We start from the raw sequence: 115,343 nt of genomic DNA on the forward strand, positions 1-115,343 counted from the left end.
TTAACGCCGATATGCAGAAAACCGCAGCGATACCTGATCTTGGCGATTATCCTATTACCCCGTCGCAGCTCGAACCCGAACATACCCCTGAAGGTAGCAGTGTGAATCAGCCCCCATCGGTTGATAAAGCCAAAAAAACCGAAACCTCCCGAGGATCTTTGGCCCGCGCATCCTGGTTACGTCCTGGTGAGCTGGCGGTTGTGGCTGGAATAAATTTACCCGACGGCATGGTTTACATTGGTAATAAATACAAAAGTAATCGTACCGGTGCGGAACCTGCATTTATTAACCCATCGATGGATGTTGCTGAACAAGAAATAGATATCTCCCTGCCACTGATTGATAATGCGCCTGATTACTCGACATGTTCGCCACAAGCGAGAAGGGCCTATTTACAGTGGCTCGCTGATGGACGTAAATCACCTCTTGTGCATATTGGTTATGTTTTCTTATTCTTTTACGGTTTGGAACATCGGATTTTGATCGATGCCGCTATCGACCCAGTAGCGAAAAAAGAACTTCCTATTCTTGAAGAAGAAATTAATCGCCTACTAAATATTTATGGGAAAAATAACGCATTTAATCATTATGCGCAGAATTTGTTGGTTTATATATCCCGAGTGAATATAGAAGAGAAACTCTATCTCTCTCCACCGCCCTTAACGCGCGAGGCATCGACAGAGCTACCACTGGCGCTACTGGTTGGTTTAGGGCAATTAGCTGTTGACCAGCAGCCTTTACCCGCCGCCTGGGCGCTTGCCTGGGGCGAGGCTGACCCGGCGATAAATCAGAATATTTCGATGGCGCATTGTGCTGATATATTCGCCTCACTTTTTCAACAGCGTTATCGTGAACAGTATGGAAACGGATTTTTATTACCCGTCAATAGAACCAAGTTATTGATATTTTATCGTCCTGCTTCTGCGGGCCTAATGGGGCAGGAGTTCTTTCAGCAGATGGGAGACCTGCCAAATGTCGCAGTGTGTAAAGCGCACCGGGATAAACTGAGACCAATATTTGAATCTTGCCAGCATGATCTAGACATCTATAACCGTTTTGCCAGTGTCAATCCAAAGAAAAAAATGTCACTGGAAGGGCAACTCTTGCTGCCGTCGCCGTTGTGGTCAGAGGCATTAAAAACCGAGTTAGAGAGTATTAAAACGAGGGTCGGTTATGGGTTGCTGATGGTCACGCTGGATGAACTTTTTCTCCGGCTGAGCACGGCCTGTGGCACCAAGCCGTTAGAGCGTTTATCTCGCAGTCATGTTATGGCATTAACTTTTGCACTCGCCTCTCTGCAAGTGGGTATTGAACCTGATGTCAGTGCTGATAACCGCACACCGGTGTTGCAAGATACCGTAGCACTGTTCCCTATTGAATCAATGGTTGCTGAATCTGCAACTTTTGCTGAGTACCGCGTGACTATGCTTGCGGTGGAGTTGGCTTGTGCAGCGGTGATGATCGATGGGCGTATTGGTGAGCCAGAATCCATGATATTGACCCGGCATATTGATGCCTGGGGTTATCTTAGCCCCGGTCAACGTATGCGGCTGAAAGCCTATCTCCAACCCGGTATCAGGAAAAGCAATACCCTGCTGGCATTGAAAAATAACCTTGAACCGCTCTCGCTGGATAATCGGCGGGCTATTGCTCGCTTCTTGGCACATCTGATTCAAGTGGAGGGAACCATTACACCGCCAGAAGTGAAATTTCTTGAACGGGTATATAAGCGTTTTGCCTTAGACAGCAAATTGGTTTATAGCGATCTTGATAGTCGGGCAACACCTATGACGCTGAGTCTGCCGTCTCAGACCGCTGAAGTTATTAATGATACTGACCGCATTAATCTGTTAAAAAATGAAAGCCAGAGATTAGTGGCGTTGCTTGAGAATCTGTTTGTTACTGAAACCGTCGATGCGGCGGTTCAGGAAGAGATTAATCCGCAATCAATGGCGGCAATTACGGCCAGTTTGCCTGATAGTATCGCAACCTTCTTGAAGTTATTGATTTCACGTGATGCTTGGGAAAAGGTGAAGTTAACCGAAATAGCGTTAGATATGGAAATCAAAATTGAAGATGCGCTGATTGAAATAAACCGCAAGGTATTATCGGCGTTTGATGCACCGTTGATCACCGGCGAAGAAATTATTGCAATAAACCGTGATATATCAGCAGCACTACTAATATGATTAGCCAAGCATAGGCGCGGTGTAACTTGAGCTGAACGCGAATAGTCGCTACCATAGCGCGCCTAAAAATGTCAGAGAGATATCAGTAATGAAATACCAATGGATACTGTTCGATGCGGATGAGACATTATTTCACTTTGATGCGTATCAGGGATTAAAGCTGATGTTTTCTCGCTTTAACGTGGATTTTTCCGTGCAGGATTTCGACTATTATCAATTGGTTAATAAACCATTGTGGGTTGATTATCAAGATGGGAAAATATCCGCCAGCGAATTACAAAACACCCGTTTTGAGATGTGGGCAGAGAAACTGGGTGTGGCAGCTAGCCGGTTGAACAGTGAGTTTTTAGTCGCCATGGCGGATATCTGTTCACTACTACCGGGTGCCCGTGAGTTGGTTGATGCCTTGAGTGGTAAAGTGAATATGGGCATTATTACCAATGGTTTTACTGAGCTACAAACGATACGTTTGGAACGTACCGGCCTGAAAAATGTCTTTTCTCCGCTGATCATTTCTGAACAAGTCGGGGTGGCTAAACCGGATGTTGCCATATTTGAGCATGCTTTCAATTTAATGAATAACCCGGCCAAAGAACATATTCTAATGGTTGGTGACAATCTGCATTCAGATATTCAGGGCGGCATTAATGCAGGTATCGATACTTGCTGGCTTAATATGCACGGCAGTGTGCCGGATGATAATATTGCGCCTCGCTACCAAGTCAGTTCGCTGGCAGAATTACAGAAATTACTATTGGCGTAATTAACCCTCTATCTTATTTTAAAAGGCCGTTAACAATATATTATTGATAACAGCCTGTTACTTATGCTTCTATATTAGTTACAATGCTTGATTGTTTTGGTTTTAATGGAATACTGGTGACATCGGGGTGGGGCAAGATTTTATTTTCAATAATTTTATAGAGGAATTTAAAATATGACGTTACTTCGTAAAAACTATCCTCATATTGCTAACCCAGTGGGGGCTTACGTTCACAGCGTGCAACACAATGGATTACTCTATATTTCAGGTATGACGGCGTTCGGTACTGTAGCCCAAGGAAAAAGCATGGCCGAGCAGGCTACGGAGATTTTTCATCAAATCGCTAATATTGCACAGGCTGAAAATAGCAGTTTCGCTGATCTTATTAAGATAACGCTTTTTGTGACAGATATTTCCCAACTAAGTACCTTACGTGATGTGATGTATCAATTTTATGGTGAAAACTTACCAGCCAGCTCTTTGGTTGAAGTTAAAAGTTTATTCTCACCTGAGATAAATATTGAGATTGAAACCTTATTTGCTGTTAATCCAGCCTAAAATGCAGCTAGCCCGTACTGCCGCCGGTTAGCGGAAGTACGGGTTTACAACGACTGTCAGCGTTGATTGGCAACCAAGTCTTCTACCTGGCTAAAGATAGGCATTTCAGGCCCGAAGCGGCGCACTTGAAGCACATCCTCCAGTTTCTCCAATTGGCTTATCATTTGGAGCAGCCGCTGATCATCTAAGACTTGCAGCCAAATGCGACTTTCGTCACCGCCAGCCAACGGCATACACAAAATTCCCTCGACGTTAAATGCGCGCCTGGCAAATAGCCCGCAGATATGGGACATCACGCCTGGGTGGTTGCGCACCGTTAGCAATAGAGTCACCTGCGCAGAAGCCGATAGGTTTGATGCTGGTTGTACTGCCATTTGTTGAGTCGTCATATTACTCCCCTCCAATCATATCGATATTTGCCGCGCCCGGTGGCACCATGGGATACACTTTTTCATCCACATCAATCAGTGCGTGAATCAATACTGGGCCTGGTTGGTTTAAGGCTTTATGCAAGGCCGCATAAGGGTCGCTGGCCGTGTTCAGATCACATGTGGAGAAACCAAATCCTTCCGCGATATGAATGAAGTTCGTGCGATAGGGGTAGTCGGCGGCAAAAATACGTTTACCAAAGAACAGTTCCTGCTGCTGATGGACTAAACCTAATGATTGGTTATTCATCAAAATAATCTTAACGTTCAGTTGTTCTTCAGCTGCCGTCGCCATTTCCTGAATATTCATCATCAGGCTGCCATCGCCAGAAAAGCACACTACTTTTGCCTCTGGCTTCGCCAGTGCGGCCCCAATGGCTGCGGGCAGGCCAAATCCCATGGTGCCCAGCCCGCCAGATGTTAGCCACTGTCGCGGGCGATGCAATGGATAAGCCTGCGCAACCCACATCTGGTGTTGGCCCACATCAGTGGTAATGATGGTGTCATCATCCAGTGCTTCGGCCGCGGCGCGAATCAAACCATAGTGGCATAGCGGGTTGGTGCTATTGGGTTGATTGAACGGAAACTCACGCTGCATATCACTGACAGTTGAGCGCCATTCGCTGCGTGAACGTGTTTCAACTAAAGGCAACAGGTGGGTTAATACCTGCTTAATATCGGCATTCATCGCCAAGTGTGGGCGGCGAATTTTGCCTAATTCAGCAGGGTCAATATCGATATGAATGATGCTGGCGTCAGGGCAGAATTGTTCTGCTTTTCCGATAGCACGATCATCAAATCTCGCCCCAAGTACGATCAATAAGTCGGCTTGTTGCATGATCAGATTGGTTGAGCGTGCCGCATGCATTCCCAACATCCCTAAGGACAATGGATGGTCAACGGGCATGGCACCCAGTGCCATTAATGTCATGGTGGTTGGCAGACCTGTCTGTTCAGCCAGTTGTATTGCCTGCTGATGCGCCTGTGAACTGATGATGCCGCCACCCAGGTAGAGTACTGGCCGTACCGCACTGTTGATCATTTGTGCTGCTTGCGCGATAGCCTGTGGGTCTATTGGGCAAGGTTCATCGGCAACGCCCGGTAGTGGCAAGCTCTCAAGCTCAATCTCTGCTGTTTGTACATCTTTAGGAATATCAATCCATACCGGCCCAGGCCGGCCAGACTGGGCAATGCGAAAGGCCGCAGGGATCACCCGAGGCAATTCGCTGATATCACGAACCAAATAATTATGTTTGGTGATAGGAATCGACATGCCATAGGTATCAACCTCTTGAAAAGCATCGGTGCCAATCATTGAGGAGGAAACCTGACCTGTAATACAAACCAGTGGAATTGAGTCAAGTTTGGCATCGGCAATTGCCGTGACCAGGTTGGTTGCCCCTGGGCCGCTGGACGCTAAGCAGACTGCGGTTTGGCCTGTGGCACGGGCCATGCCTTGGGCCATAAAGCCAGCACCTTGCTCGTGTCGCGCCAGTACATGGCGAATAATGTCACTTTGCCCCAGAGCATCATACAGCGGTAACGCTGCGCCACCGGGAATGCCTGCGATCGTGGTAATGCCTTGCTGCTCCAGCAAACGAACTATTAATTGGGCGCCTGTATAACGCATGGTTATATCCTTCATCAGGGCCGGCGGTAACAGAGTGGGGCAAAAAAGAAACCCCGCTCGGCTGGCGCCGGCGGGGTTTGGGAATCTTTTTGGATTCGGTACCCGTTACGGCGCGCTGCCGACCACCACCACCACTAGCACGCGAACGACTACGACTGCGTTAACATACGCAGTATTTTGTAGACTGAAAGTGGCAGTGGAATAGTTCACGAGGTATCTCATCAATAAGTGTAATAAGCCTTAAAAGATAAACACGATTTGCCAAAAGGCACAAGATAACAGAATGATAAGAATGCAAAAATCTGAGATTGATCACAGTGCTATTGGCATGCAGATGAGCTGTAACCAAATCTTTTCTTGTTTAAAATTTTGAAAAATAAGGTAATTGTTAAAATTGTAGGTGGCATTTTAGCAAGGTAAGGTTTTTATCATATCGCCTGGGTTGCCAGCACGCAGAATACCAATCAACACAAGCTAATCTGCTCTTGTTGATACCTTGTTTAAAATTTAAACATTAAAGTAACAAATCTTGGGTGTGTATGGAATAGCCGCTTGATAAGGCATAGAAGGGACTTATGCATAAATCGTTATCTTTAGTTCTCATTGCAGTTATCGCGGGATGTGGTGCGAAACAAACCCCTTATGAAACGGTTAGTATCGATAATTACACCGCAAATCGTATTACCCGTATTATAGAAAGTAAGGTAGAAACAGGATCTTATAATAATGTGAATGATGCTATTGCGAATATATCTGCTGAGTTTTTAGGTACACCTTATGAGGCAAATGTACTCATTGGTTCGCCAACGCAACCAGAACAGCTAGTGATCGATTTCCGTGGATTGGACTGTTTCACCTACCTGGATTATGTTGAAGCCTTGCGAAAATCAGGAAACAAGGCGGAGTTTGTGCAGCAAGTTATCAGAACAAGATATGCTGATGCGGATGTCAGCTACCTGCACCGAAAACATTTTTTTACTGACTGGTCACAGCGAACCCCTTTAAACGCACAAGATGTTACTGCACAAATAAGTACTCATGCCCGCACTGTTCTCAAGAATCTGAACCAGAAAAAAGAGGGGGGCGAGTTTATCCCCGAGTTGAGTGTTATTGAACGTAATGTTGTTTATATTCCGGCAGAGTTTATTGATGCTACGGTGGTGGCAGGGTTAAAAAATGGCGATTATATCGGTATTTATACCCCAATTTCAGGTTTAGATGTCACTCATACTGGGATATTTATCCGAACCGTGAAAGGCGCGATGTTCCGTAATGCATCATCAATGAGAGGGAATAATAAAGTCGTTGACTCACCTTTTTTGGAATATGTGAAGAAAACCCCCGGCATTGTGGTACTTAGGGCATTACCTGTCAGTGATAGTGATTCAAAATCAATGGGTTGAATTTAATATGGCGGTGGTTGCTATTCCGCTGATTTAAAGGGGAATAGCAGCCACTGATATTGATGGTTTACGGCCGGAATTGCGGGTTAATCAGCGAAAATATTGCCGCTAACTGTTCACGATGCTGCAAGTTTATTTCACTGCCGGCAGAATAGCCCTCGTTGTGAATAATCATTTCACCTAAGCCAACTAACCAATCATAAATATAAAATGCTGTATTATTGGTCGGGGTCAGTGCCAATTTAGTTAATCGCTGCGATGCCCCCAACGGCGAAGCTGATGTAGGGGGTTGGGCAAAAATTTTATATCCCCGATTAATTCGGCTATCAGGGCGCTGACTTTCCTCGATTTGTAAGAAACCGAGCCAGGCAACGAAATCGCCCAATACGGTCAACGCGCGCGATACCTGACGATCGGCTTTTGTTTCACGGTGCAGGCCAACTTGCTCACTGTCTGCCAGTATTGTGACTAACTGCCCAGCAATATCCAGCCGGATGCTAGCGGTAATAAGCTCTGCGACCAACAACTCAATAGTCGGTTTGGTGATACCGAGCAATTCAATCAATGGGCCGTTATCTGGCAGAAGTCGCAGGTGATTTATCCAGTAACGCTGCACACTAGCGGCATAGGCTGTCTCATAATCATGGCTTGCCGCAGGCATTGCTGTGGCTTGAAATACTGGTGAGGCGGGTTGATCACTGAATAAGTCGATATCGATACCAATACTGAAAGGCTCGTTATTGGTTGCGGGAGTGATCAATTCAGTTGCACGATTTTGCTGCTGTAGATACAAGCAGCGTAACTCATCACGGGAGGGGAGCAATCGCTCTAGTAACTCGCCGTGTAAACCGGTTCGGGTTTGTAGGGCTTTGAGCAAGGTTTCAGCAATCCGCTGTTTCTGCGGTAATTCTCCGTTTGCTGGCTGATACCAACCGGCAAGCAGATTATCGGTCAATTCTCGTTGTAACTCATGAAGTTGTTCGGTTATCCGCTCTGTTTTGATATCACGACAAATCTCCTGGCTCAGATAAGTGACCATCCGTTCAACGCCACGTTTATCCAATGCCAGCATGGAACCCCAGCTATCACCTGGATTACCCACATAGCGTTGCACTGCTTCGTCGTGATTTTTCGCACCAATCAACTGAGGTGTTGAGACGACGCGTTGATCAAAGGGTGTTAATGCCCAGATTAACCCCGGATTCCGCCGGGAACGGATCTGCGCATTTTCGCCCTGTGTTTGTTTAACCCAATAATCCAGTGCCTTACCAACAGTTTTGACCTCTGAACGTTTACCTGCCGCATTGCAGACTAACAGCAGGTTTATCTGCTGTTTATCCGTGTAGCGGTCAAGTAAATAGGCATTTTTAGCTTGAGATAGCAAAATGGCCTGCGGATATGGGGGGTGTTCAAGGCATTCTGGCGTGTCGAATGGCTCATTAAAATCAGGAAAATCCAGTAAATCGATGGATTCAAATGCAGTTTTACGCGCAGAAGTGGTCAATGGGATATGTAACTCAACCGCCAAGAATGTTAACTCGGCAAGTGACAACGTCACTGAATCACCCGCATTATCATCTACTAATGGCATAACTTGAATGTGACTATCTGCGGGCGTGTTCAGAGAATTGAGTGTTGCAACATTCATAATGCCATTGGCGGGCAGCAGAGTATCGTCCACTAATACGCTCAGTGGTGACAGCACCTGAGTCGCGCCGCCCACATGTTGCAAGGTATAGGCGAAATGGCGGTAAGCATCGGTCAACGGGCGTAACTCTGCCCACAGCAATGAGAATAAGATGGCGCGATCTTCGATGCTCAGGTAGGGGGCCAGTTCAATAGCCACTGGCCAGAAATGGGTTTCCAGCTTTCTTTGGCGCGGTGCATCATGACGAGCCAGATAATCCCAAAGCCCAATAACATCATCACTGTTGATACCTGCGATGGCGAGCGGTTGTTTGCGCATCACAAGCTGTTGTAGGTGATCAGTAATATGCTGTTCATCCAGTGAGTGTTCACGCGTGTCCTGGCGGTGGGTATCCTGATGATTATCCAGCAGGAAAGCACCCGCAACTATTTTAGCAATATCCACTTCACTGAGCAGAGAAAGCTGCACCGGATGGTTTTCATGATTGGTAACTGCTTGATGACTAAAGCGTGTTACCAGCCCGCTGGCCTGATAGCCCGGCTTTATTTGCTGCCAAAAATCGAGGGTTTTCCCTCCTAGCGTGGTTTCCAAACGGCCATTTTCATTAGCCGCCAGCGCTGATATCAGATGCTGTTTCCCGGCAGATGACTGCCCAAAAAAACCGATGCTAATGCCCGTTAGGGCCGTTTCCGCTAATTGACGCGCTTTATTGCGATTGCGCCGTAGTTTGATAGCCAGAAGGTCGGCCTCAATATCCAATCGAATGGCGTGTTGGCGCACATTGCTAATCCAATCAATTGTTTGATCAATGCCTTGCGTGACTTGCTGAAGCTGGCGGTTAAGCGGTTGGGTGATTAATGATTTCATTTTCTAAATACACTCCCACTATCAATCCAATAATGGGTTGATCCTGAGCCATTGCTGGCTAATGTGTTCAGCTTGAGGCGTAAGTGATGGGATGGCACACGGCTACCATCTTGCAACACGGCATCTGCTATCTCAAACCGTTCCTGACCATCGTCATTCTGCTTGTCACCTTTTGCTAATTTCAGTCTGACATGCAATACGCTGTCACCCGCGACTTTGCGTGCCAGTTCCTGATCCACAATGGATAAGGTATAAAGCGGCGAGGCAGGCCAACGGTCATTATCGAGCTGACGAAAGCCAAGACATAACGACCCTCTAACCTGAAAATGAGTATCGGATGGTAAAGCAAAATTGCTGCTATCTAAGTCGATGTCGCGATAGTAGACATTCTCATCAGTCAGGGCATCGCTACTGTCTAACATTCCGAGATAGCGAATGGTCGAATAAGGTTGGAAATCACCCGCTTTAAAGTAAAAACCGGCCAGCCGTAAGTCGAGAGCCAGCAAACACAGCATCGCACCCACTGCGGCAGTTGATTTGGGGTTATCAATGCGACCATGCTTGTTAAAGGGATACCAATCGCTGGTGTGATATCCATCCAGCGAGAGAATACGATTGTTAGGCAGAGGTTGCAGATGGCGAAATAGCGCTTGAATCCCAGGGAAGCGCGAAGGGCGCCCCGTCAATAACAGCACGTCACAAGAATAGAGTGAAACCACTTCCGACAGTGAGCGCAGATTTTGCGTAATACTCATCCGGTTAGATAAAAACTCACCGTGCAATTTGCTCAGCTTTAAAACCAACGGGACATGCAAAATATCAAATGATTCGGCATCCGCTGGCAGTTCACGCTGGACTTCACTGTTAATGTAATCAAGAATTTTCTGGGTCGGTAGTTGGGGTAATAACTCACCGAAACTGGCTTCTATCTCAGCACTGGCATCTAGGGGATCAAAGTTTTCGTAGGCTTCCAAAATAGCGCGGCCAGCGGGCATAAATATCTGTAATGTAGCTTGCTGGCGTAGGGCTGACTGCCCATCCATGCGGCCATCATTACCGAATAATTTATCCATCAAGACATCAGTATTGGTAACACCCGCTTTTTTAAGGCGAGCCTGAAGGGCAGGTAAAAGATAGAGCTGAATAACATCCAGCAAAATATCATCACCAGCCACTTTAAACCCTTCACGGAATAACAGGCGTGGACTGATTTTGACATTATTGCCAATACCGTCATCAAGCCAATATTGCGTAATTGCCAGGTCGGTAGTGCCACCGCCAATATCGATAGAGGCGATACGTAAGGTTTTCCCTGCAACTTCGCCCGCTTCAGGCTGTTTATCGGGCCGCGCCATACTGGCAAAGAAAGCTGCGGTACGGCCACCAAAGTTAACTTGCGTCTCGTTATACAGATAAACCATCTGACCGCAGGTCGCTTCATCCCACTCCATCTGTACTTCTGGTACGGGTACCTGGCTTTTGGCCCGGTCTTGCGCAGACACAAAGTTATCATCAGCCGGATGCCAACCCATGGATTTCCAAACTAAGGCAATGGCTTCATTCATCCGGCGGCGGAATATCTCGCGCTCCGGTTTTGGCATGGCGGAAGGCAGCGTTAGGATAATGGCGCGTAATTGCCGTGGGGCATTGGCATGGGTCATTTTCAAACGTTGTGCCGCGCTGTTGATTTGCATCAGCGCTTGCGCCAATAGCTCCGACAACATAAATGTCATCAATGAACTGCGGCTATAATGTGGTGAAAATACCGGGAGCCGTTCATCTACTGGCACCGTATAGAGCGGTTGACCGTCATCATTGACCAGATTGGTCAACGGCAACGCAGTAGCCAGCGGTTCATGTGCCAGTGTGGTTTGTGTTTCATTGAAGCGCCAGCCCGCAGCATAGGTCTCTTCATCCCACAGATAGCGGCGTGGGCTGGAAATGCCAGTAGAGCCTTCGGTGCCCAAACGGTGTAATGCCATGCGACTGGCTTCACGCCCAACGCGGATAACTGCGGGCCAGATAAAGGCATCATCACGGCCACTTTCTACCGAAAAGTTCTGTTTACCAAATTTAACTGGTGCAAATTCAATCCGGCTTTCAAACAGTTCGTTATACAGATAGTGAGGCTCGCTCAAATCACGAATTTGTAATTCGTACGTCTGTTTCAGACCATTACTTTCATCAGCATGATCTTCTACTAAGATACCGCAGGTATGTGAGTTGCCTACATCGAGGATCAAATCAACATTAACGGTAGGTTCTTGTAGGGTGCTGGTATTGATTTTGATTTCTGGCACCCCAATTTGGCTGCCAAGTAATTCCAGTAAATTAAGATAGTGCGCCTGATATTCGAATTCGCGCAGCGACACACTGATATGCCTTTCGGTGCGTTCTTCCTGCTCTGATGCTTGTTGGACAAAAACCTCCCGCAACCAACCATCAACCCAGGTTAAATCAAGGAATTCTGCCAATTCTTCATTATGGTAGGCCAGTGCGAAACTTAATCCGGTTTTGACATCATTTTCATTAGGTGCCAAATATTCATTAGCATGGCCTTCAGGATAGACTTTGGTATCAAATGCCATGGTGACACGTAAGGTATTGCCATCTTGATCTGGCGTATCTAACACTAAAATCTGCACTCTGGCCCAGTTATCAGGCCCATTAACAAAGGTGCGTGGCGGATTAAAACGCAAGAAGGGCAGTGGCAACCAAATTTTGTTCAGCAGTTTCAGCGATTGTTCCAATGGGATGCTAAATTCAGGTTTAACAATCTCTGGGGCTGAGCCGGGTACCATTAGCGAATATTTACCATTATGTGGATGGTAATTCAGGCGTAGTAGTGGGCCATTAGCACTTTTGCGAACAAATTTATTTGGCAGCTCGGTATCGAATTGTGGCTTTAAAGCGAAGTCCAGAAACTGGATGCCACTGTCCTGAATAAGCGTAATTTTCTGTTTTAAATCCGTGATCGTTGCCAGCATAATATTATTTAGTCTCACGCTTCATCGTCATTGGAAGGGTCGTATTGGCATCGTAACGGCCTTTACAATCTGCAACCCCGCTCACGCCTTGTTTGCAGACGATCTCAGGCATTTGATATTTTGAACCATCACTGCACTGCGCCCTATAGCGGCTATTGATTACCAAATTGCCTGACTTCATTACGCCAGCGGTGATATTTGCGCGGCAAGTAACGTTATCCCCATGGGTGATTTTTACCGTACCTTTACCGTTTTTAATTTGATACTTCAGGCTAGGTGCTTTACCGGTTTGGGCCGCTTTGATCTCCGGGCTGACACGCCAGTTGCCATTAAGGAACGCCGTTGACCCTACTTTGACGGCATCAGAAGGGAGTATCAGTGCACTTTTACTCTCAACTGTCGGCGGTGCTGTAACGGCGGTCGGTTCAGCGATAGCGGATGCAGGGGCGAAGGTGGCATGATTCAACGGCAGTTGTGGCACGGCAGCGGGCGGCGTAATCTGAGCGACAGGCGCAGTGGTGACCGGTGCCGCTTCTTTAACTGACAAAGTTCTATCTTCAATGACCGATTTATCTTCAAGGACAGTGGGCTTTACATCCGGGGTGGCTACGGCATTTTCTGGCATTCCACCACTGAATTGCACTATCAAAGCGATGATTAACGCCAACACCGGTAACATCCAGCTAAATCGTAGCCAACGTGCTGGTTTTTTTATTGGTTTTGGCGGCAGAGTGACCTCTGCAACGGGCTCTGGCGGGGGGGGCGCTAACGTAGTTTCGCTCTGAGGCGGTAATTCAACGACAGCGGCAGCAGGTGGCGGCGGCGTTGGGGCCACAATGGTAGCGATAATCGGTTCAATAGGTTCGTAAGCTTCAGTAGTCTGGCGCAGACAATCGAGTGGATCAGTCCGTGTTTTGTTATCCGGGCTGACGAACCCCCAAAAGGTCAGTACGGGTTTGCCTGCGACTAAATAAACATGATTTTGATCAGGGAATTGCATCGTTTTGGCCAACAGCACGCCAAATAGCCGCTGTGCGGCGTTATCTGATTTCTGCGCTCGCTGACACAAATCATTGGCACTTGCCAGGCACGCCGACAACTGTTTGACGGCGGCTTTACGCTCAGCAGTACTGGCAGCCAGCCATGAGGTCACTTTACCTTCAATGGGGGCATACCAATCTATGCGGTCGCCGCGCTCATTAAGTTGAGGAATAGCCAGACAGTCAGCAATATGTTGTTGTCTTTTAAGGCGTAATGCCTCTCTTATCTGCCGTGCAGAGGCATAAACCGGTTGCCCGTTTTCGCCTAACGCCAGAATATCGTCCAAACTGCCACTGCGTAAAAATGATTTTGCCACGCAAAAGAGACCTTTGTAGTGTTACCCAAGGCAGAAAATAATGTGTTATCTGCGACAACCTATACTTTAGTGTTGGTGAGGGGGAATCAAACGCCGGAATAAGTGGCAAAATGTCCTCTTGTTTTCGATGAACAACAGTTTTGGCTAAATGTGTGTTTGGTTATTTGCCCTGATCCATTACAAGGCAGATTACGTCGATGGGCAGTAAAACCGTACTTTTGTTATATTTCTGTACCGGTTAATTGGGTAAGCTAAGCATCGCCCTTACGCGTAATGAAAGGAGATCTCTTGAATCAATCACAAAATACTCTTCACCTATCAGCCAGCGAAGCGATTGATAGACTTGAGACGCTATACGAGTCAGCACTTGCGGCATTGCGTGATGCCATTAGCGCTTTTATTCGCGATGGCGCTCTGCCGGATGTTGGTGAAAGGGCTAAGGGCTTGTTTTCATATCCGCAGCTCAGCGTCAGTTGGGACGGGAGATTCCGTGACCGCCAGCGGACCCGCGCTTATGGGCGTTTTTCCCGGACCGGACAATACAGTACTACTGTTACAAGACCCACACTGTTTCGCGACTATCTAACAGAGCAACTGACCTTGCTTGAAAGTGAGTATGGCGCGGTGTTTGAAGTGACACCGTCACAACAGGAAATGCCATATCCTTTTGTGATCGATGGTTCTGACCTCATTCTTGATCGGTCGATGACGGCGGGCCTTGCTCAACACTTCCCAACAACGGATTTGGCAAAAATAGGTGATGGCATTACGGATGGTATCGATACGGCTACGGCTGACTTCCCTTTATCGCATTTCGATGCCTTGCGGACTGATTTTTCACTGGCGCGGCTAAAACATTACACCGGCACGCCCGCAGAACATATTCAGCCTTATATCCTTTTTACTAATTACAGCCGCTATGTTGATGAATTTGTCAGTTGGGCTTGTGAGCAGATCCTCGATCCTGCCAGCCCTTATAAAGCCTTATCCTGCGCTGGAGGTAGCTATATAACGGCGGAACATGCTGATCCTGAAAAGACCACCTCAGATCTGGCGTGGAAAAAACATCAGATGCCGGCATATCACTTAATTGCAGAAGGGGGTCATGGCATTACTTTAGTGAATATTGGCGTCGGCCCATCCAATGCTAAAACGATTTGTGACCATCTGGCGGTGCTGCGGCCCCATGCATGGTTGATGATTGGGCATTGTGGTGGGTTGCGTGAAAGTCAGGCGATCGGCGATTATGTGCTGGCGCATGCCTATCTGCGTGATGACCATGTGCTGGATGCGGTACTGCCACCCGATATCCCGATCCCAAGTATCGCTGAGGTTCAGCGGGCATTGTACGACGCGACCAAAGCGGTGAGTGGTATGCCCGGTGTTGAAGTCAAACAGCGGCTGCGCACCGGGACGGTTGTCACCTCTGATGATCGCAACTGGGAACTGCGTTTTTCTGCCTCAGCACTGCGTTTTAGCTTAAGCCGTGCGGTTGCCGTTGATATGGAAAGTGCCACCATTGCGGCTCAAGGTTATCGCTTCCGAGTGCCTTATGGCACCTTACTCTGTGTTTCAGATAAACCGCTGCATGGCGAAATCAAGTTGCCGGGGCAAGCTAACCATTTCTATGAAGGTGCTATTTCTGAGCATTTGCAGATTGGTATTCGGGCAATAGATTTATTGCGCGCTGAGGGTGATCAACTGCATTCGCGCAAACTGCGTACTTTTAACGAGCCGCCGTTCCGCTAATCTCATCACGCAATAAACCGGCAAAGTATCAATCGATATTTTGCCGGTTATGCTCGATGACCATTTTAATAAAATTATCCCGCACCAAATCAGGAATAGTATTATTCCAGGCGATACCCACTTGCCAACTAAGGTTATTGCCGCTGAGCGCGATAACATTCATCGTCGGGGGCGCGATATGCACCACACTCTGCGGCAGTAATGCCACTCCGATACCGGCAATCACCAGTGCGAGTATGGTCTGGATATCCTCAACTTCTTGCATCGCTGGCGCGTAGAGTTGGTTTGACTGTAAGAACAGGTCAATTTGTGCATTTAGCCCACGCCCACGTTCGGTATATAAACGCAGTAACGGCAGATTTTTTAACCATGCGTCGAGTGTTAGCGCCTTATCTTGCGGAGTTACCAGCACCAGGCGATCTTCAAATAAGGGATGAAAATGTAGTGGTGCTTTGGGCGGCACTCGAACAAATCCTATTTGCAGCTCACCGTGGGTTAGTAACGCATATTGCTGGGCCGAGGGGATATCCTCCAACGTAATGGCAACGGCAGGAAACTGCTCCCTGAATCTCGCGATACAGTGTGGGGCAGTATAGAAAGTCGACAATCCAAAACCTATCGATATAAACCCTTCGATGCCTTTAGCCACTCTGGCGGCATGTTGTAGAAAAAAATCAGCCTGATTAATCACTTTCTCAGCCTCTGCTAGCAACTGTTGGCCGGAAGGTGTCAGTTGCGCACCATGCCGCCCGCGTGAGAACAGATGAATATTTAGCATTGATTCCAATAAGTTAATCTGCTTGGACAGAGCCGGTTGCGTGATACAAAGCGCCTGCGCTGCTTCATTGTAATTGCCTTTTTGTGCCAGCATAACAAAGGCCTTTAGCAACTTAATATTCACGTTTCATTCCAATTGGTAATCAATAAAGGAAAATCATTCATTATAAAGTTATCAATACGGCTGCTGTAATGCCAATGATAAAAATCAGCGGCGGATAACTCTTGGAGCATCATGTGACTGAATCACAATTGATAACAGTAGCAACAGTGCAGTTTCAGCATCAAGCCAATAACAAACAATATAATCTGTTGGTTATTGAGAAGTTTATCGAGCAGGCAGCTCTGCAAAACATTAAAATATTAGCCTTTCCAGAAATGTGTATCTCTGGATATTGGCATGTCCCTAAGTTGACAGCGGTGCAAGTCAATGCGCTGGCGGAATCGATAGAAAATAGCCCATCAATCGCCTTGGTTCGTGCGCTAGCAATCAAATATCAAATGCTTATTGGTGTCGGCCTGATTGAACGGGCAGATGACGGGCGACTCTATAACGCTTATGTTGCCTGCATGCCTGATGGCTCTTTTCACACTCATCGCAAACTCCATGCTTTTGAGCATCCAGCCATTAACAGCGGCGATTGTTACACGGTTTTTGACACACCGTGGGGTGTCAAAGTGGGCATCCTTATCTGCTGGGATAACAATTTGGTGGAGAATGTTCGCGCCACCACCTTACTGGGTGCGGATATATTATTGGCACCACATCAAACCGGTGGAACTCACTCCCGCAGCCCTTATGGCATGAAGCCCATTCCACTGGAGCTATGGGAACAACGTGTTGAACGAAAAGAAGAAATGACGGCAGCGATTCGTGGCATCAATGGTCGGGAATGGTTGATGCGTTGGTTACCTGCCAGGGCACATGATAATGGTTTATTTATTCTGTTCAGTAATGGTATTGGGGCAGATGATGATGAAGTGCGCACCGGTAATGCGATGATACTGGACCCGTATGGCCGCATCATTAATGAAACCTGGGAAGCCGCCGACATGATGGTGTGCGCCGAGCTGGATCTCTCTTTGATCCCACTCAGTACTGGGCGGCGCTGGATCTATGGCCGCCGCCCAGAGTTATACACCATTTTGACCGAGCGGCAAGGTTATGAACGAGATGCTATTTCGGCGCGATTTGCCGACGACGCCCCTGTCATGAAAAACAGATAGCTGACCGCCAATTTTACAGCCAATACCGATAAGGCAGGGGGCTGAAAACACCTGTCTTATCGGCGAATACCGGTACCAATGCTGATACTGGATACTCCGCCCGACCCGCCACTCACGCCGACATGACCGGTATTTGCACAAGCAATCAGCAAGAGTGTAATCATCACAATGATTAACTTTTTCATTCAGTTTCCTCCGGTTCGCTAGCACGCTATGCGCGCAGATACAGGAAGGGTAGCTTGCCTGTCTCTGATACTGCCCAATAAGTTATATCAAATAGTATATAGCTAAAGCGGGTTGAGGCTGCGGGTTCTCTCGGTTTAGCACTGAGTTTGGCTACAGCCGCCGCTGTTATTAATTAATGCTGATTGGGTAACAAGAATGCCTTGAATTGTGGCGTCATCACCGCACTGAAACCCTTGTCAGTTTTGGTGATCAGATACACTGCCAGCCCTTTTTCTTCCGCCAGTTTTAACGCCTTTTCGGTCCCCAGCACCATCAGCCCGGTATCCCAGCCATCGGCTTCCAGGGCACTGGTTGCAATCACCGTGGCCGAAACCAACTTATGGTTTATTGGTCTGCCGGTTACAGGGTCTAAAACATGAGAATAACGCTGACCCTTTAGTTCAAAATAGTTACGATAACTGCCAGAGGTACTGATACTGTAACCTTGCAGATCAACCAGCGCTTGCACGGCATTTTCTTTATCCGTTGGTTGCTGAATCGCGACCCGCCAGGGTTGGCCCTGACCGTTAACACCACGGGTGGAAACGGCACCGCCAACCGAGACCAGATAGTTAGTAATCCCTTTTCGCATCATCAGATTAACCAATTGATCAACGCCATAGCCTTCCCCCATGGTGGACAAGTCGACATATAAATCAGGCAGATCTTTTTGTAGCCATTCGCCGTGGTTATCACTGATCAGTTTCAGATGTTGTAACCCTACCTGCTTAAGCGCGCCGTCTATCTGAGCTTGGCTGGGTATGTTAATCGGCTGTTTTTCCGGGCCAAACCCCCATAAATTAACTAACGGGCCGACAGTAATATTCATCGCGCCCTGAGTATCACGACCAATACGTTGGGCCTGTAAGATAATATCGGCCATCCCCTGGGGAATGGGCTGCGGTTGTGTACCCCGATATTGGTTAAACCGGGAAAGTACGGACGTTTTACGATAGGTAGAAATATCATCATTGGCCTGTTCCAGCAGTGCATCTACCTCTTGCTGGAGCTGTTGCGGGCTTTGTGCGATTTCTCCACTGATTTTGACGCTATAGAAGGTCCCCATGGTTTTACCTTCGATATTAATCTGCGGCCGCGTCTGTACATCATTACACGCTGTCAATAGACCGAGCATCGCACTCAGTACGACAACTTGGGCAAAAATAGGGGCCATGGGGCGATCCTTGCAAGAAAAATGGGGGAGTGGGATTATCCTCGCAAAAACTATCATAGAAAATCGGGGCATACACATATTTATACGATGGGCGTAGATAATGGGCACTCAACACAGCGAATGGTCATTATGCTTTTCATCTGACGACTGAATAAGTCGCGCAGGGAGTCATATACAGCGTAAATGTATGGCAGTGATAACTGATTCAACCTGATTGGTAACGGTATCTGTTTAATAATCAGATCAACACTTTTGTAACACTCAATCAAGAGACTTGCCTATGCACTTTACTCAAGCCATTGCCAGACTCCCAGCGGCTACCTGCGGTAGCGGCCAGACCACGTCCCAATTGGGTGCCCCAGATATTACAGTGACGGGTCACCAGTTTTTGGCCTATGTTGATACCTTGCTTCGTCTGGGTCTGAAAGTGACTATTTTACCGGCAGCACCGGCATTCCCCGATGCGCATTTTGTTGAGGATACCGCTGTCGTCATGCCGGAACTGGCGGTGATAACCCATCCTGGGGCACCCAGCCGCCAAGGCGAAGTGGAGACTATCGAACCGCTATTTACCGACCGTCCAGTCTTTCGGATGAGCAACCAAGGCCATCTTGATGGCGGCGATGTGCTGTTGGTGGACAAACAATTTTTTATCGGCCTGACCTCACGCACTGATGAAGTAGGGATTAGCGAATTTACCGCAGCCGTCGAGCGCTATGGCTATCGGGTAACGCCAATAGCAGTGAGTGCAGGGTTACACCTGAAATCGATTGTTAACTATGTAGGGCGTAACACTTTGTTGCTGACAGAGGATTATCAGCACCATCCTGCGTTTTCTACGTTTAATACCATTGTTATTCCTGAAGATGAGTCTTACGCCGGTAATACGTTGTGGATCAATGATACGTTGATTACACCACAAGGTTATCCTTATACGTTGGCGCAAATTGAAAAGCTGGGGATGCCAATTATTCAACTTGATACCAGTGAATTTAAAAAAATGGATGGTGGGCTGACTTGCCTCTCACTTCGTTTCTAATATTTGCGATTTCTATTAATTGCAGTTTCTATTACTTGCCAACATCGGGATTTTAACCATGAAAAAGACATTAGCTGCAATACTGACCGGCTTGATACTTTCCGCGCCCGTGGCGGCTCAGGGCATTGACACTATTAGCTTTGGTGTAGACGGAGGTTATCCCCCTTTTGATGTCCTTTCCCCCAGTGGCGAAATCACCGGCTTTGATATCGATATTGCAAATGCCTTGTGTGAAAACCTGCATGCGAAGTGTGTATTCGTTAAACAACCCTTTGAAAGTATGATTGCGGCACTTAATGCCCGTAAGTTCGATGCAATTATTGCGTCGCTGACCATTACGGAAGAACGCAAAAAAGAAGTGGATTTCACTGATCGCTACTACCGCAGTGCCGCACAATTAGTGGCGCGCAAAGGCAGCCCGCTGTTGCCGGACACCGCCAGCTTGAAAGGTAAAACTGTCGGCGTGCAAACCGGTTCAATCCATGAGACCTATGCGAAAAAGCATTGGGGTGGGCAAGGGGTGAAAATCGTCTCTTACGCCAATCAGGACAATGTCTATCTGGATCTGATGTCCGGGCGCATCAACGCGTCGTTACAAGATAACATTCAGGCTGCCAGTAGCTTTATTGATACCCCTCGTGGGCAGAAGTTTGCTTTTGCTGGCCCGGTTATCCAAGACGAAACTATCTCATCTGATGTGGGGATCGCCGTTGGTAAAGACAATCCAGCGTTACGCGATGCATTGAATGGCGCGATTAAGGCGATCCGTGCTGATGGTACTTATGACGCCATTCAGAAAAAATATTTCAGCTTCGATATTTACGGCAACTGAGTGTGCCACCATTTTTTGTGATGTAAACCCGCCGGGCCGATGATTGACGCGCCCGGCACCGGTTTTTCAGCGACAGAGGCCAATAATGGTAGCAGAATATTTGCCTTTACTGGCACAGGGAGCGGGGTTGTCACTGTGTGTGATGCTGCTGTCACTGGCGGTGGCACTGGTACTTGGGTTGATCAATGCAGTTATCAAACTGTTTGGTCCGCGCTGGTTGCGCTGGATATCAACCGGATACACCACATTGGTGCGAGGTATTCCTGAACTGGTGATTATGTTGCTACTCTTTTTCGGTGGCGAAATGCTGGTGAATGGGTTCCTCAGTTTATTGGGCGTGGGGCCGGTTCGCTTCAACACCTTTATCTCTGGTGTGTTGGCCATCGGTATTGTGTTCGGCGCTTACTACACTGAAACCTTCCGGGGCGCATTTCAAACAGTTGATCGTGGTCAGTTAGAGGCGGCAATCGCTTACGGTATGAGTCCTGCTCAGGTCTTCCGGCGCATTATGTTGCCGCAGATGCTCAGTTTTGCCATTCCGGGGATCAATAATAACTGGCTTGGTTTAATGAAAGCGTCGGCGTTGATATCCATTTTGGGATTGGAAGATATGGTGTGGCTGGCTGAACAGGCAGGGCGGGCGACACAAAAACCGTTCTTATTTTACTTCCTGGTGGCGATGATTTACATGGTCATCACCGCGCTTTCTAGCTGGGGATTCAGTCTGCTTTCACGGCGCTATGCGCTGTCAACCTCTAGTGCAGCGAGGCAAGGATGAATCTGCAAACCATGCTGGAAGCTGCACCGACATTTTTGTATAGCGATGGGTCGGATGTTACCGGGTTGGCCATGACCGCTAAGCTGTTTCTACTGTCCGTAGTGCCGGGTTTATTGCTGGCGCTACTGATGGCGGTAGGGCAAGCTTTTGGCCCACGCCCGCTATCCTGGTTTATCCGCAGCATAACTTATTTTTTCCGTAGCACGCCGCTCTATCTGCAATTGATGCTGATCTACTACGGTTTGTCACAGTTTGACATCGTGCAGTTGGGTTGGCAGGACGACCAACCGTTCTGGCTGCTGTTCCGTGATGCCACCTTCTGTGCCACGCTCGCGTTGGTGCTCAATACCAGTGCTTATGTGGCAGAATTATTGGCGGGAATGATGGTGACGTTTCCCCGTCAGGAATGGGTGGCGGGCGAAGCTTTTGGCATGAGCCAATGGCAGATTATTCGCCGGCTGGTATTGCCCGCAACGCTGCGGCGCGGTATTCCGGCGCTGAATAACGAGATGGTATTCCTGCTACACGCCACCTCGCTTGCCAGTACCGTAACGCTATTGGATATTACCGGAGTGGCACGCTCGTTATATGCCGCAACCTATTCACCGTTTATACCGTTCCTGATGGCGGCGGCGCTCTACCTGTTATGCACCTTCATGCTGATTTACCTATTTTCACGCGCAGAACGGCGCTGGCTGGCATTTGCCCGTCACGATTAAGTGCCACTGCGGATTTAAGTGCGTTTGATGGTTTGTAATTCAGTCAGGGTGACGATTTTATCGACGCGGAATTTTTTACTGGTCAGCCAACTATCAGCCAGTAACCGGTAGTGTTCCATGTTACGACAACCAATGCGCACCAGGAAATCGAAGCTGCCACCGACCAACCAACAGTCCAGCACCTCCGGCGTTTTGCACACTTCCTGTTCGAATGCCGCCTGGGAGTGCCCGTGGTCGGCCAGTGCAATTTGTGCTTGTATAACAAAAGCATGCGCAGGTTCCGGCAACTCAATAATAGCGCTGTAACCGCGGATAATACCGGCACGCTCCAGTAGCCGCACGCGCTCCAGACAAGGGCGAGCGGTAAGGTTTACCTGTTCAGAGAGCTTTTGATAAGAGATGCGACCATCCTGGCTCAGTATTTCAAGGATTTTTTTGTCAATTCGGTCAAGCCGGGCTTTCTTTTCCACAGATAGGACGTCCAATGAAAATCAATAATCATAAGTTACCTGAACATGCCCTGGGTGGGCAGCGTCAATTAACCAGCTTTCATTTTGGCCAGCAAGGCTCAGGTGAAAAAATCTATCTACAAGCTGGCCTGCATGCTGATGAACTGCCCGGCATGCTGGTATTACATTATCTTAAAAGATTACTGAGTCAGGCGGAACGGCGCGGTGAAATTCAGAGCGAAATAATTATTGTGCCGCTTGCCAACCCAGTAGGTATTGCGCAAGTGCTCCTTAATAGTGGTATCGGCCGTTTTGATCTGGGCAGTGGCCGCAATTTCAACCGTGATTTCCCTGATCTGGCTCAAGGGGTACAAACGCGGCTGGCATCGTGGTCACTCACTGATAGTGTTGATATGCGGCAACACGTTCGTGTTGCCATGGTTGAGGCATTGCAGGATTTGCCCGCCAGCAGTGAAGTCGCAGCGCTGCGCCAACACTTGTTAAGACTGGCTTGTGATGCGGACCTGGTGCTGGATCTGCATTGTGATGATCACGCTATTTTGCACATGTACGCTGATCCTGCCTGGCGTGAACCCGCCGAAACCTTGGCTCGGTTCTTAGATATTGGCACCGTATTACTGTCGCAAGATAGCGGGGGTGGATCCTTTGATGAGGCTTGCAGCTTGCCATGGCACCGGTTAGCGGCGCACTATCCGGCGTTAAAACTTGAACCGGGCTGCATGGCGGTGACGCTAGAATTACGGGGTCAACAGGATGTTAGCCACGCGTTGGCCAGTGCTGACGCCGAGCGCCTTTATCACTATTTGCAGTACCGTGGCGCAGTCAAAGGCCAATCTTTGGTTATTCCGAAGCGGGAAGTCACTCTGTTGCCGTTTACGGCGGGTGAGATAGTGACAGCACCTGCCAGTGGCATTTTGCTGTTATTACGCCAGCCGGGTGAATGGGTTGGGAAAGATGAAGTGGTAGCTGAAATTATTGATCCGCTCACCGATACGGTAAAAGCGGTTCGCGCTCAGGCTGGCGGCATTATCTACGCCAGTCGGCGGGCACCTTTTGTCACATTGGGGGCAGAAGTGATGAAAATTGCAGGCAAAACCCCCTACACCGGTGGCGGGGGGTTGGCGTTGTGATGTTATAGCGCATCAGTCTTAATGATGGGTATGCGTTTAAACACTCAGTTCACGTAATAGGGGGAAAGCCTGTTGGGTCTGTTCTTCGCTGACGACGAACCCGCGTAATTGATGTGAACTATCAGTGCCACGCGCCACTATCCCCTGTGGCGTCAGGCATATCTCCCAGTGGAGATCTTCGCGGTTGGTTTCGCCAGCGAAATAGAGCGGTAGATCAGGTGTTTTGACTTTAACTAACATCGGCGGCAGGGTGAGAGACGTGGCTCCCCCTAGAATATTTTTTGCCAGTGTCATGGCTCCCACTAATATGGGCTGCAAAAATGGCAGTACTTTCCCCTCGACCTCGGCACAATCACCTACGGCAAAGATATCTGGATCAGCCGTTTGTAACTGATTATTGACCTTAATACCGCGCCCAATATCAAGACCTGCGGCAGCGGCGAGGGCCGTTTTCGGTTTTAAACCAATCGCAGCAATGACAGCATCAACGGTATATGTTTGCCCTGATCCAAGCTCTACTCGCAAGCCGTTGGCGACTTTCATTACACCGCGTAATTCTTGATTGAATACCAGGGTAACACCACGCTGACTGAGACGGTGTTGTAAGCGGCTACTGATCTCCACTGGCATAACAGAGGCCAGTAAACTGTGTGCCTTATCCACCAAAATCACCTGCTTACCAGAACGCTGTAGGTCCATTGCCAACTCCGTCCCGATTAACCCGCCGCCCAGCACTAAAACACGCGATGCCTTTTGCAACATATCTTGATGTTGCCGGTATTCATTTTGGCTATTAAATGTAACGATCATCTCGCTACCGGGCACGGTCGGAACCAGTGCGGACGCCCCGGTAGCCAGCACTAATTTATGGTAATTAAATGCCCGATCACCACAAAAAACGCGTTTAGTGTGCCGCTCAATGGCGGTGACCAACATCGCTGTATGCAAAGTAAGATTATTTTCTTCGGCAAACTTCTCGGCCGACAACCGTGTGAGATCGTCAGCGCTCTGCTGAAGACTAAATACATGACTTAAATCAGGTTTATTATAATCCACGCCACTGTCAGCGGCGATCATCTGGATTGGCACTTGTGGGTCAAGTTTACGGATGTTTTTAACCACTTGGCGGGCGGCAAAACCTGAACCCACAATAATAATGTTATCTGTCATAACATGCTCCATTACAGTGGATCGAAAACAGATTTGCCCAACCCACACTCTGGGCAGAGGAAGAAATCGGGTACATTTTCCCAGCACGTTCCCGGCTTAACCTCTTGAAGAGGCTCACCCAGTGCCGGATCATATATCCACTGGCAAACACTGCATTGCATTGAAATACCCAGATTTTGTTTCTCGGCGCGGGCCTTTTCTTGAGTGAGGGCGATAGCATCGTCAACCTCAGAGGAATGGGGGGTCTCCAATGGGTGGAGTGCCCATTCGCGGGCAATTTTACGCCCATGTTCACGACACTCTGCTAAAGCATCAGTATCAGGCCGCCATTTCATTTTTAAGGAGAGGGAGATATCAAACCCGGCATCCATCAGGCGAGTTTGAATGCGGTCAACCGCACCGCCAGTCCAGCCAAAGCTGCCAAATGCCGCAGCTTTTTTGTTACGGAAACGTAATCCAGCTAGTTCTTCGAGCATCCCCGCGATTTTTGGCATCATGACGTTGTTCATGGTGGAAGAACCTACCAAAACACCTTTAGAACGGAAGACCTGAGTGAGGATTTCATTTTTGTCGTGGCGGGCAATGTTGTAGATCTTCACCGCCACGCCGGGGTCGGTATCGTGAATACCCTGAGCAATAGCATCGGCCATCATTCGGGTATTATTTGACATGGTGTCATAGAAAATGGTTACCCGGTCTTCTTGATAATCTGCCGCCCAGGCCAGATATTGCGTAACAATTTGGGTTGGATTATCGCGCCATACCACGCCATGGGAGGTGGCAATCATTGAAACTGGCAGATTGAAACCAAGAATTTCATTGATTTTGGGTGTTACCAAGCGGCTGAAAGGGGTCAAAATGTTGGCATAATAGCGAGCGCACTGTTCATAAAGTTCGGTCTGATCGACTTCATCATTAAACAGATGCTCATCACAGTAGTGCTGACCGAAAGCATCATTACTGAACAACACGGCATCCCCCGTGATGTAAGTCATCATGCTGTCAGGCCAATGCAGCATCGGTGTTTCAACAAAGATTAATTGCTTACCGTTGCCAATATCCAAGGTATCGCCTGTTTTAACCGTAATGAAATTCCATTCAGGATGATGATGATGTCCGTTGATTGAGTCGATAGCATTGGCGGTGCAATAAATCGGAGTATTGGGGATACGGGCCATTAACTCGGTTAATGCACCGGCATGGTCTTCTTCTGCATGGTTGATAACAATATAGTCGAGCGCATTTAAGTCGATCTCTTGTTCTAAATTGGCAACAAAATCTCGATCAAATTTCTGATCGACAGTATCGATCAAAATGTTCTTTTCTTCGCAGATTAAATAGCTGTTGTAACTGGTCCCTTTCAGGGTTTTGTACTCAGTTCCATGGAAATCGCGCACTTCCCAATCACGTTGCCCAACCCATTTGATATTATTCTTAACTTGAATCGCCATGAACCGTTCCTCAACTAAAATAAATGATTTACCTCATCTTAGAGAGCAAATGGCGTGCCATGATTTATGATATTGATTTTAATCAGATAAAAATTAAGATTAGTCATTATGACATTAATGTGCCATTGTCATAATGACTAACACTATGTCGGAATGACAAAATATGAGTTTATCCATTCAGTCACTGGCCAAAATAGCCATTGAGCTACAGGGCGGCTTATCAGGGCAAGATCGTTTTCAGACGTTAGTCAGTAGCTTGCGGCAATTACTGCAATGCGATGCCTCGGCACTTTTGCGTTATGAATATCAATTGTTCCGGCCATTGGCTATTGACGGTTTATCTCCTGATGTATTGGGGCGGCGTTTTTCGTTGTCATCCCATCCACGATTAGAGGCTATTGCCCGCGCAGGGAATGTGGTCCGTTTCCCGACTGACAGCCATCTCCCTGACCCCTATGACGGTCTGATCCCAGGGCATGATGAGCTTAAAGTCCATGCCTGCATTGGTCTGCCCTTGTTTGCTGATCAGACACTTATTGGTGCATTAACTTTTGACAGTATGAACCCGCTGCAATTTGATGGATTCAGTGATGAAGAGCTTAAACTGATTGGTGTATTAGCGGCCTCGGCATTGAATAATGCACTTTTAGTCGACGTGTTGGAGAAGCAAGCGCTCCCTACGGTTAGTTCATTAAGCATCCAAAAACAAGCCACCTCTAGCTCGGAAGACGAGATGATTGGCCTGTCGCCGTTGATACTGCAACTAAAACATGAGATAGGCGTGGTAGCGGGTTCAGAACTGAATGTGCTAATCACTGGGGAGACGGGGGTCGGTAAAGAGTTGGTTGCTCAGGCAATTCATCATTTATCACCGCGCGCTACTAAGGCATTGATCTATTTAAACTGTGCCGCCTTGCCTGAGAATGTGGCGGAGAGCGAATTATTTGGTCATGTGAAGGGGGCTTTTACTGGTGCAATACATGACCGAACCGGTAAGTTTGAAATTGCCGACAATGGCACGCTATTTCTCGATGAGATTGGCGAGCTTTCTTTGGTACTTCAGGCCAAATTACTCCGTGTTATTCAGTATGGCGACTTGCAACGTGTCGGTGACGACAGTACCAAGCGGGTGAATGTTCGTATTATTGCTGCTACCAATTGTGACCTTAAACAAGCGGTTATAGAAGGGCGCTTTCGCGTTGATCTGTTTCACCGTTTGAGTGTGTTCCCATTACATGTTCCACCGTTACGGGAACGGAAAGGGGATATTGTCCTGTTAGCCGGATTTTTTGTAGAGCGGATAAGAAAGAAACTGGGGCTGCAGCAGTTGGGCATCCCGGCAACCACACTCACCCTGCTAGAGAATTACCGGTGGCCCGGAAATGTGCGTGAATTGGAACATGCTATTTATCGTGCTGCGGTACTGGCGCGCGCCTCACAACCGGCGACAGAATCTCCGCAACTTCATGCTGATTTATTTAATATTACGGTCACTGTCATACCCGGTGTGTCACCGATAGCCGCTAGCGAGGATCAACGCACCACACCTGTAGACCTACAAGCGGCGACCCGTGATTTTCAGCGGCAGGTTATAACGCAGGTTCTTCAGGCGAATGAGATGAATTGGTCAGCATGTGCTCGTGCGCTAAACCTTGACGCAGGTAACCTCCATCGTCTTGCCAAACGGCTCGGCATCAAACGATAGGGGCCGCCGTCTAATGCAGTGAGTTCGGCATTTTAATGGGGCGCACTAGCGATATTCACTTGAGTGAGAAAAGGCGTAAACCGAGTTTATCGCCTTTTCTAGTCGAATTTACTTTATCGCTTATGACCTATAAGTGATCGAAATCTGATGCATCGTGGCGCTCAGGCAACTGCTCATTGGGCTCTCCCCAAGTGCGATTGACAATACGCCCCCGTTGCACGGCTGGCCGCTGCGCAATCTTCTCCGTCCAACGTATCAAGTGGGTATAGGATTTCACATCCAGGAATTCCCCAGCTTCATACTGCAAGCCTAAAACTAAATTGCCATACCAAGGCCAGATGGCGATATCTGCAATCGAATATTCATCACCGGCAATATACTCATGTGTTTTGAGCTGAGTATTGAGCAAATCGAGCTGGCGCTTAGCTTCCATTGTGAAACGGTCAATCGCGTATTCGATTTTTACCGGGGCATAATGATAAAAATGACCAAAACCTCCGCCTAAATAAGGTGCCGCGCCCTGTAACCAAAATAACCAGTTCAGGGCTTCCGTTCTCTGTGCGTGATCTTTTGGCAGGAAATGGCCGAACTTATCCGCCAGATAAAGCAAAATAGCCCCGGACTCAAAAACTCTCACGGGAGTCGGGGTGGAGTGGTCCATCAGCGCGGGGATTTTTGAATTAGGATTCACGGCGACAAAACCACTGGAGAACTGGTCGCCTTCACTTATCCGAATCAAGTGGGCATCGTACTCTGCGCCTTTCTCGCCCAGAGCCAGCAACTCTTCCAGCAGAATAGTGACCTTCTGACCGTTGGGTGTCGCCATGGAGTAAAGCTGTAACGGATGTTTGCCAACCGGCAGGGTCGCTTCATGACGTGCACCTGCTGTTGGGCGGTTGATTTTGGACCATACACCGCCACTTTCATTATTTTCCGTCCAGACCTTTGGAGGCTGGTATTCGTTATCTTTCATCATTGATTACCTTATTTGAGAATGAATACGAACTTAATAATACTCATAGTGATTATGCATCAATAATAAAAGATAACAGGGATAATATTTGTTGTTAAGCGGCAGGCATGGGCCGGTAACCGTAGGCCAAAAGGGCGTAAGGGAATCATTACCGGTAAGAATGAGGTCACTTAAACTTCATACAACACCTTGGATGCTTCTGCAACCTGCCGCTCCAGCAGCTTGAGGGTCTTGGATAATACGTTTTCCTGTTCTTTGAACCAGTGATCTTTATCGGACAGAGAGGTAACAAGTTGCCAGGAGTCTTCATCCTCCAATGCTTCCAGTTCACGCAACATCGCATCAATTTGATCTCTGACCTGCTTAATCTTTCTGCGCAACCGTTCAAGGTCATCAATACAGTCGCTCGCCATCAGTGGTTCGAACCCACGTTTTAAACTCTCGAGCAATGCATTAATCGCGGGGAAATCACCCCGTTGGCGGGCTTGATTGAGCTGAACCATCAGTTGATGTGCTTTCTCTTTAAACTCATCCGCGACTAAATCTGGATGGCAGAGCCGACTGGCTTGCCGCCACAGGCGTTTTAGTTCCTGACGCTGATCAGCAGAGAGTTTTTGCTCATTACTGTGTCGCCGTTCGGCATCTTTTTGCTGTTCCTGATAGCTCTCGTACTTCTCTTTTGCTTCTTCTCGGGCTTTATGGGTTGACTCGGTATTGCGGGTGCAGAAATCCTTTTCCAGCTCTTTGATTTCCGCCAGCAACGCGGCGATTAAGTCCGTTTGTTGCTGAATCTGCTGCCGTATCTCTATGGTTTCACTCGAAATAACGGAGAGCGCTAACCAGCGCTGTTTTAACGCGGCAAGTTCATCAATGGCTTGAGATATATACTGCTGGCAGTTGCGATAATCACGTTCCCTGCGTCGGGCTTCTGCCTGCGCTTTACGCAGGGTACATTCCGCCAACTGTTTGCGTAAATGTAAGATCCGATTCATTAGCGGGCCAAGGCGCACCAGATAGAGATCGTTAAAGTCGTCCAACAACTGAACCCGCTCGTTACGTTTATCGATTAACTCGCGTAACTGCTCCTCCAGTGCTTTCAGCTCCATTTTACAGGCGGCCAATTCAAGATCTTGCCATTGGGTGACGGCTTGTTTACTCGCCAGCCATGCTGCAATGGCGTCTAGCGCATGCGTAAATTTCCCTTGTTCAATTTCTATGGCAATAAAAGCCAGCACGGCGTCCTGAGATTCGCTTTTAAGATAAGGAAGTTGTTGTCGGATAATATCCTCATCTTCAAGCTCAATAGCACTTTTAATGATCTCCAGCCGTTTAATGAGTTTTTTCATAAGTATCGGATTTGCTGATAGCGTAGACAGGATAGCGACATACTAAACAACGGTTTCAAATTGTTCCAGATGAATAGGATTTATCTCATTAGAATGACCCATTTCACACCATAAAAGTGACTTTCTTATCATCTACACCAGATGAACCGATAGGGGCCATACCATTCAACACCGCCAGAAGTGCACTTGCACTGGATGAGCCATCAGCGTGGGTTGATGCTATTGGGTTCGATCGCCCGCGAAGACCAGAGATTGTAATCGGGTGATGATGAAACAGATATGGAAAATCGAATATATGGTTGACTTTGACGCCAAGAATCCTAAGATAACCACAGTATTCAGTCTTGGAAATCTTATGATCACACTCACGCCATTGCAGCTTTTCAAAAATCTATCCGACGAAACTCGTCTGAATATCATCTTGCTATTGCGAGAGTCTGGCGAGTTGTGCGTTTGTGAACTTTGTGACACCTTGAATGAGTCTCAACCCAAGATATCCAGACATCTGGCAATGTTGAGAGAATCTGGACTTTTGCTGGATCGCCGTGCAGGGAAGTGGATTCACTATCGTCTGTCACCTCATATTCCTGCCTGGGCGGCAACCGTGATTGAGCAGGCCTATCTCAGCCAACGCGATAAAATCGTTCTGTTGGTGAGCACTAATGTAGCGCCGAGCGGTAAGGCAATTTGTCTCTGATGAATTAAAAAATTTACTCAATCATATCTGTTTTTTCATATTTGACTGAAGAGGCGGATTGATTAACCACAGGAAGGAATCGATGAAAACTCTCTCAGTTTATGATCCGGCATTATGTTGCAGTACCGGCGTATGCGGCACCGAGGTTGACCAAGCCTTGGTAACATTTTCCGCTGATGTTGACTGGCTTAAAAAGCGGGGTATCAGCGTTACCCGTTACAACCTCTCCCAGCAACCCATGGCCTTTATCGACAATACTCAAGTTAAAAATTTCCTGGAAAACTCGGGTGTTGAAGGTTTGCCGCTAATTTTGCTTGATGGCGAGTTGGTGATGGCAGGGCGTTACCCTACGCGGGCTGACCTGGCTCGTTGGTGTAAGCTTCCACCAGAAATTACCAGCATCACAGCGAAAAGTTGCAGTGATGGTAATACGTCCTGCTGTTAATCAATGAGTGGAGGTGAGTGATGAAATTCTTACAACAACCCCCCGTTTTTCTCTTTTTTACCGGGAAAGGTGGCGTTGGTAAAACATCCATTTCTTGTGCCAGCGCCATCACGTTAGCAGATGCAGGCAAGCGTGTGCTGTTGGTCAGTACCGATCCGGCCTCAAACGTCGGCCAGGTGTTTAATCAGACTATCGGGAATACCATTACTGCAATCGCAGTTGTACCGGGGCTTTTTGCGCTAGAAATTGATCCACAAGTGGCGGCTCAGCTTTACCGCGCTCGTATTGTTGATCCGGTGAGAGGGCGCCTGCCTGAAGCCGTTGTTCGCAGTATTGAAGAACAACTGTCGGGGGCTTGCACCACGGAGATAGCGGCATTTGATGAGTTTACCAGCTTGCTAACTGACGCCTCGGTGCTTGACGATTTTGACCATGTCATTTTCGATACGGCTCCCACTGGGCACACCATCCGTTTGTTGCAACTCCCCGGAGCCTGGAGCAGCTTCATCGACAGCAACCCAGAGGGCTCCTCGTGTCTTGGGCCATTAGCAGGTTTAGAGAAACAACGTGATCGTTATACCCATGCATTACAGGCTTTATCAGATGCGGAAAGAACCCGCCTGATATTAGTTGCCAGGGCGCAAAAATCTGCACTATCCGAGGTTGCCAGAACCCACTACGAACTGGCAGCGGTTGGCTTACGCAATCAGTATTTGGTGATAAACGGGATATTGCCCGAAGCTGAAGCTCAGGTAGATACGCTGGCTCGCGCATTATATCTGCGTGAGCAGCAGGCCCTGAGTGAGCTCCCCGAGGTTCTCACTGGATTACCCCGCGATGATTTGATGCTGCAATCCGTGAATATGGTAGGAACGGATGCGCTGCGCCAACTTCTGTTGAAAAACGAGACCCAACATTCAATCTCAGATAATCCCATGGCCGAGGTATTACCCAAATTACCCACGCTGTCCTCTTTGGTAGAAGAGATCGCCGCTGACCAACATGGTTTGGTGATGCTGATGGGGAAAGGTGGCGTAGGTAAAACCACATTGGCGGCGTCAATTGCAGTAAAACTGGCTGAAAAAGGGCTGGATGTCCACCTGACCACGTCTGATCCCGCAGCCCATATTGAAAATACTTTGAATGGGCAACTCAATAATCTGACAGTCAGTAGAATAGACCCCCTCGCTGAGACGGAACGTTATCGTCGGCATGTGTTGTCCACTAAAGGCAAGAGTCTGGATGCGCAGGGCAAAGCGTTATTGGAAGAGGATCTCCGTTCCCCCTGTACCGAGGAGATTGCGGTCTTTCAGGCTTTTTCTCGCGTGATCCGTGAAGCGGGTAAACGATTTGTGGTGATGGATACTGCGCCGACTGGCCATACATTATTACTGCTGGATGCCACTGGCGCGTATCACCGTGAGGTGGAAAAACGGATGGGGGACAATGGGCATTATCTGACGCCAATGATGCAGTTGCAGGATGAAAAACGTACCAAAGTATTATTGGTGACGTTGCCTGAAACAACACCGGTGTTAGAAGCAGCAATTCTGCAAGAAGATTTACGTCGGGCAGGGATTGAACCCTGGGCATGGCTCATCAACAACAGCCTGGCCGCAGCGGCTACTTCATCACCCCTGTTACAATTACGTGCAGCGCATGAAGTTGAGCAAATAAAAAAAGTACGAGACATATTGTCTGCACGCTTGGCACTCATTCCGTTGCAAGAAGAAGAGCCTATTGGCATTGCTCGTTTGAGCCATCTGGCCGGTGACATATAACGTATAAACATTTACAAGGCAGGAGGGAACTCTTGCCTTTCGGGGGCGATATGTTGTTGGCAGGCGCTATTTTTGTTTTGACAATTGTATTGGTCATCTGGCAACCCAGAGGGCTGGGAATTGGTTGGAGTGCCATGCTCGGTGCGGGGCTGGCGTTACTGAGTGGGGTGGTTCACATCGGCGATATTTCGGTGGTGTGGCAGATTGTCTGGAATGCGACAGCGGCCTTTATTGCGGTGATCATCATCAGTCTGTTATTGGATGAGTCGGGGTTCTTTGAATGGGCCGCACTACATGTGGCAAGGTGGGGCAATGGTCGTGGTCGTTTACTGTTTACTTACATCATCTTATTAGGTGCGGCAGTGGCGGCACTGTTCGCTAATGATGGTGCCGCACTTATCCTGACACCGATTGTAATTGCGATGCTATTGGCGCTGGGCTTTAGCCGTGGCGCGACATTGGCTTTCGTGATGGCGGCCGGATTTATTGCTGATACGGCCAGTTTGCCGCTTATCGTTTCTAATCTGGTGAATATTGTCTCGGCAGATTTCTTTAACCTTGGATTCACTGAATATGCCGCAGTGATGGTGCCGGTTAACCTGGCGGCGATTGCGTCAACGCTGGTCATGTTACATCTATTTTTTCGCAAAGATATACCGGTTGTTTACGATCTGTCGCTGTTGAAAATGCCGAAAGAAGCGATCCGTGATGTAAACACCTTTAAGACCGGATGGTTGGTTCTGGTGCTACTGTTAGTCGGCTTTTTTGGTCTGGAGCCGCTCGGTGTACCTGTTAGCCTGGTTGCCGCTGTTGGGGCGCTGATTCTGTTTGTCGTAGCGAAGAAAGGCCATGTTATTAACACCGGTAAAGTGCTACGCGGTGCGCCATGGCAAATTGTTATCTTCTCACTGGGTATGTACCTGGTGGTTTATGGCCTGCGTAATGCGGGGCTGACCCACTATCTTTCTGCCTTGCTAAATCAACTGGGTGAGCAGGGGTTGTGGGTGGCTACGCTCGGCACCGGATTCTTGACGGCGTTCCTGTCTTCCATCATGAACAATATGCCGACCGTGTTAGTGGGGGCGTTGTCAATTGATGGCAGCTCTGCCACTGGCGTGATTAAACAGGCGATGATTTATGCTAACGTCATCGGCAGCGATTTGGGGCCGAAAATTACCCCGATAGGCAGTCTGGCGACCTTATTGTGGTTGCATGTTCTGTCGCAAAAAAATATGACCATTACCTGGGGCTATTACTTCCGGGTGGGCATTGTCATGACAATACCGGTGCTGTTGGTCACGCTGGCAGCGTTAGCGCTACGGTTATCAGTACCTCTGTAGCAACTGTTAACAAACAAGGCTTAATAACAATCTCAGCAGGCAACGGTTGCTGGGATTTTAACGAGAGATCATCCAGATGAGCAATGTAACTATTTATCATAATCCAGCCTGTGGTACATCGCGTAACACGCTGGAGTTAATCCGCAACAGTGGCACAGAACCCACGGTGATCCAGTATCTGGAAACACCACCAAGTCGCGAGGTATTAGTCAAACTGATCGCGGATATGGGGATCACGGTGCGGGCGTTGTTACGTAAAAATGTCGAGCCTTATGAGCAATTAGGGTTGGCTGAAGGGACTTTCAGCGATGACCAACTAATTGATTTTATGTTGCAGCATCCTATCCTGATCAACCGCCCGATAGTTGTCACTTCGCTAGGTACCAGATTGTGTCGACCTTCTGAGGTGGTGTTAGAGATTTTGCCCGATGCGCAACGAGGCTCGTTCAACAAGGAAGATGGCGAACCCGTGATAGATGAACAGGGCAAACGCATAGAAAAATAACCAGATAACGCCAGAAGGGAGCACTGAGTGCTCCTTTTTGTGTATGGCACTTAGGATAATAAATAACCCACCGAGGATAGCCAATGAGGGAAGTGCATGTTCGTGAAATGGCTGAAAACGATTGGTTTGCAGTCAGTACTATTTATCAAGATGGAATTCATACCGGTCATGCTACCTTTCAAACCGAATCGCCGAGCTGGCATGATTGGAACGACAGCCATATGGATCAGTGCCGCTATGTCGCGCTCATAGACGGTAAAATTGAAGGTTGGATTGCATTATCTGCTTTTTCTAAACGTCACGCTTATCGCGGTGTCGCTGAAGTGAGCATTTACGTGAATCCACAGATCAGTGGTCAGGGCATTGGTTATAGATTGATGTCCCATGTGATTAATGCGTCTGAAGCGGTGGGTATCTGGACACTGATTGCAGGTATTTTCCCTGAAAATACAGGCAGTATCAGGCTGCATGAAAAGTCGGGCTTTCGCGTGATAGGCATCAGGGAAAAAGTCGGCGAGATGAGAGGTGTGTGGCGGGATGTTATGTTGATGGAAAGAAGAAGCAAGGTAGTGAATTATTAAAGGTAAAGAAAAGCATCGACGATTAACCCGTTCGATGCTTTAAATTCCACTTGGCTATCTGTTATTACATCAATTATATAAGGTTGAAATGTTCAGTATTTGCTATTCAAATGGGCAGCCTATATTCAATGACTCCGGGCTTCTCGGCAATCCAATTATACAATTTCTGAGCCGTCAAATTACTCTCCTGAGTATGCCAGTATAATCGGGCACATTGGCGTTCCTCAGCTTGCTGTTTCACATATTCAATAAGCTGCTTACCAATATGTTTCCCTCGAGATGCAGGAGCAACAAACAGGTCTTCTAAGTAACAAAAATCATTGATAGCCCAAGTTGAACCGTGAAAAACATAGTGAACGAAGCCAAGAATTTTCGAACCTTCTCGCGCAACTGCACAATACATCGGGATCTCTGCGTCAAAGAAACGCTTCCATGTTACAAGCGTTGTCTCTTCCGGCAACTCAACGTTATAAAATTGCTGGTAGTCTAACCAATAGGGTAGCCATTTAGCGTACTCATCTGCTTGTACTGGGCTCACGGAGATAGTGTGGATATTATCAATCATATCAACCTCTTGTATTCATAGGTAAAAATAAAATCGTTTAGAGATTGAATCATAGTTTTTATAGTGGTCTTACATAAGGTACACTTTCTTCATTTTTCATGGATCCACTTTTATAATGAAAAAGAACGATGCCAACTTCCCCAGTTTATTGCTTAAGAAAGGCGTAATTAAAGAGCAGTTTCATCTGGCTCTAAAAGAATTGATACTTAATGGGCAATTAAAATCGGGAACTAAACTCCCGTCCAGCAGAACGCTTTCTGAAATGATGTCGATTTCTCGGAATTCTGTTATTTCTGGTTTTGATCGCTTGATTGATGAAGGCTATCTCATTACAAAGAAGGGCGCGGGTACTTATGTTTCATCCATTATTCCTGATGAAATGATTCATATACAAACCACTGCTCAACACCAACGTGTTGATGATAAAAATATCGAGCTGAATATTAATCCGCAGATGAAATTAATGTCATCAATTTGGGATAAATCTTTACCTTACTCAGGACAAAGTCGAATATTTAGTATTGGAATAGGGTGTACCGATTTATTTCCCCATGAACTTTGGGGGCGGTTATTAGGGCGCGCGTGGCGGCAGTTTCGTAAGCAGATTGGACAATTAAACGAGCCTTTAGGATTTCAGCCATTAAGGGTAGCAATATCTGACTATGTTCGAACAACGCGTGGTTTAAATTGTACTGAAGACCAAATACTTATTGTGAATGGAACACAACAAGCGATAAATTTAGCAGCACAAGTTCTGCTGCAAAAGGGTGATGAGGTTTGGTTAGATGAGCCGGGATATGATGGTGCTTTAGGGGCATTTACTGCCATGGGTGCTAAAATATGCCCTGTAATCAGTGATAAAGACGGTATGGATATTTCCTATGGCATCAGGCGTTGGCCAAATGCAAAAATGATTTTCACCTCGCCTTCACATCAATTTCCTCTGGGTGGAACGTTGAGTTTATCAAGAAGAATGGCTTTACTTGACTGGGCGGCTGAAAATAAAACGTGGGTTTTTGAAGATGACTATAATAGTGAATTCCGATATACAGCTCCGCCGATACAAGCTCTTCAGGGGTTGGATAAGCAACAGCGAGTGATTTATGCTGGAACCTTTTCAAAAATGATGTTCCCCGAATTTCGCTTAGGTTTCCTTGTTATACCGAGCAATCTCATTGAGTCATTTAAGCTCGCCAAATACTATGCGGATACGCGCACATCTTATTTAGAACAAGCCACTCTTGCCATGTTTATTGCTGATGGTCATTATGCCCGCCATGTCAGACGGGTCAGAAAAGCCTGCTACGAACGTAAAAAAATAATAACGGAAGCCATCCAACAGTATCTGCCAAATAATTTTAGGATTGAACCCTCTGATTCAGGTATTCACATTGTCTGTTGGTTACCCGATATTTTAAAAGAGCAGGATATTATCGATAAATGCCGTAAAATAGGGTTAGGAGCACAACCCCTTTCCCGTTATTGCCAAACAAACTCAGCAGGCCACGCTATTTTATTAGGCTTTGCAGCTCATTCACCTGCAGAAATCGTGGCAGGAATACAAAGGCTGGGCCAAATAATTGCATAAATTATGTATTAGCTACCCCAGCGGCTTCTAATATAACTGACTGCTTCTTGGGTTTGTGGTTGGTTGAGGTTGTTCTCTCTGAACAGAATAGTCCCGTTGATTTGTGGCACTGACTCGTTCCAATCAAGCTGTTTTTTCAGCTCTGGTACGCCCCCATTGTTAGACCATTCTGGCTCATTCTTTGAAGGTTCACCCACTTTGTACAGCGCAATACCAATATAGAGGCGTGTTTTGGTAGGTTTCACCACGCTGACCCACCATTTGGCTAGCACATCATAACGGGCCACTTTACGTGAGAAGGGCCAATAAAGCTGCGGGGCAATGTAATCCAGTAACCCTTGTTGCACCCAGAGGCGGGTATCTGCATAAGCTTCATCATATGCCGCTGCTCCTAGCGTGTCGGAACCTGCCGGATCGTGTGAACGATTACGCCAGACGCCAGAAGGACTGACGCCAAATTCAACGTTAGGTTTCAACTGCTTAATAGTGTGCGAAACTTGTTGAATAAGTTGTAGTGTGTTGTGCCGTCTCCAGTCTGCTTTTGATTCAAATGATTGACCATATTTTTTGAACGTCTGGTTGTCGTTCAGGGCTGAATCCGGTGACTCGGCGTAGAAGTAATCATCAAATTGCACACCGTCAATAGGATAATGTGCAACAACTTCGGCCACGATACTGGTGATCCAGTCCCTTACTTCAGGAATACCAGGGTCAAGGACAAAGCGCTCGTTTGCTGTGCGGATCCAATCGCGATGTAGCACAAATACGCTAGCCGGATGCAGCGATAATGTACTGTTCAGTTCTGTAACAGTAGCTGGCTTAGTATTAACAGATACTCTATAGGGATTAAACCAAGCATGGACTTTCATGCCACGACTGTGTGCTTCATCCAGCATAAATTGCAGCGGATCGTATCCAGGATCCTCACCAATATTACCCGTCATGACATCTGACCATGGCAAAATTTTTGATGCCCAAAGCGCAGAGCCATCAGGTTTAACCTGGAAGAAGACCGTGTTGATACCAAGACTTTTTAACTTATCCAACTTATCGGTCAGCGCTTTCTGTTGCTGGCTGATGCGAGTGGCAGAATTGTTGAGATTGACTGACGTCACCGGTGGCCAGTCGAGGCGGGAAACGGTTGCCAGCCAGACACCGCGCACCGGTTCGTGACTCTGCTGAGATTTAGCCGCCGGAGGTAGCGGGGTGACTAGAGATCTCGGCGGTTCAGAGGAACAACTGGCAAGTATAAGAGCACAAGCAAATAGTGCACCCAATGGTATAACTTTAGTGGCAGGGTGAAAATGATGAGAACAGGCGATGATATTCTCCGATTTTTTCTGGTAGTTGCTTGGCAAAGAAACATTCTCTTATTATTCGAATTTGAGTCAATGTCTTTAGACATTCAGAGTCGCACTCATTATTGATCAGAATTCAGCAAAAAATCCCAAAGGGATTGGCTATGACTTTTCACATAACACGATCTACAGCGGTTGACGGCCAAGAGTATCGAACTTGATGAGTATGAACGAGATAGGGTAAATACACTATGAACATAACAACAGAAAAGAACTGGAGCGATAAGAGCGACCCGGCGGTAAACACCAATCTACAAAAATCATCCGATTCGCCCGTTGGTAACCCTTCATATTAGAGAGAGGGACCATGAAAGATAACCAACTGATTTATTGTGATGCCATTGAAAGATATGAAGTCTTAAACCAATGCATTCAATTTAACATAATATACATTATGCGCATCAAGGTGACGATAGGTAAAATCTGAGGGTTTAGTCTTTATCATGGATGGTTGCTCTCATTTAGATCTCTTTGTTGGTACGCCCACCAACTTGAGGAAAAACTTGCCTTCCCAGTTGAACTATTCAATATTCAATCCAGTGTTTTACGTTTCATACTTGAGGCTCTATGTTTCACTAAAACAGCACTGAAATCGCCTTCCAGTACTGTGGTTGGGTCATTGATATAAGGCGCTTCACTTTGCTTAATATACCTAAACCAATTGAGTACCTTCAGGCTGTCGGGTAACTTTAAACTTGTTTTCTTAGAGCGAAGCTATCTCACGATGTCTAACTAACCCATCGCGTAGCAATGCAGTCGCAATAGCCACTATCAACCCAATGAAGGTAAAAATAACGAGGATAAGTAATCTCTTCGGTCCGTCTTTTTTAGTGGGCACTTCCGGTTTCTGTAAATATTTAAATGGAGTGAACTCGATATTATCTATTTTGATGTTTCTAAGAAGATCAATGTTTATTGCTCTATTACGTAAGTCCGCGCTTGTCGTTAATGGATCTGTAATTGATTTTTCTACTCTTAACTTTTGTTTAAGCGCATCACCCCCGAGAGTGATTGAATAGTCTGGATCGTCAAGAATTGCTGCGCCACTTGAGTACACTGGCTTTTTAAGCCCCGCAGCCTCAGCAATAGAGAGAGCATACTCGAGTCTTTTGATCCGAACATCACGCCTGCTTTGAACCCTCTGACTTTCCAGGGAGAATAAACGTTGTTCTGCCTCTAACTTCAGAGCCAAGGATCGTTGTAACTTAAACAAAATATAAGCATTGGCTGATTCTTTAACATAATTCATATACCCCTGAAGTAAATCTTTCGCAGAATCAGGTGTTTGAGCAGAAAATTTCAAACGAAAATAATTATTATCTTTAGTACTAGCGGATTTATCGTTAGCGTTACTTTCCGTCGTAATATTGTTAGTACTAATCACATCTAACAAACTCTGTTTCTTAAATTCATCATTCGGATTTTTTTTCATCAGCATTTTTAAATAATCCGTTTGCTGTAAAAAAGCATCCCTTAAAATACGTGAATCACAAAACTGCATATACGTGGCCAGTAAATAATTTTCGTCAATCCCGCTATCCACACCCGCCACTTTTAATTCACCAAGGAGATTGTCCAACAACATAGATTCGCTATATGTCGGTGCAATGATCACTGAACTGCTAGTCCACTTTTGGGGCAAAAAAAAGCCTACTATGAGTCCGATAAGGGCAAAAACCACCACTATGAGAATGATAATTTTTTTTGCTCTAAAAAGCATCGAAAAAATTTCGATCAGATCTATTTCATCATGTTTAACAAAAGAACTTTCAATCACTGCGGGTTGCTTATGTTTTTCAGTGTCAAGACTTCTTACTTTCATTATTGAGGATTCCAATATGCAATTTTATGTACTTTTCTTTCATAGTATACAATTTTTTGACTGGTTAAGTTAAGTTACAGCGTCACTATCTGGAGCGGTGATTTATTCCGAATAGCCATTGGCTAGCGGTGTTTGCTGGTAACCCGGTAATGAAACCTTTTACCTCAGCTGTCCTCTATCGCTTTCATTTCCGCCTTACACTATTAGTTAATGGTCTACTCAACGCCGCAACTATCTTTGCATGTGCGTTTATCGCACCAGAAACGCCAACAACGCTGATTATTGTATTGCTGTTTATCAGCGGATTGACGCGTTCAATGCAGTTTACTGCATTCAATACGTTGGCGTTTTCTGAAGTGCCTGGCCCTAAAATGGCCGGTACCAATACGCTAACTAATATGGCGCAACAGATGGCGATTAATTGGCCTGGGTATTGCCATCGGAGCCTTAGCACTGCTAATAGCGGAGTGGTTTCATCCCCATCGCGCAGGCGTGATCCCATTGGAAAATTTCCAGATAGCATTTGTGGTTATCGCGTTGGTCGCATTACTATCTCTAGTAGATACATTAACGCTTAGCCGTAATGCTGGCGATGAGGTACGTAAGAAGCCATTCCGACGCTAATATGCGTGATGGATTGTGTCGGAATAGCTTCCTCCTATAGTTAACAGTATGTTAATTATATTATTAGCAAAGAAAAATAAGGAATATGTATGATCGTTTTCGTCACTGGTGCAACCTCAGGTTTTGGTGAGGCAATAGCTCGGAAATTTATTAGCCACGGGCATCAGGTTATCGCAACGGGTCGCCGTCAGGAACGTTTGGAAGAATTGAAGGACGAATTGGGCGAACAGCTACATATTGTACGTTTAGATGTACGGAATCGAGCGGCTATTCAGCAAGTTATCGATGAACTGCCTACCGAACTAAAAGATATCGATCTGTTAGTTAACAATGCCGGTTTAGCATTGGGATTGGAACCTGCACATAAAGCCAATGTTGAAGACTGGGATACGATGATTGACACCAACACCAAAGGTTTGGTGAATATGACGCGTGCTTTATTGCCTGCAATGGTAGCCCGTAATGTTGGCCACGTGATTAACATCGGCTCTACTGCCGCCAACTGGCCGTATGCCGGTGGTAATGTATACGGAGCCACGAAAGCGTTTGTGAAACAATTTAGTCTGGGTCTGCGTGCTGACTTGCACGGTACACGTATTCGTGTGACGGATATTGAACCTGGTATGGTTGGTGGCACTGAATTCTCAGCAGTTCGCTTTAAAGGCGATGGCGACAAAGTCAATAAAACCTATGATGGCGCTAATCCACTGATACCTGAGGATATCGCTGAAGCCGTCTATTGGGTTGCTACGCTGCCAGCACGGGTCAATATTAACTCACTGGAGATGATGCCAGTCAGCCAATCTTTTGCCGGGTTGAGTATTCATCGCGAAAGTTAATATCAGGCGTTATCGGGTAAAATCTGGCTGGGGCCATCACTGCCCCACCCTTAATTTACCCGCCAGTCCGCGACAATAATCAGCATGTTTGGCGTTGGGAAAATTAACTCTGATTTTGAACATTAGGTCTTACAAACTTAGGTGGGATATATAAATCAAAACCTAAGTTTCCACAATACTCTCTAAACATATTTATAGAGCCAACACCGCATTTTTCGTACATTATACCTAATCTATTCTCTATTGTTCTGTGTGATAAAGAAAGCCTCTTCGCTACCATTTTAGTCGTCATGGGTTGTAATATGAAAAAAATTATCTCAAGTTCTTTCTCGCTAAACAGGTCTGTTGGCGGGGTTAGTGTTAATACTGAAGGTGTGCGGCGGTCTATATATTGAGAAAGAGAAATAAAATTTAATTTGCTGGCATTTGTTAATGTTCCTATACATTCACCGATTTTATTGTAAATAGGAAACCTGGGTAAATAGTAGGGTTCTAATATTCTATCTCGACCATAAAAATTAATTCCCTGTCGTAACATTATTTTAGAAAATAATTATAGGCAAACCCATTCGAATATTCATTATTGCATGAAGATTAATGGATGCTATCATATTGAAGTGGTGATTCTAACAAAATCATTGTAATAAGAGTGTTTTGCGCTTAGGTATTTTATCCACATGAATACCAAAAGACAAATAAACTAAAAACATACTCGAAACTTTATTATATATAATATCAATGGCTGCTTATTAGTTTTAATTAATATCATCATAATCACATTTAGTTCAATGAAGAAAACGAGGGGCCATCACCGCCCCACCCTTAATTTACTCGCCAACCCGCGACGATAATCAGCATTCCAGCCAGAGCGACACCTGCTCCCACCCAATCGAACAGGGAAAGTTTCACGCCATCGACTACCCGTAGCCAAATTAATGCGGTCGCAACATAAACGCCACCGTATGCGGCATAAACACGCCCACTGGCCGCAGGATGGAGTGTCAATAACCAAACAAACAGTGCCAGGCTGCCTGCGGCTGGAAGTAGCAACCAGAACGTCCCGCCTTTGCGTAGCCACAAATAGGGCAAGAAGCAGCCCATTATCTCAGCCAGTGCAGTAACAAAAAACAGTAGCGACGTCTTTAACATAGCCAGAACTCTTGATATTGCCCCTAAGGCAAATATTTAAAATTAACATTAGGTTACTCTACATCTTCCCTACGGCGCTGTCGCCGACTGGTTTATATACTGAAAGCAATGATATAATTTTTTATCCGCTAATAGCGTGTCAGTAAACTACATGATGATTAAACATCACCGACTCATAAAGGACTTAAGACGATGAAAATAACTAGCCTGCCACGCCTGATAAGTGCGTTTCTGCCGCTAGCCTTGGTTATGTTTGCCTGGCAAACACCGGCCTTGGCACAGGCAACCAATTGCACCCAAGGCAGTACCTGTGTTTCTGTTGGTGGTGGCAATGATTCGATGTCCAAAGAACAGGCTCGCCAAAGCCAACAGCAATGGGATGATACTCATCGCCTGCGCAATAAAGTTAACACTCGGGTTGAAAAGAACTTTGATAAGTTTGATCGGGCTGAAGATGCGAAAGACAACTGTGACCGCAGTGAAAATTTGAACGCCTATTGGGAACCTAACACCCAGCGCTGCCTGGATCGGCTATCAGGCCGCCAGATTAATCCGTAATGAGTGGCTATGGTTCAGATTTACTTGAGGTTATGAGAATCTGGGCTATCCTTTAGGCACGGCTTAAGAATCAATATGTTAGGCAAGCTATTCATCCACATAAGGATTTTATGATGAAAAAAACGCTTATTATCAGTACATTGTTGTTATCGCTGGCCCCTATGGCTGCACTGGCATCTTGTGAAAGTGTGAAAGCAGATATCACACAGAAGATCATCAATAATGGAGTGCCTGAATCCGGTTTTAAACTGGATATCGTTCCTAATGATCAAGTTCAGCAAGCTGGCGGTCAGGTGGTCGGGCATTGCGAAAATGACAGCCAGAAAATTGTTTATACCCGTATAACCGACAGCGAGTAATCTCGCCGTCACCAGTCTGGGTGTGCCTTTCGGTGCACCCTTCTGTTTTATCAAAAATTTATTTCTGCATTTCTCAATCTTTACTGGTCATTCATTTGATGACAAGTAACAATTGATGACAAATTACACTCTCTGCGCCAACTTACCTATCAATCACCAAAGTATGGGGTTTACCTCAATATGTCAGTCAGTAGCGTTGCATGAAACGGCCTGCCCACCTGTATTACTATCGCGCCATGCTGCGCCGTCTGCTGATTTCGGTGATGCTCGGAATGATGGCAGCCTTGATTGTTTGGTTATTTCATCAGGCAATGTTGGGATTGGAATGGCTATTATTTGCCCGAACCGATGGTAGCCTGGTGGCCGCAGCCTCTTCTATTACTGGCTGGCGACGCGCATTAACCCCGGCATTAGGCGGTTTGGCCGCCGGTGCTCTACTTTGGGGATACCAACGTTACCAGAATCAAAAAACCAGTAGTGCACCAACCGACTACATGGAAGCCATCGAGATCGGTGACGGCCGGTTAGATGTTTCCGCCAGTCTGGTCAAGTCCCTCGCTTCATTATTAGTTGTTTCCAGTGGTAGCGCGATTGGTCGTGAAGGGGCAATGGTGCTATTAGCCGCCTTGTTTGCGTCCGTTTTTGCTCAGCGCTACGCCAAACCTAGCGAATGGAAGCTTTGGGTTGCCTGCGGTGCCGCTGCCGGGATGGCCAGCGCCTATCATGCGCCGCTGGCGGGAAGTCTATTTATTGCAGAAATTCTGTTTGGTACGTTGATGCTGGCCTCACTTGGACCAGTAGTGATCGCCGCCGTCAGTGCATTGCTCACTACCAACCTGTTACACGGTGGTCAGGAAACGCTTTATCAAGTGCAAGCGCTGCCATCACCGTGGCCAATACAATATTTCCTTATGGCACTGTTAGGGGTGTTAGCTGGTATCAGCGGCCCTTTGTTTTTAAAAGGTATGGCCGCCAGTGGGCATGCCTTTCGCTCACTTAATCTCTCTCCTCCGCTGCAACTTGCGCTGGGGGGGATAATTGTCGGGTTACTATCGCTGATTTTCCCCGAAGTCTGGGGCAATGGCTACAGTGTGGTGCAGTCACTGCTAACGACTCCGCCAGGGGTTCTATTGATTGCTGGCATACTCATATGCAAATTGTTAGCGGTGTTAGCCAGCAGCGGATCAGGTGCTCCGGGCGGTGTATTCACCCCGACACTGTTTGTCGGGGCTGCTTTGGGTATGTTATGCGGGCAAATGTTCGCCTGGTGGCCTGTTCTTGGCGACAATATTGCATTATTAATGGCGCTGACCGGCATGGCGACCCTACTGGCCGCAACCACGCACGCCCCTATCATGGCGGCATTAATGGTTTGCGAAATGACGGGCGAATACACCCTACTCCCTGGGCTACTATTATCTTGTGTTATTTCGACAACAATAGCTCGATGGTTACGCCCCACCTCGGTATATCATTCGCGCTAAAATAGGCGATCAATACAATAGCAGCTAACCATAATTAATAACGGTATAAATTAATTATCTGCCGATCGCAGTCAGATCTAAATATTTTGCCAGAGGTTTTTCTTCTGGATGAGGAAGATAAGGTAACTGCCCTAATTGTGGGGCTGGTAACCGTTCGCGAAGCATAGCAATTGTTTCGGCGTAATGTGCTAATCCGGGATTAATTCGATTCGCTACCCAACCTAATAACGGCAATCCATCATTGATAATGGCTTGTGCTGTTAATAATGCATGGTTGATACAACCTAATTTAATTCCGACAACTAAAATAACCGGTAATTGTTCTTGAATCACCCAATCAGAATAGAATCGCTGGTCATTCATCATAACTTTCCAGCCACCACATCCTTCGACCACAACCGTATCGGCTTTGGCGGATAAACGTTGTAATCCGGCCGTCATTTCACCGTAGTTAATCAGCGTATCGGTACAAGCATGGATAACATCCCCTTGCAGGGGAAACGGATTAACCTCCTGATACTCAAGCATTATAGATGATGAAGCTTGTAAGATAAGCGCATCTTGATTACGCAACCCATCAGGCGTCTCTTTACTTTCTGTCGCTACCGGCTTATAGCCTACCGCTGTTCTGCCATTTTGGCTTAAGGCCTGAAGTAAGGCCCGTGACACTACGGTTTTACCGACAGCAGTGTCGGTACCCGTCACAAATACACGCGTTAACATAACAATACTCCGCAATCTGGCCACTTAGACTCAAGTCTTTCCGCCTAACATTAGCGAAATTGGCAACATGGATAAAAGTCTAGGCGATGCCGACAACAGACAGCTTGCGTTAGCGCAAGATTTTGCCGAACTGAGAGAGGTTTTTAACGGATAACACCAAATAATAGGAGGAATACATCGTACATACCCACTAATAATTAACCCATAATTACTAATGTTAATACCTTACCCTTGCAGTAACTTAACCAGTAATGAACCGTTATATAATGCTTCTTTCACTAATGCAGCACCTGGCATTGTGCCCTGATTAAAAAATGCCGTTGGTTCAACCAGAATATTTTCACTGTAAGCGGGTAATGCCTGCTGGCGAATACATGATGCAATTGCCGGATGTAGAATAGATGCTGCTTTATTTAATGGCGAACCCACCAGGATTTTTTCTGGGTTAAATAAATTGACCATAATGGCTATAATTCGCCCAACGCTGTGGCCAACGCCTAAAATAATATCTTTCGCTAACTGATCGCCCGCCAGCGCCGCATCACATAAAGACTCAACATTTAGTGGCGAGCTGTGTAATAGCGAACTCATTGAGCCATTTAATCGTTGCTGAGCAATTTCGAGGATATTCTCAATACTGGCTACTGTTTCGAGGCAGCCGTGATTGCCGCAATAACAGCGTTTACCGTAGGGATCAACCTGAGTATGACCAATCTCCACCACACTGCGGCTGCCTGCATGCAATACCCTACCGGCAGTGATAACACCGGCACCAACGTTATGATCAATGACCACTTGAATAACATTCTGACATCCGCGTGAAGCACCGTACAGCGCTTCAGCCATAGTCCAGGCGCAGATATCGTGTTGTAAATAGACGGGTAATCCCGTTCGTTTTTCTAGCTCTGGGCCAAGAAGCATCTCATTAACATCATAAAACGGCATTTTATGCACAATACCTGCCGGTGCATCAATGATGCCGGGCATAGTAATCGCAATCGCAGTCAGCCTCTCGAGCTTGCCTTGATGCCGGATAAAGAATTGATCAACTTCACTGAGAATACGTGTAAGCAGAGGTTCAGGATGACTATCCGGTAGCGGAATTTGATCCTCAACCACCAGTTTGCTACTGAGATCGCGCAAGGCGAGAGTGATAGAACCGCGACTAATGCGCCCGGAGACATAATGCCAGGCATCGGTATCAAGAACCAAACCAATTGCAGGCCGCCCACGGCTACCAACATCTTGATATTCTGTCTCTTTTACCAGATGAGCTTCAACCAGTTCCCGCACAATCTTGGTAATACTGGCTGGGGCCAGTTGCGCCCGTTTAGACAGTTCAATCCGGGATATCGGGCCGAACAAATCAATCAGCCGATAAACGGCTCCTGCATTGGTCTGCTTGATTTGATCAATGTGCCCAGGTTGTCCATCCGTTATCACTGAACCGGCTCCTTCTCTGCCAACCGAGTATTTTTCGCGCTTCTAAATAAAGATTATCGGCTATGTTGGGGCTTTTAATATATGGCGTCAACTATTTGATTAGTTATGTGATTTACTGCACATAATCACCAGTTTTCCAAGGGCTACTGGTGGTTATTTATACGGAGTCAGCGGGCTGATGTCGCTTGAGTATCCTGTACCATCAAGCGAATCAATGCTTCTGCCGGTGCGGTTACCGGGCGATTCTTATGATTAACCAGCCATACCTCGGTGGTGGCATCAGCCTCAGCTAAAGGCAGATACTTAACCCCATCCACTTTTACCCGCATGAATGAGGCAGGCAATATTGATACGCCCAAACCAGCGGATACCAAACCAACGATGGTCATCGCCTCTCCCACTTCTTGCGTAATATAAGGCGTGATACCCGCGCGGGTTAATAGTGCGAGGATTTCGTCATACAGCGCAGTACCCACTTCACGCGAAAAGAAAACAAAGGGTTGTTCTGCCAGTGAGCTGAATTTAACACTCCCTGAAGGTAAATTCGCTAAGGGACTTTCTTCGTGAACAACGGCAACCAAAGGTTCACGTAACAACAACCGATATTGTAATGCCTCCGGCAGCCGTGTATTGCGCATTACGCCAAGATCAAGCCGCCCATCCAGTAAAGGTTCAATTTGCTGTCTACTGTTAACTTCCCGCATCTTGATATGCACTTGAGGATGCAGTTGCCGGAATGCCTGTAAATTTTTAGATACCGTGCTAATAAAAGGTGCCGATGAAGTAAAACCGATAGTCAGTTCACCGGATTCGCCGCGATGCAAACGCCCCGCTTTTTCTGATGCCGAATTCACTTGGGCTAAAATTTGGTAAGACTCCTTTAAAAACAAGGCGCCGGCTTGGGTCAGGCTGACATTACGGTTGTTACGTGCAAAGAGTCGGGCACCAATTTGCTCTTCCAAACTCTGAATTTGCTGGCTGAGTGGCGGCTGAGAAATGCGCAAGCGCTCTGCCGCTCTACCAAAGTGCAATTCTTCTGCTACGGCAATGAAATAACGTAAATGTCTGAGTTCAATACTCATTGCGCTCCATTGATATGTTTAAAGTCTCATTTCTAATGATTAATATATTAGACATAAAACTTGGCTATTTCTATGCTCTTCTTATTGAGCTAAATAGTGGCTAGATCGAAACAGACAGTCTTTAATTGGGTTATTGATAAGGAAATACCGTGACCACCTCTTTGCGCACTACGTCCACCGTAGCGCCGACATCCGCAGCAAATGATGATGCAACTTCGTTAGCTCCGCCCCCCGAAGTTACACGTTTAACTAAACGACCATATATTCAACGTGGTACACCCGAATTTATCCGTGTGACTCTGGCTTTCTTTTCAGCAGGATTAGCTACATTCGCCCTGCTCTATTGTGTACAACCCATCCTGCCACTGTTATCTCAAGACTTTAATATCTCACCTGCGGGCAGCAGCTTATCGCTTTCTGTCGCCACTGGGATGTTGGCGTTCGGCCTGATGTTTACTGGCCCACTTTCCGATGCCATTGGACGTAAGTCGGTTATGGTCGTTGCGCTAATGCTGGCGGCTATCTGTACTTTAATTTGTGCCTTTATGACCAGTTGGCAAGGGATTTTGTTGATGCGGGCATTGATTGGTCTGTCCTTAAGCGGCGTTGCCGCCGTGGCTATGACCTATCTCAGTGAGGAGATTCACCCGAGTTTTGTCGCACTCTCCATGGGCTTGTATATCAGCGGTAACTCCATCGGAGGGATGAGTGGCCGCCTGGTTACGGGCGTGCTGAGTGACTTCTTTTCCTGGCGTATTGCACTGGCAGTTATTGGCTTATTCGCTTTAGCTGCCGCCTGTATGTTTTGGCGAATTCTTCCGCCGTCTAAACATTTCCGGCCAACATTATTACGGCCAAGAACGCTGGTGATCAATTTCAAGTTACACTGGCGTGATCCCGGTTTGCCACTGCTGTTTGCCGAAGGCTTTTTGATTATGGGCAGCTTTGTCACCTTATTTAATTACATTGGATATCGTTTGCTGGCTCAGCCTTATTATATGAGCCAGGCGGTGGTGGGGTTATTATCAATCGTCTATCTAACGGGTTCTTATAGTTCACCGAAAGCAGGTTCGCTCACCAGCCGATATGGTCGTGGGCCAGTATTATTAGCCTCAATATGCATGATGCTGATGGGTGTTATTATTACCAGCTTTACCCCTGTGATTACGATTTTGTTCGGCATGATGATATTTACTGCTGGCTTCTTTGCCGCCCACTCAGTTGCCAGTAGCTGGATTGGTCGCCGCGCTCGACGCGCGAAAGCGCAAGCCTCATCGCTCTATCTATTTTGCTACTACGCTGGTTCTAGCGTGGCGGGAACATTAGGCGGCATCTTCTGGCTTAATTTAGGCTGGACTGGGGTTGTGGTATTTATTACGACACTTCTGCTGTTGGCACTGTATGTTGGGCAACAATTACGTAAGTTGCCAGAAGCCGCACGAATTTAATCTTTAATTATCGAAATAAAACCGACAGGATAGCCAAACTATAATTTGACGTCCTGTTGGGTATGTACCTATTATTAATATGAAACTTAATACAGAGTTACGATTGGTTAGCGTGTAAATTAAGTACCTAACGTATTTAGGGATTTTTACGAAAATATTTTCTTCATTTATTTGATTTCAGGAGTTCATATGGCAAGTCACTTCCTTACTCTTTGGGACATACTGGCGACAACATTTTCAATTTTCTTCTTTATTGCTTACTTACTGATTCTGTTTCAAGTCATTTCTGACCTTTTTAGAGACCATGAGTTAAGTGGTTTTTATAAAGCGATATGGATTATATTTCTGCTCTTCATCCCACTCTTAACCTCTCTTTTGTATCTTGTTACCCGAGGCAAGGGCATGGCGCAGCGTTATCGCGCTACGGTACAAAAATCTGTATCTGAGACCAATGATTATATCCGTCAGGTTGCGGGGAAATCACCAGCAGAACAGATTACTGATGCCAAAAAATTATTGGATGAAGGAACGATAACCGAAAGCGAATACCAGCAGTTGAAAGCCAAAGCATTGGCTTGATATTTGCCTCATCACAAAAGGCTAAGTGCCATTTATCCGGCCATTTAGCCTTTACTGTCGATTTCCCCTGTACAGCAATGCCCTTCCAATCAAACGGTTTATCCCGAATTGCGGCACTTTTACCATCGTGCTTATAATGCTCACCACAGCTTACTATTTGCGAGATTCAGGAATGAAACATTCACCGTTGCGGCGTTCGCTATTATTAGCCGGTATCACCGTGCCATTGCTCAATTTTGCGCTACCGTCTTGGGCGGTTGGGGCAAAAATGTCATTAGATAATCAACTCGCTGAACTTGAAAAATCGTCAAATGGCCGCTTAGGGCTAGCGTTAATTAATACCGGCAAAGGTACCAAGATTCACTATCGTGGCGGCCAACGCTTCCCATTCTGTAGTACGTTTAAATTAATGCTGGCCGCCGCAGTGTTGGGTCGCAGCCAATCTCAGCCAAATCTACTCAGTAAACACATTACATATCATGAAAGTGATTTACTCGCTTATGCACCGATTACGCGCAAACATTTAGCACAAGGGATGACAGTTGCAGAGCTGTGCGCAGCGACTATTCAGTATAGTGATAACACGGCAGCCAATTTGTTAATCAAACAGTTGGGCGGGCTAGCAATGGTTAATCAGTTTGCACGGAGTATTGGCGATCAAACCTTCAGACTGGATCGCTGGGAACCGGAGTTAAATACTGCCCTGCCAAATGATCCCCGAGATACCACAACCCCCGCAGCTATGGCGGCCAGTGTCAACAAGTTGGTACTGGGAGATGCCCTAGCCGCACCGCAACGGGAGCAGTTAGCCTTGTGGTTAAAAGGAAATACCACAGGAGCGGCAACTATCCGTGCAGGTGCGCCGACTGATTGGGTTATTGGTGATAAAACCGGCAGTGGTGATTATGGTACGACAAATGATGTCGCGGTGTTGTGGCCGGCTAAAGGCGCGCCACTGGTTTTAGTGGTTTACTTTACACAGCTTAAGAAAGAAGCAGAACCACGCCGTGACGTTTTAGCCGCGGCCACCAAAATTGTGTTAGCGCACCTATCCTGATTATCTGTCAGGGGTATTAATATTAATGCCCCGTATTAACCCACCCCCCGAAAAACCGCGCTGTTGAATCTTTTGCCACACCCCATAGATCTTCCCTTTATCAAAGTTAACAACAGGCTTTCATGGTGCTTTTTTTACTGATATAACATAATGTATGTTGTAACTAAAATTAGCTTAATTGGAAAAGATAATGGCTAAGTATGATTTGATTGAGCGAATGAATGGCAGCTTTGCTGCACTGGAAATTGCATTACAGCATCTCCACCAGCAACTTAATGCGCTCCCCTTACTCGCCGCCCGCGTATTTTTGCTACCTGAAATTGAAAAAGGTACAGAACATCAACCCATTGAGAAAATCACCGTTACTGCGAAAGTAGGTAATGAGGCAAAAGATCTGGGGTTACAGCATTACCAGCGGTTGTTTATTCATCATCAGGGGCAAAATACGAGTAGTAAAGCGGCCCTGCGCTTACCTGGGGTACTTTGTTTCACTGTGAGTGACAAGCAACTGGGGGAATGTGAAAATACTATTTATCAGATTAATCAGTTGAAAAGTGAGCTGGAACATATCATTACCGTCGAATCTGGCTTACCGAGTGAGCAACGTTTCGAGTTTGTGCATACCCATTTGCACGGGCTGATTACCTTAAATACTTACCGCACCATTACGCCACTCATCAATCCAAGTTCTGTGCGTTTCGGCTGGGCCAACAAACATATAATTAAGAATGTCACCCGTGAAGAGATATTGGCTCAACTGAATAAAAGCCTCAATGCCGGGCGCGCGGTGCCACCTTTTAGCCGCGAACAGTGGGTAGCGTTAATTAGCTTGGAAATTAATGATGTAAAACGTTTACCTGAAAATACCCGCCTGAAGATTAAGCGGCCGGTAAAAGTGCAGCCCATCGCACGAGTTTGGTATCAGGAACAGCAAAAGCAAGTGCAGCACCCCTGCCCTATGCCGTTAATTGCTTTTTGCCAGGAACAATCAGCGGCGGAATTACCTAAATTAGGTGAGTTAACAGACTACGATATCAACCAAATTAAGCATAAATATAAGCCGGATGCCAAACCACTGCGGTTACTGGTGCCAAGACTGCATCTGTATATCGACGTTGAATAAATAATGCTTTACCAAGATCACTTCCGGTACTATCTCTGTCTCCTTTAGGTGCTTAGCCGCTCTTTGTATCCGTAAAAAACGCCAGTCATAAGGACCGGCGTTAATCGTTCGTTTGTTTGTTTGGCGTTTATTTCATACTGCCAACCATCTCTTCCGGTTTGACCCATTCATCAAACTGTTCTTCCGTCAGATAGCCTAATTTCAGGGCGGCAGCTTTGAGCGTAAGCCCTTCTTTATGGGCCTTTTTAGCAATTTCAGCAGCTTTGTCATAGCCGATATGGGTATTCAACGCGGTAACTAACATCAAAGACTCATTCAGTAACTGCGCTATACGGTCACGATTTGGCTCAATACCCACTGCGCAATGCTCATTGAAACCACGCATACCGTCGGCCAACAAACGGATTGATTGCAGGAAGTTATGAATAACCAACGGGCGGAAGACGTTCAACTCAAAATTACCGGATGCTCCACCAATATTGATGGCCACATCGTTACCCATAACCTGTGCGCATAACATCGTCATGGCTTCACACTGTGTCGGATTCACTTTGCCGGGCATGATTGAACTGCCGGGTTCATTTTCAGGGATCGCGATTTCACCAATGCCGCAGCGAGGGCCGGAGGACAACCAACGCACATCATTGGCAATTTTCATCAATGAAGCTGCAAGTCCTTTTAAAGCCCCATGACCATGAACTAATGCATCACAAGCCGCTAATGACTCAAATTTATTCGGCGCAGTGATAAATGGCTGATGGGTAAGCGCCGCAATCTCTTTGGCTACTCGCACGGCATATTCTGGATGCGTATTCAGCCCGGTTCCTACCGCCGTCCCCCCTAACGCCAACTCACACAGATGAGGAATGATCGCTTCAATATGCTGCACGCTGTGGGATAACATCGCCACCCAACCCGAGATCTCCTGCCCTAAGGTCAATGGCGTAGCATCTTGCAAATGCGTCCGCCCAATCTTCACGATATCGCGAAAAGCGCCCGCTTTATGTGACAGTGTCTCCTGCAATACTTTCAGTTCCGGTAACAGATGTTGCCGCAACCCGATAACCGCAGCAACATGCATCGCCGTTGGGAAGACATCATTTGAACTTTGGCTTTTATTCACATCATCATTAGGATGCACTAACCGATTGTTTCCGCGCTCGCCGCCTAACAGTTCACTGGCACGATTCGCCAAAACCTCATTCATATTCATGTTGGTCTGGGTGCCAGATCCGGTCTGCCAGATAGAAAGCGGAAACTCACTCGGATGACGATCATCCAAGACTTCATCTGCGGCGCGCATGATGGCCTTTGCCCGTTCAGCGGGTAGTAGCCCTAAATCCATGTTGACCTGCGCCGCTGCCCGTTTGGTCAGTGCCAGAGCATAAATCAGTGCCGTCGGCATTTTTTCTTGCGAGATACGGAAATGCTCCAGTGAGCGCTGGGTTTGCGCGCCCCATAATTGATTTGCCGGTACATCGATAGGCCCCATAGAGTCTTTTTCACTGCGGGTGGTCGCCATCACGGTCTCCTTAGCATGTAGAACTGAACAGTTGAGTATGTCATACCAGTCTCACTGGTACATGATAGCTATCATGGCATATTTGCTGCCACCTTTATGCGATTGATTCGCATTTATATCATTTTGTGATCAATATCGTCATGAAGAGCCAGGCGGTCAGACTATCTCCCGATTACTACTTGCAACCCCCGTAGCGCCATTGTTTACTAAGGGACAATTTTATTGGGCGGCAGGGCTACGCGCGATTAGCCATATAAAATAGCTAATTTGTGTGCACCCCTTAATTTTGGCCCTTAACAAACGGCAGAACGTAAACATGCAAAAGATGAAGAATGCAGTACAAAACTACGCTTGGGGCAGTACTGATGCCCTCACTCAACTTTATGGTATAGCGAATCCGCACGGAAAACCTATGGCTGAGCTGTGGATGGGTGCTCATCCGAAGAGCAGTTCTCAGGTGGCTGATGCTAACGGCCAGTGGCATTCATTGCGTGATGTGATCGAACAAGATCCTGATACTAATCTGGGCCATGATGTTTTCAGCCGTTTTGGTGAGCTGCCTTTCCTGTTCAAAGTCCTTTGTGCGGCACAACCGTTATCGATTCAGGTTCATCCCAGCAAAAAAGCCGCCGAAATGGGTTTTGCCAAAGAGAATCAGGCAGGTATCCCACTGGATGCCGGCGAAAGAAATTATAAAGATGCCAACCATAAACCGGAGCTGGTCTATGCCTTGACACCCTTTCAGGCAATGAATGGTTTCCGTACCTTGGAAGATATTCAGGCATTACTCCAACCGCTGGCGGCCGCGCATCCCGATATCGCGGCATTCCTGCGCGAACCGGATACCGAACACTTAGCAACCCTGTTTGCCAGTTTACTGAGTCTGGCTGGCGAGTCGAAAACGCTCGCGCTGGGGATTTTGAAAGCGGCCTTGAATAATCAGTTAGGTGAGCCTTGGGATACTGTCCGCAGCATCTCGCGCTTCTACCCGGATGACAGTGGCTTGTTCTCCCCCTTGTTGCTCAATGTCGTGACACTGCAACCGGGTGAAGCGATGTTCCTGTATGCTGAAACCCCGCACGCCTATTTGAATGGGGTGGCACTAGAGGTGATGGCAAACTCCGATAACGTATTACGCGCGGGTCTGACACCTAAATTTATCGATATTCCTGAACTGATGGCCAATCTGCAATTTATCCCCAAACCGGCGGATACGCTGTTGACCACACCAAAACAGCAAGGCAACGAACTGGCCTTCCCGATCCCAGTAGAGGATTTTGCTTTTTCTCTGCATACACTCACCCCTGAGCCTCAACGGTTGGCACAAAATAGTGCAGCGATTGTATTCTGTGTACAGGGTCAGGCCGTGTTGAGAAAACAGCAGCAAGAAATTACGTTACAGCCGGGCGAATCTTGTTTTATCCCGGCGAATGAATCACCGGTTACAGTGCACGGGATTGGCTCAATTGCGCGTGTTTACAACGCAGACTGAACGAAGTGACTCATTTTGTTGTCAATTACTGGCTTTTTGCTGTCGCGATAGATAGATTCCATAGTCGCAATGGCGGGGTTTTGTTATTACACAGAATACACGCGTGTCATTTTCGGGTGGTTATCGTCGCAATAATATTTGTGTCCGGTTAATCTATGCCTATATTAATTTGGTGAATACTGTTTTCAGGCATTCTCTTGGGTGATTTTTCACCAGCAACTCATTACCGCGTTCAACATAGTGAATTTGGTGTATTAGAAAAGGATGAACAGAACAATGAAAAAATCGTTAGTGGCTGTCAGCGTCATTGTCGTACTTGGCGCAGCATGGACTGGAGCCTCATGGTATACCGGCAAACTGATTGAACAACGAATGGGCGAACTGGTTAACAACGCAAACGGGCAGATCAAAACATTGCTGCCTAAAGCCGGTGTCAAACTCGCCTATACCGATTACCAACGGGGTTTATTCCGTAGCCAAGTTCGCTATGTGCTGCAAGCAGATAGCAGCGTTGCCGGTGAAAAAGCCTTAAAAGACGGCGATGAAGTCGCTTTTATCGAAACTATCGACCACGGCCCCTTCCCATTCGCACAGTTGAAAAGATTCAATTTGATCCCGAGCATGGCATCGGTACATACCGAACTTGCCAATACCCCGGCATTGAAAAAACTGTTTGAAGTTACCAAAGGTCAGTCACCGTTTACCGCTGACTCACGTATCTCCTACAGTGGTGATACTTCTTCCGCCATTACCTTTATTCCTATCGACTATCAGCAAAACACCACCAGCATGAAATTCTCTGGTGCCACCATCGATGCCGATGTTTCGCGTGATATGCGTAATGTGAAGATGAGCGGTAGCAGCGAAAATATCGTCTTCACCAGCAAGAATCAGTGGGACCAACTGGAACAATTCAGTGTGCAGGGCCTGACGCTGAAAAGTGACAGCAAAATGGGTAAATTTGATCTCAGCATCGGGGACCAACAAGCTGCCATCAAGCAAATTGGTTTCAGTGTCGATGGCAAAGAAATGGCGACACTGGTTGGCTTTAACCTGAATACCCAGTTGGGTGAAACGGATAAAGACTTGAACGGCAAACTGAGCTACACCCTGGATGCATTAAAAATTCAAGGTAATGATTTTGGTTCCGGTAAGTTGGCCTTTGCCTTTGACAAGCTTGATGGTCAGAGTTTGAAACAGTTCACCAGCGCGTATAATCAGCAAGTGCTGAAAGCCGTTCAGGCTGGCGAAAACCTCGATCCTGTTGCTTATCAAGAGCAAATGACCGAAATGTTGACAGCCAACATCCCTGCGCTGTTGAAAGGCAATCCAACTGTGAGCATTGCGCCACTGAGTTGGAAAAACGCCAAAGGGGAAAGTACCTTTACCTTAAATATCGACTTGGTTGATCCGGCGCAGGCTAAAGCGAGCGCTGAACCACTGTTAGCGCAGTCAGTGAAGAAAGTTGACGCAACCCTGACTATCCCGATGGCAATGGCAACTGAGTTGACCACACAGGCCGCACGCCTGCAAGGCTACAGCCCGGAAGAAGCTCAGAAGCTGGCACAACAACAAGTTCAAGGCGTTGCCGCTATGGGCCAGATGTTTAAACTGACCACCACCAAAGATGATGTTATCAGCAGCAGCTTCCATTTCGCTGATAATCAGGTCAATTTGAATGGTCAGAAAATGTCACTGCAAGAGTTTGTTGGCCTGTTCGGTATGTTTGGTGGTGCTCCTGCTGAAGAAGATACCGGCAGCGCACCAGAAGCAATGCCAGAACCAGTGGTTCCTGCACAATAAGTAGCAACCATAAAATGTAAAACGGAGCCTGATGATGGCTCCGTTTTTTTTATCTATTGAACCACGTAGTACGTAGGGAGGTGCAATGAAAAATAAACTTATGACCGGCCCCAGCCCCGACTGCAAGCACCCTATGGCGGGCTTCCCACAGGTTTGCTTTATCAAAAACACGACGAAAAACCCGAATATTATTATCGGGGATTATACCTATTACGACGATCCACAAGATTCGGAAAACTTCGAGCGCAACGTGCTCTATCACTATCCGTTTATTGGCGACAAACTGATTATTGGCAAATTCTGTGCACTGGCACGCGGGGTTCAATTCATCATGAATGGTGCCAATCATAAAATTTCAGGAATCTCGACGTACCCTTTCAATATTTTTGGTCATGGTTGGGAGCGTGTCACGCCATCAATGGATGAACTGCCCTATAAGGGCGATACCCAGGTTGGAAATGATGTTTGGATTGGTTATGACGTGCTTATCATGCCGGGTGTGACTATCGGCAATGGTGCCATCGTTTCATCGCGTGCCGTAGTGACGCGTGATGTACCGGCCTATAGCATTGTGGGCGGTAACCCGGCAACCGTGATTAAGAGCCGCTTCCCGCCGGAGACGATAGCTAAACTCGAGGCTATTGCGTGGTGGGACTGGCCGATAGAAGATATCAGCCACAACCTACACTTGATTACCGCAGGCAATGTCGATGCTCTGGCGTCCGTGAATACCCCCCAAGATCAAGCATGATCATGCTGACCCTCGGCGGATCAATACCGGCGGTAAAATGACATTTTGCAGTTGCAGGTCAACACCGGCGATACGCTGTAGTAACCGCTGCCCTGCACTGTAACCAATTTCTCTGGCAGAACTGGTGATAAACGTGAGTGGCGGTTCAGTTAACTCGGCTTCCGGCACATCGCCAAAACCAATCAGTGCCACTTGCTGATCCAGATAGGTGTCTACCCCAGCACTACCAATAGTCCGTCCGGTGCGTAAAATACCAAAGTAAGCGCCCAACGCCACCGACGCCTGATGGCAGATGATGGCGCTAACGTTGGGGTGATAGCGTAGCAACTCTTGTGCCGCATCTGCCGCCGCCTGCTGTTGCCCATCGCATTCAACCACCCATTCAGAACGGAATGGCAGGCCATATTGAACTAACGTGGCACAAAAGCCCCCCAACCGCTCTGCGCGGGTCAATGAGTGCGAGTGCCCACCAAGATAGGCAATTTGCCGGTGACCGCGGCCAATCAAAAACTCAGTAGCCATTTTAGCCGCTTGCATATTATCTGGGCGTACAACGTCAACACCTTCCAACACATTAGACCGTGCCGCGCAAATCAATGGAATATCATGCTCTGCCGCCTTCTCCTGCAATCCCATCTCACGTTTGGCGCCGCCCCCCAACACCAAGCCGTCAACACCTTGATCGATAAGTGTATCGAAGCAACGTAATAACCCCTTGCCCTCACGACCACTTTGCGTCAAAAACAGCAATTTGCCTTCGGCTTCAATTGCTTCACTTAAACCCGCCGTCATTGCGGCATAAAACGGATCGCCGATATCGCGCACAATCAAGCCAATCACGCCGGACTCGCCACCGCGTAATTGTGCCGCCTGGCGGTTACGCACATAACCTAACTGTTCGATTGCCTGATTGACCCGGTCTGCGGTTGCCCCTGAGATACGCCCTTTGCCACTAATAGCTAATGAAACGGTCGCCACTGAAACACCGGCAAATTTAGCCACATCGGTAATTGTGATTTTTTTAATGGTCATAACCGCTGATAAACAAGCCAAGTTAAACGTTTAATCTGATGATTTACTCTAATACAGAAGTAGCATCAGTAATTGTGACATATCGCTCATATTATCTGGGTTAAACGTTTTATCTTGTTTAACCTCCAGACAGGGAGGCGAAATAGTCGCCATTTGTCGATAAACAAACCGTGATTAACAACTGCGGTGGTTAGAGCAGACATTTCTAACATCAGGCGTTTTGAAAAACAGGAGTCACTATGTCAGCGGTAAAAAAACAAAAAATTACGCTGTGGGAGTTTTTCCAAAGTTTAGGGAAAACCTTCATGCTGCCGGTCGCCTTGCTCTCCTTTTGTGGGATCATGCTGGGTATCGGCAGCTCGCTCAGCAGTAAAGATGTCATCACCCTATTGCCGGTAATTGGCCATCCTGCCTTCCAGTTGCTCTTTACCTGGATGAGCAAAGTGGGTTCGTTTGCCTTTAGCTTCTTGCCCGTGATGTTTGCCATTGCTATCCCGCTAGGGATGGCGCGTGAAAATAAAGGCGTGGCAGCGTTCTCTGGTTTCGTCGGCTTTGCCGTGCTGAATCTGGCGACCAACTTTTACCTCACCACCAGTGGTGTGTTGCCAACCACCGATCCATTAGTCCTGAAAACGCATAACATTCAAAATATTTTAGGTATTCAGTCGATCGACACCGGGATCCTGGGTGCGGTGATTGTCGGGGTCATTGTTTACTTACTGCATGAACGCTTCAACACCATTCGCTTACCTGATGCATTAGCCTTCTTTGGCGGCACCCGCTTTGTCCCGATCGTGACGACGGTCGTGCTCGGGCTGGTGGGGTTGTTGATCCCACTGATCTGGCCGTTTTTCGCCGCCGGTATCACCGGTCTGGGTCGCCTGATTAACGGTGCCGGCATGTTCGGGCCGATGATTTTCGGCAGTGGCGAACGTCTATTACTGCCGTTCGGCCTGCACCATATTTTGGTGGCACTGATCCGCTTTACTGAAGCGGGCGGAACTATGGATGTTTGTGGTCATAGCGTGAGTGGCGCACTGACTATCTTCCAGGCTCAGCTATCTTGCCCAACCACCACCGGCTTCTCAGAAAGTGCGACTCGCTTCCTATCTCAAGGCAAAATGCCCGCCTTCCTCGGCGGTCTGCCAGGTGCTGCGCTGGCGATGTATCACTGTGCCAAGCCTGAAAATCGACATAAAATTAAAGGGTTGTTGATTTCCGGTGTTGTGGCTTGTGTGATTGGTGGCACCACCGAACCGATTGAGTTCTTGTTCCTGTTTGTAGCACCGTTCCTGTATTTGATCCATGCGATCCTGACCGGTTTGGGCTTTACTGTGATGGCGTTGCTGGGTGTGACCATTGGTAACACCGACGGTAATATTATTGATTTCGTGGTATTTGGTATTCTGCATGGCACCGCGACTAAATGGTATTGGGTACCCGTGGTTGCCGGGATCTGGTTCGTGGCGTACTACATGATTTTCCGTTTTGCTATTCAGCACTTCAATATCAAAACACCCGGCCGCGAGAGCGAAACCACCGCTAGCAGTAATGCAGAAAAAGCCGCTTATGGCGCTGCGACCGGTAAATCTGGTTATAACTCCCCTGCTATTCTTCATGCCCTGGGTGGTGCGGATAACATTGTCTCGTTGGATAACTGTATTACCCGCTTGCGGATGTCAGTTAAAGACATGAATCTGGTGGATAAAGAAGCATTAAAAGCCAACCGCGCCATTGGCGTAATTCAACTGAATGATCATAATCTGCAAGTTGTTATTGGCCCACAGGTGCAATCGGTGAAAGATGAATTAGACTCACTGATAAGCAGTGCTCAATTTGCAACACCTTAGGGCGGTAATTCGCTAAATACCGCTACCTAAATACACGTTACATAAAAAACTATACCCAAGGTTATTGGCGTTGCAGCCAGGCCGCCAGCAAACGCATCCCGATAAGCTTACGCAGTTAAGTGATTCGGGTGCGTGTGCAGCTCCCACTCTGCGGCTTCAAGAACCAAGGGTATTTTTGATAAGCGAGATGCTGATGTTTGATTTCTCAACGCCTGTCGATCGTCACGGCACTTGGTGTACCCAATGGGATTATATTGCAGACCGTTTTGGCGCTGCTGACCTGTTGCCTTTTACCATTTCGGATATGGACTTCCCTACCGCACCGGTGATTTTGCAAGCGCTGAATCAGCGTATCGCCCACGGTGTGTTGGGCTATAGCCGCTGGCAGCATGAAGATTTCCTTGGTGCAATCCGTCATTGGTATCTGCAACGGTTTCATTGCCACATTGATACCTCAATGGCGGTCTACGGCCCGTCGGTTATCTATATGGTCGCTCAGCTAATCCGCTGTTGGTCTGCACCCGGTGATTTCGTCGTTACTCACACCCCTGCCTATGATGCTTTCTACAAAGTTATTCTCGGTAATCAGCGCCAGCTACTTAGCTGCCCGCTGCACAAAGTGGATAACCAGTGGCAATGCGATATGGCACATCTGGAAGCGCTGTTGGCGCGGCCACAGACAAAAGTGCTGCTGTTGTGTAGCCCGCATAATCCAACCGGAAAAGTCTGGACACCACAAGAGTTGGCGCAAATGGCCGAACTGTGTGAACGCCATCAGGTTCGCGTTATTAGCGATGAGATCCATATGGATATGACCTGGGGCAATCAGGTGCATACACCATGGAGTGAGGTAGGTCAGACCCCATGGGCGTTGCTGACTTCAGGTTCCAAAACATTCAATATCCCCGCCTTAACGGGTGCCTATGGTTTAATCAGTGACAGTGAAACCCGTGATATCTACACCCAAATGTTGAAAGGCCGTGATGGGCTATCCTCTCCAGCGGTACTGGCTATCGTGGCGCATATTGCGGCTTACCAGCAGGCGCAACCGTGGTTGGATGAGTTACGCAGTTACTTGCAAGCCAATCTGGTTTATGTGGCACAGCGACTTAATGCGGCATTCCCGGCATTAAACTGGCAGCCGCCGCAAGCAACCTATCTGGCATGGATAGACCTACGCCCCTTGAACATTGATGACCACCAGTTGCAAGAGGTGCTGATTGAGAAGGAGAAAGTCGCCATTATGCCCGGTTTTACCTATGGCGAAGAGGGGCGTGGCTTTCTACGCCTTAATGTAGGCTGTTCCCGCAGTAAGGTCGAAGCCGGTATGGATAAGCTGATTAACGGCATTCTTTTTTTGCAGGACAATAACGGCAGTTAAGTAAAACAATATCGTGTATCACGCCGCTCAATCCCTTGAGTGGCGTTTATCTCCCTATCCAATATCATTTCTCCCCTGCCGATAACACCAATAAAGGGTATACTGCCACCACGCCGCAGGGGTTACATGTGTTGGACAACCGAATGAAAAAGAAAGAATTTATTGCTCAAGACTTGCTGAGTAAAATGTATCAATATGGCGAGAAATTACCTGAGAAATTGCCGCCAGAACGCCAGTTAGCAGAGGAATATGGCGTGTCACGCTTTACCATTCGTAAAGCGTTAGAGAAGCTGGCAGCCATTGGTGCCGTGCATATGGTGCAAGGTGCCGGGATCTTTATTAACCCCGGTGTGGGTAATAACCCGCTGGTATACAATTCAATTACGGAAAAGAAATTTAACCAAATCAGCTTCCGTTTGATTAATCTGCATAAACGTCGCCCTGACAATGAAGAACAACAAATCTTCAACCTTACGGCGGATGATTTTATCTGGGCATTTTCACGCTTGCGTTACATTGATAATCGTAAGGTTCAAATTGAGAACTCACGCATGCCGGTATCAGCGTTCCCTGATTTAAGCCAAAAAGTCATCGAAAGCTCGATACAGCAATATATTCTTAGCAAAGGCTATCGCCTGTCACATGCGTTAACCCACTATCAGGCGATTAATATCAATAAAGAACAAGCTGAGCTACTCGGATGCAAAAAAGGCATTGCCGCCATGCATATTCTAAACCGAGGGATTTTGCAGGATGGCAGGGTATATACCTTCAGCGATATCGTGGATATCGACTATTCCTGCACCTATGTTATTCCATTCAATCAGGATAACCTGAAATTTCGCCAGAGATGAATCAGGCCCGCATCAACTCTGGCAAAAAGTTCATTATGGCGTATGAATAGCCCCGTTTGGCAAACGGCTTTGTGTCCACTCATGAGGCCGATAAACCACCGGGAATTCATCAGCTAAGCGAGTATCAAAATCAACACCTATCCCCGCCTGTTCAATCGGATATAAATAGCCCCGCTCCGGCTGAACCGTGCCGGGAAATACACTAAGGGTATTAGCTGGATAGGCCACGAACTCCTGAATTGCCGCATTGTGCAAATAGATATTTAAATGGGTGTTAACCGCAGCACCAATCGGGGTCATATCCGGCGGGCAATGCCATGCCAGCCGAACACCAAAACTCTGACAGAAGCTCCCAAGTTTTAGTGCCGGGGTAATTCCGCCAATCTGTGATACATGGCAACGCAGGAAGTCGATCCGGCGATTGATTATCAAGTCTTTCCACTCTGCCGGATTATTAAATAATTCCCCCGTAGCAAGTGGTACCGCAGTTTGATTACGGATCTGCTCCAGCCATTCGTTCTGATTCGGCGGCAAAATATCTTCAATATAATAAGGGCGATACGCTTCTAGCTGCCTGGCAAACTGAACCGCTTGTTGTGGGAATAGCCGCTCATGCACATCATGCAAAATATGGAATTGATTGCCGTATTTTTCGCGTAGCGCTTTAAACATCGCCAACGTGTTATCCATATATTGGTCTTGATCGTAGTATGCGCCCAGTGTTGGCTGGCGGGTTGCATGCAGATCCTGAGCATTACCGCCATAAAATCCCAACTGGCAGCGGATATGCCGGTAGCCTTGCGCCAGCAAATGGTCTACCTCACCATACAGCCCATCCAGCGAGTCACTGGCGGCATGACTGTAGGCAGCAATGGCATCTTTCGATTTGCCACCAAACAGTTGGTAGAGCGGCATATCTGCCAGCTTGCCCTTGATATCCCATAACGCCATATCAATCCCGGCAATCGCGTTATTGATCACCGGCCCATTGCGCCAATAGGCATTGACCATCATCATCTGCCACAAGTCTTCAATATTATTAGCATCACGCCCCAGTAATAGTGGCCGGAGATATTCATCCACCATCACTTTAACGGCAAGGGGGCGCTGCTGAAAGGTGGCACAGCCCAGGCCAACAATCCCTTTATTAGTTTCAATCTTAACCACAACTAAATTATGGCGATCGGGGCGGGTTATCTGACATTCAATGCCAGTTATCAACGTGGGTTGCATGTAATGCTCCTTTACAACACTCAGATTGCGACGCTTCAACGTGGCAATCGATGATGCAAAAATAAATAAATCCGTATGTCATATTCGCTAATTTCACCTTATTTACACTGGCCTTGTAAACCTAAAATTTAAATGTTTTTTTTGGTTCGTGAAACGTGCTAATTACTTTAAAAAAACCATACCAATTTATAGAAAAAGCACCCAACAACACCCTAACGGTCGAATAATGTGATGCAGAACATGATTTATTGGTTTGTTTTTAACTTTCAGTAAACTTATTATCGTTCGCAGTGAATAAAAATAATGGCTCAGCTACGAGGGTTTTATGGGAAGGACTGAGGTATGTCAGTTAATAATTAAATTGGTCGGTGGTCAGGATAATATAAATAAAGTCTGGCACTGCATGACACGGCTGCGTTTTGATTTAATTGACGACAGTAAAGTCGAATGGCAGAAAATCAAACAATTGCCGGGTGTATTAGGGGCGCAAAATCAGAGTGATCAGGTACAAATTATTATCGGCCCACAGGTGAATGCCTGGTATCAAGATATTGTTGATAATATGTCACCTGAAAATAATGCTCCCTCAGCCACGACTGCCGTAATAAAACCTAAAGCACGGAAAAGTCTAATTTCACTGTTTATGGATACCGTTTCTGGGGTGTTCGGCCCTATCGTTCCGGCGATTGCAGGAGCGGGGATGATTAAAGGCTTACTGGCAGGGTTGATCGCTTTAAAAATCATCTCAGCCAAAAGCGACACGGTGATGATTATCGATTTAATTGCCAGCGGTGTATTCTATTTCCTGCCGTTCTTCCTTGCCGTTTCTGCGGCGAAGATATTTAAAACTAACGAATATCTGGCGGCGGCAGTGGCAGCATGCCTGATGTACCCCACACTCATTGATGCTGCCAAAGCGCTGGCCACGCATACCCCAGGCGCGGTGAATGTTATCTATTTTATGGATATCGTGCCAGTATCGGTATTTAACTATTCTGCCAGTGTTATTCCCGTTATTTTCTCAATTCTGGCGCTAAGTTATATTCACCGTTGGGTCGATAAAATTATGCCCGATGTGTTGAAAACAGTATTTACTCCCACGCTAACCCTTTTTATCACCGCATTGGTTTCATTGACGTTGATCGGCCCTGCTGGCATTTATTTAGGCAAACTGCTGGCATTGGGTATTCAGGGTTTATTTGATATCTCATCGGTATTTGCTGGCTTTATTGTCGGAGCCATTCGCCCGATTGCTATTCTTACCGGTATGCATCACGCCATGACCCCCATTGCATTGCAAAACTTTACCGACAAGGGTTTTGATATGTTAATGCCGATGATGTTTATGGCAAACATGGCCATCGCGGGTTCAACTTTTGCGATCTATTTCCATGTCAAAACCCGGCAAGAAAAAACCGTTGTGCTGTCTGCTGCTGTTTCTGGCTTATTGGGTATTACGGAACCCGCACTGTTTGGCGTGTTAACCAAATACAAAAAAGCGTTTATTGCCACGACAATAAGCAGCTCGATTGCTTCTGCATTTATCGCCTTTTTCGGCGTAAGGCTGTATGGCTATATTCTATCGAGCATATTCAGTCTACCGGCCTATATTGGCCCTTACTTTATCTACATCCTGTTGGGGGTCACCTTGTCACTTGGGCTGTCATTTATCCTCACTTATCTGCTGGTAGTGCGCACTGAGAAAAGATTGGTCGCAGTTGAATCGCAATAACTAGTTGAAATTAAAGCCAGCGTCATGGGCGGGCGATATTGTCCGCCATAACAATTAGTGATTTACATCACTTTTTTATGCAACGCAGTGGATATTTTCATTCATTTGTTTTTATAATGTTCTGCACTTTACCTACAAGAATCTACTTCTGATAAAAAGTGAGTGCACAGCATGATTGATCCCCGCCTCCCCCTGACCGACATTCACCGCCACCTTGATGGTAATATCCGCGCGCAAACTATTTTGGATCTGGGCCGCCAATTTAATCTGGCCCTACCCGCTGATGAACTAGCCGCACTGCGCCCGCATGTGCAAATCACTAAAACTGAGCCAGATCTGGTCAGCTTTTTACAAAAACTGGATTGGGGAGTTGCGGTTTTGGCCTCACTCGATGCCTGCCGCCGTGTGGCCTACGAAAACGTCGAAGATGCCGCTAATGCGGGTTTACATTATGCTGAACTGCGCTTTTCACCCTTCTATATGGCAATGAAACACCAATTGCCGGTCGCCGGTGTGGTCGAGGCAGTCATTGATGGTGTGCAGTCCGGTTGTCGCGATTTTGATATTGATATCCGCCTGATCGGGATCCTTAGCCGCACTTTTGGTGAACAGGCCTGTTTACAAGAACTTGATGCTTTACTGGCTCATCGCGAGGGGATTACTGCGCTGGATCTGGCTGGTGACGAACTGGGCTTCCCTGGCGGTTTGTTCCGCAGTCACTTCAATCGCGCGCGCGATGCTGGCCTGCGTATTACCGTCCATGCCGGTGAAGCCGCTGGCCCGGAAAGTATCTGGCAAGCTATCCGTGAGTTAGGTGCTGAACGTATTGGTCACGGTGTGAAAGCCGTTGAAGATAGCAAATTGATGGATTATTTGGCTGAACACAAAATCGGCATCGAATCCTGTCTGACCTCTAATATTCAGACCAGTACTGTCTCTTCGTTAGCCACTCATCCGCTGACCACCTTCCTGCGCCATGGCGTGATAGCATCGATCAACACCGATGATCCTGCGGTACAGGGGATTGAAATTGCTAATGAATATCATGTCGCCGCCCCGGCTGCCGGTCTAACACCGCAAGAAATCCGCCAGGCACAAGAAAATGGTCTGACGATGGCATTTATCTCTGAGCAGGAAAAACAAGCACTGCGTGATAAAATTCGTGGTTAAATCAGCCAGAAATTAACGAAAAACGCCTGTATTTCATAGAAGTACGGGCGTTTTTTATTGCCAGCCGTAACCGACTACTTGGTTTCTATCCGTGCCGTTGATGCCACAGATTCAGTCGCCTCGGCACGCTCTCTGGCGACACGTTTCGCGTAACGCTGTGCCAGAACCGCACATACCATCAATTGAACCTGATGGAATATCATCAAGGGTAATACCATCACACCAACCACAGAGGCAGGAAACAACACGTTAGCCATCGGAATACCATTGGCGAGGCTCTTTTTCGATCCGCAAAATACAATGGTGATTTCATCGGCAGTATTGAAGCCCAGCCAGCGGGCGGCCATGGTGTTAATAACTAATACTAGTGTCAATAGCACCATCGAACAGACCAGAATTGCCAGCAGTGACCAACCATCAATTTGATGCCAAATCCCCTGCACCACGGCTTCACTGAAAGCCACATACACCACCAATAGAATTGATGACCGGTCAGTGATATTTACCAGTTTTTTATGGCGCTCAACCCATTTTGCAATCAGTGGGCGCGATAAATGCCCAACAATGAACGGCACCATCAATTGCATAATAATAGAACCTATCGCATGCAGCGTATCTGTATCACCGCCTTGGGTGTGCATCAGCATGCCCACCAGCAGCGGTGACAGGAAAACCCCCAGAATACTGGATGCCGAGGCGCTACAGATTGCCGCCGCCACGTTCCCCCCCGCGACAGAGGTATAGGCAATCGCCGACTGAACCGTAGCAGGTAACGCACACAAATAGAGGAAACCCAGATACAGCGTTGGTGTTAACACGCCGGGAACCAACACATTCATTCCCAACCCTAACAGCGGGAATAAGGCAAAGGTGCTGAGGAACACCACCAGATGCAGCTTCCAATGCCCCATGCCTGAAACTATGGCGGCACGAGATAATTTGGCACCGTGCATAAAGAATAATAATGCGATGGCCGCTGTCGTCAGGTGTTCAAACCACACCTTAACTTCCCCTTCGCAGGGAAAAATGGAAGCGATAATAACCACCAGAATCAGCACTAATAAAAACTTATCTATCCGTAAGCGTTGTAACCATGACATGCCACTGTATTCCTTGAATATAGCCTTGGTTCTTGACGTTGCAGGGGGGAAGCTGTGTACGTTGCGCGGCCCATCCCTGAGCCTCACAAGGCACACAGCGTGCAAATCTGCTGGCTACCTGGCTGCAACACCAATGACTTTGGCTATCACTTTTATCAAATAATCGTATTGTGAGGTGAAAATCAGCTTGCTGGCGATACCGGCAGCGTTCTTTTCTGCTGATCAGAGGCAATGCCCAATTCAATCAGTTCCATTACTTTAATCGCTTCCGAGGCCGGCACTGGGTTAGCGGCAGTACCTAAAATGGCATCACGGATCCCCGCATAATAAGCAGGATAATTACCCGGTAACGTAAGTAACGGTTTCTCAGCGAGAACACCATCGCGTGACAGTGTCACTATTCCATCGCGCATATCGTAACCCCAATCAGCCTGTGGTAAACGTTCACCCGCTTTCAGCCTATCTTCTTGTGGATCCAGACCAAATTTGATGTAACTGCCCTGCATGCCGTGCACAGTATAACGGGCAGTTTCTGCCGCAGCTAACACCGTACCGTGTAACACTACCCGTTGCCCTGGATAGCTAAGAACAGCGTGGAAATAGTCAACAGATTGCGCGCCTGGGCGCAGCATCCCTAAATCAACATTTAGCGTCTGCGGCAAACCAAACAGTTGTAACGCCTGATCCAACAGGTGTGGGCCTAAATCGTACCAAATGCCGCTGCCAGCACCGGCTTGTTCACGCCAGCGTTGGCGGATCTCTGGGCGATAGCGGTCAAAATGAGATTCAAAATAGACAATATTCCCCAGTGAACCTTCAGCCAGCAGTGTTTTTAGCGTCAGGAAATCACTGTCCCAGCGGCGATTGTGGAACACTGAAAGCAATAAGTGGGCCTCATCTGCTTGTTTCTTCAACTCATTTGCTTGTGACAGTGTCACGGTGAACGGTTTATCCACCACCACATGTTTACCGGCAGCCAGGGCTTGCTGAGCCAGCGGGAAGTGAGTGTCATTCGGGGTTGGAATCACGATAAGATCGATTGAAGGATCATCAAATAACGTTTTGGGGTCAGAAACCACCGTCATTGTCGGCCAGTCAGCATGTACTTTACTGGCATCACTACTGGAAACCCCTACCAGCTCTAGCCCCGGAGTGCCCATAATCAGCGGCGCATGGAACGTTTTGCTGGCATAACCATAGCCCAGTAAACCCACTTTGATTTTTTCAGCCATCATATTTCCTCTCGCGCAGCATATTTGCCAATTGATATCAGTCGATCAATCGATTTGACACCATCATGATTCCCGCGACAAGAGGTAATTTTTGACTTAACGTTCAACGGCGCGGCTAAAGCCGCACGATGGCCTCTGCATTGTCCCGCCATTCTGGCTGGCGAAGGTTGCGTTGCGGGTAGTTGGTTTCAATGCTGCGACGCCTGAAATCACTGGGGCTGACACCGACACGCTTACGAAAAACGCGGGAGAAATAGAGTTGGTCGTCGTAACCTACCACGCGGCCAATAGTGGCAATCGGCTCCTGTGTGGTTTGCAGTAATAACTTAGCCCGAATAACCCGCTGGTCTTCACGCCAACGCAATATATTGATACCAACTTGCTCACGAAACAGATGCGCCAAGCGCGACGGAGACAAGCAAACATGGCGTGCTACCTCGTCAATGCGCAGTTCACCGGCTAAATTGCCGGTAATAAATTGGCACGCTTCAATGACGCGTGGGTCCATAATGCGTTGTGGGCTAAGAGGATCTTCTTCCATTGCGCGCAGCAGCAAGCGCTCAAGCAGATTCATACCCAACTCTTCGCCAAAACGCCGCCCTGATTTTTGCGTCTGTTCGATATTGGCAAACAGGCGATCAAATTCCAGTAATAAGTTGTTGTTAGGCAAAGATAACCGCCCAACCTCATGCGTTTTACTATGCCACTCCAACCAGTCAGCCCAGTATGCCCGTGGCCGGAAATAGACCCAACGGTGATACCAACAATCACTGTTCGGTGAGCGGCCATAATAGTGCGATGCCTTAGGGGGAAAGAGCAGCAAATCACCGGGATTGCTGTAAAAAGTATTTTCGCCGTCAAAAATCTTGCCCTGTCCCTTAATGGTCAGATTTAGAATATAACCCTTCATACCGCCCGGCCTATCGATAAAAAAATCGAGTGGTCCATCGGCCAGAATCGGGGTTAATCCTGCGACCAGATAGGCGTTAAAGGTATAGCCTGGTAACAAGGGATTGGGTTGCGGTTCCTGAACCATTCGATGGTACATTTAGCCTCCTTGGTGTCCTGATCTGATTGGCGTTCAAACGCATGGTGCTTACTTCAGTTTATCGGGCAGAATTCACGCTGCCCGATAGTGATTACAGAACTGTGAGCCAGATAGGCTTTTTATGGACTTTTCTGCCACCGTGCAGCTTATACCGTCCGTTTAGCCAACTGTTTGTAACGGTCGAAGATAACCGCAGCCAGCAGGATCAAACCACGGACCACATATTGTGAGAACGGCGAGATATTAAGCAGGTTCATGGCATTTTCCACTGTACCCAGAATCAGGATACCGGCGATAACGTAGGAAATTTTACCGATCCCGCCCTTCAGTGATACCCCACCCAACACACAGGCCGAGATAACAATCAACTCATAACCAATCGAGGTCATTGGCTGACCACTGGTCATCCGCGATGCCAAAATGATCCCTGCCGCCGCCGATACCAACCCTGATAAAACAAAAATGATGATTTTAGTGCGAACTACCGGCACCCCCGCCAGACGCGCCGCATCTTCGTTGCCCCCGATAGCCAGAGTATTGCGGCCAAAAGTGGTTTTGTTTAACAAGAAGCCGAACAACGCCAGGCAGGCAATGGTAATCCAGATAGGGGCGGGCAAACCGAGCCAGTTGGTGTAACCCAGCGCAAAGAAACGTTCATCTTCGATACCCACCGCTTTACCATCAGAGATGATATAAGCCAGGCCACGGACAATCTGCATCGTCGCCAGCGTGGTGATCAAGGCATTAATTTTCAATCTGGCAATCACAAAACCATTAATCAGCCCACATAGCGCACCCAGTAACAAACCTGCGCCCACACCCAGCCACATATTTTCGGTCATATTGATAACAACCGCAGTCGTTACCCCCGCACAAGCAATCACCGAGGCGACAGATAAGTCAAAATCACCGGATGCCAAACAAAACAACATGCCACATGCCACCATCCCCGACATCGAGATAGCCAATCCCAACCCTTTCATATTGATAAAGGAGCCAAAGTTAGGCACAAATATCACACAACCAATAAATACCACGGCAAAAACCACCAACATCCCGTAGCTATCCCAAATACGGGATAGCCCCAGCCCACCCTTGGCCGCTGTATCCTGTGGTGGTTGCGACTGGCTATTGTGTGCTCCACCTTTTAACTCGGTTGATGCCGGGTTCTTCTTATCAGAACTCAAAGTAACGCTGGACATGGATAACTCCTTCATAATCAAGCAACCGCAGGCGCGGCATCAGTAGTAATATTCGGGGTGCGTAGCATCGCCAGACTTAACGCCTGTTCTTCAGTGGCAGAACCGTGCTCTAACTCACCAGAGATTGCCCCTTCCCGCATCACCACGATCCTGTCAGCCAGCCCAAGAACTTCTGGCAAATCACTGGACGCAAACAGCACCGCAATGCCTTGTTTCGCCAGTTGATAAATCACGTTATAGATTTCATGTTTAGCCCCGACGTCGATGCCACGGGTTGGTTCATCCAGCAGGATCACTTTCATGTCTTCGGATAACCAGCGGCCCAAAATGGCTTTCTGCTGGTTGCCGCCAGACAAATTCATAATCAGTTGCTGGGGACCAGGTGTTTTGATATTCAAGGACTGAATACGCAGTGCCGCATTCTCCTGCTCCCAGCGGTTGTTGATTAAACAGCCAGCCGTCAGTGTTTTGCGCCGTGCGCTGATATTAATATTGTCCTGTACCGAATGGACTGGAATGATGCCATCCGCTTTGCGGTCTTCCGGGCATAACATGATCCCGGCGGTGATGGCGTCGATAGGTGAGCGAATCGTCAGTGCCTTGCCATCCAGCAAAACCTGACCACTTGTCAGCCTGGTACCACCAAACAACCCTTTTAATAACTCACTGCGCCCCGCCCCCACCAAACCAAACAGGCCAACAATTTCCCCTTGGCGGACGGTCAGGCTGATCGGTGATTTCACACCAATGGCTTTCACTTCTTGTAGTGTCAGGCGCTCTGGCCCTATTTCACGCGGCTGATAACCATAAATATCACCCAAATTGCGCCCAACCATGGCTTGCACCAGAGAGTCGTTATTCACCTGAGACATATCGTCAAACGTGCGCACATAACGGCCATCTTTAAACACCGTAATGGCATCACTCAGTGCAAAAATCTCCTCCATCCGGTGTGAAACATACAAAATGACCCGCCCTTCGGCGCGTAATTCGCGGATCACCCGGAACAATTGTTCTATCTCTCTGGCAGAGAGCGAACTGGTCGGTTCATCAAAAGCAATAATTTTGGCATTACGGGCCAACGCTTTGGCAATTTCCACCATCTGCCATTGGCCGATGGAGAGATACTTCAGTGGGGTATCGGGGTCAATATCCAACCCCAAATGTGAGAGCTGCAAACTGGATTCATAACGCAGTAATTTGCGATCAACCATGCCCATCTTGGTAGGCAATTGGCCCAGATAGATATTTTCGGCCACAGTCATTTCCGGTACCAAATGCAGTTCCTGATAAATGATCGCGACACCCGCATCAAGCGCATCAGTGGTATTGGCAAAGTTAACCACTTTGCCTTTAATGTGAATTTCACCCTGAGTCGGTGAATAGTTACCACTGAGAATTTTCAGCAGGGTAGATTTCCCTGCGCCGTTCTCTCCCATCAGGGCATGGATTTGCCCGGCCTGACAGGTAAAACTGATATCATCCAGCGCTTGAACACCGGGGAAACTTTTTCCGATGCCACAAAAAGCCAGATAAGGTGACTGTTCGGCTTCCAGCTCGGCTTGTAACGCAGAATGGAGTGCTGACATGATGGCTTCCTTATAAAGTTTGGTTCGCACGGCACCACCTGTCTGCGTGGTCCATTGGGGCAAGCGGTAGCCTGCCCCCGTGCGCCATAGTCTGTATACCCTTCAAACTTGACGCGGCAATGGGTGTTAACTGCCACGCCAATGGCGTTAGGTATAGCGGAATTACATCAAGCCTTTCTTCTCTAACTCGACTTTGAAGTTATCCCGAGTGATCAGCACCACATCAGTCACTTCGGTAAATTTCGGTGGTTCAACACCTTTGCTCACCCAGTCATTCAGCATCTGGATACTTTTATAACCATGAATATCCGGGCTTGGTAACAGGGAGCCATAGAAACCCGTGGCCTGGCCTTTGGACAGTTCACTTACCGCATCGACACCATTGATACCAATGCCAATCACATTTGGTGCTTTAAAGCCCTGACCTTCGGTGGCACGAACGCCGCCCAACACGGTGTTGTCATTCATGCCCACAATCAGCCAGTTTTTCACTTCAGGATGCTGAACTAACATGGAGTTGGCGGCATCAAATGCCCCAGGGATATCATTGGATTTGGTCGGTACTTTATAGATTTGCTTTTCTGGGAAGCCAGCGGCTTTCAGCGCGTCCATTGACCCACTGGTACGCCGGCGCGCCGTGTCCAGTTCATCAGAGGTAATTGCCATTACCGCCGTTTCACCCGGTTGCCAGCCGCGTTTGCTCATTTCTTTCCACAGTTCCTGCCCTTGACGTTCACCAATTTTGGTCGCCGCCATCATGACCAATGGAACGCTGTCCATCGGCTTGCCTTTGGCATTCACAAATTGGTCGTCTACCGCTATCACTTTCAGGTTATAACTGCGCGCCTTCGCCTCAATGGCCGGCCCCAGTTTCGGATCAGGTGTACAGATAACAAAGCCTTTCGCACCACTGGCGGCGAGACTATCGATAGCATTCAAGGTTTTCTCGCCATCGGGCACTGCAATTTTTATCACTTCAAAACCTAAATCTTTCCCTGCTTTATCTGCAAACTTCCATTCGGTCTGGAACCAAGGTTCTTCAGGTTGCTTTACCAGAAAACCCAACTTCATGCTTTCGGCAATAGCTGAATGTGACATAACTGCCGCTAACCCAACCACTGCCAGCGCCTTAGTTAATTTATGCATAATGTTCTCCGAACTATTTTTGTAGGAAGAGATATTTTTTGTGCATTTAATCATCAACCACCTAAATCATTCGATTTTTAGTGGAAACGTTATCAATGCTGTTTTTCAGTTCCAGTGCAGTTGTATGCTTTATTAAAAGCCACCTAACCTCACCACACCCAGTAAGACGGTGACAGTTTTAACGTTAATTATGCTTCAGAATGTAGAGCGCTATCACATCCAGGAATTACAGTTTGTTTATCCATATATTCAGCAAATTTAACCTCTCTCTAACTTTTGACTGACATCACAAAAACACTGTAGGAAGCAGAAAAGTGCATACTTCCAGCTATCTGCTCCTCACATATTGCCGTCACTCACTCCTATGGTTATTGGCAATGAATTCCTGTTTTCTGCAAATGTTAGGAGCAACCACTATGACAACCAGCGTTGTATCGGCAGACCGTCCTTTGTCGACAAATAAGGCTATAGCGCTCGGATTAGATTTTGGCAGCGATTCCGTCCGGGTATTGGCGGTAGATTGTCAACATGGCACCGAGATCGATACCGAAGTTGTCTACTACCCTCGCTGGCAGCAGGGCCTTTATTGTCAGGCCGCACAAAACCAGTTTCGTCATCATCCCCTGGACTATATAGAAGCGATGGAACAGGCGATCCGTCAGGTCGTCAGCCGCCTGTCAGAAGAACAGCGTCAGCAAATCGTCGGGATTGGTGTTGACTCCACGGGGTCGACACCCGCGCCAATTGATGATCAAGGGCAGGTATTGGCTCTGCGCCCTGAATTTGCAGATAATCCCAATGCGATGTTTGTGCTGTGGAAAGACCATACGGCAATAGAAGAAGCGGAAGAGATCAATCGCTTATGCCGCAGTGGTGAGTTTACCGACTATTCCCGCTATATTGGCGGTGTCTACTCTTCTGAATGGTTCTGGGCAAAAATCCTGCACGTGACACGCGCCGATGCCGCCGTGCGTGATGCTGCGGTATCGTGGATTGAACTGTGTGATTGGGTACCGGCACTGTTATCCGGCACCACTGCCCCACAGGATATTCAACGAGGGCGATGCAGCGCAGGCCATAAAAGCCTATGGCATCCATCATGGGGTGGTTTGCCGCCGCGTGAATTCCTGGCAGCACTGGATACCCATCTGGTGGACGACCTTAATTACCCGATGTTTACTGATACCTACACGGCTGAACGGCCGGTGGGTTTGATTACTGCTGCATGGGCTGAACGTTTGGGGCTACCGACCGGCGTGGTGCTCTCTGGTGGTGCGTTTGATTGCCATATGGGTGCCGTGGGCGCGGGTGCTCAACCCTATACGTTGGTCAAGGTTATCGGTACTTCTACCTGCGATATTCTGGTTGCCGATGACAAATTGGTGGGTGAACGCGCCATTGCCGGCATTTGCGGTCAGGTCGAAGGCAGTGTGGTACCCGGTTGGATTGGTATGGAAGCGGGTCAGTCAGCTTTTGGTGACATGTATGCCTGGTTCAGTCGTTTACTGAGTTGGCCATTACGTCAAGCTGCCTTAGCACAACCTGAATTGCAACCCCAGTTAAAGCAGATTGAGTCTACCCTCCTCGCGTCACTCACGGCTGAATGGGCAAAGAACCCTTCACTGGATCACTTGCCAGTGGTCTTGGATTGGTTCAATGGCCGCCGCACGCCAAATGCGAATCAGCGTTTGAAAGGGGTTATTGCTGATCTGAATTTAGGAACCGATGCCCCTACTCTGTTTGGTGGTTTTATCGCAGCGACCGCTTTTGGTGCGCGCGCTATCATGGAGTGTTTTGAACAGCAGGATATTCCTGTTGAGAACGTGCTGGCATTGGGCGGCATCGCGCGTAAATCACCGGTTATCATGCAAGTTTGTGCCGATGTGATGAATCGGCCTCTGCAAATTGTTGCCTCTGATCAATGTTGTGCGCTGGGAGCGGCAATTTTTGCTGCCGTGGCCGCAGGCATATATAGCGATGTCCCTGCTGCGCAGCGTCAGATGGCCTGTAAGATTGAGCGCACTCTGACACCGAACGCCAGCCAGGTTGCTCGCTACCAGCAACTTTATCAGCGCTATCAACAGTGGTGTCTGTCAGCAGAACCACACTATATGCCAGTAACCGATACGCCTGCGCCAATGACTGAGACAACACACTGATCTTGGCGATCAGACTGATTTATAAATATATTTTTATAACAATTTATTAAATGGAGTATCAGATGGACGTATTCAAGCAATCAGAAGTGTGGTTTGTCATTGGTAGCCAGAATCTGTATGGCCCTAAAACACTGCAACAAGTTATGGATAATGCCCATCAGGTGGTCAACAGCCTGAATAGCGAAGCAGGCTTGCCAATAAAACTGGTACTGAAGCCGTTGGTAACCACACCGGATGAGATAACGGCACTGTGCCGTGAGGCGAACTATGACACCGCCTGTATCGGGGTAATGACGTGGTTACACACCTTCTCTCCCGCCAAAATGTGGATTGGTGGTTTGAGTATTCTGAATAAACCTTTATTGCAATTCCACACTCAGTTTAATGCTCAGATCCCATGGGAAACCATGGATATGGACTTTATGAACCTGAACCAAACTGCCCATGGTGGCCGCGAGTTTGGCTTCATCGGCGCGCGGATGCGCCAACAACACAGCGTGATAACCGGTCATTGGCAGGATAAAGAAGCGCATCAACGTATTGGTCAATGGATGCGAGTAGCGGCAGCCAAACAAGAAAGCCAACAGCTTAAAGTAGCTCGTTTTGGCGACAACATGCGTGAAGTGGCAGTAACCGACGGTGATAAAGTTGCTGCTCAAATCCAGTTTGGTTACTCAGTTAATGCCTATGGGATCGGTGATTTAGTTACTGTAGTGGATGCCGTTAGCAAAGGTGATATTGATACCTTGGTTGAAGAGTATGAAGCCACTTATCGCTTCACTGATGCGGTAAAACTGCACGGCAATAAACGCGAAAATTTGCTGGATGCAGCCCGTATAGAATTAGGCATGAAGCGTTTCCTAGAACAAGGTGGTTTTAAAGCCTTTACCACTAACTTTGAAAATCTGTATGGTCTGAAGCAGTTGCCGGGGCTGGCAGTGCAACGACTGATGCAACAAGGTTACGGTTTTGGCGGTGAAGGTGACTGGAAGACCGCCGCATTGCTGCGCATTTTGAAAGTGATGGGCACTGGCCTGAAAGGTGGAACCTCGTTTATGGAGGATTACACTTATAACTTCCAGCCGGGCAATGATTTAGTCGTTGGCTCTCATATGCTGGAAGTGTGCCCCTCTATCGCCAAAGAAGATAAACCGTTGCTGGATGTACAACACTTAGGTATCGGCGGTAAAGCCGCTCCGGCGCGCTTGATCTTCTCTACACCAGCAGGCCCGGCACTGAATGCCAGTTTAATTGACATGGGGAACCGTTTCCGCTTGTTGGTTAACGTCGTTGATACTGTCGAACAGCCGCATCCATTACCTAAACTGCCGGTAGCCCGTGCTATCTGGCAAGCACAACCGTCGTTGGCAACGGCTGCTGAAGCGTGGATTATCGCAGGTGGCGCACACCACACGGTGTTCTCCCAAGCCGTCGGTGTGGATGAATTACGCCTGTATGCCGAGATGCACGGTATTGAATTCCTGTTGATCGACAATGATACGACGCTTCCAGCATTTAAAAATGAAATCCGCTGGAACGAAGTGTATTACCACCTGAATCGCTAAGTTAAGCCTAATACCATTATTTAATCTGTTGAGTTAAATAGACTGGGTAATTTAAATAGGTCTGATAATTTAATAGAACGATTGATTTAAACACCCTACTCAGGGGCTTCGGCTCCTGAGTTTTATGACAAAATACCCGTAATGGTGAAAACAAGCAGATCGTAACAACACAACCTTTCCTGCACCAAAATAAGCAGCCATGTAAAAACTTAGACCGTGCCATCCCTGCCACGGATGCTATATTCTTGTGCCTGCCCTACCACCTGAGCCGGCATCGCCGCAGTTTGTTAGCAGTCTGAGGAGCTTAACGCTCCTTTTATGTTTTCAACATCACAACCACCGCCGCTAACGTGCTGACCATAACCAGTGAGGGGTGGCCTCTTGCTGTATCGTTGTTTCACTAAACTGTTTATCCAACAAGATATGGCGACAATGGGTTTCCTGCTGTAGCGCTGCCACCAACTCAGCGGCATGGGACACCACAATCACCTGAGTATGTTGTGCCGCCTGACCAATCAACCGTGCTAATGGTTTTAACAGATCAACATGCAGGCTGATTTCGGGTTCGTTCAGGATCATCATTTCGGGAGGGCGCGGTGATAGTAATGCCGCCACCAGCAATAAATAACGCAAGGTGCCGTCGGATAGCTCTGCTACCTTGAGTGGTCTTAACAAGCCTTGCTGCGACAGCAGTAACTCGAAATTTGGCTCAATAGCCAATGTAGTTCCGGGAAAGGCATCCGTGATGGTATTCGTGAGAGCATCGGTATCGCCGATCTCTCTGATCGTTTGTAACGCTGCGGCCAAGTCCGCACCATCACTGGCCAGTACCGGTGTATAAGTCCCCACTTGAAGCTGACGAGCTGGCGCATGACGGTCGGTACGCAGATTGTCATAGAAACGCCAAGCCCGCATCCGTTCGCGCATGAGCAGGATCTCTGGGGCATCACGGGGGTCTGTGCTGTGAGTCATCATACTGTCATAGGCCGCTAACCCGTGATATGCCTCGCGCCAAAGTCCGCGCTCATCACGGATACGGACACGCGGACCACGCCGCTCAGCAAAAAGGGCATTATTGTTCAGAATATCGCCACACCACAGGCTTTCAATCTTGATTTCAGGATCCAACGCAAAAAATGACCTGCGCGGTGTGGGAAGACCCAGATCAATAGCATAGCCATAATCCGCACCAGCAAAGCCCAATTTGAGACTCACGGGGTGGTGGCGATGAGTACCTTCAATCGGCTGTTCTCCTGATGTCATCGACTTGGAAAACGACTCTGGTCCTGCCCAGAGAGTTGATTGTAACCCGCCTTCAGCAGCCAATGATTGGATAACCTGCCCCTGACCAATATCTGACAGTAATCGGAGCGCTCGATAAAGACTGGACTTGCCACTGCCATTCGCGCCGGTAATGACATTCAATTGCCCCAATTCAAGTACCACATCGCGTAACGAACGGTAACCAGAGATAGCAAGCCGAGTGATCATCATTCTTCCTTCTTCAACAAAAAATCTTAACTTGCGAAACACTGATTATATACACAGTGGTATTCGATGACCCATATTGTCTTTACCTTGTTTAGCCGCTGTTTACGGTTTTGTGATTGATATCCTGTATATCGCGACTATCCATGGTCATTTATCGATCTGCTCAGTTGGTTGAATGGCTTCCAGAAACAATATGGCTTTGTTTATGTCGAACATCGGAAATAACTGGCGCGTCAGCGTAAAAAAAGCTTCTTCTGGTATCAAGAGGTGATTAAAACCAACGGTGACAAGCTGTAATCACTCGCGGTATGCCTGGTGGTCGCAGGGTGAGTGATTCTCACCCTGCGTTATTTTAAACAAGAATAGTCGGCCACTATCGCTAATTGTTATTCGGTTTGTAACTGCCACAACCGTGCATAGGCCCCTCCCTGAGCAAGTAACGCTTGATGACTGCCTTGTTCTAAAACTTGCCCGTTCCCTAATACCAAAATACGATGACATTGACGCAATGTATTCAACCGATGAGCAATGCAGATTACAGTGCGATTACGGATAATCTCAGGTAATTGGCGCATAATTGCCGCCTCAGATTCATAATCCAGAGCACTGGTTGCTTCATCAAGAATCAAGATCTTAGGATCCGCCATTAGCGCCCTCGCCAGAGCAACCCGCTGCCGCTGCCCGCCAGACAACATACTACCTCGTTCCCCAACCTGGGTTTGATAGCCCTGAGGTAAAGCCATAATAAAATCATGCGCCCCCGCCTGCCGGGCAATTTTCTCAACCAGAGTATCATCAGCATTGGGTCGGCACTGGCAGATGTTGTCCCGCAGGCTACCAGAAAACAAGATGCTATCTTGCAATACCACACTCATTTGGCAGCGCAAAGCTGTGGCATCAGTAATCGCCAAGTCCTGCCCGTCTACCAGAATCTGCCCATGTTGAGGAAGATATAACCGCTGTAGTAACTTCGTTAGCGTTGATTTGCCACAACCAGATGGGCCGGAAATACCAATAAATTCCCCACCGGCTATATCCAAATTGAGATTTTGTAAAACTTCAGCGGTATCTGGCCGATAGCGAAAGCGCACCTGTTTAAACGTCAAACGCCCTACCCACTCATTACTTGACGATAATCCGGCACTCCCTGGCTCCGTTGGATAATCCAGAATAGTACCAATGCGTTTCAGAGCAACTTGTGTGTGGTGGAAATCTTGCCATATCTGCGCCAAACGCAAAATGGGTTGAGTTACATAACCCGAAAACATTGAAAACGCGATGAATTGACCTGGACTTAGCCCCCCAGCCAATACCAATTTAACGCCAAACCACAACACAATGGCAGACGTGACTTTGTTGATAAATGTAATACCTTGCTCAGCAATATTCGCCATCCTCGCACCAGCAAATGACGCCCGAACGTAGCGTGCGAGTGATTGCTGCCAACCACGATTAAACTGGCTTTCGGTTGCTGTGGTTTTTATCGTTTCCAACCCACTAATCGCTTCAGTTAAAAACGATGTATTATCTGCACTGGCTTCATACTGATGCTCAACCCGCTTACGTAATACTCCGCCAATTGCCCACCAAAACAGAAGATAACAAACCAGAGAAAACAGGACTATCCATGTCAGTTGACTGCTGTAGCAAAACATCACGGCTATAAATATGCTGACAAAGATCAGATCCAGCAACATGGTTAATGCAGATCCCGTCAGAAAGCTGCGGATTTGCTCCATTTCTTGTACTTTAGCGATAGTTTGCCCTGTTTGTTGTGCGCCAAAGTAAGCCAGTGGTAACCCCAGTAAATGGCGATAAAGACGGGTGTTAAGTTCCGCACCAACTCGGCTGGAGAGATGTGAAAACAGCCAGCCGCGCAAGAAAGTGTAACAGGGTTCAGCAATTGCCAGAGCTATCATGGCGCTGCCTAAGACCACCAAGCTGCCTACCCCACGGCTCACCAAGACTTTGTCGATCACCGTTTCGAATAGCATTGGGGTCACCAGCAAAATACCCTGCAATAACAGTGAGACTAAGACGATATTACGCAATTGATGACGGTATTTAGTAATAACTGGCATAAACCAGCTAAAGCCAAAAGAGGCTTTTTTCTGTCCTCGTAATTCTGCTTTCGCCAATAAAATGGCTTCACCACCCCACAAATTGGCTAGCGCCTGCTGGCTGATTTGCTGCTGCTGTCCATTGGCGGCAAAATAAACCACCGCGCCCTGTTCATTCAGGGCCAGTAGCACATACCACTGATCCCCATCGCTGAATAAGATAGGCAGAGCCAGATGTTTCAAACGTTCATATGACTGGCTGACTTTTCTTGCCCGTAAACCTATCCAACCAGCGCAACGGCACACTGCAATATCATCGATTTTCTCCGGTGCTAATCCCAGCTGGTGCGCCAACTGCGAAGACTCAACGGCGAGATCAAAACACGCGGCAGCCCGGGCCAGTGCGCTCAGTGGTTGGATTATCTGAGTTGATGTTGAATTCATCATATCAACGCTCCCTCAGGGCTTCTGATTGGTACTCTTGCAATGGACTGAGTAAGTAATCGATAACCCGCCGGCGACCGGTCTTAATTTCTACACTCACAGCCATACCGGCGGATAAACGCACTGACTTCCCCTCAACGCTAAGCCTGTCGCTGTTCAGCCGGATTCTGGCTGGAAACACCAAGCCTTGTTGTTGGTCCTCCATCGCATCGCGAGAGACATGCTTTACTTCACCCGACAACGTGCCAAATCGGGTATAAGGGAAACTGTCTACTTTCACCTCCACCGCTTGTCCCGGCAGTACAAAACCCACATCTTTGTTGAGAATCATGACATCTAGCTCTAACTGATGACTTTCAGGCACCAATACCATTAACGGTTGAGCTGTGGTTACAACGCCACCCAGTGTATGAATTGCCAATTGTTGAATCACACCTGTAACCGGTGCACGTAGGCTTTGTTGGCGCTGCTTCTCCAGTAATTTGATCTGTTCTTGTCGCAATTGGTTAATAATTTCATGGGCTTTATTGAGCCGCTCCTGATAGCTCCGTTTTTTTTCGGCTAAATAGTGCAGTCGGGTTTGTGACAGGTGGTGTGCTTTCGCCTGCAAAATAGCCTGCTCATTGTGCAGACGGTTGGCTTCAGCGGTGGCACTTAGCCATTCCCGTTCTTGTAGCAATAACTCCACTTCAGCGATTGCCTTGGATTTGGCGAGGGTTCGCAACGCCTCTAGCCGTTGATGAATGTTTTCCATCAGCGCTTTCTGGTGAGCAATATTGGTAAGACCCGCTTGAATATGAGCCTGATTAACCGCCATTTCACTCTCCTGACGCGATAACTCTGCATTCACCTCGTTATCTTCTTTGCGCAAAAGTGCTCTGGCGGTACTGACCAAATCATCGGGACTATTATCGGGAGGGTTAAACATAGCGGATGGGTTAGCGGTGAGCAGCGCAGCCAGGCGGGCAGCTTCCAGTAAGCGGTGCATCAATTGCTGGTTGATATTACCCACCTCGGCATCAATGCCGATTGGATTTAACTCAATCAATATCTGACCGGCTTCAACTTTGTCACCATCGCGGACATTAATTGCTGCCACCACACCCGGTTCCAGCGGTTGAATCACTTTCGAATGCTCAGAAACAATCACTTTACCCTTAGCCGATGCGTGAATATCAAGCTTTCCGACAATCGACCATATCAAAACTAACAGCAGAGTCAGCGCCAGAAACCATGCAGTGCGCCGTGCCAGTGGTGCTACTGGCCGCTCCACGATATCCAAATAGGCAGGAAGAAAGTCATATTCATCACGGGTGCGCTGAGGCGAGAAACAACGCCGCCATCGGTTCTTTATCGTATTGAACAAGGCTGTTCTGCGCAGATATTGCATTAACTTCATTTTGATCCCTCATGACTGAAGTCAGCCTGTTGCTGCCACAATTGGGCATAAACACCCTTTAGCGCCAGGAGTTGTTCGTGGTTAGCCAACTCAGTAATCCGGCCTTGTTCCATGACGCCGATACGGTGGCAATGCCGTACCGTCGAGAGCCGATGAGCAATCGTGATAACCGTGCGATTGGCAATAATACGGGCCATATTTTTCTGTACTTCAGCCTGCGACTCATCATCCAACGCACTGGTTGCTTCATCAAAAATCAAAATACGGGGATTGGCCAGCAGTGTACGGGCAATGGCTATACGTTGCCGCTGCCCGCCTGAAAGCGAGGCACCGCCTTCTGATAGCACGGTGTCATAGCCTAATGGCAACGCGAGTATAAAAGCATTGGCACCCGCCAGGCATGCGGCCTCGACCACTTCGCTCAGTGAGGCTGTTGGCCGAGAATGGGCGATATTCTCCCGGACAGTACGGTTGAACAGATAACTCTCCTGCATCACGACCCCTATCTGACGCCGCAAGTAGTCGGGTGAGAAGTTCCCTATTGGCGAGCCATCAATATTGATGACTCCCTGTTCCGCGATATAAAGGCACTGTAATAATCGGGCCACAGTACTTTTCCCCGATCCTGATGGCCCCACCAGCCCGATATGCTCTCCGGCCCGCAGAGATAATGAAAAGTTGTGTAGTACTGGGTTCAAGTCGGCGCGATAACGGAAAGTCACCTGTTGCAGCGAGATATCCCCTCTAAGCGGGCGGTTAATGGGCGCGCCCACCGACTGCTCAGCAGGTAAGCTCAAAATATCGGATATCAGCATCAACCCCACTTGGGCGCGGATGCTCTGTTGCCACAAATCAACCAACTTACTCATTGGCATCAATGCCTGCACCGCCAACATGTTAAAGGCGATCAGTTGCCCGATACTGAGCTGCACCGACATCACTTGATAAGCGCCCACCACAATCACCCCTGCGCCAGCCAGTTTTTGCAATAACTGAGCCGCCTGACTACTGAGATTTTGCAGGTTCTGTACCTGAAAATTAGCGTCGGCATAATCACGCGTTTGCGTTTCCCAGCGTTGATACATTTGGGGCTCCAGCGCCAAACTTTTTACCGTCTCAACGCCAGAGACAGTTTCAGTTAAAAATGCGCCATTGTGTGCTGCACAACCGCACAGAACTTCAACTTTCTGTTGCAATGGCCGAGTGGTCAGCGCCGCTAATAGCAGATATAACGGTAATGTGCCTAAAACGATGAATGTCAGTAGGGGTGAGATGCACCACATGACAATAAACAACACGAAGGTAAAAACCACATCGACGCACAACGTCAACGCTGAACCCGTAATAAACTCACGAATATTGTCTAACTCTCTCACTCTGGCGACAATATTGCCTACATGGCGTTGCTTAAAATAACCTAGTGGTAATTTGATGAGATGTTTAAATAGTTTACCGCCCAATAAAATATCAACACGCGTGGTGGTGTGAGTGAAAATATATTCCCGCAGTAATTTCAATACAACTTCATATATACCTACTATTAATAGCACAATAATTAACACATCAAGCGTTGTCAGTGCATTATGCACCAAGACCTTATCCATAATGACTTGAAAGAAAAGAGGCGAAATCAAGGCCAAAAACTGTAACAACATGGATAATACCAACACCTGAACCAATGATTTACGGTGGCTCAGTAACACTGGAACAAACCAGCGAATATCGAAACGTGACTGGCTACAACAAAATATGACACCACTCCAACTCGACGCAAGTTCTTGATAGCTTATGATTTCTGGTTTTCCACTATCCGCATGTTGCAGTAACACCTGCTTTTGATTAATGCGAGCCAATAAGATAAATTTGCCTTGCATATCGCGGAATGCAAGTGGCAAATATTCTGGCTTAATCTTATTTAATGACTGCTTTTTGACTTTGAAGCGAGCTACCGTGGCACGTGAAAATTGAGATAAATAGCGCTGCAATGATGCCTGAGTTGCCATTGTAAAACGATCAATGACGGCTTTGCGGCTAAAGTCCTCAACGGCCTCTGAATTCAACCCCGCCAGACGGAGTAATCGAGCAGCGCACACCAGTGAGGAATGAACGTGGTTTTCCATAGAGTATGATTACCCAAATTATTATAAAAATCTGTCGGCAGAATAAACAGATAATCGCCTGAACAGTTAAGAATAGATAACACCGGTATCATAGAGTGGTTTTTATATATCGTTCTTATCACATAAGGATTTATAACTTTTAATAACTCAAAACATCTTAATTAAGCTTTATCGATAAACGTTTAATTCATAATAGAAATATATTTAAGTTGGAAATATTAGGTAGCTAATATTAAGGACTCTGCGGTAGCACGCTTAACGTTGGGTCACTTCACATTTATTGATTTGTATCGTCAATTATTCATCGATTTATGTGATAATTTTGCGGTGATTTATAGCCACAGTGGTTGGCTGCCGCCGTTTTATCACTGATAACAGGACTTTTTCTCGCCATGACACCGACAATGCCTTCGACTGCCGATGATCTCCCCCTCAACTCTGATTTAATCCATCACCCAGCCATGCTGCCAATCCAGCAGATTGCTCAGCAATTAGGTGTTAGCGCAGAGGATGTCATCCCTTATGGGCATCATATGGCAAAAGTGGATATTCGTGCACTCCAACCCGGCGGCACGCAAGGCAAACTGATTTTAGTTTCCAGTATCACGCCTACACCATTAGGTGAAGGGAAAACAGTGACAACCATTGGCTTAAGTCAGGGGATCAACCGATTAGGTCACCGTTGTGTCGCCTGTATCCGTCAACCAAGTCTTGGCCCGGTCTTTGGTGTGAAAGGGGGTGCTGCGGGTGGCGGTGCTTCACAGGTACAACCCATGGAGAAACTGAACCTGCATCTCACAGGGGATATCCATGCCATCAGCGCGGCACATAATCTGGCTGCCGCCGCTTTGGATGCACGGTTGTATCATGAACAACGCCTGGGGCCGGCTTTTAGCCAACAAACCGGATTACCGTTACTGAATATTGATCCGCAACAGATCCTCTGGCCACGGGTGGTTGATCATAACGACCGGGCATTACGCCATATTCGAGTGGGGATTGGTGAAAGGACCAACGGTGTAGAGCGGGCAGACCATGTGGAAATAACCGCCGCATCTGAATTGATGGCTATTTTGGCCTTGTCAGAAAACCTGCCAGATATGCGACAACGCATTGGCCGGATTATTCTGGCTCACTCCACCCACGGCCAACCGATAACCACAACAGATTTGGGCGTTGCCGGTGCCATGGCCGCGCTAATGAAAGAGACCATCCACCCAACGTTAATGCAAACCAGTGAACACACACCGGTGCTGATCCATGCAGGTCCTTTTGCCAATATCGCTCACGGCAACTCATCGGTTCTGGCTGACCGGCTGGGCTTACAGTTAGCGGATTTCGTGGTAACCGAAGCAGGTTTCGGCTCGGATATGGGGATGGAAAAGTTCTTTAATATTAAATATCGCCAATCCGGTATTGCCCCCTCTTGTGTAGTTTTGGTCGCGACACTGCGTAGCCTGAAAGCCAATAGTGGCGCGTATGATATTAAACCGGGCCAGCCGCTACCTGCTGAGATCCTCAATGTGAATATTCCGTTGCTCAATCAAGGCTGTGCCAATCTAAAATGGCACATCAATAATGCGAAAAGCTACGGTTTGCCGGTGGTGGTGGCGGTTAATCGCTTCCCGGACGACAGCCCCGAAGAATTGCGATTTCTAACCGACTATGCGCTATCAGCCGGAGCACTGGCTTGTGAAATCAGTGATGCATTTGCCTTGGGAGGGGCTGGGACCACAGCACTAGCCCAACAAGTGATCGCAGCTTGCGCACAAGATACTGAGCCGATGTTACCTTACCCAGACAGCGCCACACTGGAGGACAAGTTACAGGTTATGGCGCAGCGCTATGGTGCCCGCGACGTGATATTTACCCCTCAAGCCCGCCGGCAACTGGAGGAGATAACCGCCGCCGGTTTTGGTCATTTGCCGCTATGTATCGCCAAAACGCCGCTGTCTATCAGTGCCGATGCCAGCCTGAAAAACGTCCCACATGATTTTGTATTGCCCGTAACGGCCTGTGCCGTGTCAGCAGGTGCCGGATTTGTTCGTATTTATACCGGGAATATCATGACCATGCCGGGCCTTGGCACCCTACCGGCGTATTATCATATTGATATAGATGACGAAGGGCATATTCACGGGTTAAGCTAGCTCAATACAAAGAAGTGATGACCAATCGGTTGTTATCACTTCTTATTAATAGATTACTAAGGTTCACTATGTCTCAACCGCAAGAATATCAACGCATTGGCGGCTGGTTATTGGCCCCTCTGGCCTATTTGATTGTCACACTGCTCAGCGCCAGTCTGATGCTAGCACTGTATGCCATGGCTATCTTCACACCGGAATCCCGAGAGTATTTGGTGACCAATTCGCAGGCATTTACCTTGCAATGGTATTTCTCGGTAATAACAACGCTGGTGATGTGGGCCTATACATTATGGGTTATCTGGTTGTTTTGCAGCCGCTCACGTCGCCTGCCCAAATGGTTTATTCTCTGGTTGCTATTAACCGTGCTACTGGCGCTCAAAGCGTTCGCTTTCTCGCCGATCAGCGATGATATTGCTTTGCGCACACTGGGATGGCCGCTACTGGCAGCCGCTGTTTTTGTGCCTTACATCAAACGTTCTCAACGCGTGAAGCATACTTTTACCGAACTTTAATGGGATTGAGCACTTTTTCCCCCTAAAATAGTGGGTAAATCGTAATAACCCTGCACTTCATCTGTTGTCGTTAGGCCGCCAATTTTGGATAATAGGCGGCTTTTATTTTTTTAGGCTTCGTAATGACTGAATACCTGCTCCTGTTTGTCGGTACTGTTTTGGTAAACAACTTTGTGCTGGTCAAATTTCTTGGCCTGTGCCCGTTTATGGGTGTCTCCAAAAAACTGGAGACCGCCATTGGTATGGGGCTGGCAACGACCTTTGTACTGACATTGGCTTCTGTTTGCGCCTGGATGGTAAACAGCTTTATCTTGCTGCCGCTTGGATTGGTGTATTTACGCACATTGGCCTTTATTCTCGTTATCGCCGTCGTGGTGCAATTTACCGAATTGGTGGTGCGCAAAACCAGCCCGCTGCTTTATCGCTTACTGGGGATATTTCTGCCGCTGATTACCACTAACTGTGCTGTGCTGGGTGTCGCTTTGCTCAACGTCAATCAATCTCACAATTTTATGCAATCGGCGGTTTATGGCTTCAGTGCCGCTGCCGGTTTCTCTCTGGTCATGGTGCTATTCGCGGCTATTCGCGAACGCTTGGCAGTGGCTGACGTTCCTGCACCCTTCCGTGGGTCGTCCATTGCGCTCATCACCGCAGGGTTGATGTCATTGGCCTTTATGGGCTTTACCGGGTTGGTGAAGTTCTAATGATGTCGTTATGGATTGCCGTAGGTGCATTAAGTACATTGGCGCTGATATCCGGCGTGGTGCTTGGTTTTGCCGCCCGTCGTTTTCAAGTTGATCAAGACCCTGTGGTTGAGCAAGTAGAAGCCCTGTTGCCACAAAGCCAGTGCGGTCAATGTGGTTACCCCGGCTGTCGGCCCTATGCAGAAGCCGTTTCCTCTCAAGGGGAGAAAATCAATAAGTGCGCACCGGGTGGTGAACAAGTGATGCTCAAACTGGCCGAACTGCTGGCAGTTGAGCCACAGCCATTAGAGGGTGACGAAGCTTCCGCTCATCCGCAGCGTAAAGTGGCGTTTATTGATGAAGCTAATTGTATCGGGTGCACAAAATGTATTCAGGCCTGCCCTGTCGATGCCATTGTGGGTGCCACCCGAGCCATGCATACCGTATTGCCAGACCTGTGTACCGGCTGCGACCTTTGCGTTGCCCCGTGCCCAACAGATTGTATTGAAATGATTCCGGTTGCTGCCACCACCGCTAACTGGAAGTGGGACCTGAGCACTATTCCAGTCAAAAACCTGCCAACTCAGTTAGTGGCATCGCAGATGATTCCGGTGAAAATGATAGATGTGGAACAACATGTTTAAGCTGTTTACCACCCGCCAACACGACAGTATCTGGGATTTTGACGGAGGGATCCATCCACCGGAAATGAAGGTGCAATCAAGCACAGTGCCAATGCGCATCGCGTCTTTGCCTGAGCAAATGATCATTCCACTGCAACAACATCTGGGGCCAGAAGGCGAACTGCGCGTGAGAGCCGGCGAACAGGTATTAAAGGGGCAGCCGCTGACTGTGGGCCGTGGCCGCACAGTTCCAGTGCATGCCCCCACCTCTGGCACTATTACGGCCATTGCTCCGCATACCACCGCACACCCCTCAGGCCTGGCTGAATTGTGTGTTCATATTGCCCCGGATGGCGAAGACCGTTGGCGTGAGCAACAGCCGTGGGCCGACTATTTACAACGAGATAACGCCGCCCTACTGGATCGTATTCATCAAGCGGGTATTGCTGGTTTGGGCGGTGCAGGCTTTCCAACCGCCAGTAAGTTACAAGGTGGCTTAAACAGTGTTACCACCCTGATTATCAACGCGGCTGAATGCGAGCCTTATATCACCGCTGATGATCGGTTAATGCAGGATCACGCGCAAGAAGTGGTCACTGGTATTGATATTTTAAGGCACTTGCTGCAACCACAGCAGGTGTTGATTGGCATTGAAGATAATAAGCCCGCTGCTATTGCCGCTTTGCAGTACGCACTACGGGGCCATGACGAGATCCAGTTGCGGGTGGTACCGACCAAATATCCGTCCGGCGGTGCCAAGCAACTCACCAAAATTCTGACCGGTAAAGAGGTACCCTTCGGCAAGCACTCCTCATCCATTGGGGTGTTGATGCAAAACGTGGGGACGGTGGTCGCCATTAAGCGGGCGATTATCGACGATGAGCCATTAATTGAACGGGTCGTGACACTCACCGGTGATGCATTAGCAAAACCGGGGAATTTCTGGGCCAGAATTGGTACACCGGTATCGCACTTGTTGAAATTGGCCGGATTTCAGCCTCAACAGCAACCGATGGTGATCATGGGTGGCCCGCTGATGGGCTTTACACTGCCAAGTTTGGATGTGCCGATCGTTAAGATCAGTAACTGTATTTTAGCACCGACCGAAGCCGAAATGGGGCTATCAGAAGCCGAACAGTCTTGTATTCGCTGTGGTTTATGTGTTGATGCTTGTCCAGCCGGTTTATTGCCCCAACAGCTCTATTGGTTCAGCCGGGGTGAAGAGCATGAGAAAGCGCGCAATCATAACTTATTCGATTGTATTGAATGCGGTGCTTGCGCCTATGTGTGCCCGAGCAATATCCCATTGGTTCAATATTACCGTCAGGAAAAAGCAGAAATCCGCGCCCTCGACCAGGAAAATGCCCGAGCAGCGGAAGCCAAAGCACGTTTTGAGGCCAAGCAAATGCGGTTGGAGCGAGAAAAGCGCGCTCGTGAGCTACGCCATAAACAAGCCGCCGTTAAACTGACTGACGCTGATCAGCATAGGGTTGAAGCTGCCATTAGTCGATTGGCTCGCCATGATGGGGATACTGACGCAGTTATCACCGTGACCGCAGGGCAAACACCAGATAACAGCGCAGTCATTGCCGCTCGTGAGGCTCGAAAAGCACAGGCCAGAGCACGTCAGGCAGAAAAACAACTCACTGTAACACCCGATGAGGCAACACAACCATCGGTTGACCCACGCCAAGCCGCTGTTGCTGCTGCTATTGCCCGCGTTAAAGCTAAGAAAGCGACACAAGCAGCGTCTGAGTCCACGGTTGTGGTGCAGGAACATGAAGTGTTAGAAACCGATCCACGCAAAGCTGCCGTTGCTGCCGCCATTGCCCGTGTCAAAGCCAAAAAAGCGGCGCAAGCAGCGTCTGAGTCCACGGTTGTGGTGCAGGAACATGAAGTGTTAGAAACCGATCCACGCAAAGCTGCCGTTGCTGCCGCCATTGCCCGTGTCAAAGCCAAAAAAGCGGCGCAAGCACAATCTGAGTCCACGGTTGTGGTGCAGGAACATGAAGTGTTAGAAACTGATCCGCGCAAAGCTGCCGTTGCTGCCGCCATTGCCCGTGTTAAAGCCAAAAAAGCGGCGCAGGCACAGTCTGAGTCCACGGTTGTGGTGCAGGAACATGAAGTGTTAGAAACCGATCCACGCAAAGCTGCCGTTGCTGCCGCCATTGCCCGTGTTAAAGCCAAAAAAGCTGCACAAACTGCTAACCCAGATTAAGACGAAACACACGTAACTGACGCTCTGCCATGGCGGCAGAGCATCAGTTCGTCAACATCAGATAGTTATAAACCACCGAAATATCGCGCATTTTTGATTCAGCATGGCAACTGTCTATCTCGATAACTTCCATTTCGACACCACCACCAAATTCTTCACGTAATTTTGGCAGCACTTCATTAAACAAATAAATTGAGAATTTCACACACTCTTTGGCGCTACCTTGGTGGGATATTGAGAGAAACTCCCCCGCCGGAATAGAGATATAATCAACCTCACGGTGCCCCTGTATTTCATGCCGTTTCTCTTTATCAATAGCAGTCGAATAGTACACGCTGTTCTGGCCTTTCTGACACTCCTTGGCTGAAAACAGTGAATACACCCGTTGGCATGAGAAATTAACTTCCTTAAAGAAATCGAGCAGAATTTCATCTTTCATTGCCATAAAGGAGGAGTGTTGACCACTGCAATGGTTGTGTTCATCAAAATCCAGTCGCCGCTTAAAGCCCACCAGCTCTCTCTCAGGTAAAGATATCCGTTTGATTTCAGGCGTATAATTTTCACAAAAACCAAAGCGGGGAATCATCCCTTGCACATCCCAGTGCTCCATTTGGCGAAAACTATTAGGCGTGACCCCAAACCGCTTCTTAAATGTACGCGTAAAGGTTTGCTGTGAATCGAAGCCCAACTCATCAGAGATTTCAATGATAGGACGGCGCGAAATGCGCAGCGCAACAGCCGCGCGAGTCAGTACCCGCCCACGTATATAGGAGGCTAATTGTAACCCCACAATACTTTTAAACTTCCGTTGCAGGTGCCATTTTGAATATCCCGAAATCTTCGCCACATCGTCCAATGTGGGTCTTTTCTCTAAATTGATTTCAATCCACTCAATTAATTCTTCTATAAACAATATGTCTTCGTTGATCATCTTATTATTCTTTAAATATATAATTACAGTGCATACTACATTAATCTATCATTATGCCAACGCTTTTCTCAAATCTCATTTCACAGGTTAATAAATCGTTAGCTTGCAGTTAATTAGCCGCAAGTGACCTACAAAAAATCAAGTTAAAACAATAAATTAAATAACACCTATCGCCAATTAAAACCTAATAACTCGCCATCACTTAAGGAGCCGTTATTAGTATATGTTTGTTACTATCTCGATATAAATTGCAAGTTAAATTTTTAGGCTAACGGGGGTTATTTAATGCTATAGCTTCCTTAATATCTCAATGCATTATGAATAATAACCCTATGATTAAGGCGTATTACACTTTGCCTGAATAGGGTAGAATACGGCACAATTATTATCCCCCTGACGGCTGAGTGTATCGATGGCCGCAAGCATTGGCTTGCCAGCGCAATAGCTGCGCTTAAACACTCTGTTAAGCATTTGACATATGGTTGTAATTTCATGAAATTCAGGCCAGCAACACCGACCCAGAAAAAAGGGTTGCAAATAGCCAGTTCCCCTTTTACGCACAATCAACGTAGTACCCGCAGTATCATGTTGTTGGTGATTCTGGCCTGCATTCCGGGCATTATTGCCCAGACCTACTTCTTTGGTTATGGCAACCTGATTCAGGCCGTGCTGGCGATGGCTACCGCCGTGCTAGCCGAAGGGGCTGTTTTGCAGTTACGCAAACAACCGGTATTGATACGGTTGCAAGATAACTCCGCCCTGCTTACCGGCTTACTGCTGGGGATAAGCCTGCCCCCCTTGGCCCCTTGGTGGATGATTGTGTTGGGTACGTTGTTTGCTATCATCATCGCTAAACAACTGTATGGCGGCTTGGGGCAAAATCCGTTTAACCCCGCCATGGTTGGCTATGTAGTTCTGCTGATTTCATTCCCAGTACAAATGACCACTTGGCTACCCCCGTTGCCATTACAAGGTATGCCGATTGGTTTTTATGACACACTTTCAACTATCTTTACCGGACATACCCACAGTGGCGCGGATATTCATCAACTCCAGATGGGTTATGATGGTGTCAGTCAGGCGACACCGTTGGATGGTTTTAAAACTGCCCTGCGCTCACAATCCACTGAGCAAATTCTGCAACAACCCATTTTTGCTGCAACGTTAGCGGGTATTGGCTGGCAATGGATTAACATTGGTTTTCTGGCGGGCGGCTTATTGCTGCTGTGGCGTAAAGCGATTCATTGGCACATTCCGGTCAGTTTCTTGTTGGCACTGGCTGGTTGTGCCGCAATCAGTTGGATAGCCGCCCCGCAAAGTTTTGCCCCGCCGATGTTGCATTTGTTTTCCGGTGCCACAATGTTAGGTGCGTTCTTTATAGCCACCGATCCAGTTAGTGCGTCTACCACACCCCGTGGCCGCCTGATTTTTGGGGCATTAATCGGTATTCTGGTGTGGTTAATTCGGGTTTATGGTGGTTATCCCGACGGAGTCGCCTTTGCCGTACTGCTGGCCAATATTACCGTTCCACTGATTGACCACTATACCCAGCCACGGGTTTATGGTCACAACCGCGCCGGTAAATAAGGAGCCGTTATGCTAAAAACTATGAAGCGTCACGGCATCACTTTGGCCCTGTTTGCCGCTGGTGCTACCGGATTGACAGCAGTGGTTAACTCACTGACAGAGTCAACCATTGCCCATCAGGCCGCTTTGCAACAGAAAGCGTTGTTGGATCAAGTTGTCCCGGCTGAAAATTATGACAATGATATGCAAGCTGAATGTTACGTTGTCACTGATATTGCGTTGGGTAACCTGTCTCCTCACCGCGTGTATCTGGCACGATTGGCGAATAAACCCGTGGCAGCCGCGATTGAAACCACCGCTCCAGACGGTTATTCCGGTGCTATCCAACTGTTAGTCGGTGCGGATTTCCACGGTAATGTACTCGGCAGTCGGGTGATGGAACATCACGAAACCCCCGGTCTCGGTGATAAGATTGATATTAGAATCTCTGATTGGATTAGCCATTTCAGCGGCCAACATGTCGAGAGTGAACAAGACAAACGCTGGGCAGTGAAGAAAGACGGCGGTACTTTTGATCAATTTACCGGTGCCACCATTACGCCAAGAGCGGTGGTGCGAGCGGTGAAAAATACCACGCTGTATTTGGAAACCTTGCCGGGCAAACTTGATAGTTTGCCCGTCTGTGGAGAGAGTCAATGAGTGAAGCAAAAGATCTGTTAGCGCAAGGGCTATGGAAGAATAACTCTGCGTTGGTGCAGCTATTGGGTCTGTGTCCGTTGTTGGCAGTCTCCTCAACGGCCACCAATGCTCTCGGATTGGGATTAGCGACCACACTGGTATTGGTGTGTACCAATACGGCAGTGTCTGCGTTGCGCCGCTGGGTGCCAAATGAAATTCGCATTCCAATCTATGTGATGATCATTGCTTCCGTGGTCAGTACCGTGCAAATGCTGATTAACGCCTATGCCTTTGGGTTATATCAATCCTTGGGAATATTTATCCCATTGATTGTGACTAACTGCATTGTGATTGGCCGGGCGGAAGCTTACGCGGCAAAAAATCCGGTGGGGTTATCTGCTCTGGATGGCCTGGCTATGGGGTTAGGGGCAACCTGCGCGTTATTTGTGCTGGGATCGCTGCGTGAAATTCTGGGGAACGGTACTTTATTCGATGGCGCAGATATGTTGTTAGGCAACTGGGCAAAAGTGCTGCGTATCGAAATTTTGCATCTGGATAGCCCTTTCCTGTTAGCAATGCTGCCACCCGGTGCCTTTATTGGTTTGGGATTGCTATTGGCCGGTAAATATATCATTGACGAAAAAATGAAAGCGCGCAAAGCACAACGAGTGGCGACTGCGCCGCAACTTCAGGACGGAGATGCCCGGAACGCCTTATGAATAAAGAGAAACGTGTCGCAATTCTGACCCGGCTGCGGGACAACGATCCGCACCCCACGACGGAACTGGTCTATACCTCACCTTTTGAGCTGCTTATTTCGGTGTTGCTCTCAGCGCAAGCCACTGATGTCAGCGTCAATAAAGCCACCGCCAAACTTTATCCGGTGGCCAATACCCCGCAAGCCCTGCTTGATCTGGGTGTTGATGGTCTGAAGTCATACATCAAAACTATCGGTCTGTTTAATACTAAAGCCGAAAATGTGATTAAAACCTGCCGCATTTTGCTGGAAAAGCATAATGGCGAGGTGCCTGAAGACAGAGCGGCGCTCGAAGCACTGCCTGGTGTTGGCCGTAAAACGGCGAATGTGGTGTTGAACACGGCTTTTGGTTGGCCAACTATCGCGGTAGATACCCATATATTTCGCGTCTGTAACCGCACCGGCTTTGCTCCCGGTAGCAATGTTGATCAGGTTGAAGCCAAGTTACTCAAGGTGGTTCCGGCTGAATTTAAGCTTGATTGCCATCACTGGCTAATTCTGCATGGTCGCTATACCTGTATTGCCCGCAAACCGCGCTGTGGTTCGTGCATTATTGAAGATTTGTGTGAGTTTAAAGAAAAGGTCTACCCGGAGCATTAATCCTCTGACAACGCTCAGTACATGCCTGTGGCGATGAGCGCAGGCAGACCATAAGAATTGCGCACAAGCGCTCTGGCCTGAGCGCAATACTCTGCTGTCGTTTCCACCGCTTAAACATGTTATCAACCACGATAAATCTCCTCTATGCCGCGATTGCGGTATTCGATTAGACGCCACATCCCCACGCCACTAGACTTGTGACAAAATAGACCCAAACAGTTAATGACTTTGTTACCTGTTTGAAACAAAAAAGACACCTGCGGCGTATCATTATGAAATTTAAATCAGCAATAAAACCCTATACCGGCGCGGCTGGTGGCTGGGGCTCCCTCGAAGCTACTACGCGCTTTGTCCTGGACAGCAAACAAGCGTTGAAAAATATTCGCAATTTGCTACGGGTCAATCAGGTAAAAGGTTTTGATTGCCCCGGTTGTGCCTGGGGTGACGATAACCACAGCACTTTCAGTTTTTGCGAAAATGGCGCCAAAGCGGTCAGTTGGGAAGCAACCCGCAAAGCAGTGGAACCCCAATTCTTCGCCGAGCACAGTCTGACCACATTGCGCCAGCAGAGTGACTACTTCCTTGAGTACCAGGGGCGGCTCACCCATCCGATGCGTTATAACCCACAAACTGACCGTTACCAACCCATCAGTTGGGAAGAGGCGTTGGCGTTGATCGCTCAGCATATTAATGGATTGGATAGCCCTGATCAGTTGGAGCTGTATACCTCCGGGCGCGCCAGTAATGAAGCCTCTTACCTTTATCAGTTATTTGGCCGCATGTTGGGGACCAATAACTTCCCGGACTGCTCAAACATGTGCCATGAAGCCAGTGGTACCGGATTAAAGCAAAGCATTGGCGTCGGTAAAGGCACCATTCAGATGCATGACTTCGAACTGGCCGATGCTATTTTTGTCTTCGGACAAAATCCGGGGACTAACCACCCCCGCATGTTACACAGCCTCCGTCATGCCAAAGATCGCGGTGCTCGCATTGTTAGTTTCAATACCTTGCGTGAACGCGGTTTGGAGCGTTTTGCCGATCCGCAAAATCCCCTTGAGATGCTGACACCAAAATCCTCCCCTATTAGTTCTGCTTATTTTCAACCTAATTTAGGCGGTGATATGGCGGCGGTGCGCGGCATGGTGAAAGCCTTGTTGGAAACCCATCGCCATCAACTGGCACACGGGGAGCCTGGTTTGTTTGATCACGCCTTTATTGCGGTATATACACAAGGTATAGAGGCGTATCTGGCGGCCGTAGATAACACGCCCTGGGCGCAGATCACCCAACAGTCGGGCCTAAGTGAAGAGCAAATTCGCCATGCCGCTGATATTTATCAACATGCCGAACGCGTTATCATCACCTGGGCGATGGGGATCACTCAGCATAAACATTCAGTGATAACGGTACGTGAATTAGCCAATCTTCAACTGTTGTTTGGTCAGTTAGGCAAGCCCGGCGCGGGGTTATGTCCGGTACGCGGCCACAGTAACGTGCAAGGCAATCGCACGATGGGCATTGATGAAAAACCCACAAAAGCCATGCTGGATCGTTTGGCCGACCATTTTGGTTTCACCCCACCACAAAGTGCAGGTCATAACACCGTGGAAGCCCTTGAGGCAATGTTGCGCGGCGAAGTAAAAGTGCTGATTGCCCTTGGGGGGAACCTGGCAGCGGCGGCACCGGATACTGAGCGTACTGCGCAAGCGTTACGCCGTTGCGATCTGACCGTTCATATCAGTACTAAGCTAAATCGCAGTCACCTGATAACCGGCACTGATGCCTTGATTTTACCCACTCTGGGCCGCACCGAGCGCGATATACAAGCCAGCGGTTCACAATTCATTACGGTAGAAGATTCTTTCAGTATGGTGCACGCCTCTGAAGGTGTTGGGAAGCCATTGGCGCAAACCCAGCACGCTGAAACCGCCATTGTTTGTGGCATTGCTAATGCGGTTTTCGCTAACAAAAAGGTTAAGGGTGCAACGCTGGACTGGCTGGCATTAGCCGCTGACTACAACCTGATCCGTGACCATATTGCCGCCACCGTACCAGGCTTTGATAATTTCAATACGCGCTGTGATCAACCCGGTGGTTTCTATCTGGGCAGCGCCGCTGCTGAAATGCGTTTTGCTACCCCAAGTGGTAAAGCTGAATTTTGCGCAGCTCCCCTGCCAGAGAGTCTATTCCCGCAGATTGCCGGGGTTGAAGCGCCGTTTGTGTTACAAACATTACGCTCTCATGATCAATATAACACCACCATTTATGGTCTCGACGATCGCTACCGGGGTGTCTATGGTCAGCGAGAAGTTCTGTTCATTAACCCGCAAGATTTGGCAGCATTGGCATTAGAAGATGGCGAGTTGGTGGAAATAGAAACCCTATGGAATGATGGAATTAGCCGTAAAGTCAGTGGATTCAAGTTGGTAAGTTATGATATCCCGCGCGGTAATCTCGCCGCATACTATCCTGAAACTAACCCACTGGTGCCCTTATCCAGTTTTGGTGATCAAACCCACACCCCAACATCAAAATCAGTGCCCGTGACCATTCGACGCTGGCAACCACCGCTGTCACAGCGGATTGCCTGAGTTTGTTATATGAAATCGGCCCTATTGAGGTGACAGGGGCCGATAATCATGGGCAACGGATATGCCCACATCTTTAACAAGGAATTCCCCTCCAACGTGATATGCCGCTTGCCCGATGGGGCTGATTCGCGTAAAACTGTCAGCCGGATTAAACCCACTCACTACACCATTCACTGGACGATATGTTTCAAGATAACCCGCTGCTGGCGCAGCTAAAACAGCAACTTCACACTCAGACCCCGCGCGTTGAAGGCGTGGTTAAAGGTACTGAGAAAGGCTTTGGCTTTCTTGAGGTAGATGGGCAGAAAAGTTATTTTATTCCGCCGCCGCAGATGAAGAAAGTCATGCACGGCGATCGGATTATTGCCACCTTGCACACGGATAAAGATCGTGAAATTGCTGAGCCAGAAACATTGGTCGAGCCATTTTTATCCCGCTTTGTCGGTCGCGTACAACGAAAAGATGATCGTCTGTCTATTGTGCCGGACCACCCATTGCTGCGTGATGCCATCCAATGTCGTCCAGACCGTGAGTTAACCCACGATTTCCAAAACGGTGATTGGGCCGTGGCTGAAATGCGCCGCCACCCATTAAAAGGCGACCGCGCTTTTAATGCTGATCTGACGGCATTTATTACCAATGGTGAAGATCATTTCGTGCCTTGGTGGGTGACATTAGCTCGCCATAATCTGGAGCGTGAAGCCCCGGTTATGGTCGAATCCGCCTTGCCAGACTGCGACTTAGCACGCGAAGATCTGACCGCTCTTCATTTTGTCACTATCGACAGCAACAGCACCGAAGATATGGATGATGCGTTGTATGTAGAAGACAATGGTGACGGTTCCCTGCTGTTGACCATTGCCATTGCGGACCCAACGGCCTATGTTGATGAAAACAGTGAGTTAGATTTAATCGCCCGTAAACGTGCATTTACTAACTATCTGCCTGGCTTCAACATCCCGATGCTGCCACGCCACTTGTCTGACAACCTCTGCTCATTGCGGCCAAATGAGCGCCGCCCGGTATTGGTATGCCGTGTGACTATCGCCGCTGATGGGGCGTTAGGTGATGATATTCGCTTCTCCTCCGCTTGGGTCGAGTCTAAGGCCAAACTGGTTTATGACAAGGTTTCTGACTGGTTGGACGGCAACATGGGTTGGCAGCCACCTGATGCGGATATTGCCGAGCAAATTCTATTACTGAAACGGGTTTGCGAAGCGCGTAGCAACTGGCGTCAAGAGCATGCGCTGGTGTTTAAAGACCGCCCAGATTACCGCTTCCTATTGGGTGAGAAAGGCGAAGTGCTGGATATCATCGTTGAGCACCGCCGTATTGCTAACCGTATTGTTGAAGAGTGCATGATTGCCGCCAACGTCTGTGCTGCTATTGCGTTACGCGATAATTTGGGCTTTGGCATTTATAACGTGCATACCGGTTTTGATCCGGCCTTGGTTGAACAGGCAGCGACCGTGTTGCAAGCCAATGGTGTCGAGGCTGACCCCCAGGCTCTGCTGACCCTGCCGGGCTTCTGCGAGTTGCGCCGCCATCTCGATGCGTTGCCAACCCAGTTCCTCGACAGCCGTATCCGCCGCTTCCAAACCTTTGCCGAAATCAGCACCGTTCCCGGCCCACACTTTGGTTTAGGGCTAGAGGCCTATGCCACTTGGACTTCACCTATTCGTAAATACGGTGATATGGTCAATCATCGCCTGCTCAAAGCTATTATTACCGGCCAGCAAGCAGAGAAACCACAAGATGAGATAACCGTGCAGTTGGCTGAGCGCCGCCGCCTGAACCGCATGGCTGAACGCGATGTCGGTGACTGGCTGTATGCCCGTTATCTACAACCTCAAGCCGGTACTGATACCCGCTTCCCGGCGGAAATCATTGATGTCACCCGTGGTGGCCTGCGTGTTCGTTTGCTGGATAATGGCGCTGTGGCCTTTATCCCTGCACCGTTTATTCATGCAGTACGTGATGAAATGGTCTGTAGTCAGGAAACAGGTACCGTGCAAATTAAAGGTGAAACGGTTTATAGCCAAAGCGATAAAATCGAAGTGCGTATTGCCGAAGTTCGCATGGAAACTCGCAATGTGGTGGCCCGCCCGGTGGTTTGATAAGTTGACACCAGTCAATGATTCCGGTGACAAATCTGCCAAGAGCAGATGTGAACGCTGCTTGCAAAGGCGTGGCCCAAGGATGGGCCGAGTAACAAAAGTAGCTAACGCACATGCAGCTTGAAGTATGACAAGTATAAGCCGTGGTGATACACAACATCCCACGGCCTTTTCAATTGCCCCCTTTCAATCCCACTTGATGTTCCCTCCACTTAGCGCTGTCAGCGTCACAAAATGTAAGCAAATGCTACTTTACATTACGTTAAAATAATTTACCGATCACATTTTTCACTTTCGCATCTTTTCTTTCACATTAAAGCTCTTATGTTAACTAGCGGTTTGCATCTTTTTTCCAAAACGGGTGCTGATAACTGTTAAATTTTCCTCATAACAAGGAGTCGTTACCCATGAAGAACGTCAAGACTGTCGTCATATGGCTGACCGTGGCGTTAATTGGTGCATTTGCCTTTGCCATGCTGGCAATCAGCCGCGGTGAGCATGTCAATGCCATCTGGTTGGTGATCGCCTCAGTGGCGTGTTACAGCATCGCTTACCGCTTTTACAGCCTGTTTATTGCCAAGAATGTGTTTGAGTTGGATGACCGCCGTCTAACACCTGCTGAGCGGCGCAATGATGGTCTGGATTATGTCCCGACCAATAAATGGGTGCTATTCGGTCACCACTTTGCGGCGATTGCCGGTGCCGGGCCGTTAGTCGGGCCAATACTGGCCGCACAGATGGGCTTCTTACCGGGGACTATTTGGATTTTGGTCGGGGTGATGATGGCTGGTGCGGTACAGGATTTCTTGATCCTGTTTATCTCTACCCGCCGCGATGGCCGTTCTCTGGGGGAGATGGCAAAACAAGAGTTGGGCGCTTTTGCCGGGGTTATTACCATGCTGGGTGCGCTAGGGGTGATGATTATCATCTTGTCCGCGCTAGCATTAGTGGTGGTTAAAGCCTTAGCTGACAGCCCATGGGGCTTGTTCACCATTGCCGCGACTATCCCGATCGCACTGTTTATGGGCGTTTATATGCGCTTTATCCGCCCAGGTAAAATCGCGGAAGTATCCTTAATTGGTTTCGTACTGATGATGTCCGCAATTATTTACGGCGGCAATATTGCGGCTCACCCTTATTGGGGGCCATTCTTTACCTTACACGGCACCACCCTGACCTGGGTGCTGGTTATCTACGGTTTTATCGCCTCAGTGCTGCCAGTGTGGTTGTTGCTGGCACCACGGGACTATCTGTCGACCTTCCTGAAGATCGGCGTCATTATTGGTCTGGCCATCGGTATTGTCTTTGCCATGCCTGAAATGAAAATGCCTGCCGTCACACGTTTTATTGATGGCAGCGGCCCGGTATTCTCCGGTAGCCTGTTCCCGTTCCTGTTTATTACCATCGCTTGCGGGGCTATTTCGGGCTTCCACGCCTTGGTTGCCAGTGGCACCACACCAAAACTGATTGAGCGTGAAAGTCACACTCGCTTTATCGGCTATGGCGCGATGCTGATGGAGTCCTTTGTCGCCATCATGGCGCTAATTTGTGCCTCGGTTATCGATCCCGGTGTCTATTTCGCCATGAACTCTCCGGCGGCGTTGATTGGCACCACAGTAGAAAGCGCCTCTCTGGCCATTAGCAGTTGGGGGTTTGTAGTTACACCTGAAACCCTGGCCATGATTGCCAAAGATGTTGGCGAGAACACCATTTTATCCCGTGCAGGTGGTGCCCCCACTTTCGCCGTCGGGATGGCGCATATTATCAGTGAGATATTTAACAGCCGCAATATGATGGCCTTCTGGTATCACTTTGCCATTCTATTTGAAGCCATGTTTATTCTGACCGCCGTGGATGCCGGTACCCGCGCCTGCCGCTTTATGGTGCAGGATTTGGTGGGTGTGGTGGTGCCGAGTCTGGCAAATAACCGCTCATGGTTTGGTAACTTGTCCGGTACCACCGTGGCGGTCGCCTGCTGGGGCTTCTTTGTTTATCAAGGTGTAGTTGACCCACTAGGGGGGATCAATACCTTGTGGCCACTGTTCGGTATCGGTAACCAGATGCTGGCATCGATGGCGCTGATTTTAGGGACTGTCGTCCTGTTTAAAATGAAGAAGCAACGCTATGCTTGGGTAACCATCCTGCCAACGATTTGGCTGTTTATTACCTCAATGACTGCGGGCTGGCAGAAGATTTTCCATGAAAAACCGAGTATTGGCTTCCTGGCGCAAGCGAAGAAATTCTCAGCCGGGGTTGAACAAGGGGTTCTGATTGCCCCCGCCAAAAGCATTAAAGACATGGAAACTATTGTGTTCAACAACCAGATCAATGCCGCCTTATGTGCATTCTTTATGCTGGTGGCAGTGACCATGCTGATTTCATCTTTCTTTGTGGTCCGTCGTGCGCTGAAATCCAGCAAACCGACCACTCATGAGACTGAAATTGTCTTGCGTGAGGAGATTGCTCGTGGTTAATGCAGGCATACCGTTTCGCACCCGAACAGGTTTAGCAACCACGCCGCGCCTGATTACGCGTTGTATACCGCTGGTTCCTGTGGCTGTCCAGCCGACAGATCTGCGGGCCTGGTTGCGCCTTATCGCACACCGCGTGGCACAAAGCTTTCGCCTGATGGTGGGAGTACAGGATTACGGTAATTATGTTAATCATATGCGCCGGCATCATCCTGACACCGCACCGATGACCGAACGGGAATTCCACCGTTATTGTCTGGATGCCCGCTTCCCCAGCAAGGCGGGCAAACTGGGGAAATGCCCTTGCTAGGCGGCTAACAAGCCGAACGATGAAGTGACATTGTCACGCCCTGTGGATACTTCACAGGGCGTTTTTATTATCCGTTTGAACAGCAGGCACCACAACTAGCTCAAGATTGGCGAGCCAAATGCGCCCTGCCAATCTTGTTCAAATTGTTCTACTGCCGCTTTTACCGCAGGCGCGCTAATAAATTGTTCTGCCACATCCACCGGTATGGTGACCGACTGACAGCCCGCCAACAGGCAATCCAGAACCTGACGCGGCGTGCGGAAGCTGGCGGCCAGCACTTTAGCACCTGGAGCATGTAAGGTTAACAATTGCTGTAATTCACGGACCATCGCAATACCATCACCGCCTTGTGCATCCAGTCGGTTAACATAGGGGGCGACATATTCAGCCCCTGCCAATGCAGACAGCAGCCCTTGCCCGGCACCATATACGGCGGTACCTAATGTGGGAATCGACATCCCTTTCAATTGCTTAATAGCAGCCAATCCTTCAGCGGTGGCGGGAATTTTGATAACCAAACCAGGGATGCGCTTTGACAGCATAATTGCCTCGGACACCATCAGTTCGCTGTCATTGGCCAGCACTTGTGCGAAAAGTTTACCGGTACCGCCCAGAGCATCACGCAACGCAGGTAACACCTCCCAGATAGGTTTGCCCGCCTTTGCCAGAATAGTCGGGTTGGTAGTGACCCCCTGTAATGGCAATACACGCGCCAGGCGTTTTACTGCGGCGACATCTGCGGTATCAAGATAAAGCTCCATAAGAACCTCCGGTTTGGATTATGTAAGCAGCCAGACTGGTTACCCAGCTAAGCAAATGGATTTACCAACAATCATTAGCCGCAATCATAGACCAATAATAAATCTATAACGTGATCTCTATCAAAATACTTTCATTCGAAAGCCAGGATAACTTCAATCGAAAGTAATATGTTTTTGCATAATGCAAAAAGTGCGATGATAGGGTTGTAGGACAGAGTTGTGGGGTGCCTCACTTTTCCCTCAGTCCACCGAGTGTTATCCGCGCTATTTAGGGTATTATTTACTATTAAGATGCTGTGACCGGCGAGCGTTGACCTGCGTTGGCAGGTTCACCTCCCATCACATCCTTTGATCTGGAATGCCATGAACCCAAGACAACAAATAATTTTACAGTTGGTAAACGACCGGCAACGTGTCAGCGTCAGTGAATTGGCACAGGAAACACAGGTCTCTGAGGTGACAATCCGTCAGGATCTCAATCAGCTAGAATCACGAGGCTTGCTCAAGCGAGTGCATGGCTCAGCCGTCGCGCTTGAGAGTGACGATGTTGATGTTCGCATGATGACTCACTTCGCCATGAAGCAAAAACTGGCCAATCACGCTGCATCACTGGTCAATGAAGGTGAAACGGTATTTGTCGAAAGTGGCAGTAGTAACGCCCTGCTGGCGCATCATTTGGCACAACGCCCTGGCATTACCTTGGTGACGGTGAGTGGCTATATTGCCAGACAATTGAAAGAGTCTTCCTGTGAAGTCATTCTTCTGGGCGGAATTTATCAGAAAAAAAGTGACAGTATGGTTGGCCCATTGACGCAACTTTGTTTGCGCCATGTGCATTTCAGTAAGGCGTTTATCGGCATCGATGGTTACCAAGTGGATACCGGTTTTACTGGGCGCGATATGTTACGGGCCGATGTGATCAATAGTGTGTTAGCCAAAGGCGCTGAAAATATTATTCTGGCCGATGCATCAAAATTTGGCCAAGTGCATCAGAACTCACTGATGCCATTATCGTCCATCAACCGGGTTATTACCGATAACCGCCTGCCCGCAGGTTATCAGCAGCAATTAATGGCACAAGGCATTCAAGTCGATATCCTCAGCGAATAAGAGGAACAACATTCATAACGGAGTAACAGCAATAATGGCGGACATTACCTTCACGCGTGAACAGACACAGCGGATGGCACGTAAAATTCAGGACTATCTGGAGCAGAACCTGAGTATTGAGCTGGAAGATTTTGATGCGGAATTTTTACTGGAATTCATCAGCCGTGAGCTGGGCGCACATTATTACAATCAAGGTATCAATGATGCCATTGCACAGGTCGAAGCAAAAATGCTCGATATCACTGACTCCGTGCTATGGCTGGAGAAACCCGTGCAAGACTGAACACGGGTTATCTTGTTTGCTTCTCAACGAGAGGCCCAAACAGCGATTATTGCCCGTAATAGGCATTTTTACCGTGTTTGCGTAAATAGTGTTTATCCAGCAGTTGCGGTTGCATATTACCAAGTTGCGGGTTCAATTGGCGTGAGAAAATCCCCATATAAGCCAACTCTTCTAACACCACCGCGTTGTGCACTGCATTATCCGCGCTGGTCCCCCAGGCAAACGGCCCGTGTGAATTGACTAAAACGGCAGGCACATCTTCCGGCTTAATGCCCCGTTGATGGAATGTTTCAACAATGACATTACCGGTCTCCCATTCATAGCGGCCAGCAATCTCTTCCTGCGTCATCAGCCGAGTGCAAGGAATAGCGCCATAGAAGTAATCTGCATGCGTGGTGCCCCATGCTGGCAAATCTAGCCCCGCCTGCGCCCAAATGGTTGCATGGCGTGAATGGGTATGAACGATGCCACCAATCTGCGGGAAATTAAGATAAAGCACTCGGTGAGTATCGGTATCCGATGAAGGCTTCTTACTGCCCTCCACCACTTTGCCAGTTTCCAGCTCGACTACCACCATATCGTCCAGTGTCATCACATCATATTCCACACCGGAAGGCTTAATAACCAGCAAACCACGTTGTCTATCGACAGCACTGACATTCCCCCAAGTGAATGTGACCAGATTATGGCGAGGTAAAGCCAGATTGGCGGCCAGCACTTGCTGTTTCAGTTCGTTAAGCATCGTCGTATCCTGAATGTCTGAATTTCTCTCATTTTCAGCGTCACAGGTCAGAACAGGTATGGGATAAATGGCTATAAACTGCGTGCAGATCGGCTGGAAAGTACAGTCTGAGAGATGTACCTACCAGAACGTCATATTTTATTTAGCGCTGACAATGGCTTAATTGCGCCTTTGGCCTCAGATAAACCCTAATTATCCTCATCATCAGATCAAATTAGGACTATTTACCTATTAAATGATTTGCGGATATTTATACTAATTTCTATCGGTGACAAAACGAATTTTTAGCATTAATTGCGAATTTAAATCCAAACGGCGATTTTTATTCTAAACACTAACAAAATGAGACTTCGGCTAAAATTGATACAGTGCCTATACTTAATTAGGTAAGTTACATTTTGCATGGATATATCAGGATAGATAGATTGAATGCTACATGACCTGATCTGTCCGTGCTCAGCCAACGTCAGGAGAATTATTATGATGATAATCAATAAACGATTTGCCACTGCCGCCTTGGCGCTAACGCTGGCCTTGTCCCTGTCCGCATGTTCTAACATGTCCAAACGTGACCGGAATACCGCAATAGGTGCCGGTGCCGGTGCCGTAGGCGGTGCGGTGTTGACCGGCAGCACGCTGGGGACATTAGGCGGCGCGGCTATTGGTGGGGTTATCGGGCACCAAGTCAGCAAATAACCTAGCCTATTTTACTTGACGTTGCAGGGGTGTTAGCTTGCTTGCTACCTGCAACCTCAATTTTTCTCAGTCACTCCCGTGTCATCAAACCCGTAATGATTATCAACCACCGGCTAACTTAACTTTCATTCCTTTGGCTTCTAAAAGTTGCTTCAACAGTTCCCGCTTATCACCCTGAATCTCGATCACGCCCTCTTTGACTGATCCACCGCAACCGCACTTCTTCTTCAATTCTGCTGCCACTTTCTCTAGCATTTCATCACTGCCATCGATACCGGTAATCAGACACACGCCCTTTCCTTTGCGACCACTGGTTTGACGCTGGATGCGAACAATGCCATCGCCTTTTGGCCGCGCGGGTTTTAGCTCAGGTTCACTGATGCGCCCAGTGTCAGTTGAATACACCAGCCGGCTATTATCATTCGTCATTATGCCACCTTACTCAATGATGCCAGAATTTCACTCAGTGTCTTTGCCGGATCAGGGGATTGGGTGATCGGACGCCCGATAACCATATAATCTACCCCAGCAGTGACTGCTTGCTCAGGTGTCATGATACGGCGCTGATCACCTGCCTCACTGCCCTGCGGGCGAATACCTGGGGTAACCAGTTTAAAGTCAGCGCCACAAACCTGCTTGAGGCGTACAGCTTCATGGGCGGAGCACACCACGCCATCTAAACCGCAATCCCAGGTCAGTTTCGCTAACCGCTCGGCATGCTCTGCCGGGCTAATGTTAATGCCGATATCACGTAAATCTTCGCCATCCATGCTGGTAAGTACCGTAACCGCTATCAATAGAGGGGCTTGATGCCCATAGGGTACTAAGGCCTCTTTAGCTGCGGTCATCATGCGCGCGCCACCACTGGCATGGACATTGACCATCCACACCCCAAGTTCTGCTGCCGCGATCACCGCCTTCGCGGTGGTATTGGGAATATCGTGAAATTTCAGATCAAGGAAAACCTCAAAACCACGCTGATGCAGATCACGGACCAACTGAGGGCCATATAAGGTGAACATCTCCTTGCCCACTTTTAACCGGCAATCTTGCGGATTAACACGATCAGCAAAGGCTAACGCAGCGTCTTTATCGGCATAATCCAGCGCGACAATGACAGGAGAAGATATCGGGCCACAGTTATTCGTTTTAGTTGCAGACGTCATTTTTAAGCCCTTTTCAGTCAATAAGTAATGATAACGCCCATATTCTACAGGGTGCTCTCCTGAAATTACAGCTATCGGGCGACACCAATGTTTGCTGTTGATGAGACATGATTGCCGAATAGGGTCAATTTACGTCAAGCAGTGGGATTGTTCATACCTACCATTAAGTAAATCAGCTTCAAGAAATGTAAATTATCAATCAAATATTTTGATTTAGATCCTCAGTTGTTTGTGATTATCATTCAATATTAATGCTGTATCATTCACTCCATCGCCAGACAGTCACTGTCTACTGAACAAGTAAAAAATAGTAAACATTCAAATAATAAACTAGAAACTGGAGTTTCACATGAAAAGCATTAAATTCATCGCCCCGGCATTAATTCTGTCTCTCGTTTCATTTGCCAGTGTTGCTGCCACCCAAGTCCAAAGTAATCAATCAACAGGATTGAATGAGATTGGCGTAATTTCTGCCAGCAATGCTGGCTCGCTGACTGAGCTAGAAAATGCATTGGCGCAGCAAGCTAAGGCTGCCGGTGCAAAGTCTTTCCTAATCACTTCAGCGACCGGCAATAACAAAATGCACGGTACTGCAATTATCTATCGTTAATGCCCGTCCCTCTGGTTAACGCTTTATCTCACTCTAAGAGCGCATTTGCGCTCTTTTTGCCGTGCCCAATGTGAATTTTTTGTGACAGTTGTGTTATCCCCTAGACAGTTTCGCTTCCCTCGCTTAGCTTGGTATTTTCCCCTAAGTTGAAGGTTATATGATGAGTGAAATATCTACCTTAACCATTAAGATCCCTCTGGAATTAAAAGAGAAAATCAAAGCTGCCGCCTTAGAAAAACAGTTCTCCTTGAGTACTGAGGTCTGCGAAAGATTAGAAAAGAGCTTTGAGATTGATGTTAAAAGCAGCAAAACTAGCCGCAAAGATGCCAAGTTGCATCACGGTGAGATTGATAATCAAGGTGTAGAAGAGATCTCAGAACAGCCGTTAAGCCAAAAAGAGTTGAAGAAACTGCGCCAATTATTGAAAGACGGGGTGAAAACGCCCCAGAAGAAAAAATAAAGCCTAACAATACTGCATCACAAAACACGTTCTGCCAATCGGGTGACTCAACTCACCCGATTACTTTCCATCTGCCCCAGACAATAGAGACATTTTACTGCCCATCCAACCCCCGGATCGGCTTAACCGAAGCCCAGGCTCGACATGACGGGCAATGCCAATACAAAGAGTGAGCGGTAAAACCACATTTATGACAGCGATAACGGGGTTTGGTCCGAATTTGTTCTCCTACCATGTCCCGCAGCAACAGCAAGCTCTCTTTCGCTCGCCCTTCTTCTGCATCAGCCAGGTGATAATCCATTAACCGATAGAAAACACGCATAGTAGGATGGCGTTGTAGCTGGCGGTTGATATAGGTTTGTGCCACATCACGGCCTTCATGCTGTTCCAGAATTTCTGCCAGCATTAACTCAGCCGTAGCACCCGTATTATCTTCAACGCAGCGTTTGAGGAAATTTGCCCACGCCTCAGGCTGTTGTAGATGTTGGTAGCAATCGCTCAGCATAGGTAATGCCTCGCTGACCACTTCCTTATCCTGCTCCAGCACACGCTCCAGTGCCTCTACGCCCTTGGCATATTCACCCTTGGCAATATGCACTCGACCTCGCATGATGGATACACGGGCGCACTGTTTGTCCGCTGCCGCCGCTTTCTTCAGCAACCCCATTGCTTTCTCTAAATCATCACTCCCCATTGCTTGCAGTGCCAGTTCGCAATAGAAATGCGCTATCTCCAGCCGCTGATTATCTTTACCCATTTTGACCAGTTTTTCCGCAACTTCAATCGCGTTGTTCCAATCACTGGTAGCCTGATGAATAACTAATAATTGCTGCAATGCCCCGAGCCGGAAATCCTGTTCCTCAACCAATTGATTGAACATATCCTCTGCCCGATCATATAAACCCGCCGCCATATAATCACGGCCAAGTTGCTGAATTGCCAGCAGCCGTTGTTCGAAAGTCAGGGAAGCACTTTCCATCAAGGCCTGATGAATGCGGATAGCGCGGTCAACTTCACCACGAGAACGGAACAAATTCCCTAACGTCAGATGCGCTTCAACCGTCGAACTGTCTTCTTTCAACATCTCAAGAAACAGATCAACCGCTTTGTCCTGCTGATTAGAGAGAAGGAAGTTAACCCCTGCCACATATTCACGAGACAGACGGTTAGCATCCTGTTGCTTATCCTGCTGAGCGCTTCTACGCCCCATATACCAGCCATAGGCGGCAGCGACGGGCAACAGCAGAAACAGCATTTCTAACATAGAAAATTATTCCTTGCTGACAGCAGGTGTGGAAACAGCCGCACTGGATTCAATAGGCTGCTCTTGCTGTGACTCAAGACGTTTAATTTTCCGCTCTGCGCGCCCCAGTAAAATCCGAACCCGCAGATAAAAAAGCCCACAAATAACCCACCCAAGAACCAAACCAGCCGCAAAAAGCGTTGCCAATAACGTAGATACCCGATATTCGCCCTGAGCCAATAAATAGTTAAAGGTAACGACTTGATCGTTATTTGCCCCTAACGTGACTGAAATCACGAAAATCACTAGCACTAACAAAAAAATCAGCAAATATTTCACGTTTTTTCCTAAAGGCCGAATCAACCTGATGAATTATGCCAAAAATGTGGCGCCCTTACTTGATAAATTAGCACTTCCTTGCCCAGCAAAGAAACCCTGCACCAATATAAAGCGCCAATTGAGTACCTAATCGATATTATTTTAAGCGACTGGGCTGAGAATAATAACTAATCACTTATTTTTCCTCATGCTCACGTTGCTCAATCTCGCGCTGTTCCTGCGGCAAAATCGCTAATGAACCGAACCAACGTTGCACTAAGCTACACACAATGGCGACCAATAACCCGCTGATAAGTGTTGCAGCGATCAGATCCCGTGGCCAGTGCATACCGAGTACCAACCGGCTCATCATGACACCTTGCGCCCATATCATCAGTAAAAACACCGTCTTATAATGCCGCCGTGGCCACAATATGCCCACCGCTAACAATGCCCAACTGGCAGCAAAAACCGTGTGGCCAGAGGGAAAAGCAAAGCCAGTTTCAAACTGCCAATGGCGGCTCAACCACACGGGGATAATAGTTTGGTTCTGGAGTTGCTGTTTGACCAACTCACTGCGTTCAGCCCGGGGAAGTGAATAGAAAAAGCGATTATCAATATGATGCTCTGCTTCCAGCCATACCACAAACGGGCGTGGCTCTTGTACCTGCTCTTTAATCAGCGATTTTACACCTTGGCCGACAATAATGACGCCCCCCATCAGGAGCAGCAAGCCAATCGCAGGTTTAATCCGAAACCGTAAGCACCATAAAAACCAGCAACTGAGCAGCGCACTGGTCAATATTCCCCACGGTGCAGTGACTGTTTCTGTCACCCAGAACACGCTTTTCAACCACACATTATTGCTGCCAGGTTGCCACTGCCAACCGGAGAGCCAGATAACAAGTGTGGGTAAGAGTAAGATTAGTGTTCCGGCAGTGATTCGTTTCGCTATATTCCACATCTGGGGGCCCTTGGTTGCACATAATGTCTATATCGTCTTTTCCATGGTGATAGCACGAATTGTACAACAGCTATAACCACACAGTATAAGTCCCATTAATCATTGATAACATAAACAAAATTTTGTCATTACCCAAATATGTTCTCGTCAGACATTTTCTCTTTGCTTATCGCTGCATTGTTGAACAGCAGTGAGTCAAAAGTTATGGCAATATAGCTAATAATGATCGCAGAGAAACTTTTTATTTAACCTAATCCCTAAGATGAAGGGATATAACGGGTTAAAGCGGGTATCCACATCAGGATGCGCGATAACATCCTTAAGGTCTGAAGTTATAATATGAACAGTAAGATGCAGCTTAAACGTGTAGCAGAAGCCAAGTTACCGACGCCTTGGGGTGATTTTTTGATGGTCGGTTTCGAAGAATTAGCCTCTGGCCATGACCATCTGGCCTTAATATTTGGTGATATCAGTGGTGATAAACCGGTGCTATCCCGTGTTCATTCTGAGTGCCTAACGGGCGATGCTTTGTTTAGCTTGCGTTGTGACTGTGGTTTTCAGTTAGAAGCCGCTTTGGCACACATTGCCGAAGAGGGGCGCGGTGTGCTGATTTATCATCGTCAGGAAGGCCGTAATATTGGCCTATTGAATAAGATTCGCGCTTACGCTTTGCAGGATCTGGGCGCGGATACAGTTGAAGCTAATCATCAACTCGGATTTGCCGCCGATGAACGTGACTTCACCTTATGTTCTGATATATATAAATTACTGGGTGTCAAAGCCGTACGTTTGCTGACCAATAACCCGAAGAAGGTTGAGATTCTCTCCGAAGCGGGGATCAATATTGTTGAACGGGTGCCATTGATTGTCGGGCAGAACCCCAAGAACGAACAATACATGGCGACCAAAGCAGCCAAAATGGGCCATCTGTTAACCAAATAACTGGCCGCGTTCAAAGACAAATAAAGGGTGGTTTCTCAGCCACCCTTTTTATTGAACAAACACCGCAGTGACAGTGTCACGAATAACTGCCGTATTTTACTGCCTACAGCATTTTGCGGATCACATAATGCAAAATGCCGCCATTTTCAAAATAAACCAATTCATTACCTGTATCTATACGACAGTGGGTATCTACCGTTTGTTGCCGCCCGTCAGCGTAGGTTATCGTCACTGCGACCTTTTGCCCCGGAGACAGCGTTTGTAACCCACTCACGCTAATGGACTCATCACCCGTCAGCCCCAAGGTTTTGCGATTAACCCCTGCTGGGAACTCAAGTGGCAAAATACCCATGCCAATCAGATTGGAGCGGTGAATACGCTCAAATGACTCAGCAATCACTACCCGCACACCCAATAATCTCGGCCCTTTAGCTGCCCAGTCACGGCTAGAGCCTGAACCATATTCCTTACCGGCAATCACCGCCAATGGCACATTTTCCTGCTGGTAGCGCATAGCGGCATCATAGATAGCCATCTCATTTTGTGACGGAATATGACGAGTGACGCCCCCCTCAACCCCCGGTACCATTTCATTACGGATACGAATATTGGCAAAAGTCCCACGCATCATCACTTCATGGTTACCGCGGCGGGAACCGTAGGAGTTAAATTCTTTAATTTCGACCCCACGATCACGCAGATAACGGCCCGCTGGGCTATCGAGCTTGATATTACCGGCGGGAGAAATATGGTCTGT

Annotated in this window: 100 protein-coding genes and 2 pseudogenes (2 of these 102 only partly in view); 58 read left to right on the forward strand and 44 right to left on the reverse strand. The window is 47.9% G+C overall.

All coding sequences use genetic code 11. The features are described 5' to 3' along the window. The 3 genes from EL015_RS10550 to EL015_RS10560 all read left to right on the forward strand — a co-directional run. Nucleotides 1-2,189, forward strand: the 3' portion of a protein-coding gene (locus EL015_RS10550; protein WP_005184288.1) for a tellurite resistance TerB family protein. 172 nt of this gene lie to the left of the window's left edge; 2,189 of the gene's 2,361 nt are visible here — the last part of the coding sequence; the start codon falls outside the window, past its left edge; its stop codon occupies nucleotides 2,187-2,189. Between the two features lie 88 nt (nucleotides 2,190-2,277). Continuing rightward, nucleotides 2,278-2,952 carry a pyrimidine 5'-nucleotidase gene (gene yjjG, locus EL015_RS10555; RefSeq protein ID WP_005184285.1) on the forward strand — a complete coding sequence of 225 codons (675 nt, stop codon included), beginning with the start codon at nucleotides 2,278-2,280 and terminating at the stop codon, nucleotides 2,950-2,952. 174 nt (nucleotides 2,953-3,126) lie between these two features. Continuing rightward, the gene (locus EL015_RS10560; RefSeq protein WP_005184282.1) at nucleotides 3,127-3,510 is read left to right on the forward strand and encodes a RidA family protein; all 384 of its coding nucleotides are present in this window, start codon (nucleotides 3,127-3,129) and stop codon (nucleotides 3,508-3,510) included. A gap of 56 nt (nucleotides 3,511-3,566) precedes the next feature. Here EL015_RS10560 and ilvN read toward each other — a convergent pair whose 3' ends face one another. The 3 genes from ilvN to EL015_RS10575 form a co-directional block, all read right to left on the reverse strand. After that, nucleotides 3,567-3,899: an acetolactate synthase small subunit gene (ilvN, locus tag EL015_RS10565; RefSeq protein WP_005184279.1), complete on the reverse strand. Its 333-nt coding sequence runs from the start codon at nucleotides 3,897-3,899 to the stop codon at nucleotides 3,567-3,569. Between the two features lies 1 nt (nucleotide 3,900). Continuing rightward, nucleotides 3,901-5,568: an acetolactate synthase large subunit gene (gene ilvB / locus EL015_RS10570; RefSeq protein ID WP_032906062.1), complete on the reverse strand. Its 1,668-nt coding sequence runs from the start codon at nucleotides 5,566-5,568 to the stop codon at nucleotides 3,901-3,903. A gap of 105 nt (nucleotides 5,569-5,673) precedes the next feature. Continuing rightward, nucleotides 5,674-5,778: an ilvB operon leader peptide IvbL gene (locus EL015_RS10575; RefSeq protein ID WP_226715415.1), complete on the reverse strand. Its 105-nt coding sequence runs from the start codon at nucleotides 5,776-5,778 to the stop codon at nucleotides 5,674-5,676. A gap of 365 nt (nucleotides 5,779-6,143) precedes the next feature. On the opposite strand from EL015_RS10575, the gene EL015_RS10580 reads away from it, so the two are divergent. Further along, nucleotides 6,144-6,971, forward strand: a complete 828-nt coding sequence (locus tag EL015_RS10580; protein ID WP_005184273.1) for a DUF1460 domain-containing protein — start codon at nucleotides 6,144-6,146, stop codon at nucleotides 6,969-6,971. 67 nt (nucleotides 6,972-7,038) lie between these two features. On the opposite strand, the gene EL015_RS10585 is transcribed toward EL015_RS10580, so the two are convergent. The 3 genes from EL015_RS10585 to EL015_RS10595 are packed head-to-tail and all read right to left on the reverse strand — an operon-like array spanning nucleotide 7,039 to nucleotide 13,830. After that, nucleotides 7,039-9,486, reverse strand: a complete 2,448-nt coding sequence (locus tag EL015_RS10585; protein WP_032906061.1) for a putative virulence factor — start codon at nucleotides 9,484-9,486, stop codon at nucleotides 7,039-7,041. Next, nucleotides 9,483-12,473 carry a virulence factor SrfB gene (locus EL015_RS10590; protein ID WP_005184268.1) on the reverse strand — a complete coding sequence of 997 codons (2,991 nt, stop codon included), beginning with the start codon at nucleotides 12,471-12,473 and terminating at the stop codon, nucleotides 9,483-9,485. The genes EL015_RS10585 and EL015_RS10590 overlap by 4 nt, the downstream gene beginning before the upstream one ends. A 4-nt stretch (nucleotides 12,474-12,477) precedes the next feature. After that, nucleotides 12,478-13,830: an SrfA family protein gene (locus EL015_RS10595; RefSeq protein ID WP_005184266.1), complete on the reverse strand. Its 1,353-nt coding sequence runs from the start codon at nucleotides 13,828-13,830 to the stop codon at nucleotides 12,478-12,480. Between the two features lie 273 nt (nucleotides 13,831-14,103). Here EL015_RS10595 and EL015_RS10600 point away from each other — a divergent pair, with 273 nt between their 5' ends. Further along, nucleotides 14,104-15,579: an AMP nucleosidase gene (locus tag EL015_RS10600; protein ID WP_050073334.1), complete on the forward strand. Its 1,476-nt coding sequence runs from the start codon at nucleotides 14,104-14,106 to the stop codon at nucleotides 15,577-15,579. A 28-nt stretch (nucleotides 15,580-15,607) separates the two neighbouring features. On the opposite strand, the gene EL015_RS10605 is transcribed toward EL015_RS10600, so the two are convergent. Beyond that, entirely contained in the window at nucleotides 15,608-16,480 is an 873-nt protein-coding gene (locus EL015_RS10605) for a LysR family transcriptional regulator (protein WP_032906059.1), read from the reverse strand. A 113-nt stretch (nucleotides 16,481-16,593) separates the two neighbouring features. Here EL015_RS10605 and EL015_RS10610 point away from each other — a divergent pair, with 113 nt between their 5' ends. Continuing rightward, nucleotides 16,594-17,583, forward strand: a complete 990-nt coding sequence (locus tag EL015_RS10610) for a nitrilase family protein (RefSeq protein ID WP_005184256.1) — start codon at nucleotides 16,594-16,596, stop codon at nucleotides 17,581-17,583. 56 nt (nucleotides 17,584-17,639) lie between these two features. On the opposite strand, the gene EL015_RS22045 is transcribed toward EL015_RS10610, so the two are convergent. Continuing rightward, entirely contained in the window at nucleotides 17,640-17,768 is a 129-nt protein-coding gene (locus tag EL015_RS22045) for a hypothetical protein (protein WP_005184252.1), read from the reverse strand. A 173-nt stretch (nucleotides 17,769-17,941) separates the two neighbouring features. Continuing rightward, on the reverse strand, nucleotides 17,942-18,982 hold the full coding sequence (gene apbE / locus EL015_RS10615; protein WP_005184249.1) for an FAD:protein FMN transferase ApbE: 1,041 nt from the start codon (nucleotides 18,980-18,982) through the stop codon (nucleotides 17,942-17,944). 280 nt (nucleotides 18,983-19,262) lie between these two features. Here apbE and EL015_RS10620 point away from each other — a divergent pair, with 280 nt between their 5' ends. The 4 genes from EL015_RS10620 (at nucleotide 19,263) to EL015_RS10635 (ending at nucleotide 22,350) form a co-directional block, all read left to right on the forward strand. Beyond that, the gene (locus tag EL015_RS10620; protein WP_005184246.1) at nucleotides 19,263-20,021 is read left to right on the forward strand and encodes a dimethylarginine dimethylaminohydrolase family protein; all 759 of its coding nucleotides are present in this window, start codon (nucleotides 19,263-19,265) and stop codon (nucleotides 20,019-20,021) included. Nucleotides 20,022-20,079: 58 nt separating this feature from the next. Further along, nucleotides 20,080-20,853 (forward strand): ABC transporter substrate-binding protein, encoded by a 774-nt coding sequence (locus EL015_RS10625; protein ID WP_032906057.1) that lies wholly within the window; start codon nucleotides 20,080-20,082, stop codon nucleotides 20,851-20,853. A gap of 85 nt (nucleotides 20,854-20,938) precedes the next feature. Beyond that, complete coding sequence (locus EL015_RS10630) at nucleotides 20,939-21,631, forward strand: ABC transporter permease (protein WP_005184240.1); 693 nt, start codon at nucleotides 20,939-20,941, stop codon at nucleotides 21,629-21,631. Beyond that, nucleotides 21,628-22,350 (forward strand): ABC transporter permease, encoded by a 723-nt coding sequence (locus EL015_RS10635; RefSeq protein WP_032906055.1) that lies wholly within the window; start codon nucleotides 21,628-21,630, stop codon nucleotides 22,348-22,350. The genes EL015_RS10630 and EL015_RS10635 overlap by 4 nt, the downstream gene beginning before the upstream one ends. Nucleotides 22,351-22,364: 14 nt before the next feature. Here the strand turns inward: EL015_RS10635 and EL015_RS10640 are convergent, their stop codons facing one another. Further along, complete coding sequence (locus EL015_RS10640) at nucleotides 22,365-22,820, reverse strand: Lrp/AsnC family transcriptional regulator (RefSeq protein ID WP_005184236.1); 456 nt, start codon at nucleotides 22,818-22,820, stop codon at nucleotides 22,365-22,367. A gap of 14 nt (nucleotides 22,821-22,834) precedes the next feature. Here EL015_RS10640 and EL015_RS10645 point away from each other — a divergent pair, with 14 nt between their 5' ends. After that, complete coding sequence (locus EL015_RS10645; RefSeq protein ID WP_005184234.1) at nucleotides 22,835-23,950, forward strand: succinylglutamate desuccinylase/aspartoacylase family protein; 1,116 nt, start codon at nucleotides 22,835-22,837, stop codon at nucleotides 23,948-23,950. Between the two features lie 36 nt (nucleotides 23,951-23,986). Here EL015_RS10645 and norW read toward each other — a convergent pair whose 3' ends face one another. Both norW and norV read right to left on the reverse strand, forming a co-directional pair. Then, nucleotides 23,987-25,120: an NADH:flavorubredoxin reductase NorW gene (gene norW, locus EL015_RS10650; RefSeq protein WP_032906053.1), complete on the reverse strand. Its 1,134-nt coding sequence runs from the start codon at nucleotides 25,118-25,120 to the stop codon at nucleotides 23,987-23,989. Between the two features lie 11 nt (nucleotides 25,121-25,131). After that, on the reverse strand, nucleotides 25,132-26,571 hold the full coding sequence (gene norV, locus EL015_RS10655; RefSeq protein WP_005184231.1) for an anaerobic nitric oxide reductase flavorubredoxin: 1,440 nt from the start codon (nucleotides 26,569-26,571) through the stop codon (nucleotides 25,132-25,134). 163 nt (nucleotides 26,572-26,734) lie between these two features. Between norV and norR the strand changes: the two genes are divergently transcribed. Continuing rightward, complete coding sequence (gene norR / locus EL015_RS10660) at nucleotides 26,735-28,276, forward strand: nitric oxide reductase transcriptional regulator NorR (RefSeq protein WP_005184213.1); 1,542 nt, start codon at nucleotides 26,735-26,737, stop codon at nucleotides 28,274-28,276. A gap of 127 nt (nucleotides 28,277-28,403) precedes the next feature. On the opposite strand, the gene yghU is transcribed toward norR, so the two are convergent. Next, on the reverse strand, nucleotides 28,404-29,249 hold the full coding sequence (gene yghU, locus EL015_RS10665) for a glutathione-dependent disulfide-bond oxidoreductase (protein ID WP_032906052.1): 846 nt from the start codon (nucleotides 29,247-29,249) through the stop codon (nucleotides 28,404-28,406). Nucleotides 29,250-29,419: 170 nt separating this feature from the next. Continuing rightward, complete coding sequence (locus tag EL015_RS10670) at nucleotides 29,420-30,595, reverse strand: coiled-coil domain-containing protein (protein WP_005184203.1); 1,176 nt, start codon at nucleotides 30,593-30,595, stop codon at nucleotides 29,420-29,422. A gap of 355 nt (nucleotides 30,596-30,950) precedes the next feature. Here EL015_RS10670 and EL015_RS10675 point away from each other — a divergent pair, with 355 nt between their 5' ends. The 6 genes from EL015_RS10675 to EL015_RS10700 all read left to right on the forward strand — a co-directional run bounded on the left by EL015_RS10675 (nucleotide 30,951) and on the right by EL015_RS10700 (nucleotide 35,944). Further along, nucleotides 30,951-31,292, forward strand: coding sequence for a metalloregulator ArsR/SmtB family transcription factor (locus EL015_RS10675; protein WP_071984978.1), 342 nt, complete (start codon nucleotides 30,951-30,953; stop codon nucleotides 31,290-31,292). 82 nt (nucleotides 31,293-31,374) lie between these two features. Next, nucleotides 31,375-31,737, forward strand: coding sequence for an arsenite efflux transporter metallochaperone ArsD (gene arsD, locus EL015_RS10680; RefSeq protein WP_005184198.1), 363 nt, complete (start codon nucleotides 31,375-31,377; stop codon nucleotides 31,735-31,737). 20 nt (nucleotides 31,738-31,757) lie between these two features. Further along, the gene (gene arsA, locus EL015_RS10685; protein ID WP_050088279.1) at nucleotides 31,758-33,518 is read left to right on the forward strand and encodes an arsenical pump-driving ATPase; all 1,761 of its coding nucleotides are present in this window, start codon (nucleotides 31,758-31,760) and stop codon (nucleotides 33,516-33,518) included. Between the two features lie 50 nt (nucleotides 33,519-33,568). Next, nucleotides 33,569-34,858, forward strand: coding sequence for an arsenic transporter (locus EL015_RS10690; RefSeq protein ID WP_005184191.1), 1,290 nt, complete (start codon nucleotides 33,569-33,571; stop codon nucleotides 34,856-34,858). 76 nt (nucleotides 34,859-34,934) lie between these two features. Next, a complete protein-coding gene (gene arsC, locus EL015_RS10695; RefSeq protein ID WP_005184189.1) occupies nucleotides 34,935-35,363 on the forward strand; it encodes a glutaredoxin-dependent arsenate reductase in 429 nt (142 codons plus the stop codon). Between the two features lie 83 nt (nucleotides 35,364-35,446). Continuing rightward, nucleotides 35,447-35,944 carry a GNAT family N-acetyltransferase gene (locus EL015_RS10700; RefSeq protein WP_032906050.1) on the forward strand — a complete coding sequence of 166 codons (498 nt, stop codon included), beginning with the start codon at nucleotides 35,447-35,449 and terminating at the stop codon, nucleotides 35,942-35,944. A gap of 106 nt (nucleotides 35,945-36,050) precedes the next feature. Here EL015_RS10700 and EL015_RS10705 read toward each other — a convergent pair whose 3' ends face one another. Continuing rightward, nucleotides 36,051-36,509, reverse strand: coding sequence for a GNAT family N-acetyltransferase (locus EL015_RS10705; RefSeq protein WP_005184184.1), 459 nt, complete (start codon nucleotides 36,507-36,509; stop codon nucleotides 36,051-36,053). 115 nt (nucleotides 36,510-36,624) lie between these two features. Between EL015_RS10705 and pdxR the strand changes: the two genes are divergently transcribed. Then, nucleotides 36,625-38,097, forward strand: a complete 1,473-nt coding sequence (gene pdxR, locus EL015_RS10710) for a MocR-like pyridoxine biosynthesis transcription factor PdxR (RefSeq protein ID WP_005184181.1) — start codon at nucleotides 36,625-36,627, stop codon at nucleotides 38,095-38,097. Nucleotides 38,098-38,105: 8 nt separating this feature from the next. Here pdxR and EL015_RS10715 read toward each other — a convergent pair whose 3' ends face one another. Both EL015_RS10715 and wzz(fepE) read right to left on the reverse strand, forming a co-directional pair. Then, a complete protein-coding gene (locus tag EL015_RS10715) occupies nucleotides 38,106-39,419 on the reverse strand; it encodes a glycoside hydrolase family 10-like protein (protein ID WP_071984977.1) in 1,314 nt (437 codons plus the stop codon). 739 nt (nucleotides 39,420-40,158) lie between these two features. Then, nucleotides 40,159-41,277 carry an LPS O-antigen length regulator Wzz(fepE) gene (wzz(fepE), locus tag EL015_RS10720; RefSeq protein WP_005184173.1) on the reverse strand — a complete coding sequence of 373 codons (1,119 nt, stop codon included), beginning with the start codon at nucleotides 41,275-41,277 and terminating at the stop codon, nucleotides 40,159-40,161. Nucleotides 41,278-41,349: 72 nt separating this feature from the next. Here wzz(fepE) and EL015_RS10725 point away from each other — a divergent pair. Together EL015_RS10725 and ydfG are read left to right on the forward strand one after the other, a co-directional pair. After that, nucleotides 41,350-41,901 (forward strand): annotated as a pseudogene (locus EL015_RS10725) (MFS transporter); the annotation flags it as partial. Nucleotides 41,902-41,990: 89 nt separating this feature from the next. Continuing rightward, nucleotides 41,991-42,740, forward strand: coding sequence for a bifunctional NADP-dependent 3-hydroxy acid dehydrogenase/3-hydroxypropionate dehydrogenase YdfG (gene ydfG, locus EL015_RS10730; protein ID WP_005184166.1), 750 nt, complete (start codon nucleotides 41,991-41,993; stop codon nucleotides 42,738-42,740). Between the two features lie 103 nt (nucleotides 42,741-42,843). On the opposite strand, the gene EL015_RS22075 is transcribed toward ydfG, so the two are convergent. After that, nucleotides 42,844-43,278 (reverse strand): helix-turn-helix transcriptional regulator, encoded by a 435-nt coding sequence (locus EL015_RS22075; protein ID WP_279625041.1) that lies wholly within the window; start codon nucleotides 43,276-43,278, stop codon nucleotides 42,844-42,846. 284 nt (nucleotides 43,279-43,562) lie between these two features. Next, complete coding sequence (locus EL015_RS10740) at nucleotides 43,563-43,889, reverse strand: YnfA family protein (RefSeq protein WP_005184163.1); 327 nt, start codon at nucleotides 43,887-43,889, stop codon at nucleotides 43,563-43,565. A 192-nt stretch (nucleotides 43,890-44,081) separates the two neighbouring features. Here EL015_RS10740 and EL015_RS10745 point away from each other — a divergent pair, with 192 nt between their 5' ends. The 3 genes from EL015_RS10745 to clcB all read left to right on the forward strand — a co-directional run bounded on the left by EL015_RS10745 (nucleotide 44,082) and on the right by clcB (nucleotide 46,290). Further along, nucleotides 44,082-44,447: a DUF1283 family protein gene (locus EL015_RS10745; protein ID WP_005184161.1), complete on the forward strand. Its 366-nt coding sequence runs from the start codon at nucleotides 44,082-44,084 to the stop codon at nucleotides 44,445-44,447. Nucleotides 44,448-44,560: 113 nt separating this feature from the next. Then, nucleotides 44,561-44,806: a DUF1161 domain-containing protein gene (locus EL015_RS10750; protein ID WP_032906049.1), complete on the forward strand. Its 246-nt coding sequence runs from the start codon at nucleotides 44,561-44,563 to the stop codon at nucleotides 44,804-44,806. A 200-nt stretch (nucleotides 44,807-45,006) separates the two neighbouring features. Continuing rightward, a complete protein-coding gene (clcB, locus tag EL015_RS10755; RefSeq protein ID WP_005184156.1) occupies nucleotides 45,007-46,290 on the forward strand; it encodes a voltage-gated ClC-type chloride channel ClcB in 1,284 nt (427 codons plus the stop codon). A gap of 54 nt (nucleotides 46,291-46,344) precedes the next feature. Here the strand turns inward: clcB and bioD are convergent, their stop codons facing one another. From bioD to EL015_RS10770, 3 genes are all read right to left on the reverse strand, one after another. Then, nucleotides 46,345-47,013, reverse strand: coding sequence for a dethiobiotin synthase (gene bioD / locus EL015_RS10760; protein WP_005184153.1), 669 nt, complete (start codon nucleotides 47,011-47,013; stop codon nucleotides 46,345-46,347). Nucleotides 47,014-47,238: 225 nt separating this feature from the next. Next, nucleotides 47,239-48,456, reverse strand: coding sequence for a sugar metabolism global transcriptional regulator Mlc (mlc, locus tag EL015_RS10765; RefSeq protein WP_005184149.1), 1,218 nt, complete (start codon nucleotides 48,454-48,456; stop codon nucleotides 47,239-47,241). A 167-nt stretch (nucleotides 48,457-48,623) separates the two neighbouring features. Next, nucleotides 48,624-49,538, reverse strand: a complete 915-nt coding sequence (locus tag EL015_RS10770) for a LysR family transcriptional regulator (RefSeq protein WP_005184147.1) — start codon at nucleotides 49,536-49,538, stop codon at nucleotides 48,624-48,626. Between the two features lie 149 nt (nucleotides 49,539-49,687). Between EL015_RS10770 and EL015_RS10775 the strand changes: the two genes are divergently transcribed. The 4 genes from EL015_RS10775 (at nucleotide 49,688) to tus (ending at nucleotide 53,745) form a co-directional block, all read left to right on the forward strand. After that, nucleotides 49,688-50,986: an MFS transporter gene (locus EL015_RS10775; protein ID WP_032906047.1), complete on the forward strand. Its 1,299-nt coding sequence runs from the start codon at nucleotides 49,688-49,690 to the stop codon at nucleotides 50,984-50,986. Nucleotides 50,987-51,175: 189 nt separating this feature from the next. Further along, nucleotides 51,176-51,565 carry an SHOCT domain-containing protein gene (locus tag EL015_RS10780; RefSeq protein WP_032906046.1) on the forward strand — a complete coding sequence of 130 codons (390 nt, stop codon included), beginning with the start codon at nucleotides 51,176-51,178 and terminating at the stop codon, nucleotides 51,563-51,565. Nucleotides 51,566-51,737: 172 nt separating this feature from the next. Next, a complete protein-coding gene (bla, locus tag EL015_RS10785) occupies nucleotides 51,738-52,622 on the forward strand; it encodes a class A beta-lactamase (protein ID WP_005184139.1) in 885 nt (294 codons plus the stop codon). A gap of 190 nt (nucleotides 52,623-52,812) precedes the next feature. Further along, a complete protein-coding gene (tus, locus tag EL015_RS10790; RefSeq protein WP_005184135.1) occupies nucleotides 52,813-53,745 on the forward strand; it encodes a DNA replication terminus site-binding protein in 933 nt (310 codons plus the stop codon). A 127-nt stretch (nucleotides 53,746-53,872) separates the two neighbouring features. Here the strand turns inward: tus and fumC are convergent, their stop codons facing one another. Beyond that, on the reverse strand, nucleotides 53,873-55,267 hold the full coding sequence (fumC, locus tag EL015_RS10795; RefSeq protein ID WP_032906045.1) for a class II fumarate hydratase: 1,395 nt from the start codon (nucleotides 55,265-55,267) through the stop codon (nucleotides 53,873-53,875). 316 nt (nucleotides 55,268-55,583) lie between these two features. Here fumC and manA point away from each other — a divergent pair, with 316 nt between their 5' ends. From manA to vat(F), 3 genes are all read left to right on the forward strand, one after another. After that, nucleotides 55,584-56,759 (forward strand): mannose-6-phosphate isomerase, encoded by a 1,176-nt coding sequence (manA, locus tag EL015_RS10800; RefSeq protein ID WP_005184128.1) that lies wholly within the window; start codon nucleotides 55,584-55,586, stop codon nucleotides 56,757-56,759. Between the two features lie 276 nt (nucleotides 56,760-57,035). Then, on the forward strand, nucleotides 57,036-58,562 hold the full coding sequence (locus EL015_RS10805) for a YdgA family protein (protein ID WP_005184125.1): 1,527 nt from the start codon (nucleotides 57,036-57,038) through the stop codon (nucleotides 58,560-58,562). A gap of 85 nt (nucleotides 58,563-58,647) precedes the next feature. Next, nucleotides 58,648-59,313, forward strand: coding sequence for a streptogramin A O-acetyltransferase Vat(F) (gene vat(F), locus EL015_RS10810; RefSeq protein WP_005184121.1), 666 nt, complete (start codon nucleotides 58,648-58,650; stop codon nucleotides 59,311-59,313). Here vat(F) and malI read toward each other — a convergent pair whose 3' ends face one another. Then, entirely contained in the window at nucleotides 59,314-60,345 is a 1,032-nt protein-coding gene (gene malI, locus EL015_RS10815; protein WP_005184118.1) for a Mal regulon transcriptional regulator MalI, read from the reverse strand. A gap of 239 nt (nucleotides 60,346-60,584) precedes the next feature. Here malI and malX point away from each other — a divergent pair, with 239 nt between their 5' ends. From malX to EL015_RS10830, 3 genes are all read left to right on the forward strand, one after another. After that, nucleotides 60,585-62,195 (forward strand): maltose/glucose-specific PTS transporter subunit IIBC, encoded by a 1,611-nt coding sequence (gene malX, locus EL015_RS10820; RefSeq protein WP_005184115.1) that lies wholly within the window; start codon nucleotides 60,585-60,587, stop codon nucleotides 62,193-62,195. A gap of 193 nt (nucleotides 62,196-62,388) precedes the next feature. Continuing rightward, entirely contained in the window at nucleotides 62,389-63,576 is a 1,188-nt protein-coding gene (locus EL015_RS10825) for a MalY/PatB family protein (protein ID WP_032906092.1), read from the forward strand. A 143-nt stretch (nucleotides 63,577-63,719) separates the two neighbouring features. After that, entirely contained in the window at nucleotides 63,720-64,430 is a 711-nt protein-coding gene (locus tag EL015_RS10830; protein ID WP_032906044.1) for a GntR family transcriptional regulator, read from the forward strand. 33 nt (nucleotides 64,431-64,463) lie between these two features. On the opposite strand, the gene EL015_RS10835 is transcribed toward EL015_RS10830, so the two are convergent. Further along, nucleotides 64,464-65,663, reverse strand: coding sequence for an enolase C-terminal domain-like protein (locus EL015_RS10835; RefSeq protein ID WP_005184105.1), 1,200 nt, complete (start codon nucleotides 65,661-65,663; stop codon nucleotides 64,464-64,466). 325 nt (nucleotides 65,664-65,988) lie between these two features. Here EL015_RS10835 and EL015_RS10840 point away from each other — a divergent pair, with 325 nt between their 5' ends. Then, complete coding sequence (locus tag EL015_RS10840) at nucleotides 65,989-67,395, forward strand: PTS transporter subunit EIIC (protein WP_032906043.1); 1,407 nt, start codon at nucleotides 65,989-65,991, stop codon at nucleotides 67,393-67,395. A gap of 171 nt (nucleotides 67,396-67,566) precedes the next feature. Then, the gene (gene add, locus EL015_RS10845) at nucleotides 67,567-68,565 is read left to right on the forward strand and encodes an adenosine deaminase (RefSeq protein ID WP_005184099.1); all 999 of its coding nucleotides are present in this window, start codon (nucleotides 67,567-67,569) and stop codon (nucleotides 68,563-68,565) included. Nucleotides 68,566-68,639: 74 nt separating this feature from the next. On the opposite strand, the gene EL015_RS10850 is transcribed toward add, so the two are convergent. The 6 genes from EL015_RS10850 to EL015_RS10875 all read right to left on the reverse strand — a co-directional run bounded on the left by EL015_RS10850 (nucleotide 68,640) and on the right by EL015_RS10875 (nucleotide 75,882). Beyond that, nucleotides 68,640-69,665 (reverse strand): bile acid:sodium symporter family protein, encoded by a 1,026-nt coding sequence (locus EL015_RS10850; protein ID WP_005184097.1) that lies wholly within the window; start codon nucleotides 69,663-69,665, stop codon nucleotides 68,640-68,642. Nucleotides 69,666-69,847: 182 nt separating this feature from the next. Then, nucleotides 69,848-70,897: an oxidoreductase gene (locus tag EL015_RS10855; protein WP_032906042.1), complete on the reverse strand. Its 1,050-nt coding sequence runs from the start codon at nucleotides 70,895-70,897 to the stop codon at nucleotides 69,848-69,850. 115 nt (nucleotides 70,898-71,012) lie between these two features. After that, nucleotides 71,013-71,945 (reverse strand): arabinose operon transcriptional regulator AraC, encoded by a 933-nt coding sequence (gene araC / locus EL015_RS10860; protein ID WP_032906041.1) that lies wholly within the window; start codon nucleotides 71,943-71,945, stop codon nucleotides 71,013-71,015. 146 nt (nucleotides 71,946-72,091) lie between these two features. Further along, a complete protein-coding gene (gene araH / locus EL015_RS10865) occupies nucleotides 72,092-73,147 on the reverse strand; it encodes an L-arabinose ABC transporter permease AraH (protein WP_032906040.1) in 1,056 nt (351 codons plus the stop codon). A 17-nt stretch (nucleotides 73,148-73,164) separates the two neighbouring features. Next, nucleotides 73,165-74,736 carry an L-arabinose ABC transporter ATP-binding protein AraG gene (gene araG, locus EL015_RS10870; protein ID WP_005184086.1) on the reverse strand — a complete coding sequence of 524 codons (1,572 nt, stop codon included), beginning with the start codon at nucleotides 74,734-74,736 and terminating at the stop codon, nucleotides 73,165-73,167. A 162-nt stretch (nucleotides 74,737-74,898) separates the two neighbouring features. Next, entirely contained in the window at nucleotides 74,899-75,882 is a 984-nt protein-coding gene (locus EL015_RS10875; protein ID WP_005184084.1) for an arabinose ABC transporter substrate-binding protein, read from the reverse strand. Nucleotides 75,883-76,298: 416 nt separating this feature from the next. On the opposite strand from EL015_RS10875, the gene EL015_RS10880 reads away from it, so the two are divergent. Then, the gene (locus EL015_RS10880; protein ID WP_032906039.1) at nucleotides 76,299-78,041 is read left to right on the forward strand and encodes a ribulokinase; all 1,743 of its coding nucleotides are present in this window, start codon (nucleotides 76,299-76,301) and stop codon (nucleotides 78,039-78,041) included. A gap of 62 nt (nucleotides 78,042-78,103) precedes the next feature. Then, nucleotides 78,104-79,606: an L-arabinose isomerase gene (gene araA / locus EL015_RS10885; protein WP_032906037.1), complete on the forward strand. Its 1,503-nt coding sequence runs from the start codon at nucleotides 78,104-78,106 to the stop codon at nucleotides 79,604-79,606. A 345-nt stretch (nucleotides 79,607-79,951) separates the two neighbouring features. Here the strand turns inward: araA and EL015_RS10890 are convergent, their stop codons facing one another. Further along, the gene (locus EL015_RS10890; RefSeq protein WP_032906036.1) at nucleotides 79,952-81,097 is read right to left on the reverse strand and encodes an AAA family ATPase; all 1,146 of its coding nucleotides are present in this window, start codon (nucleotides 81,095-81,097) and stop codon (nucleotides 79,952-79,954) included. Nucleotides 81,098-81,235: 138 nt separating this feature from the next. Between EL015_RS10890 and EL015_RS10895 the strand changes: the two are divergent. After that, a pseudogene (locus EL015_RS10895) lies at nucleotides 81,236-81,394 on the forward strand (family 1 glycosylhydrolase); the annotation flags it as partial. 89 nt (nucleotides 81,395-81,483) lie between these two features. On the opposite strand, the gene EL015_RS10900 reads toward EL015_RS10895, so the two are convergent. From EL015_RS10900 to EL015_RS10910, 3 genes are read right to left on the reverse strand one after another with little or no spacing between them, the layout of a single operon-like run. Then, complete coding sequence (locus EL015_RS10900; protein ID WP_005184072.1) at nucleotides 81,484-83,604, reverse strand: type I secretion system permease/ATPase; 2,121 nt, start codon at nucleotides 83,602-83,604, stop codon at nucleotides 81,484-81,486. 1 nt (nucleotide 83,605) lies between these two features. Beyond that, nucleotides 83,606-85,000, reverse strand: a complete 1,395-nt coding sequence (locus EL015_RS10905) for an HlyD family type I secretion periplasmic adaptor subunit (protein ID WP_032906034.1) — start codon at nucleotides 84,998-85,000, stop codon at nucleotides 83,606-83,608. Beyond that, a complete protein-coding gene (locus EL015_RS10910; RefSeq protein WP_032906032.1) occupies nucleotides 84,997-87,120 on the reverse strand; it encodes a peptidase domain-containing ABC transporter in 2,124 nt (707 codons plus the stop codon). The genes EL015_RS10905 and EL015_RS10910 overlap by 4 nt, the downstream gene beginning before the upstream one ends. Nucleotides 87,121-87,512: 392 nt before the next feature. Here EL015_RS10910 and EL015_RS10915 point away from each other — a divergent pair, with 392 nt between their 5' ends. From EL015_RS10915 to rsxC, 5 genes are all read left to right on the forward strand, one after another. Beyond that, on the forward strand, nucleotides 87,513-89,270 hold the full coding sequence (locus EL015_RS10915; RefSeq protein WP_072103829.1) for a formate--tetrahydrofolate ligase: 1,758 nt from the start codon (nucleotides 87,513-87,515) through the stop codon (nucleotides 89,268-89,270). 68 nt (nucleotides 89,271-89,338) lie between these two features. Continuing rightward, nucleotides 89,339-89,782, forward strand: a complete 444-nt coding sequence (locus EL015_RS10920; protein WP_005184057.1) for a DUF2569 domain-containing protein — start codon at nucleotides 89,339-89,341, stop codon at nucleotides 89,780-89,782. Between the two features lie 122 nt (nucleotides 89,783-89,904). Continuing rightward, on the forward strand, nucleotides 89,905-90,486 hold the full coding sequence (rsxA, locus tag EL015_RS10925) for an electron transport complex subunit RsxA (RefSeq protein ID WP_032906028.1): 582 nt from the start codon (nucleotides 89,905-89,907) through the stop codon (nucleotides 90,484-90,486). After that, entirely contained in the window at nucleotides 90,486-91,109 is a 624-nt protein-coding gene (gene rsxB, locus EL015_RS10930) for an electron transport complex subunit RsxB (RefSeq protein ID WP_005184055.1), read from the forward strand. Before rsxA ends, rsxB begins: the two co-directional genes overlap by 1 nt. Further along, the gene (rsxC, locus tag EL015_RS10935; RefSeq protein WP_126286784.1) at nucleotides 91,102-93,306 is read left to right on the forward strand and encodes an electron transport complex subunit RsxC; all 2,205 of its coding nucleotides are present in this window, start codon (nucleotides 91,102-91,104) and stop codon (nucleotides 93,304-93,306) included. Before rsxB ends, rsxC begins: the two co-directional genes overlap by 8 nt. Before the next feature lie 43 nt (nucleotides 93,307-93,349). On the opposite strand, the gene EL015_RS10940 is transcribed toward rsxC, so the two are convergent. Continuing rightward, nucleotides 93,350-94,237: a helix-turn-helix domain-containing protein gene (locus EL015_RS10940; protein WP_005191641.1), complete on the reverse strand. Its 888-nt coding sequence runs from the start codon at nucleotides 94,235-94,237 to the stop codon at nucleotides 93,350-93,352. 492 nt (nucleotides 94,238-94,729) lie between these two features. Between EL015_RS10940 and rsxD the strand changes: the two genes are divergently transcribed. The 8 genes from rsxD (at nucleotide 94,730) to EL015_RS10980 (ending at nucleotide 105,291) form a co-directional block, all read left to right on the forward strand. Beyond that, complete coding sequence (gene rsxD, locus EL015_RS10945) at nucleotides 94,730-95,824, forward strand: electron transport complex subunit RsxD (protein WP_005191637.1); 1,095 nt, start codon at nucleotides 94,730-94,732, stop codon at nucleotides 95,822-95,824. 9 nt (nucleotides 95,825-95,833) lie between these two features. After that, nucleotides 95,834-96,463 carry an electron transport complex subunit RsxG gene (gene rsxG, locus EL015_RS10950; RefSeq protein WP_032907726.1) on the forward strand — a complete coding sequence of 210 codons (630 nt, stop codon included), beginning with the start codon at nucleotides 95,834-95,836 and terminating at the stop codon, nucleotides 96,461-96,463. Then, nucleotides 96,460-97,161 (forward strand): electron transport complex subunit E, encoded by a 702-nt coding sequence (locus EL015_RS10955; protein ID WP_032907723.1) that lies wholly within the window; start codon nucleotides 96,460-96,462, stop codon nucleotides 97,159-97,161. The genes rsxG and EL015_RS10955 overlap by 4 nt, the downstream gene beginning before the upstream one ends. Then, the gene (gene nth / locus EL015_RS10960; protein WP_032907720.1) at nucleotides 97,158-97,799 is read left to right on the forward strand and encodes an endonuclease III; all 642 of its coding nucleotides are present in this window, start codon (nucleotides 97,158-97,160) and stop codon (nucleotides 97,797-97,799) included. The genes EL015_RS10955 and nth overlap by 4 nt, the downstream gene beginning before the upstream one ends. 272 nt (nucleotides 97,800-98,071) lie before the next feature. Further along, entirely contained in the window at nucleotides 98,072-100,393 is a 2,322-nt protein-coding gene (locus EL015_RS10965; protein ID WP_005191629.1) for an FdhF/YdeP family oxidoreductase, read from the forward strand. 182 nt (nucleotides 100,394-100,575) lie between these two features. After that, complete coding sequence (locus tag EL015_RS10970) at nucleotides 100,576-102,510, forward strand: exoribonuclease II (protein ID WP_005191627.1); 1,935 nt, start codon at nucleotides 100,576-100,578, stop codon at nucleotides 102,508-102,510. Nucleotides 102,511-102,917: 407 nt separating this feature from the next. After that, on the forward strand, nucleotides 102,918-104,984 hold the full coding sequence (locus EL015_RS10975; protein ID WP_032907718.1) for a carbon starvation CstA family protein: 2,067 nt from the start codon (nucleotides 102,918-102,920) through the stop codon (nucleotides 104,982-104,984). Next, a complete protein-coding gene (locus tag EL015_RS10980) occupies nucleotides 104,977-105,291 on the forward strand; it encodes a YbdD/YjiX family protein (RefSeq protein ID WP_032907715.1) in 315 nt (104 codons plus the stop codon). The genes EL015_RS10975 and EL015_RS10980 overlap by 8 nt, the downstream gene beginning before the upstream one ends. 95 nt (nucleotides 105,292-105,386) lie before the next feature. Here the strand turns inward: EL015_RS10980 and fsa are convergent, their stop codons facing one another. Next, nucleotides 105,387-106,052 carry a fructose-6-phosphate aldolase gene (gene fsa, locus EL015_RS10985; protein ID WP_005191619.1) on the reverse strand — a complete coding sequence of 222 codons (666 nt, stop codon included), beginning with the start codon at nucleotides 106,050-106,052 and terminating at the stop codon, nucleotides 105,387-105,389. 363 nt (nucleotides 106,053-106,415) lie between these two features. Between fsa and EL015_RS10990 the strand changes: the two genes are divergently transcribed. Further along, the gene (locus tag EL015_RS10990) at nucleotides 106,416-107,162 is read left to right on the forward strand and encodes a DeoR/GlpR family DNA-binding transcription regulator (RefSeq protein ID WP_032907712.1); all 747 of its coding nucleotides are present in this window, start codon (nucleotides 106,416-106,418) and stop codon (nucleotides 107,160-107,162) included. A 34-nt stretch (nucleotides 107,163-107,196) separates the two neighbouring features. Continuing rightward, nucleotides 107,197-107,445 carry a DUF2164 domain-containing protein gene (locus EL015_RS10995; RefSeq protein WP_005191610.1) on the forward strand — a complete coding sequence of 83 codons (249 nt, stop codon included), beginning with the start codon at nucleotides 107,197-107,199 and terminating at the stop codon, nucleotides 107,443-107,445. Nucleotides 107,446-107,491: 46 nt separating this feature from the next. Here EL015_RS10995 and araD read toward each other — a convergent pair whose 3' ends face one another. Then, on the reverse strand, nucleotides 107,492-108,187 hold the full coding sequence (gene araD / locus EL015_RS11000; RefSeq protein ID WP_005191608.1) for an L-ribulose-5-phosphate 4-epimerase: 696 nt from the start codon (nucleotides 108,185-108,187) through the stop codon (nucleotides 107,492-107,494). Nucleotides 108,188-108,667: 480 nt separating this feature from the next. Here araD and osmB point away from each other — a divergent pair, with 480 nt between their 5' ends. After that, entirely contained in the window at nucleotides 108,668-108,883 is a 216-nt protein-coding gene (osmB, locus tag EL015_RS11005; RefSeq protein ID WP_005191606.1) for an osmotically-inducible lipoprotein OsmB, read from the forward strand. Nucleotides 108,884-108,985: 102 nt separating this feature from the next. Here osmB and yciH read toward each other — a convergent pair whose 3' ends face one another. Both yciH and pyrF read right to left on the reverse strand, forming a co-directional pair. Beyond that, nucleotides 108,986-109,312: a stress response translation initiation inhibitor YciH gene (gene yciH, locus EL015_RS11010; RefSeq protein WP_032907709.1), complete on the reverse strand. Its 327-nt coding sequence runs from the start codon at nucleotides 109,310-109,312 to the stop codon at nucleotides 108,986-108,988. Beyond that, nucleotides 109,312-110,049, reverse strand: coding sequence for an orotidine-5'-phosphate decarboxylase (gene pyrF / locus EL015_RS11015; protein ID WP_005191603.1), 738 nt, complete (start codon nucleotides 110,047-110,049; stop codon nucleotides 109,312-109,314). Before pyrF ends, yciH begins: the two co-directional genes overlap by 1 nt. A 349-nt stretch (nucleotides 110,050-110,398) precedes the next feature. Here pyrF and bhsA point away from each other — a divergent pair, with 349 nt between their 5' ends. Together bhsA and EL015_RS11025 are read left to right on the forward strand one after the other, a co-directional pair. Further along, on the forward strand, nucleotides 110,399-110,659 hold the full coding sequence (gene bhsA, locus EL015_RS11020) for a multiple stress resistance protein BhsA (protein ID WP_005191601.1): 261 nt from the start codon (nucleotides 110,399-110,401) through the stop codon (nucleotides 110,657-110,659). Nucleotides 110,660-110,819: 160 nt separating this feature from the next. Beyond that, nucleotides 110,820-111,119 carry a hypothetical protein gene (locus EL015_RS11025; protein WP_032907707.1) on the forward strand — a complete coding sequence of 100 codons (300 nt, stop codon included), beginning with the start codon at nucleotides 110,820-110,822 and terminating at the stop codon, nucleotides 111,117-111,119. A 94-nt stretch (nucleotides 111,120-111,213) separates the two neighbouring features. Here EL015_RS11025 and lapB read toward each other — a convergent pair whose 3' ends face one another. The 3 genes from lapB to pgpB form a co-directional block, all read right to left on the reverse strand. Continuing rightward, nucleotides 111,214-112,383, reverse strand: a complete 1,170-nt coding sequence (gene lapB, locus EL015_RS11030; protein ID WP_005191597.1) for a lipopolysaccharide assembly protein LapB — start codon at nucleotides 112,381-112,383, stop codon at nucleotides 111,214-111,216. A 6-nt stretch (nucleotides 112,384-112,389) separates the two neighbouring features. Continuing rightward, nucleotides 112,390-112,701: a LapA family protein gene (locus EL015_RS11035; RefSeq protein WP_005191595.1), complete on the reverse strand. Its 312-nt coding sequence runs from the start codon at nucleotides 112,699-112,701 to the stop codon at nucleotides 112,390-112,392. Nucleotides 112,702-112,876: 175 nt separating this feature from the next. After that, the gene (pgpB, locus tag EL015_RS11040; protein ID WP_005191593.1) at nucleotides 112,877-113,644 is read right to left on the reverse strand and encodes a phosphatidylglycerophosphatase B; all 768 of its coding nucleotides are present in this window, start codon (nucleotides 113,642-113,644) and stop codon (nucleotides 112,877-112,879) included. A 351-nt stretch (nucleotides 113,645-113,995) separates the two neighbouring features. Between pgpB and ribA the strand changes: the two genes are divergently transcribed. Beyond that, nucleotides 113,996-114,586, forward strand: a complete 591-nt coding sequence (ribA, locus tag EL015_RS11045) for a GTP cyclohydrolase II (protein ID WP_005191591.1) — start codon at nucleotides 113,996-113,998, stop codon at nucleotides 114,584-114,586. 103 nt (nucleotides 114,587-114,689) lie between these two features. On the opposite strand, the gene acnA is transcribed toward ribA, so the two are convergent. After that, on the reverse strand, nucleotides 114,690-115,343 hold the 3' portion of the coding sequence (acnA, locus tag EL015_RS11050; RefSeq protein ID WP_032907703.1) for an aconitate hydratase AcnA. The gene runs 2,019 nt beyond the window's last position; 654 of the gene's 2,673 nt are visible here — the last part of the coding sequence; the start codon falls outside the window, past its right edge; its stop codon occupies nucleotides 114,690-114,692.

This window comes from Yersinia intermedia (assembly GCF_900635455.1).
GTDB lineage: Bacteria > Pseudomonadota > Gammaproteobacteria > Enterobacterales > Enterobacteriaceae > Yersinia > Yersinia intermedia.

Excerpts from the sequence above, each read along its gene's own strand:
- EL015_RS10970 (WP_005191627.1), top strand. The coding sequence starts at position 100,576 with ATGTTTCAAGATAACCCGCTGCTGGCGCAGCTAAAACAGCAACTTCAC.
- bla (WP_005184139.1), top strand. The coding sequence starts at position 51,738 with ATGAAACATTCACCGTTGCGGCGTTCGCTATTATTAGCCGGTATCACC.
- EL015_RS10900 (WP_005184072.1), bottom strand. The coding sequence starts at position 83,604 with ATGATGAATTCAACATCAACTCAGATAATCCAACCACTGAGCGCACTG.
- EL015_RS10940 (WP_005191641.1), bottom strand. The coding sequence starts at position 94,237 with ATGATCAACGAAGACATATTGTTTATAGAAGAATTAATTGAGTGGATT.
- EL015_RS10560 (WP_005184282.1), top strand. The coding sequence starts at position 3,127 with ATGACGTTACTTCGTAAAAACTATCCTCATATTGCTAACCCAGTGGGG.
- EL015_RS10875 (WP_005184084.1), bottom strand. The coding sequence starts at position 75,882 with ATGCATAAATTAACTAAGGCGCTGGCAGTGGTTGGGTTAGCGGCAGTT.
- rsxD (WP_005191637.1), top strand. The coding sequence starts at position 94,730 with ATGAAATTCAGGCCAGCAACACCGACCCAGAAAAAAGGGTTGCAAATA.
- EL015_RS10590 (WP_005184268.1), bottom strand. The coding sequence starts at position 12,473 with ATGCTGGCAACGATCACGGATTTAAAACAGAAAATTACGCTTATTCAG.
- arsD (WP_005184198.1), top strand. The coding sequence starts at position 31,375 with ATGAAAACTCTCTCAGTTTATGATCCGGCATTATGTTGCAGTACCGGC.
- arsC (WP_005184189.1), top strand. The coding sequence starts at position 34,935 with ATGAGCAATGTAACTATTTATCATAATCCAGCCTGTGGTACATCGCGT.
- EL015_RS10995 (WP_005191610.1), top strand. The coding sequence starts at position 107,197 with ATGGCGGACATTACCTTCACGCGTGAACAGACACAGCGGATGGCACGT.
- clcB (WP_005184156.1), top strand. The coding sequence starts at position 45,007 with ATGAAACGGCCTGCCCACCTGTATTACTATCGCGCCATGCTGCGCCGT.
- EL015_RS10700 (WP_032906050.1), top strand. The coding sequence starts at position 35,447 with ATGAGGGAAGTGCATGTTCGTGAAATGGCTGAAAACGATTGGTTTGCA.
- lapB (WP_005191597.1), bottom strand. The coding sequence starts at position 112,383 with ATGTTAGAAATGCTGTTTCTGCTGTTGCCCGTCGCTGCCGCCTATGGC.
- EL015_RS10670 (WP_005184203.1), bottom strand. The coding sequence starts at position 30,595 with ATGAAAAAACTCATTAAACGGCTGGAGATCATTAAAAGTGCTATTGAG.
- EL015_RS10890 (WP_032906036.1), bottom strand. The coding sequence starts at position 81,097 with ATGATCACTCGGCTTGCTATCTCTGGTTACCGTTCGTTACGCGATGTG.
- yciH (WP_032907709.1), bottom strand. The coding sequence starts at position 109,312 with ATGACGAATGATAATAGCCGGCTGGTGTATTCAACTGACACTGGGCGC.
- EL015_RS10910 (WP_032906032.1), bottom strand. The coding sequence starts at position 87,120 with ATGGAAAACCACGTTCATTCCTCACTGGTGTGCGCTGCTCGATTACTC.
- EL015_RS10620 (WP_005184246.1), top strand. The coding sequence starts at position 19,263 with ATGCACTTTACTCAAGCCATTGCCAGACTCCCAGCGGCTACCTGCGGT.
- araD (WP_005191608.1), bottom strand. The coding sequence starts at position 108,187 with ATGCTTAACGAACTGAAACAGCAAGTGCTGGCCGCCAATCTGGCTTTA.
- EL015_RS10990 (WP_032907712.1), top strand. The coding sequence starts at position 106,416 with ATGAACCCAAGACAACAAATAATTTTACAGTTGGTAAACGACCGGCAA.
- EL015_RS10705 (WP_005184184.1), bottom strand. The coding sequence starts at position 36,509 with ATGATTGATAATATCCACACTATCTCCGTGAGCCCAGTACAAGCAGAT.
- manA (WP_005184128.1), top strand. The coding sequence starts at position 55,584 with ATGCAAAAGATGAAGAATGCAGTACAAAACTACGCTTGGGGCAGTACT.
- malI (WP_005184118.1), bottom strand. The coding sequence starts at position 60,345 with ATGACCATTAAAAAAATCACAATTACCGATGTGGCTAAATTTGCCGGT.
- EL015_RS10750 (WP_032906049.1), top strand. The coding sequence starts at position 44,561 with ATGAAAAAAACGCTTATTATCAGTACATTGTTGTTATCGCTGGCCCCT.
- add (WP_005184099.1), top strand. The coding sequence starts at position 67,567 with ATGATTGATCCCCGCCTCCCCCTGACCGACATTCACCGCCACCTTGAT.
- tus (WP_005184135.1), top strand. The coding sequence starts at position 52,813 with ATGGCTAAGTATGATTTGATTGAGCGAATGAATGGCAGCTTTGCTGCA.
- EL015_RS10645 (WP_005184234.1), top strand. The coding sequence starts at position 22,835 with ATGAAAATCAATAATCATAAGTTACCTGAACATGCCCTGGGTGGGCAG.
- araG (WP_005184086.1), bottom strand. The coding sequence starts at position 74,736 with ATGTCAGCACTCCATTCTGCGTTACAAGCCGAGCTGGAAGCCGAACAG.
- araC (WP_032906041.1), bottom strand. The coding sequence starts at position 71,945 with ATGTACCATCGAATGGTTCAGGAACCGCAACCCAATCCCTTGTTACCA.
- ribA (WP_005191591.1), top strand. The coding sequence starts at position 113,996 with ATGCAGCTTAAACGTGTAGCAGAAGCCAAGTTACCGACGCCTTGGGGT.
- EL015_RS11025 (WP_032907707.1), top strand. The coding sequence starts at position 110,820 with ATGAGTGAAATATCTACCTTAACCATTAAGATCCCTCTGGAATTAAAA.
- EL015_RS10905 (WP_032906034.1), bottom strand. The coding sequence starts at position 85,000 with ATGAAGTTAATGCAATATCTGCGCAGAACAGCCTTGTTCAATACGATA.
- yjjG (WP_005184285.1), top strand. The coding sequence starts at position 2,278 with ATGAAATACCAATGGATACTGTTCGATGCGGATGAGACATTATTTCAC.
- EL015_RS22075 (WP_279625041.1), bottom strand. The coding sequence starts at position 43,278 with ATGTTACGACAGGGAATTAATTTTTATGGTCGAGATAGAATATTAGAA.
- osmB (WP_005191606.1), top strand. The coding sequence starts at position 108,668 with ATGATGATAATCAATAAACGATTTGCCACTGCCGCCTTGGCGCTAACG.
- araA (WP_032906037.1), top strand. The coding sequence starts at position 78,104 with ATGGACGTATTCAAGCAATCAGAAGTGTGGTTTGTCATTGGTAGCCAG.
- fsa (WP_005191619.1), bottom strand. The coding sequence starts at position 106,052 with ATGGAGCTTTATCTTGATACCGCAGATGTCGCCGCAGTAAAACGCCTG.
- araH (WP_032906040.1), bottom strand. The coding sequence starts at position 73,147 with ATGTCCAGCGTTACTTTGAGTTCTGATAAGAAGAACCCGGCATCAACC.
- norV (WP_005184231.1), bottom strand. The coding sequence starts at position 26,571 with ATGGCGATTCAAGTTAAGAATAATATCAAATGGGTTGGGCAACGTGAT.
- bhsA (WP_005191601.1), top strand. The coding sequence starts at position 110,399 with ATGAAAAGCATTAAATTCATCGCCCCGGCATTAATTCTGTCTCTCGTT.
- EL015_RS10920 (WP_005184057.1), top strand. The coding sequence starts at position 89,339 with ATGTCTCAACCGCAAGAATATCAACGCATTGGCGGCTGGTTATTGGCC.
- EL015_RS10965 (WP_005191629.1), top strand. The coding sequence starts at position 98,072 with ATGAAATTTAAATCAGCAATAAAACCCTATACCGGCGCGGCTGGTGGC.
- EL015_RS10675 (WP_071984978.1), top strand. The coding sequence starts at position 30,951 with ATGATCACACTCACGCCATTGCAGCTTTTCAAAAATCTATCCGACGAA.
- yghU (WP_032906052.1), bottom strand. The coding sequence starts at position 29,249 with ATGAAAGATAACGAATACCAGCCTCCAAAGGTCTGGACGGAAAATAAT.
- ilvN (WP_005184279.1), bottom strand. The coding sequence starts at position 3,899 with ATGACGACTCAACAAATGGCAGTACAACCAGCATCAAACCTATCGGCT.
- EL015_RS10630 (WP_005184240.1), top strand. The coding sequence starts at position 20,939 with ATGGTAGCAGAATATTTGCCTTTACTGGCACAGGGAGCGGGGTTGTCA.
- pdxR (WP_005184181.1), top strand. The coding sequence starts at position 36,625 with ATGAAAAAGAACGATGCCAACTTCCCCAGTTTATTGCTTAAGAAAGGC.
- EL015_RS10880 (WP_032906039.1), top strand. The coding sequence starts at position 76,299 with ATGACAACCAGCGTTGTATCGGCAGACCGTCCTTTGTCGACAAATAAG.
- apbE (WP_005184249.1), bottom strand. The coding sequence starts at position 18,982 with ATGGCCCCTATTTTTGCCCAAGTTGTCGTACTGAGTGCGATGCTCGGT.
- rsxA (WP_032906028.1), top strand. The coding sequence starts at position 89,905 with ATGACTGAATACCTGCTCCTGTTTGTCGGTACTGTTTTGGTAAACAAC.
- EL015_RS10585 (WP_032906061.1), bottom strand. The coding sequence starts at position 9,486 with ATGAAATCATTAATCACCCAACCGCTTAACCGCCAGCTTCAGCAAGTC.
- EL015_RS10690 (WP_005184191.1), top strand. The coding sequence starts at position 33,569 with ATGTTGTTGGCAGGCGCTATTTTTGTTTTGACAATTGTATTGGTCATC.
- EL015_RS10600 (WP_050073334.1), top strand. The coding sequence starts at position 14,104 with ATGAAAGGAGATCTCTTGAATCAATCACAAAATACTCTTCACCTATCA.
- EL015_RS10855 (WP_032906042.1), bottom strand. The coding sequence starts at position 70,897 with ATGGCTGAAAAAATCAAAGTGGGTTTACTGGGCTATGGTTATGCCAGC.
- EL015_RS10780 (WP_032906046.1), top strand. The coding sequence starts at position 51,176 with ATGGCAAGTCACTTCCTTACTCTTTGGGACATACTGGCGACAACATTT.
- EL015_RS10955 (WP_032907723.1), top strand. The coding sequence starts at position 96,460 with ATGAGTGAAGCAAAAGATCTGTTAGCGCAAGGGCTATGGAAGAATAAC.
- EL015_RS10740 (WP_005184163.1), bottom strand. The coding sequence starts at position 43,889 with ATGTTAAAGACGTCGCTACTGTTTTTTGTTACTGCACTGGCTGAGATA.
- EL015_RS10625 (WP_032906057.1), top strand. The coding sequence starts at position 20,080 with ATGAAAAAGACATTAGCTGCAATACTGACCGGCTTGATACTTTCCGCG.
- pgpB (WP_005191593.1), bottom strand. The coding sequence starts at position 113,644 with ATGTGGAATATAGCGAAACGAATCACTGCCGGAACACTAATCTTACTC.
- EL015_RS10830 (WP_032906044.1), top strand. The coding sequence starts at position 63,720 with ATGAAAAAGAAAGAATTTATTGCTCAAGACTTGCTGAGTAAAATGTAT.
- EL015_RS10580 (WP_005184273.1), top strand. The coding sequence starts at position 6,144 with ATGCATAAATCGTTATCTTTAGTTCTCATTGCAGTTATCGCGGGATGT.
- nth (WP_032907720.1), top strand. The coding sequence starts at position 97,158 with ATGAATAAAGAGAAACGTGTCGCAATTCTGACCCGGCTGCGGGACAAC.
- pyrF (WP_005191603.1), bottom strand. The coding sequence starts at position 110,049 with ATGACGTCTGCAACTAAAACGAATAACTGTGGCCCGATATCTTCTCCT.
- EL015_RS10635 (WP_032906055.1), top strand. The coding sequence starts at position 21,628 with ATGAATCTGCAAACCATGCTGGAAGCTGCACCGACATTTTTGTATAGC.
- norW (WP_032906053.1), bottom strand. The coding sequence starts at position 25,120 with ATGACAGATAACATTATTATTGTGGGTTCAGGTTTTGCCGCCCGCCAA.
- rsxB (WP_005184055.1), top strand. The coding sequence starts at position 90,486 with ATGATGTCGTTATGGATTGCCGTAGGTGCATTAAGTACATTGGCGCTG.
- EL015_RS10745 (WP_005184161.1), top strand. The coding sequence starts at position 44,082 with ATGAAAATAACTAGCCTGCCACGCCTGATAAGTGCGTTTCTGCCGCTA.
- EL015_RS10850 (WP_005184097.1), bottom strand. The coding sequence starts at position 69,665 with ATGTCATGGTTACAACGCTTACGGATAGATAAGTTTTTATTAGTGCTG.
- malX (WP_005184115.1), top strand. The coding sequence starts at position 60,585 with ATGTCAGCGGTAAAAAAACAAAAAATTACGCTGTGGGAGTTTTTCCAA.
- EL015_RS22045 (WP_005184252.1), bottom strand. The coding sequence starts at position 17,768 with ATGAAAAAGTTAATCATTGTGATGATTACACTCTTGCTGATTGCTTGT.
- EL015_RS10840 (WP_032906043.1), top strand. The coding sequence starts at position 65,989 with ATGGGAAGGACTGAGGTATGTCAGTTAATAATTAAATTGGTCGGTGGT.
- bioD (WP_005184153.1), bottom strand. The coding sequence starts at position 47,013 with ATGTTAACGCGTGTATTTGTGACGGGTACCGACACTGCTGTCGGTAAA.
- EL015_RS10805 (WP_005184125.1), top strand. The coding sequence starts at position 57,036 with ATGAAAAAATCGTTAGTGGCTGTCAGCGTCATTGTCGTACTTGGCGCA.
- EL015_RS10825 (WP_032906092.1), top strand. The coding sequence starts at position 62,389 with ATGTTTGATTTCTCAACGCCTGTCGATCGTCACGGCACTTGGTGTACC.
- EL015_RS10770 (WP_005184147.1), bottom strand. The coding sequence starts at position 49,538 with ATGAGTATTGAACTCAGACATTTACGTTATTTCATTGCCGTAGCAGAA.
- fumC (WP_032906045.1), bottom strand. The coding sequence starts at position 55,267 with ATGGCGACCACCCGCAGTGAAAAAGACTCTATGGGGCCTATCGATGTA.
- EL015_RS10915 (WP_072103829.1), top strand. The coding sequence starts at position 87,513 with ATGACACCGACAATGCCTTCGACTGCCGATGATCTCCCCCTCAACTCT.
- ydfG (WP_005184166.1), top strand. The coding sequence starts at position 41,991 with ATGATCGTTTTCGTCACTGGTGCAACCTCAGGTTTTGGTGAGGCAATA.
- rsxC (WP_126286784.1), top strand. The coding sequence starts at position 91,102 with ATGTTTAAGCTGTTTACCACCCGCCAACACGACAGTATCTGGGATTTT.
- rsxG (WP_032907726.1), top strand. The coding sequence starts at position 95,834 with ATGCTAAAAACTATGAAGCGTCACGGCATCACTTTGGCCCTGTTTGCC.
- EL015_RS10975 (WP_032907718.1), top strand. The coding sequence starts at position 102,918 with ATGAAGAACGTCAAGACTGTCGTCATATGGCTGACCGTGGCGTTAATT.
- EL015_RS10835 (WP_005184105.1), bottom strand. The coding sequence starts at position 65,663 with ATGCAACCCACGTTGATAACTGGCATTGAATGTCAGATAACCCGCCCC.
- ilvB (WP_032906062.1), bottom strand. The coding sequence starts at position 5,568 with ATGCGTTATACAGGCGCCCAATTAATAGTTCGTTTGCTGGAGCAGCAA.
- arsA (WP_050088279.1), top strand. The coding sequence starts at position 31,758 with ATGAAATTCTTACAACAACCCCCCGTTTTTCTCTTTTTTACCGGGAAA.
- norR (WP_005184213.1), top strand. The coding sequence starts at position 26,735 with ATGAGTTTATCCATTCAGTCACTGGCCAAAATAGCCATTGAGCTACAG.